Annotated in this window: 113 protein-coding genes, 1 tRNA gene and 2 pseudogenes (1 of these 116 only partly in view); 57 read left to right on the top strand and 59 right to left on the bottom strand. The window is 60.2% G+C overall.

Annotated elements, in window-relative coordinates; translation table 11 throughout:
* Positions 1-8: 8 nt before the first annotated feature.
* The 6 genes from J1W56_RS20190 (at position 9) to J1W56_RS20215 (ending at position 6,588) form a co-directional block, all read left to right on the top strand.
* Entirely contained in the window at positions 9-1,115 is a 1,107-nt protein-coding gene (locus J1W56_RS20190; RefSeq protein ID WP_223615080.1) for an ABC transporter ATP-binding protein, read from the top strand.
* 66 nt (positions 1,116-1,181) lie between these two features.
* Positions 1,182-2,297: an ABC transporter substrate-binding protein gene (locus J1W56_RS20195; protein WP_223615081.1), complete on the top strand. Its 1,116-nt coding sequence runs from the start codon at positions 1,182-1,184 to the stop codon at positions 2,295-2,297.
* Positions 2,298-2,367: 70 nt separating this feature from the next.
* Positions 2,368-3,198 carry an ABC transporter permease gene (locus J1W56_RS20200; protein WP_223615082.1) on the top strand — a complete coding sequence of 277 codons (831 nt, stop codon included), beginning with the start codon at positions 2,368-2,370 and terminating at the stop codon, positions 3,196-3,198.
* Between the two features lie 3 nt (positions 3,199-3,201).
* A complete protein-coding gene (locus tag J1W56_RS20205) occupies positions 3,202-4,014 on the top strand; it encodes an ABC transporter permease (RefSeq protein ID WP_223615083.1) in 813 nt (270 codons plus the stop codon).
* Positions 4,011-5,393: an FAD-binding oxidoreductase gene (locus J1W56_RS20210; protein WP_223615084.1), complete on the top strand. Its 1,383-nt coding sequence runs from the start codon at positions 4,011-4,013 to the stop codon at positions 5,391-5,393. Before J1W56_RS20205 ends, J1W56_RS20210 begins: the two co-directional genes overlap by 4 nt.
* Before the next feature lie 193 nt (positions 5,394-5,586).
* Positions 5,587-6,588 (top strand): ABC transporter substrate-binding protein, encoded by a 1,002-nt coding sequence (locus J1W56_RS20215; RefSeq protein ID WP_223615085.1) that lies wholly within the window; start codon positions 5,587-5,589, stop codon positions 6,586-6,588.
* 71 nt (positions 6,589-6,659) lie between these two features.
* On the opposite strand, the gene J1W56_RS20220 is transcribed toward J1W56_RS20215, so the two are convergent.
* Entirely contained in the window at positions 6,660-8,705 is a 2,046-nt protein-coding gene (locus J1W56_RS20220) for an NADH:flavin oxidoreductase (protein WP_223615086.1), read from the bottom strand.
* Between the two features lie 356 nt (positions 8,706-9,061).
* Here J1W56_RS20220 and J1W56_RS20225 point away from each other — a divergent pair, with 356 nt between their 5' ends.
* The 6 genes from J1W56_RS20225 to J1W56_RS20250 all read left to right on the top strand — a co-directional run bounded on the left by J1W56_RS20225 (position 9,062) and on the right by J1W56_RS20250 (position 14,619).
* Positions 9,062-10,129, top strand: coding sequence for a glycosyltransferase family 2 protein (locus tag J1W56_RS20225; RefSeq protein ID WP_223615087.1), 1,068 nt, complete (start codon positions 9,062-9,064; stop codon positions 10,127-10,129).
* A 260-nt stretch (positions 10,130-10,389) separates the two neighbouring features.
* Entirely contained in the window at positions 10,390-10,854 is a 465-nt protein-coding gene (locus tag J1W56_RS20230) for a GNAT family N-acetyltransferase (RefSeq protein WP_223615088.1), read from the top strand.
* Positions 10,855-11,040: 186 nt separating this feature from the next.
* The gene (locus J1W56_RS20235; RefSeq protein ID WP_223615089.1) at positions 11,041-11,847 is read left to right on the top strand and encodes an ABC transporter permease; all 807 of its coding nucleotides are present in this window, start codon (positions 11,041-11,043) and stop codon (positions 11,845-11,847) included.
* A 40-nt stretch (positions 11,848-11,887) separates the two neighbouring features.
* Positions 11,888-12,634, top strand: coding sequence for an ABC transporter ATP-binding protein (locus J1W56_RS20240; protein ID WP_223615090.1), 747 nt, complete (start codon positions 11,888-11,890; stop codon positions 12,632-12,634).
* 128 nt (positions 12,635-12,762) lie between these two features.
* Positions 12,763-14,034: an alkyl sulfatase dimerization domain-containing protein gene (locus J1W56_RS20245; RefSeq protein ID WP_223615091.1), complete on the top strand. Its 1,272-nt coding sequence runs from the start codon at positions 12,763-12,765 to the stop codon at positions 14,032-14,034.
* 222 nt (positions 14,035-14,256) lie between these two features.
* A complete protein-coding gene (locus tag J1W56_RS20250; RefSeq protein ID WP_223615092.1) occupies positions 14,257-14,619 on the top strand; it encodes a hypothetical protein in 363 nt (120 codons plus the stop codon).
* Between the two features lie 114 nt (positions 14,620-14,733).
* Here J1W56_RS20250 and J1W56_RS20255 read toward each other — a convergent pair whose 3' ends face one another.
* The 3 genes from J1W56_RS20255 to J1W56_RS20265 all read right to left on the bottom strand — a co-directional run bounded on the left by J1W56_RS20255 (position 14,734) and on the right by J1W56_RS20265 (position 18,822).
* Entirely contained in the window at positions 14,734-15,471 is a 738-nt protein-coding gene (locus J1W56_RS20255) for a BPL-N domain-containing protein (RefSeq protein ID WP_223615093.1), read from the bottom strand.
* Between the two features lie 163 nt (positions 15,472-15,634).
* Entirely contained in the window at positions 15,635-18,523 is a 2,889-nt protein-coding gene (locus J1W56_RS20260) for an autotransporter domain-containing protein (protein WP_223615094.1), read from the bottom strand.
* A 214-nt stretch (positions 18,524-18,737) separates the two neighbouring features.
* Positions 18,738-18,822: transfer RNA gene (locus J1W56_RS20265), tRNA-Leu, on the bottom strand.
* Between the two features lie 269 nt (positions 18,823-19,091).
* Between J1W56_RS20265 and lipB the strand changes: the two genes are divergently transcribed.
* On the top strand, positions 19,092-19,808 hold the full coding sequence (lipB, locus tag J1W56_RS20270) for a lipoyl(octanoyl) transferase LipB (protein ID WP_223615095.1): 717 nt from the start codon (positions 19,092-19,094) through the stop codon (positions 19,806-19,808).
* 124 nt (positions 19,809-19,932) lie between these two features.
* On the opposite strand, the gene J1W56_RS20275 is transcribed toward lipB, so the two are convergent.
* Positions 19,933-21,945 carry an acetyl-CoA carboxylase biotin carboxylase subunit gene (locus J1W56_RS20275; protein ID WP_223615096.1) on the bottom strand — a complete coding sequence of 671 codons (2,013 nt, stop codon included), beginning with the start codon at positions 21,943-21,945 and terminating at the stop codon, positions 19,933-19,935.
* 98 nt (positions 21,946-22,043) lie between these two features.
* Positions 22,044-22,970 carry a DMT family transporter gene (locus J1W56_RS20280; RefSeq protein WP_223615097.1) on the bottom strand — a complete coding sequence of 309 codons (927 nt, stop codon included), beginning with the start codon at positions 22,968-22,970 and terminating at the stop codon, positions 22,044-22,046.
* Positions 22,971-23,154: 184 nt separating this feature from the next.
* Between J1W56_RS20280 and J1W56_RS20285 the strand changes: the two genes are divergently transcribed.
* Both J1W56_RS20285 and parE read left to right on the top strand, forming a co-directional pair.
* The gene (locus tag J1W56_RS20285; RefSeq protein WP_223615098.1) at positions 23,155-23,535 is read left to right on the top strand and encodes a helix-turn-helix domain-containing protein; all 381 of its coding nucleotides are present in this window, start codon (positions 23,155-23,157) and stop codon (positions 23,533-23,535) included.
* Positions 23,536-23,666: 131 nt separating this feature from the next.
* Positions 23,667-25,772, top strand: coding sequence for a DNA topoisomerase IV subunit B (gene parE, locus J1W56_RS20290; protein WP_223615099.1), 2,106 nt, complete (start codon positions 23,667-23,669; stop codon positions 25,770-25,772).
* 124 nt (positions 25,773-25,896) lie between these two features.
* Here the strand turns inward: parE and J1W56_RS20295 are convergent, their stop codons facing one another.
* Positions 25,897-26,820 carry a DMT family transporter gene (locus tag J1W56_RS20295; protein ID WP_223615100.1) on the bottom strand — a complete coding sequence of 308 codons (924 nt, stop codon included), beginning with the start codon at positions 26,818-26,820 and terminating at the stop codon, positions 25,897-25,899.
* Positions 26,821-27,094: 274 nt separating this feature from the next.
* Between J1W56_RS20295 and J1W56_RS20300 the strand changes: the two genes are divergently transcribed.
* Complete coding sequence (locus tag J1W56_RS20300) at positions 27,095-27,613, top strand: MarR family winged helix-turn-helix transcriptional regulator (RefSeq protein ID WP_223615101.1); 519 nt, start codon at positions 27,095-27,097, stop codon at positions 27,611-27,613.
* A 360-nt stretch (positions 27,614-27,973) separates the two neighbouring features.
* On the opposite strand, the gene J1W56_RS20305 is transcribed toward J1W56_RS20300, so the two are convergent.
* From J1W56_RS20305 to J1W56_RS20335, 7 genes are all read right to left on the bottom strand, one after another.
* Positions 27,974-28,315, bottom strand: coding sequence for a hypothetical protein (locus J1W56_RS20305; RefSeq protein ID WP_223615102.1), 342 nt, complete (start codon positions 28,313-28,315; stop codon positions 27,974-27,976).
* A 97-nt stretch (positions 28,316-28,412) separates the two neighbouring features.
* A complete protein-coding gene (locus tag J1W56_RS20310) occupies positions 28,413-28,676 on the bottom strand; it encodes a Maf family protein (protein ID WP_223615103.1) in 264 nt (87 codons plus the stop codon).
* Between the two features lie 733 nt (positions 28,677-29,409).
* On the bottom strand, positions 29,410-30,807 hold the full coding sequence (gene lpdA, locus J1W56_RS20315) for a dihydrolipoyl dehydrogenase (protein WP_223615104.1): 1,398 nt from the start codon (positions 30,805-30,807) through the stop codon (positions 29,410-29,412).
* A gap of 4 nt (positions 30,808-30,811) precedes the next feature.
* Entirely contained in the window at positions 30,812-32,107 is a 1,296-nt protein-coding gene (locus J1W56_RS20320; protein WP_223615105.1) for a dihydrolipoamide acetyltransferase family protein, read from the bottom strand.
* Between the two features lie 9 nt (positions 32,108-32,116).
* The gene (locus J1W56_RS20325) at positions 32,117-33,130 is read right to left on the bottom strand and encodes an alpha-ketoacid dehydrogenase subunit beta (protein WP_223615106.1); all 1,014 of its coding nucleotides are present in this window, start codon (positions 33,128-33,130) and stop codon (positions 32,117-32,119) included.
* A 3-nt stretch (positions 33,131-33,133) separates the two neighbouring features.
* Positions 33,134-34,381: a 3-methyl-2-oxobutanoate dehydrogenase (2-methylpropanoyl-transferring) subunit alpha gene (locus J1W56_RS20330; RefSeq protein ID WP_223615107.1), complete on the bottom strand. Its 1,248-nt coding sequence runs from the start codon at positions 34,379-34,381 to the stop codon at positions 33,134-33,136.
* Between the two features lie 289 nt (positions 34,382-34,670).
* Positions 34,671-35,819, bottom strand: coding sequence for a DUF2336 domain-containing protein (locus J1W56_RS20335; RefSeq protein ID WP_223615108.1), 1,149 nt, complete (start codon positions 35,817-35,819; stop codon positions 34,671-34,673).
* A 347-nt stretch (positions 35,820-36,166) separates the two neighbouring features.
* On the opposite strand from J1W56_RS20335, the gene J1W56_RS20340 reads away from it, so the two are divergent.
* Both J1W56_RS20340 and J1W56_RS20345 read left to right on the top strand, forming a co-directional pair.
* Complete coding sequence (locus tag J1W56_RS20340) at positions 36,167-36,622, top strand: MaoC family dehydratase (protein ID WP_223615109.1); 456 nt, start codon at positions 36,167-36,169, stop codon at positions 36,620-36,622.
* A complete protein-coding gene (locus tag J1W56_RS20345) occupies positions 36,622-37,491 on the top strand; it encodes an HpcH/HpaI aldolase/citrate lyase family protein (protein ID WP_223615110.1) in 870 nt (289 codons plus the stop codon). The genes J1W56_RS20340 and J1W56_RS20345 overlap by 1 nt, the downstream gene beginning before the upstream one ends.
* Before the next feature lie 173 nt (positions 37,492-37,664).
* On the opposite strand, the gene J1W56_RS20350 is transcribed toward J1W56_RS20345, so the two are convergent.
* Together J1W56_RS20350 and J1W56_RS20355 are read right to left on the bottom strand one after the other, a co-directional pair.
* Positions 37,665-38,270 (bottom strand): flavin reductase family protein, encoded by a 606-nt coding sequence (locus J1W56_RS20350; RefSeq protein WP_223615111.1) that lies wholly within the window; start codon positions 38,268-38,270, stop codon positions 37,665-37,667.
* 6 nt (positions 38,271-38,276) lie between these two features.
* A complete protein-coding gene (locus tag J1W56_RS20355) occupies positions 38,277-38,858 on the bottom strand; it encodes a nitroreductase family protein (protein ID WP_223615112.1) in 582 nt (193 codons plus the stop codon).
* A gap of 124 nt (positions 38,859-38,982) precedes the next feature.
* On the opposite strand from J1W56_RS20355, the gene J1W56_RS20360 reads away from it, so the two are divergent.
* Positions 38,983-40,026, top strand: a complete 1,044-nt coding sequence (locus tag J1W56_RS20360) for a hypothetical protein (protein ID WP_223615113.1) — start codon at positions 38,983-38,985, stop codon at positions 40,024-40,026.
* Between the two features lie 29 nt (positions 40,027-40,055).
* Here the strand turns inward: J1W56_RS20360 and J1W56_RS20365 are convergent, their stop codons facing one another.
* The 6 genes from J1W56_RS20365 to J1W56_RS20390 form a co-directional block, all read right to left on the bottom strand.
* Positions 40,056-40,880, bottom strand: a complete 825-nt coding sequence (locus J1W56_RS20365) for a lysophospholipid acyltransferase family protein (protein WP_223615114.1) — start codon at positions 40,878-40,880, stop codon at positions 40,056-40,058.
* A gap of 205 nt (positions 40,881-41,085) precedes the next feature.
* A complete protein-coding gene (locus J1W56_RS20370; RefSeq protein WP_223615115.1) occupies positions 41,086-41,784 on the bottom strand; it encodes an RES family NAD+ phosphorylase in 699 nt (232 codons plus the stop codon).
* Complete coding sequence (locus J1W56_RS20375) at positions 41,778-42,191, bottom strand: MbcA/ParS/Xre antitoxin family protein (protein WP_223615116.1); 414 nt, start codon at positions 42,189-42,191, stop codon at positions 41,778-41,780. The genes J1W56_RS20370 and J1W56_RS20375 overlap by 7 nt, the downstream gene beginning before the upstream one ends.
* A 397-nt stretch (positions 42,192-42,588) precedes the next feature.
* Complete coding sequence (thrS, locus tag J1W56_RS20380; protein WP_223615117.1) at positions 42,589-44,571, bottom strand: threonine--tRNA ligase; 1,983 nt, start codon at positions 44,569-44,571, stop codon at positions 42,589-42,591.
* A gap of 295 nt (positions 44,572-44,866) precedes the next feature.
* Positions 44,867-45,232 (bottom strand): membrane protein insertion efficiency factor YidD, encoded by a 366-nt coding sequence (gene yidD, locus J1W56_RS20385; protein ID WP_223615118.1) that lies wholly within the window; start codon positions 45,230-45,232, stop codon positions 44,867-44,869.
* 7 nt (positions 45,233-45,239) lie between these two features.
* Positions 45,240-45,686, bottom strand: a complete 447-nt coding sequence (locus J1W56_RS20390; protein ID WP_223615119.1) for an iron-sulfur cluster assembly scaffold protein — start codon at positions 45,684-45,686, stop codon at positions 45,240-45,242.
* Between the two features lie 278 nt (positions 45,687-45,964).
* Here J1W56_RS20390 and folE point away from each other — a divergent pair, with 278 nt between their 5' ends.
* The 3 genes from folE to J1W56_RS20405 all read left to right on the top strand — a co-directional run bounded on the left by folE (position 45,965) and on the right by J1W56_RS20405 (position 48,153).
* Positions 45,965-46,591, top strand: a complete 627-nt coding sequence (gene folE, locus J1W56_RS20395; RefSeq protein WP_223615120.1) for a GTP cyclohydrolase I FolE — start codon at positions 45,965-45,967, stop codon at positions 46,589-46,591.
* 26 nt (positions 46,592-46,617) lie between these two features.
* Positions 46,618-47,037 (top strand): phosphoribosyl-AMP cyclohydrolase, encoded by a 420-nt coding sequence (hisI, locus tag J1W56_RS20400; protein ID WP_223615121.1) that lies wholly within the window; start codon positions 46,618-46,620, stop codon positions 47,035-47,037.
* 216 nt (positions 47,038-47,253) lie between these two features.
* Complete coding sequence (locus J1W56_RS20405; protein ID WP_223615122.1) at positions 47,254-48,153, top strand: patatin family protein; 900 nt, start codon at positions 47,254-47,256, stop codon at positions 48,151-48,153.
* A gap of 23 nt (positions 48,154-48,176) precedes the next feature.
* Here the strand turns inward: J1W56_RS20405 and J1W56_RS20410 are convergent, their stop codons facing one another.
* A complete protein-coding gene (locus tag J1W56_RS20410; RefSeq protein ID WP_223615123.1) occupies positions 48,177-48,608 on the bottom strand; it encodes a CBS domain-containing protein in 432 nt (143 codons plus the stop codon).
* 125 nt (positions 48,609-48,733) lie between these two features.
* Positions 48,734-49,432: a rhomboid family intramembrane serine protease gene (locus J1W56_RS20415; RefSeq protein WP_223615124.1), complete on the bottom strand. Its 699-nt coding sequence runs from the start codon at positions 49,430-49,432 to the stop codon at positions 48,734-48,736.
* A gap of 444 nt (positions 49,433-49,876) precedes the next feature.
* Here J1W56_RS20415 and J1W56_RS20420 point away from each other — a divergent pair, with 444 nt between their 5' ends.
* From J1W56_RS20420 to J1W56_RS20430, 3 genes are all read left to right on the top strand, one after another.
* On the top strand, positions 49,877-50,506 hold the full coding sequence (locus tag J1W56_RS20420) for a PAS domain-containing protein (protein WP_223615125.1): 630 nt from the start codon (positions 49,877-49,879) through the stop codon (positions 50,504-50,506).
* A 103-nt stretch (positions 50,507-50,609) separates the two neighbouring features.
* Positions 50,610-51,218: a PilZ domain-containing protein gene (locus J1W56_RS20425; RefSeq protein ID WP_223615126.1), complete on the top strand. Its 609-nt coding sequence runs from the start codon at positions 50,610-50,612 to the stop codon at positions 51,216-51,218.
* A 285-nt stretch (positions 51,219-51,503) separates the two neighbouring features.
* Positions 51,504-52,121, top strand: a complete 618-nt coding sequence (locus J1W56_RS20430; RefSeq protein ID WP_223615127.1) for a transglutaminase-like cysteine peptidase — start codon at positions 51,504-51,506, stop codon at positions 52,119-52,121.
* A 12-nt stretch (positions 52,122-52,133) separates the two neighbouring features.
* Here J1W56_RS20430 and J1W56_RS20435 read toward each other — a convergent pair whose 3' ends face one another.
* On the bottom strand, positions 52,134-52,661 hold the full coding sequence (locus tag J1W56_RS20435; RefSeq protein ID WP_223615128.1) for a gamma carbonic anhydrase family protein: 528 nt from the start codon (positions 52,659-52,661) through the stop codon (positions 52,134-52,136).
* A gap of 151 nt (positions 52,662-52,812) precedes the next feature.
* Between J1W56_RS20435 and J1W56_RS20440 the strand changes: the two genes are divergently transcribed.
* On the top strand, positions 52,813-53,538 hold the full coding sequence (locus J1W56_RS20440) for a hypothetical protein (RefSeq protein ID WP_223615129.1): 726 nt from the start codon (positions 52,813-52,815) through the stop codon (positions 53,536-53,538).
* Positions 53,539-53,581: 43 nt separating this feature from the next.
* On the opposite strand, the gene J1W56_RS20445 is transcribed toward J1W56_RS20440, so the two are convergent.
* From J1W56_RS20445 to J1W56_RS20465, 5 genes are all read right to left on the bottom strand, one after another.
* Entirely contained in the window at positions 53,582-53,788 is a 207-nt protein-coding gene (locus J1W56_RS20445) for a DUF3126 family protein (protein ID WP_105733161.1), read from the bottom strand.
* A gap of 106 nt (positions 53,789-53,894) precedes the next feature.
* Positions 53,895-54,719: a serine O-acetyltransferase gene (gene cysE, locus J1W56_RS20450; protein WP_223615130.1), complete on the bottom strand. Its 825-nt coding sequence runs from the start codon at positions 54,717-54,719 to the stop codon at positions 53,895-53,897.
* A gap of 118 nt (positions 54,720-54,837) precedes the next feature.
* Positions 54,838-55,593 carry an alpha/beta fold hydrolase gene (locus J1W56_RS20455; RefSeq protein WP_223615131.1) on the bottom strand — a complete coding sequence of 252 codons (756 nt, stop codon included), beginning with the start codon at positions 55,591-55,593 and terminating at the stop codon, positions 54,838-54,840.
* A gap of 8 nt (positions 55,594-55,601) precedes the next feature.
* Positions 55,602-56,114, bottom strand: a complete 513-nt coding sequence (locus J1W56_RS20460) for a DUF192 domain-containing protein (protein WP_223615132.1) — start codon at positions 56,112-56,114, stop codon at positions 55,602-55,604.
* Positions 56,115-56,122: 8 nt separating this feature from the next.
* The gene (locus J1W56_RS20465; protein WP_223615133.1) at positions 56,123-56,704 is read right to left on the bottom strand and encodes a cold-shock protein; all 582 of its coding nucleotides are present in this window, start codon (positions 56,702-56,704) and stop codon (positions 56,123-56,125) included.
* A gap of 332 nt (positions 56,705-57,036) precedes the next feature.
* Between J1W56_RS20465 and J1W56_RS20470 the strand changes: the two genes are divergently transcribed.
* Together J1W56_RS20470 and J1W56_RS20475 are read left to right on the top strand one after the other, a co-directional pair.
* A complete protein-coding gene (locus J1W56_RS20470; RefSeq protein WP_223615134.1) occupies positions 57,037-57,477 on the top strand; it encodes a VOC family protein in 441 nt (146 codons plus the stop codon).
* 253 nt (positions 57,478-57,730) lie between these two features.
* A complete protein-coding gene (locus tag J1W56_RS20475; protein ID WP_223615135.1) occupies positions 57,731-58,051 on the top strand; it encodes a BrnA antitoxin family protein in 321 nt (106 codons plus the stop codon).
* Between the two features lie 23 nt (positions 58,052-58,074).
* On the opposite strand, the gene J1W56_RS20480 is transcribed toward J1W56_RS20475, so the two are convergent.
* Positions 58,075-58,278 carry a hypothetical protein gene (locus J1W56_RS20480; protein WP_223615136.1) on the bottom strand — a complete coding sequence of 68 codons (204 nt, stop codon included), beginning with the start codon at positions 58,276-58,278 and terminating at the stop codon, positions 58,075-58,077.
* 124 nt (positions 58,279-58,402) lie between these two features.
* Here J1W56_RS20480 and J1W56_RS20485 point away from each other — a divergent pair, with 124 nt between their 5' ends.
* From J1W56_RS20485 to J1W56_RS20510, 6 genes and pseudogenes are all read left to right on the top strand, one after another.
* Positions 58,403-58,642, top strand: coding sequence for a helix-turn-helix domain-containing protein (locus tag J1W56_RS20485; RefSeq protein WP_223615137.1), 240 nt, complete (start codon positions 58,403-58,405; stop codon positions 58,640-58,642).
* 80 nt (positions 58,643-58,722) lie between these two features.
* Entirely contained in the window at positions 58,723-58,959 is a 237-nt protein-coding gene (locus tag J1W56_RS20490) for a helix-turn-helix domain-containing protein (protein WP_223615138.1), read from the top strand.
* 13 nt (positions 58,960-58,972) lie between these two features.
* Entirely contained in the window at positions 58,973-59,215 is a 243-nt protein-coding gene (locus J1W56_RS25995) for a helix-turn-helix domain-containing protein (protein WP_223615139.1), read from the top strand.
* A 1-nt stretch (position 59,216) separates the two neighbouring features.
* Positions 59,217-59,450 (top strand): annotated as a pseudogene (locus tag J1W56_RS20500) (helix-turn-helix domain-containing protein); the annotation flags it as partial.
* 70 nt (positions 59,451-59,520) lie between these two features.
* Positions 59,521-59,871, top strand: coding sequence for an ArsR/SmtB family transcription factor (locus J1W56_RS20505; RefSeq protein ID WP_223615141.1), 351 nt, complete (start codon positions 59,521-59,523; stop codon positions 59,869-59,871).
* On the top strand, positions 59,861-60,331 hold the full coding sequence (locus tag J1W56_RS20510; RefSeq protein ID WP_223615142.1) for an SRPBCC family protein: 471 nt from the start codon (positions 59,861-59,863) through the stop codon (positions 60,329-60,331). The genes J1W56_RS20505 and J1W56_RS20510 overlap by 11 nt, the downstream gene beginning before the upstream one ends.
* Positions 60,332-60,333: 2 nt before the next feature.
* On the opposite strand, the gene J1W56_RS20515 is transcribed toward J1W56_RS20510, so the two are convergent.
* Positions 60,334-61,392, bottom strand: coding sequence for a M48 family metallopeptidase (locus J1W56_RS20515; RefSeq protein WP_223615143.1), 1,059 nt, complete (start codon positions 61,390-61,392; stop codon positions 60,334-60,336).
* Position 61,393: 1 nt separating this feature from the next.
* Positions 61,394-62,476, bottom strand: a complete 1,083-nt coding sequence (locus tag J1W56_RS20520) for a YjgN family protein (protein WP_223615144.1) — start codon at positions 62,474-62,476, stop codon at positions 61,394-61,396.
* A gap of 178 nt (positions 62,477-62,654) precedes the next feature.
* Here J1W56_RS20520 and J1W56_RS20525 point away from each other — a divergent pair, with 178 nt between their 5' ends.
* Positions 62,655-64,187, top strand: a complete 1,533-nt coding sequence (locus J1W56_RS20525; protein ID WP_223615145.1) for an acyl-CoA carboxylase subunit beta — start codon at positions 62,655-62,657, stop codon at positions 64,185-64,187.
* 52 nt (positions 64,188-64,239) lie between these two features.
* Here J1W56_RS20525 and J1W56_RS20530 read toward each other — a convergent pair whose 3' ends face one another.
* From J1W56_RS20530 to J1W56_RS20580, 11 genes are all read right to left on the bottom strand, one after another.
* A complete protein-coding gene (locus tag J1W56_RS20530; protein ID WP_223615146.1) occupies positions 64,240-64,425 on the bottom strand; it encodes a hypothetical protein in 186 nt (61 codons plus the stop codon).
* A 456-nt stretch (positions 64,426-64,881) separates the two neighbouring features.
* Positions 64,882-65,061, bottom strand: a complete 180-nt coding sequence (locus tag J1W56_RS20535) for a flagellar FlbD family protein (protein ID WP_223615147.1) — start codon at positions 65,059-65,061, stop codon at positions 64,882-64,884.
* A gap of 121 nt (positions 65,062-65,182) precedes the next feature.
* Positions 65,183-65,923 (bottom strand): GNAT family N-acetyltransferase, encoded by a 741-nt coding sequence (locus J1W56_RS20540; protein WP_223615148.1) that lies wholly within the window; start codon positions 65,921-65,923, stop codon positions 65,183-65,185.
* Positions 65,924-65,935: 12 nt separating this feature from the next.
* Positions 65,936-67,114 carry a BaiN/RdsA family NAD(P)/FAD-dependent oxidoreductase gene (locus J1W56_RS20545; protein WP_223615221.1) on the bottom strand — a complete coding sequence of 393 codons (1,179 nt, stop codon included), beginning with the start codon at positions 67,112-67,114 and terminating at the stop codon, positions 65,936-65,938.
* Positions 67,114-67,908, bottom strand: a complete 795-nt coding sequence (locus J1W56_RS20550) for a YdcF family protein (protein ID WP_223615149.1) — start codon at positions 67,906-67,908, stop codon at positions 67,114-67,116. Before J1W56_RS20550 ends, J1W56_RS20545 begins: the two co-directional genes overlap by 1 nt.
* A gap of 9 nt (positions 67,909-67,917) precedes the next feature.
* Complete coding sequence (locus J1W56_RS20555) at positions 67,918-68,397, bottom strand: GNAT family N-acetyltransferase (RefSeq protein WP_223615150.1); 480 nt, start codon at positions 68,395-68,397, stop codon at positions 67,918-67,920.
* A complete protein-coding gene (gatA, locus tag J1W56_RS20560) occupies positions 68,388-69,869 on the bottom strand; it encodes an Asp-tRNA(Asn)/Glu-tRNA(Gln) amidotransferase subunit GatA (protein ID WP_223615151.1) in 1,482 nt (493 codons plus the stop codon). Before gatA ends, J1W56_RS20555 begins: the two co-directional genes overlap by 10 nt.
* A gap of 12 nt (positions 69,870-69,881) precedes the next feature.
* Positions 69,882-70,364: a GNAT family N-acetyltransferase gene (locus tag J1W56_RS20565; RefSeq protein ID WP_223615152.1), complete on the bottom strand. Its 483-nt coding sequence runs from the start codon at positions 70,362-70,364 to the stop codon at positions 69,882-69,884.
* Positions 70,365-70,373: 9 nt separating this feature from the next.
* Positions 70,374-70,661, bottom strand: coding sequence for an Asp-tRNA(Asn)/Glu-tRNA(Gln) amidotransferase subunit GatC (gene gatC, locus J1W56_RS20570; RefSeq protein WP_223615153.1), 288 nt, complete (start codon positions 70,659-70,661; stop codon positions 70,374-70,376).
* A 90-nt stretch (positions 70,662-70,751) separates the two neighbouring features.
* Positions 70,752-72,344 (bottom strand): hypothetical protein, encoded by a 1,593-nt coding sequence (locus tag J1W56_RS20575; protein WP_223615154.1) that lies wholly within the window; start codon positions 72,342-72,344, stop codon positions 70,752-70,754.
* Positions 72,345-72,413: 69 nt separating this feature from the next.
* Positions 72,414-73,118 (bottom strand): metal-dependent hydrolase, encoded by a 705-nt coding sequence (locus J1W56_RS20580; protein ID WP_223615155.1) that lies wholly within the window; start codon positions 73,116-73,118, stop codon positions 72,414-72,416.
* Positions 73,119-73,234: 116 nt separating this feature from the next.
* Between J1W56_RS20580 and ruvX the strand changes: the two genes are divergently transcribed.
* The gene (gene ruvX / locus J1W56_RS20585) at positions 73,235-73,729 is read left to right on the top strand and encodes a Holliday junction resolvase RuvX (protein ID WP_105733017.1); all 495 of its coding nucleotides are present in this window, start codon (positions 73,235-73,237) and stop codon (positions 73,727-73,729) included.
* On the opposite strand, the gene J1W56_RS20590 is transcribed toward ruvX, so the two are convergent.
* Together J1W56_RS20590 and J1W56_RS20595 are read right to left on the bottom strand one after the other, a co-directional pair.
* The gene (locus J1W56_RS20590; protein ID WP_223615156.1) at positions 73,699-74,043 is read right to left on the bottom strand and encodes a DUF6105 family protein; all 345 of its coding nucleotides are present in this window, start codon (positions 74,041-74,043) and stop codon (positions 73,699-73,701) included. The two genes, ruvX and J1W56_RS20590, sit on opposite strands and share 31 nt — an antisense overlap.
* 413 nt (positions 74,044-74,456) lie before the next feature.
* Entirely contained in the window at positions 74,457-76,088 is a 1,632-nt protein-coding gene (locus J1W56_RS20595; protein ID WP_223615157.1) for an acyl-CoA dehydrogenase family protein, read from the bottom strand.
* Between the two features lie 281 nt (positions 76,089-76,369).
* Here J1W56_RS20595 and J1W56_RS20600 point away from each other — a divergent pair, with 281 nt between their 5' ends.
* The 7 genes from J1W56_RS20600 (at position 76,370) to dprA (ending at position 83,031) form a co-directional block, all read left to right on the top strand.
* Positions 76,370-77,317 (top strand): ABC transporter substrate-binding protein, encoded by a 948-nt coding sequence (locus tag J1W56_RS20600; RefSeq protein WP_223615158.1) that lies wholly within the window; start codon positions 76,370-76,372, stop codon positions 77,315-77,317.
* A gap of 66 nt (positions 77,318-77,383) precedes the next feature.
* Positions 77,384-78,160 carry an ABC transporter permease gene (locus J1W56_RS20605; RefSeq protein ID WP_223615159.1) on the top strand — a complete coding sequence of 259 codons (777 nt, stop codon included), beginning with the start codon at positions 77,384-77,386 and terminating at the stop codon, positions 78,158-78,160.
* On the top strand, positions 78,157-78,942 hold the full coding sequence (locus tag J1W56_RS20610; protein ID WP_223615160.1) for an ABC transporter ATP-binding protein: 786 nt from the start codon (positions 78,157-78,159) through the stop codon (positions 78,940-78,942). Before J1W56_RS20605 ends, J1W56_RS20610 begins: the two co-directional genes overlap by 4 nt.
* Before the next feature lie 85 nt (positions 78,943-79,027).
* Positions 79,028-79,993: an aspartate carbamoyltransferase catalytic subunit gene (locus tag J1W56_RS20615; RefSeq protein WP_223615161.1), complete on the top strand. Its 966-nt coding sequence runs from the start codon at positions 79,028-79,030 to the stop codon at positions 79,991-79,993.
* A complete protein-coding gene (locus J1W56_RS20620) occupies positions 79,990-81,276 on the top strand; it encodes a dihydroorotase (RefSeq protein ID WP_223615162.1) in 1,287 nt (428 codons plus the stop codon). The genes J1W56_RS20615 and J1W56_RS20620 overlap by 4 nt, the downstream gene beginning before the upstream one ends.
* A 22-nt stretch (positions 81,277-81,298) precedes the next feature.
* Positions 81,299-81,907, top strand: coding sequence for a glycerol-3-phosphate 1-O-acyltransferase PlsY (gene plsY / locus J1W56_RS20625; protein WP_223615163.1), 609 nt, complete (start codon positions 81,299-81,301; stop codon positions 81,905-81,907).
* Entirely contained in the window at positions 81,904-83,031 is a 1,128-nt protein-coding gene (gene dprA, locus J1W56_RS20630; RefSeq protein WP_223615164.1) for a DNA-processing protein DprA, read from the top strand. Before plsY ends, dprA begins: the two co-directional genes overlap by 4 nt.
* Here dprA and J1W56_RS20635 read toward each other — a convergent pair.
* A complete protein-coding gene (locus tag J1W56_RS20635; protein WP_223615165.1) occupies positions 83,005-83,205 on the bottom strand; it encodes a hypothetical protein in 201 nt (66 codons plus the stop codon). The two genes, dprA and J1W56_RS20635, sit on opposite strands and share 27 nt — an antisense overlap.
* A 351-nt stretch (positions 83,206-83,556) precedes the next feature.
* Here J1W56_RS20635 and topA point away from each other — a divergent pair, with 351 nt between their 5' ends.
* Genes topA through J1W56_RS20660 form a run of 5 tightly spaced genes read left to right on the top strand, consistent with a single transcriptional unit; the run spans position 83,557 to position 90,845 of the window.
* Positions 83,557-86,163: a type I DNA topoisomerase gene (gene topA, locus J1W56_RS20640; RefSeq protein ID WP_223615166.1), complete on the top strand. Its 2,607-nt coding sequence runs from the start codon at positions 83,557-83,559 to the stop codon at positions 86,161-86,163.
* A gap of 11 nt (positions 86,164-86,174) precedes the next feature.
* On the top strand, positions 86,175-88,499 hold the full coding sequence (gene rnr, locus J1W56_RS20645; RefSeq protein WP_404928552.1) for a ribonuclease R: 2,325 nt from the start codon (positions 86,175-86,177) through the stop codon (positions 88,497-88,499).
* Positions 88,496-88,927 (top strand): DUF983 domain-containing protein, encoded by a 432-nt coding sequence (locus tag J1W56_RS20650; protein WP_223615167.1) that lies wholly within the window; start codon positions 88,496-88,498, stop codon positions 88,925-88,927. Before rnr ends, J1W56_RS20650 begins: the two co-directional genes overlap by 4 nt.
* A complete protein-coding gene (locus J1W56_RS20655; RefSeq protein ID WP_374042793.1) occupies positions 88,902-89,663 on the top strand; it encodes an NUDIX hydrolase in 762 nt (253 codons plus the stop codon). The genes J1W56_RS20650 and J1W56_RS20655 overlap by 26 nt, the downstream gene beginning before the upstream one ends.
* 3 nt (positions 89,664-89,666) lie before the next feature.
* Positions 89,667-90,845 (top strand): MFS transporter, encoded by a 1,179-nt coding sequence (locus J1W56_RS20660; RefSeq protein ID WP_223615168.1) that lies wholly within the window; start codon positions 89,667-89,669, stop codon positions 90,843-90,845.
* A 251-nt stretch (positions 90,846-91,096) separates the two neighbouring features.
* Here the strand turns inward: J1W56_RS20660 and J1W56_RS20665 are convergent, their stop codons facing one another.
* Positions 91,097-91,396, bottom strand: coding sequence for a hypothetical protein (locus J1W56_RS20665; RefSeq protein ID WP_223615227.1), 300 nt, complete (start codon positions 91,394-91,396; stop codon positions 91,097-91,099).
* Here J1W56_RS20665 and J1W56_RS26175 point away from each other — a divergent pair.
* From J1W56_RS26175 to rpmG, 4 genes and pseudogenes are all read left to right on the top strand, one after another.
* Positions 91,352-92,374: pseudogene (locus J1W56_RS26175) on the top strand (S8 family peptidase); the annotation flags it as partial. The gene J1W56_RS20665 and the pseudogene J1W56_RS26175 overlap by 45 nt on opposite strands.
* Positions 92,375-92,407: 33 nt before the next feature.
* A complete protein-coding gene (locus J1W56_RS20675; protein WP_223615224.1) occupies positions 92,408-94,951 on the top strand; it encodes an autotransporter family protein in 2,544 nt (847 codons plus the stop codon).
* Positions 94,952-94,973: 22 nt separating this feature from the next.
* Positions 94,974-95,252, top strand: a complete 279-nt coding sequence (locus tag J1W56_RS26180) for a DUF982 domain-containing protein (protein ID WP_223615225.1) — start codon at positions 94,974-94,976, stop codon at positions 95,250-95,252.
* Between the two features lie 249 nt (positions 95,253-95,501).
* Positions 95,502-95,669 (top strand): 50S ribosomal protein L33, encoded by a 168-nt coding sequence (gene rpmG, locus J1W56_RS20685; protein WP_105735448.1) that lies wholly within the window; start codon positions 95,502-95,504, stop codon positions 95,667-95,669.
* 83 nt (positions 95,670-95,752) lie between these two features.
* Here rpmG and J1W56_RS20690 read toward each other — a convergent pair whose 3' ends face one another.
* Positions 95,753-97,132, bottom strand: coding sequence for a PleD family two-component system response regulator (locus J1W56_RS20690; protein WP_223615169.1), 1,380 nt, complete (start codon positions 97,130-97,132; stop codon positions 95,753-95,755).
* 28 nt (positions 97,133-97,160) lie between these two features.
* Positions 97,161-97,532 carry a response regulator gene (locus J1W56_RS20695; protein WP_008122893.1) on the bottom strand — a complete coding sequence of 124 codons (372 nt, stop codon included), beginning with the start codon at positions 97,530-97,532 and terminating at the stop codon, positions 97,161-97,163.
* 301 nt (positions 97,533-97,833) lie between these two features.
* Here J1W56_RS20695 and J1W56_RS20700 point away from each other — a divergent pair, with 301 nt between their 5' ends.
* Together J1W56_RS20700 and J1W56_RS20705 are read left to right on the top strand one after the other, a co-directional pair.
* Positions 97,834-98,124 (top strand): DUF3572 domain-containing protein, encoded by a 291-nt coding sequence (locus J1W56_RS20700; protein ID WP_223615170.1) that lies wholly within the window; start codon positions 97,834-97,836, stop codon positions 98,122-98,124.
* A 70-nt stretch (positions 98,125-98,194) separates the two neighbouring features.
* Positions 98,195-99,511 (top strand): DNA polymerase IV, encoded by a 1,317-nt coding sequence (locus J1W56_RS20705; protein WP_223615171.1) that lies wholly within the window; start codon positions 98,195-98,197, stop codon positions 99,509-99,511.
* Positions 99,512-99,726: 215 nt separating this feature from the next.
* Here J1W56_RS20705 and J1W56_RS20710 read toward each other — a convergent pair whose 3' ends face one another.
* Both J1W56_RS20710 and dnaE read right to left on the bottom strand, forming a co-directional pair.
* Positions 99,727-100,608, bottom strand: a complete 882-nt coding sequence (locus J1W56_RS20710; protein WP_223615172.1) for an AraC family transcriptional regulator — start codon at positions 100,606-100,608, stop codon at positions 99,727-99,729.
* 117 nt (positions 100,609-100,725) lie between these two features.
* On the bottom strand, positions 100,726-104,235 hold the full coding sequence (gene dnaE, locus J1W56_RS20715) for a DNA polymerase III subunit alpha (protein ID WP_223615173.1): 3,510 nt from the start codon (positions 104,233-104,235) through the stop codon (positions 100,726-100,728).
* 138 nt (positions 104,236-104,373) lie between these two features.
* Here dnaE and J1W56_RS20720 point away from each other — a divergent pair, with 138 nt between their 5' ends.
* On the top strand, positions 104,374-104,955 hold the full coding sequence (locus J1W56_RS20720) for a histidine phosphatase family protein (RefSeq protein WP_223615174.1): 582 nt from the start codon (positions 104,374-104,376) through the stop codon (positions 104,953-104,955).
* A gap of 84 nt (positions 104,956-105,039) precedes the next feature.
* Complete coding sequence (locus J1W56_RS20725) at positions 105,040-105,303, top strand: hypothetical protein (protein ID WP_223615175.1); 264 nt, start codon at positions 105,040-105,042, stop codon at positions 105,301-105,303.
* Between the two features lie 5 nt (positions 105,304-105,308).
* Here the strand turns inward: J1W56_RS20725 and J1W56_RS20730 are convergent, their stop codons facing one another.
* The 3 genes from J1W56_RS20730 to proS are packed head-to-tail and all read right to left on the bottom strand — an operon-like array spanning position 105,309 to position 108,630.
* Entirely contained in the window at positions 105,309-105,995 is a 687-nt protein-coding gene (locus J1W56_RS20730; protein ID WP_223615176.1) for an ABC transporter ATP-binding protein, read from the bottom strand.
* Entirely contained in the window at positions 105,995-107,284 is a 1,290-nt protein-coding gene (locus J1W56_RS20735) for a lipoprotein-releasing ABC transporter permease subunit (protein ID WP_223615177.1), read from the bottom strand. The genes J1W56_RS20730 and J1W56_RS20735 overlap by 1 nt, the downstream gene beginning before the upstream one ends.
* Positions 107,281-108,630: a proline--tRNA ligase gene (gene proS / locus J1W56_RS20740; RefSeq protein ID WP_223615178.1), complete on the bottom strand. Its 1,350-nt coding sequence runs from the start codon at positions 108,628-108,630 to the stop codon at positions 107,281-107,283. Before proS ends, J1W56_RS20735 begins: the two co-directional genes overlap by 4 nt.
* Positions 108,631-109,478: 848 nt before the next feature.
* Here proS and J1W56_RS20745 point away from each other — a divergent pair.
* A complete protein-coding gene (locus J1W56_RS20745) occupies positions 109,479-110,480 on the top strand; it encodes a glycosyltransferase (RefSeq protein WP_223615179.1) in 1,002 nt (333 codons plus the stop codon).
* Between the two features lie 43 nt (positions 110,481-110,523).
* Here the strand turns inward: J1W56_RS20745 and J1W56_RS20750 are convergent, their stop codons facing one another.
* The 4 genes in view from J1W56_RS20750 to J1W56_RS20765 are tightly spaced (at most 19 nt apart) and all read right to left on the bottom strand, a layout consistent with a single transcriptional unit that may run on beyond the window.
* Positions 110,524-110,793 (bottom strand): DUF1467 family protein, encoded by a 270-nt coding sequence (locus J1W56_RS20750; protein ID WP_223615180.1) that lies wholly within the window; start codon positions 110,791-110,793, stop codon positions 110,524-110,526.
* Position 110,794: 1 nt separating this feature from the next.
* Positions 110,795-111,199, bottom strand: a complete 405-nt coding sequence (gene mce, locus J1W56_RS20755; RefSeq protein WP_223615181.1) for a methylmalonyl-CoA epimerase — start codon at positions 111,197-111,199, stop codon at positions 110,795-110,797.
* Positions 111,200-111,207: 8 nt separating this feature from the next.
* A complete protein-coding gene (locus J1W56_RS20760) occupies positions 111,208-112,881 on the bottom strand; it encodes a ribonuclease J (protein WP_223615182.1) in 1,674 nt (557 codons plus the stop codon).
* 19 nt (positions 112,882-112,900) lie between these two features.
* A protein-coding gene (locus tag J1W56_RS20765) for a biotin--[acetyl-CoA-carboxylase] ligase (protein WP_223615183.1) crosses the window boundary here: on the bottom strand, positions 112,901-113,273 show its 3' end. 458 nt of this gene lie beyond the right edge of the window; the window shows 373 of its 831 coding nt (coding positions 459-831); its start codon lies beyond the right edge, outside the window; it ends in the stop codon at positions 112,901-112,903.

Raw genomic sequence — 113,273 nt, forward strand, 5'->3', positions numbered from 1 at the left:
GTCAATCAATGCCTCAACGCATGCAACTGGGCGATGCGAAAGCCGCCGAGATCAAGGCTGTTTCCATTGGCAAGACGTTCGGTGCATTCCGTGCGCTGAAGGATTTGTCGCTCGACATCGGACGCGGCGAGTTTCTCACGCTTCTCGGTCCTTCCGGGTCGGGCAAGACCACGTTCCTGATGATTCTCGCCGGCTTTACCGCGCCGAGCGAAGGCCGCCTGATGATGGATGGCCGGGATATCACCGATGTGCCGGCCGAAGACCGCTCCTATGGCATGGTGTTCCAGGGTTATGCCCTGTTCCCGCACCTGACGGTTGAACAGAATATTGCCTTCCCGCTCAAGGTGCGCGGTCGCTCCGCCGCCGATATCAAGCGACGCGTCGGCGAGATGGTCGAACGGGTCGGCCTCATCGGGCACGAGAAAAAGCTGCCGACAAAACTCTCCGGCGGCCAGCAGCAGCGGGTTGCTCTTGCCCGGGCACTGGCTTTCGAACCCTCGGTGCTGCTGCTGGATGAGCCATTCTCCGCCCTCGACAAGAATCTGCGCGAGATGATGCAGGAGGAAGTCAAACGCCTGCATCAGGAAACCGGCACGACGTTCGTCTTCGTCACGCATGACCAGTCGGAGGCCCTCGCCCTGTCCTCCCGCGTGGCAATTTTCAACCATGGCGAGCTTTTGCAGGTCGGACGCCCGCAGGACGTCTATGAACGGCCGTCCAATCGCTTCGTTGCGGAGTTTCTCGGCGAGATCAACCTTCTGCCGCTCGATGCGCTGCGCCTCGACGGCGACAGGGCGGCCGGGCAGTTCGAGGACAGGACGATCGTGCTTGCCCGGACCAAACCGCAGATTGGGCCAAAAGCCGTCGCCGCCGTGCGCCCCGAACATATGACCATCGCTGCAGCGCCGAACAACGCGGGGCACAATGCCATCGCCTGCCGGGTCGAGGATGCGACCTATCTTGGCGCCGTCACCCGCTATCACCTGAAAACCCGCACCGGTGCATCGATCGCGGTGTCGATGCCGACGGTTGCAACGCCGCCCTTTGCGCACCGCGCCGATGTCTGGGTGTCCTGGCCCATAGAACAGGGGTTTTTACTGCCGCACCAGACCTAAGAACCACGCATACGGCCACAGGGCCGGACATACGGAATGTGACAATAACAATCCTAGGGGAACACAATGGATCACGCATTTCAAAAAGACTGCCTGGAAATACTGGCTGAAAAGGTGGAACGCGGCGAAATCAGCCGCCGCCGTTTCACCCAGATGGCCGCGATGCTGCTGGCGGGTGCGCCAGCCCTCATGCGCTCGAACCGGGCACTGGCACAGGCGAAAGACCTCGTGCTGGTCAACTGGGGCGGCGATGCCATGACCGCCTATGACAAGGCCTATGGCCAGCCCTTCACCAAGGAGAGCGGCATTGCCGTCAAGATGGACGGTTCCGGCCCGACGGAAGGCGCCATCACCGCCCAGTTCAAGAGCGGCAAGCCCAGCTGGGACCTGATGGACATCGACCCCTTCTCCGGCATTACCCTCGGCAAGCAGGGCATGCTTGAGCCCATCGACTACGCCATTGTCGACAGGAAAAAGATGCGCCCCGGCTTCGGCTGGGATCATGCGGCGTCGACCTATTTCTTCTCCTACATCATCGCCTATGACTCGTCGAAATTCGGCGATCACGTTCCAACGGGGATGGCCGACTTTTTCGATGTGAAGAAATTCCCCGGCAAGCGCTCCCTCTACAAATGGGGCTCGGCGATGTGGGAAGCGGCGCTGATGGCCGATGGCGTGGCGCCGGAAAAACTCTACCCGCTCGACCTGAAACGCGCCCATGACAAGATCGCCGCCTTCAAGGAAAACGTCGTGGCCTATTGGGGCGGCGGCGCCGAGAGCCAGTCCGTGCTCATGGACGGCGAAGCCTCCATGGCGCTGATCTGGTCGACCCGCGCGCAACTGCTCGAAAAGGATTCCGGCGGCAATATCAAATTCGTCTGGGATCAGGGCCTGATTTCGCCCGGCGCGCTGGCCGTGATGAAAAACAATCCCGGCGGCAAGGACAATGCGATGAAGTTCATCGCCAGCGCGCAGACGCCGGAACGCCAGCTGCAGATGTTCGAGCTGCTCGGACAGGGCCCGGCCAATCCGGCCACCGATGCGCTCATTCCAGCCGACAAGAAGCGGGTCAACTGCGTCGATCCGGCCAATATGGCCAAGCAGATCCCGCTGAACATGGAATGGTATGCCGAACACTATGCCTCGGCTTTCGACGAATACACGAAAGTCATCTCGGCTTGAGCAAGGCTTGGTGATCTTCCCCTTGCGGGGGAGATCACCGGCCGCATTTTGACAGCAACAGGGATTTTGAATGGGAAAGTCGGCGACATCACGAACAATCCTGCTGCTTGCGCCGCTGCTGCTGTTTCTCGGGCTTGCCTATGTGGTGCCGTTTCTCGGTGTGGTCAGATGGAGCGTCACCCTGCCCGAACCGGGTCTGGGGCAATATCGCGCCGTGCTTACCGATCCGCTCGTCCAGTCCGTGTTCATCCGCACGCTGCGCATCTGCCTGATCGTCACCGCCGCCGTGCTCGCCATGGCCTATGCCATCGCCTATGTCTGGGTGCGCGGAACACCAACCCAGCGCATGCTGGCAGAATTCTGCATTCTTGTTCCGTTCTGGATTTCCGTGCTGACCCGCGCCTTCGGCTGGCTGGCGCTTCTCTCCAATCGCGGCCTCATCAACACCTGGCTGCAGGCGGCCGGTATCATCAGCGAACCGCTGGCGCTTGCCCGCAACGAGTTCGGCGTCATCGTCGGCATGACGCATTTTCTTATTCCCTTCGCGGTCTTTCCCATTGCCTCGGCCATGCGCGCCATTGACGAGCGCGTGCTTCTGGCGGCGCGCGGCATGGGCGCATCGCGCAGCCGCATCTTCTGGAGCGTGTTCGTGCCGCTGACCTATGGCGGCCTGATCGGCGCGGCTCTGATCGTCTTCGTCTTCGCCCTCGGCTTCTTCGTCACCCCGGCCATTCTCGGCGGCGGCCGCAGCGTCATGGTGGCGGAACTGGTGTATCTCCGGATTTTCCAGAGCCCCGACTGGGGGCTCGGTGCGGCGATCAGCGTGGTGCTGGTGCTGTTCATCGGCATCCTGCTCGCGCTGATGCGGCGCTTCATCAAACCCGCGCATCTGGTGGGCTGACACATGCAATCATCCCGTCCCGGTCCCGTCCTTCTGATCATTGCCACCGCCGTCGCGCTGTTCCTGCTGATGCCGCTTCTGGCCGTGGTGCCCGTATCGTTCACGCCGCAACGGTTTCTGTCGATGCCGACGGGCACGCTGTCGCTGCGGCATTATCAGGCCCTCATCGACAATCCGGCATGGGGGCAGAGCGTGCTGCTCAGCCTGCGCATCGGCATTCTTTCCAGCGCCATCGCCACGGTGCTGGCCACCCTGTTCGGCCTCGGCATCTGGATGTTCCAGCCGCGCTTTTCCGCGCTGCTCATCGGCTTCGTGCTGCTGCCGCTGATCGTGCCACCCGTCGTATCGGCCATGACGCTGTATTTCCTCATGACGACGCTTTCCGCCTTCAACAGCTTCATCGGCTATGACACGTGGATCGGCGTGGCGCTGGCCCATGCTGTCATGATCACGCCCTTTGCCGTGGTTCTCATCCTTGTCGCGCTGTTCCAGGTGGACCGGCGCATCGATCTCGCGGCGCGCGGTCTTGGCGCTGATCTGACCACCCGCGCCTTCCGCATCATCATCCCCAACATTAAATTCGGTATCGCCACGGCGGCGCTGCTGTCCTTCGTGCTGTCGTGGGAGGAGATCGGCGTCACCCTGTTCATCACCAGCGTCAATGCCATTACCCTGCCGCGCCTGATGTGGATGGGCCTGCGCGACAATATTGATCCTGCCATCGCCGCCATTTCCGTGCTTCTGATCATCGTCACCGCGGTCATCCTCGCCCTGAGGATTTTTATCGAACGGCGCGGGACATCGGAGACAAAATGATTGCAGACCATAGTGTAGCGGCGCTTGAGGCGATAACCGGCGCGGGCGGAATCAAGACGGGCGACGCCTTGCGCGCCATTCATCCGGGCTCCGATCCGCACAATCTCGATGCGGGGCTGATGGTCATCCCCCGGAATGTCGAACAGGTCTGCGCCATCGTCAAATTCTGCAACGACAACCGGATCGCCATTGTCCCGCATGGCGGGCGCACCGGCCTTGCCGGCGGCGCCGTCTCGCAGAGGGACGAAATCATTCTGTCGCTGGCTGCGCTCAACCGGATCGAATCCGTGCAAGCGGCGGCGGGAACCGCCATCGTCGAAAGCGGCGTCACCCTGCAGGCCCTGCAGGAGGAGGCCGCCAAGGTCGGCCTCACCACCGGCATCGACATCCCCTCGCGCGGCAGTGCCACCATTGGCGGCATGATTTCCACCAATGCGGGCGGCATGGAGGCATTCCGGCTCGGCGTCATGCGCCAGCGCGTGCTGGGGCTCGAAGTGGTCCTGCCCGACGGCTCCATCATGAGCGATCTCGCCGAAGTGACCAAGAGCAATGAGGGATATGACCTGAAGCAGCTTTTCATCGGCGCGGAAGGCACGCTCGGCATCGTCACCCGCGCCGTTCTCGCGCTGGCGCCGGTCGACCGGTTTACCGCCACCGCGCTTGTCGCCTGCCCGTCCGCTGCAACGGCGGTGTCGCTGTTCCAGACGCTCCGGCAGGATCGCGCGCTGCGTCTGCTGCGCACCGAATTCATGGCGCAGAACTACTTCAGCCTTGCCGTCGAAGCTCTTGGTCCCGCATCGCTCGCCGCATTCACCGCAGCGCCGGTCTATCTCATTGTCGAAACCGAAGGCCTCGACCAGCAAGCCGCGCAAGCGGCGCTGGAAGATGCGTTGGGCGCTGCAATCGAAAACGAACTGGTGCTCGATGCCATCATTGCCCAGAGCGGCAAGGAACGGAACGATATCTGGAATATCCGCGAAGACAGCAATGTCATCACCCGTGCCTATCCGCATGGCTACTGGTTCGACATTTCCGTGCCGCTGCAGCATCTGGATGCCTATCTCAGGCAGTTCGACAGGGGCGTCGCAGCGCTCGGCGCCGATGTCAGGGGCTTTGCCTTCGGTCATCTGGGCGACGGCAACCTGCATATCTGCGTGGCGGGCGAAGACGAGAACCCGCACAAGGATGCGGTCAAGGATATCGTCTATGCCAACCTGCGGCAGATGGGCGGCTCCTTCTCCGCCGAGCATGGAATCGGCCTGGAAAAAATGCCGGAACTGCAGGCGCTGGTAGACCCGGTGAAACTTTCCCTGATGCGGACGATCAAGCGGACGATCGATCCGAACGGCATCATGAACCCCGGCAAGGTTGTTGGCTGACCATGTCGCTGAGAACAAAGCATGTGGCGCGTTCGGGCTTCTCGGGCACCCCATGCAGGGTTATCGTTTCAGCCATGGTCCAGCCTTTCTCCTATCGGCTTTGTACAGGCCGGGTGCAGTCCCTGCGTCCGGTGCTGCTGCGAACGGCCATCTCCACCACCAACACCATAAAACCAACAAAAGGGGTTCTCACATGAAGACACTATTGATGAGCAGCGTCATGGCCTTTGCCCTGATGGGTGCCGCGGGCGCGGCATCGGCAGCCGAGTGCGGTGACGTGACCATTGCCAGCATGAACTGGCAATCGGCGGAGGTTCTCGCCAATCTCGACAAGATCATTCTCAACAAGGGCTATGGCTGCAATGCCGACATCGTGCAGGGCGACACCATTCCGACCCTGACATCGATGACCGAAAAGGGCCAGCCGGACATCGCTCCCGAAGGCTGGGTCGATTTCATGCGCGATATCCTCGACAAGGCCGTTGCCGACGGCAAGCTCGTCTATACCGGAAAATCGCTGTCGGACGGCGGCGTTCAGGGCTGGTGGATTCCGAAATACATCGCCGATGCCCACCCCGACATCAAGACCATCGACGATGCGCTGAAACATCCCGAACTGTTCCCGGCGCCGGAAGACGCTTCCAAGGGCGCTGTGTTCAATGGTCCTCCCGGCTGGGGCGGCACACTGGCGACCGCACAGTTCTTCAAGGCCTATGACGCGGAGAAGAAGGGTTTTACCCTGGTTGACACCGGGTCGGCCGCCGGCCTCGACGGGTCGCTCGCCAAGGCCTATGAACGCAAGCAGGGCTGGGTCGGTTACTATTGGGAACCTACCGCCCTCCTCGGCAAGTACCAGATGGTCAGGCTTGATCACGGCGCGCCTTTCAACGCGGCGGAATGGAAGCGCTGCAACACCGTGGCCGATTGCGCCGACCCAAAAAAGAACGCCTGGGAACTGGCCGAAGTGGATACGGTCGTCACCAAGAAGTTTAGTGAAAAGTCCGGCCCGGTCATGGACTATCTGAAGGCGCGGTCATGGTCCAACAAGACCGTCAACGAACTGCTCGCCTGGATGACCGACAATCAGGCAACCGGCGAAGACGGCGCAAAATACTTCCTCAAGAACCACGAGGACATCTGGACCAAATGGGTCAGCGCCGACGTGGCAACAAAGGTGAAGGCTTCGCTGAAGTAAAATTGAAATGGATCGCAGTGACTATCTCCCCCTCACTGGGGGAGATAGTTGGCGTATCACGCATGCCGCCGTCAAAACCGGATGGCGTAACGCAGCCCGTCATAGATGGCGGCATGGATATTGCGGGCATGCACCGCATCGCCGATCCGTAACAGATCGAATTGCCCCTCCGCCAGCCGCTGCGGGAAAATGGCGCCGCCATTGACCAGATTGCCGTAATCCACCGCACCGCCATTGCGCGACAGTGGCTTCAACTCGCGGTAGAGATCATCGATCGGCAAGGTGCCGTGCTCGACCACCACCTGATCCACCAGCCGTTCCTCGCGATAATCCGGATCGAAATCCGAGCCCAGTGTCGCGACAAGCTGGTTGCCGTTGCGGGTCACGCTCATCAGCCGCGTGTTGATGGTCACCCGCACGCCGTGCTCGTGGAACGCGCGCATATAGGGCACGTGGTTCATGCCGCCCATCTCCGGCGCGAAAAACCGTTCCGGGCTGACGAGTTCGAGCTTTGAACCGGCGCGTGCGATCATCTCCGCCGCGCTCATGCCCTGGTGGCCGCCATTGTCGTCATAGAGCAGCACCGTTTCACCCGGCTTCACCGCGCCCGCCAGGATATCCCAGCTTGAGGTGACCAGATCATCGCCCGCCGCCAGGGGCGGATTTTGCGGCAACCCTCCCGTGGCGATCACCACCACATCGGGTGAAAGCCCGAGCACATCGCCGGATTCGGCCCAGACATTGTAGCGCAGGGAAACACCCAGCCGCTGCAGCTCCTCGAGCCGCCAGTCGACAATGCCGATCATCTCCTTGCGCCGCGGATTCTGCGCGGCAAGGCGCACCTGCCCGCCCGCATGGTCCGAAGCCTCCAGCACGGTGACGCTATGCCCGCCTTCGGCCGCAACACGCGCCGCCTCCAGCCCGGCTGGCCCTGCCCCGACGACAACGACCGTCCGGCTGGTTGCCGCTTTGGCGATGGCGTGCGGCATGGTGCCTTCGCGGCCGGTCGCCGCATTGTGGATGCACAGGGCCTCGCCGCCCTCATAGATGCGGTCAAGACAGTAGGTCGCGCCGACGCAGGGGCGGATGCGATGCTCCTCGCCTGCCTCGATTTTCCGCACGATATGCGGATCGGCGATATGGGCGCGGGTCATGCCGACCATGTCGAGCTTGCCCTCGGCAATGGCATGGCGCGCCGTGGCCACATCGGCGATGCGCGCCGCATGGAAGACCGGGAATTTTGTTTCCTGCCGGACATCCCCGGCAAAATCCAGATGCGGCGATGAGCGCATGCCCTGCACCGGAATGACCTCGTTGAGCGCCGCATCCGTATCGATATGGCCGCGAATGATGTTGAGGAAGTCGAATTTGCCGGATGCCGCAATGCGCCGGGCAATCTCGACGCCCTCCTGCCGCGACAGGCCCTGCTCCCAGTCCTCGTCGGCCACCATGCGGATGCCGACGATGAAGTCCGGGCCGACGGACCGGCGCACGGCGTCGATCACCGCCCAGGTGAAGCGCAGGCGATTGTCGAGAGAGCCACCATACTCATCGTCGCGCCGATTGGTGGCGGGCGACCAGAACCCGTCCATCAGGTGGCCGTAGGCCTCGAACTCGATGCCGTCGAGCCCGGCCGCCTGCATACGCTGCGCCGCCGATGCATAGTCGGCAATGATCCTCTCGATATCCCAGTCTTCCGCTTCTTTCGGAAAGGCCCGGTGGGCGGGCTCGCGCACCGGCGAGGCGGAAACCACGGGCAGCCAGTCCGCCTTGTTCCAGCTGGTGCGGCGGCCGAGATGCGTCAGCTGGATCATCACGGCGGCACCGTGTTCATGACAATCGTCGGCAAGTTCGCGCAGCCAGGGCACGATCTCGTCCTTATAGGCATGAAGATTGCCGAAGGCCGGCGGCGACTCGCGCGACACGACCGCCGAGCCCGCCGTCATCGTCAGGGCGATGCCGCCCTTGGCCTTCTCCGCATGATAGAGCCGGTAGCGCGTCTTCGGCATTCCGTCTTCCGAATAGGCCGGCTCGTGGCTGGTCGACATCAGACGGTTTTTCAGGCGCAGATGTTTCAGCTGATAGGGTTGCAGAAGCGGATCGGCATGTGAGGACAATGGTCTGGGTTCCCGTTGTTTTGGGTGATCCTACAACGGGCTTTTCTCGACGGGTTTCTCCCACGCGACCTATTCTTACGAGCCGCCGTCATGCCGCATCACAACCTTGTTAGACTAATTGCTATGACGACGCGGTATAAAGGACTTGGTAAGCTGCTCCTGAATCAACAGGCAGAGACGCAGCAAATGTTAGGTTAGATAAATATTTCATTAAATACCGAGCTTCACCAACCGGCATGACCGGATGCAGAAATACGATTACTCCCACTCAATTCTGAGCCCGCGCCAATCCTGATTTTATAACGCCAAATTAAATCTGCTAAATATATTTTGCTGTCACGTCTCCGATTAAAGCGATGATTATGTTAGAAAATAACTCCAGAATTACATTTCAAAAATCAAATGTTGTCGTTATTATCCCGTACTATAATGGTTCCCGCTTTATTGAGAGATCTGCCGTAAGCGTTCTGAATCAAACTGTAAAGCCCGACGAATTCATAGTTGTCAACGACGGCTCGACACACACAGAAACTGCTTTTCTTCATGATCTCGCGAAGCGTCTCAGGTTTAAAGTGATTGATAAGGAAAATGGCGGTCAGGGTTCTGCGCGCAACTTGGGAGTTTCCAAATCTACCGCAGACTATATTTCATTCCTAGATCAAGATGACTTTTACCTGCAGACGCACATTGAAACCCTTTTGAATGCCCGACCTCGCAACGACCCGCATCTCGGATGGGTCTACGGTGACCTTTTCGAAGCCGAGGGCGACGGTGGCGTGGTCCGCACCGGAATGTTGGCAGAGTACGGTGCCCATCCCAAGCAAAACATCTATGATCTGTTGCGCAATGATATGTTCGTGCTTCCTTCAGCCTCACTGATAGCCCGCAAGGCCTTCGAGGCCGTCGGTGGCTTTGATCCCCAATTCATGGGCTATGAAGATGACGACCTTTTTCTACGAATCTTCAGGCAGGGATATACAAATTATTTCACAGCAGTACCTGTCACTGTGTGGTGTATTCACACCGAAAGTACGTCGTATGGTATCCGCATGACCAGAAGCCGATTCAAGTATTTCAAGAAACTGTTGTCGATGTTTCCGGATGACTCGATTAAAAAACGCTTCTATCTGCGGGATGTTCTCATTCCACGATTCCATGGCGTGTTCATGGGCGAAGCCATAAATGCAATTATGAGAAGGGAAAAGTCTTCACCTCAAATGCAGGCGGATCATAAAAATGAGTTTGTTGATATTCTTAAGGAATATTCGAGAATCATTTACCAGAATGCGGCCGTATCTCGCTCATTCAAGCTGAAGCTTAGAGCACAGGTACAGATCATTTCGTTTCAATCCAGAATACTCCTCGCTTCTTCCCAATATGCAGTTGCTGCGAAACGGCGATTGTTTCAAACATCATTCCATTAAATACATTTTATGAGTTTACGTACCGCATAACCGGTAAGTTTCAGGCTTACGGTGTGTTGAACGCGGTATTCATAAAATACCGTGCCGAAAAGAACTGGGTTTTAGCGGCAGGATTCACCAAAGCGGCTTGCAAATTCACAACCGCTTGATCGGAAAAAAATTCCCTAAATCCCGCCCATCCCGAAGCGTCTACATCATGGATGAAATCTTTTCACGCCCTCGTTTTTCATGATGTAACCAACAGAGAATGGATGTTGTCGATGATCAGTGAAATCACCTGTCCTGATGAAAAGAGCGCCCTTTGCAGCGAAATCATGAGTGGCCTGCCGGAATGGTTCGAAGAATCCGACGGAATAAGCGCCTGCTCCAAAATTATAGCGGATATGCCTGTTCTGGCTGACGTTGATCAGGGTAATTGTACCGGGTTTGTGGCTCTCAAGTATCATCCGCCGGCGGCGGCGGAAATCCTTGTGATCGCCACACGCCGGGAATTCCATGGCCGGGGGATCGGCCGTTCCCTCCTCCAGGCCGCCGAAGCCCATGCGCGCCAGTCCGGCTGTTCCCTGCTGACGGTCAAGACGCTGGCGCCGCGCGGCCGGCATGAACCGCATCTCGACAGCACGCGCGCCTTCTATGACCGCAACGGTTTTCTCAAGGCGGAAATCTTCCCCACATTGTGGGCGGAAGGTCATCCGTGCCTCTTTTTGGTCAAACCGCTGCATTAGGCGATCACCGCAAATCTCCTGTCCGGAGCCGGTTTTGTTCGCTCCATCGTCATGCTACCGCGCTTCTACCGTGTTGATGAAATACGATGCGGCTTGGAATTGTTCTGACAACCGGTGTATAGGCAGGTCCGGTCGGGCCTTGCCCGCATGCTAAAGCCCGCATTGTAAGGAAAGACGCGCGTCGACATGACCATAGCGAATTCGCAGAAAATCACCGCATGGGAAGATATCACGGCTGCCGTGAACAATTTTCATCTCGCCGCGCTTTTGGGCTGGCAGGACGTGGCGCAGCGCTACCGGCGCTCCAGCGTGGGCGCCTTCTGGCTGACCATCAACATGGGCGTGCTCATCGGCGCCCTGGGCCTGATATTCGGCACCATTTTCCGCTCGCCCATGTCCGAGTTCCTGCCCTTCATCTGCGTCGGCCTCATCATGTGGGGGTATTTTTCGCAGCTGATCAACGAGGGCTGCCTCAGTTTCATCTCCAATACCGAGACGATGCTGCAATTGCCGCTGCCGTTCTTCACCTATATCCTGCGCACCTGGTGGCGCAACTCGATCATCCTGTTCCACAACATCGTCATTTTCCCCATCGTGCTGCTGCTGTTCGGCAAGTTCATGGGATGGACCGCCCTGCTGGTCTTCCCGGCGTTCGTTCTGGTCTCACTCAACCTTCTGTGGATGATGGTGGTGCTGGCGGTGGTGTGCACGCGCTACCGCGACCTGACGCAGATCATCCAGAACGTCATGCAGGTCGGCATGTATGTGACGCCCATCATGTGGCAGCCGCACCAGCTGCCGGCGGACAAATCCATGCTGATGCTGGATCTCAACCCGTTCTATCATCTCATCAGCGTGGTCCGCGAGCCGCTGCTCGGGCAGACGGGCACCGCGCTCAATTGGGGCGTGGTCGCCGGCATGGCCATCATCGGATGGGTCATCGCCCTGCTCTTCCTCAACCGCTACCGCTCGCGCATCACCTATTGGCTCTAAACCCTTTCGGCACGCCCACCATTTTCCTGCGAAGGCCAACATGACTTCTATGATACTCGATAACGTCACTGTGGATTTTCCGATCTACAATGCGAAAAGCCGGTCCCTCAAGAACCAGGTCATGAGTCTGGCGACGGGCGGCACCATCGGCTCGAACGCCGAAGGCCATGTGATCATCCGCGGCCTGGAATCGATCAGCCTGAGCCTGAACGACGGCGAACGGCTCGGCCTGATCGGGCACAACGGCTCGGGGAAAACCACGCTGTTGCGCGTGATGAGCGGCGTGTACTATCCCTCCGGCGGGCGCATCGCCATCAACGGCAAATGCACCTCGCTGATCAACATCTCGCTGGGCATCGATGCGGAAGCCACGGGGCGGGAAAACATCCGCATCCGCGGCGCGCTGCTCGGCTTTTCCAAGCGCGAGATGGCCGCCAAACAGGCCGAGATCGAAGAATTCTCCGAGCTCGGCAACTTCCTCGACATGCCGGTCAGGACCTATTCGACCGGCATGCAGCTGCGCCTGGCCTTTTCGATCTCGACCGTCATCCAGCCGGAAATCCTGATCATGGACGAATGGCTGGCAGCGGGCGACGAAAGCTTTCAGAACAAGGCCAATGAGCGCCTGCACGACCTCGTCAACAAGACCAAGATCCTGATCATCGCCAGCCACTCCAGACAGTTGCTCCTCGCCAATTGCAGCCGTATCGTCTGGCTCGAGCATGGCAAGGTCAAGATGGATGGAGATGCCGAAACCGTCGCAAATGCGTATTTCGGCCACCAATAGCGCAAAGCGCGAAACATGCTGGAGACATCCGGGTAGCTCTTGACCCGCGCGGAAGGACAAGACCTCCTGACATGAAGCTGTCAGGAGGCCTGTTGTATGCGGGACCATCGCGATGAAGGATCCATTCCATGCATGACACAGACATGAACCGCCTTTTCGAGAGATTATGGCGCGGCGAAGCGGCCATGGAAGAATGGAGCGCAGCCGTTGCCGGCGGTTCCGCGCAGGGCGTCTGCGACGAGATGATTGTTGTCTCCACGCACTACGTCGTCGGCAACGTCACGGCAATCCGCACCGGCGCCGGGCTGGTGCTCATCGATACGGGCGGCCGGGAGACCGCGCGGGAAACACTTGATGTCATCCGCCGCTGGGACAGCAGCCCCGTCCACACGGTCATCTATACCCACGGCCATATCGACCATACCTGGGGTGCCCGACTCCTCGACGAGGAGGCCGACGCCAACGGTGTTGCCCGCCCGCGGATCGTTGCACACCGCAACGTCTTGCAGCGCTTCGCACGCTATGACCAGTCGCAGGATCTGAACAGTCTCGTCATGGGACGCCAGTTCAACAAAGCCGGCTATGTCTTCCCCGGCGAGCACCGGCGCCCCGATGACGTCTATGACGATCGGCTCAACCTCGATATCGGCGGCCTGCGCATGGAACTGGCGCACGGGCGCGGCGAAACGGACGATGCAACCTTTGTCTGGCTGCCGCAGAAGAAAATTCTGGTCAGCGGCGATTTTGTCATTTGGGTGTTCCCGAATGCCGGCAATCCGCGCAAGGTGCAGCGATATCCGCAGGATTGGGCGTCAACGCTGCGAAACATGCATGCGCTCGAACCCCACATCCTGGTTCCCGGCCATGGACCGGTCGTTGCAGGCGCCGCGCGCGTGGCGCAGATGCTGGATGACGCTGCCAGTGCCTTGGAGAGCCTCGTCCGCCAGACACTTGAGCGGATGAACAGGGGAGACACGCTGAATTCAATCCTGCAGAGCGTCCAGGCGCCCTCGGAACTTCTCGCCAAACCCTATCTTCTGCCGAAGTACGATGATCCCGCCTTTGTCGTGCGCAGCGTCTGGCATCTCTATGCCGGATGGTTTGACGCAAACCCCGCGCATCTCAAGCCGGCGGCTGACCGGGACCTCGGCCGGGAAATCGCGCACCTTGCAGGCGGCGTCGAAAACGTGACGCAACGTGCCGAGGCGCTGCGGGCCGCGGGCCGGGCGCGCGTGGCCGCACACCTGATCGAATTTGCCGTGGCAGCCGCGCCGCAGGACAAGGCGGTTCACCGCGTGCGTGCCGCCATCTATGCCGACTGCATCGTCGAGGAGACCTCCTTGATCGGCAAGGCGATCCTGGCCTATTCGCAGCGCGAGTCCGAAGAACACCTGCAATAGCAGCCTCAGGCGGCAAAGCGCCGGGCCTTGCATGCTTCGTCGGCACAGGGCCGGGACGGCCCCGATCCAACCATTCTTATCTGGCTTTGTTTCTCCTGCTGGCAGGTGTGCATCCGGCAACCTGCAGACGCCCGCGCGACCCAAGTAGGGACATCGTCGTCACCTTGATTTCCTTCTGTAACAGTTGTTAGATACTTCCGGGATATTGGAGGAAAAAAGCAAATGACAAAGCACAAGTCATCATCTTCAGCATCGTCGAACGAGATCACAACCGATCAATACTATGATCGCGGTGATTCCGTGAAGGTCAGATGGCCCTTTGGCATCGAAGTAATCAGGATCCATATTCCACGTGACTGTCATTATAAAGTAAAACTGGCACCCACCGACGAGAACGAATACAACGTCGACGTCATCACCAGCCGCGGGCTGACACGCGCCGAAAAAGATTGCATCGCAACCGCCTATTATGAAACGACGCCCTTTGTCCTGGAGTCCGACATCACGTTCGTGGTTGCGCAACGCGGCTTTACCGATGGTGTACCCGATGCGGAGTGGACGACCAACAGCGGCCCGAGTTTTTGACCTGATCCGCGACGCCCCGGACTTTCCCCCTCTTTCCGCCGGGGGATGACCGCTATTGTTCTGGTATTGCCAGCGGCATCCACGCGGATGATGACGGGTCTGATCCCCGGAGCCTCATTCTGCCATCGCCGCGTTCAGCAATCCTTGGATCAGCCTGGAGTTCACACCATCAGGATTGTGCAGACCGTAATGATCATACCATTTCTGGGGCGCTTCAGGGTGCGGCCCGACCAAAGTCGCGCTGCCTTTGCCAAATGCGTAACGAGCGGCCGCCAGATCGCCATTTTGATAATGGGCAAGTTCCCGGAAACCTGAATTCGCATGATTTCTGGGCAGATGCGGACCATCCTGAAAATATGTCCACAATGACGCCCCTGCCCATTGAACCGGCACCACGTGATCGCCGATATCGGACACGGAAAACCCCGGCCTCCCGACCTCGGAATCCGTTTCTCCTTCGACGATGTCAAAGCCCAAATCCGTACCGAGATACGCGCCCATGCAAATTCCAAAATACCGGCCGCCTTTGGATACAAAATCCCGGACGGCCTGGATGCCCGCCTTGCCCAGGCTTCTCCTTGCGCCGTCAATGTCCTGTCCGCCGCCGGGTTGTACATATAAGGAAGCTCCAATGAAACTGGATGGCACAAGCTTCAGCTGCTCATTGGGGCCGATGAATTTAACATCAAAATGGAAGGTGCTGTTCCTCAGGGCTTCGGCGGCCGCCGATGAACAATCATCACAACCGGCAGGCCCGCGATATACGAGCGCAACGGCGGATTGCGATGCATTGGCGGGAGCATTCAACACGAGAAAACATGCGAGAAGTGCGTATTTTGCGGCGCTGAACATCAGAACAATTCCTTTAGAGTGATGCGGTGCGGTCTACCCTAAATCGAATTGCGGTTTAATTTTGAGAAGGAACCAGCCAGCGCAAGCTGCACGGAGTGACGACGCCTAGAGCCTTTCCTGCTTAAATAGAAACACTTCTGTTTCTATTTAAGCAGGAAAGGCTCTAGAACCTCAGGCCGGCCTTTGCATTGAAGCCATGACGAATGGCGCCGCCTTCTCCAAGCGTGGTGTTGTAGGCAAGGCCGAGATTCAGCCCCTGGTCGAGGACCACGTCGAAACCCAGGCCCAGTCGGACCGCGTTGCGAACCGTGCCATCGCCCTTGAGACTGAACAACGGGCCGCCGGACCAATCGATATAATTCAGGTCAATGTCGCTCGCATTTGCCATGTCGTAGCGCCATTCGGCTTTCAGGTTCGGCGTGAACGTGTAGCCGGTGAAACGATAGGTATAATCCGTCTCAAAACCCACGACGGCAACGAGTGAATTCACCGTCTGGTTGCCGAAGCGCAGGCTGTTCGATCCGCCGTCCCTTTCGTTGAAGGCATCGAGTTTCGTCCAGGATGCGTCCATCCCGACATAGGGGGTGAAGTAGAGGGCATCCCGGCTTATTTCATAACCGGCCTTCACGCTGCCGAACACCTGCTGCCCATCGCGGGAACCATTGGCGAAACCGCCGTCTTCCGTCAGGTAGCGCTTGCTGTCGAAGGAAAGCGCGCCATAGCCGAGCACGGCTTCAAGATAGGTGTTCCTGATCGGCCGCCAGCTGGCATAGGTTCCGATGCTCCAGCTTTCACCTTCGCTGCGCGTACCATTGCTGCCAATATCCGTCCTGTCCCTGCCGTAACCAAGGCCGATACCGGCGGTCAACCGTTCGTTGAAACGGTAATCCAGCCCGGCACTCACACCGGAGGTTGTAAAATCCCGGCCCGATCCGGAGGATTTGCCGGATGTGTCGCCAATGTCGACCTGACCGGCCGTCCAGACGCCGAAGCGGGATGGAACGAGCTTTTCCGCGACCACTCTGTTGAATGGCTCGGCAGGCCGGGTCCGTCTCGGCTCGGTGAAAAACCCGAGCGGCGTTGCGTCGGCCGGGTCGCGCCGATCCTTTGCCCCGTCATCACTGCGTGGCGTGTTCAGGCTGATGCCCTGGCTGGACTCGTTGCCGCCGCCCCGGCGCAGCTGGCGCAACCGGTCGCCATAATTCGACAGCTGGGCATCGGCAAACCGGCGCGCGCCTTCCGCCTGGGCGTTGACGATACCGATGACTTCCACGTCCTTTGATGGGTCGGCCCTTGCCATCACCGTAATGGTAACATTGGCGGGCGCCGATGTGGTGAAGGCATTGCCAAGGGTATATCTGACCATAGCAACACCACTGAACGTGGCGGCGGGCGTAAAATCCAGCTGGAAAGCCCGGCTGCCGCCGTCGCCGCTGTCGCGAATGTTTGCGGTGCCTGACCCCGATGGACTGAGCGACACCATGGCTGCCGCGGTAAACGGACCGCCGGTTGCGCCTTCTGTCAGGTTTACCGTCACCGGCGTTCCCGCCCTTGTGGTGACGGAATGGGCCGCGGCCACCGGCAGCGGATTGACCGTCAGCGTAATCGTGGCCGGCGGCGACGTTCCGAACACGTTGCTCAGGGTATAGCCGATGCTGACCGCGCCTGACGCCCCTGCCGGCGGCGTGTAGATGATATTGGTGCCCGACACGGTCGCACTACCAAAAGCCGGAGGGGTAACAATGGCCGCGCCTGTGAAGGGGCCGCCGGTGGCGCCCGCCGCCGTGTCAATGGTGGTGGCATTTCCAGCCATCGTTGCAGCGCTATGCGCAGCGGCGATCGGGACAGCCAGCGGCGATACGGTAATGGTGACCGTCGCCGGGGCGGAGGTGCCGCCGGGCCCGGTGGCGCTGTAGGTGAAAGTATCGGTGCCGAAGAAATTTGCGGCCGGGGTATACACGGCGTTAAGACCGTTCACGGCCACCGCGCCATGGGAAGGCGCGCTGGTGACGGCAATGGAGGTTATTATACCGCCATCGTTGACCGTCACGGGAATGGTAATGGCTTGGTTGGCCAAGGTTGCGGCGGCATCGTTGACCGCAACCGGCGCGGCCTGATTGATTACCAATGTGTAGGCCTGAGCGCCGTTCATACGCAGATCGTCGGTGGCGGTTACAGTGAAACTGAACACTCCGGCCACAGTCGGCGCACCGGACAAAACGCCCACGCCGCTTAACGTCATGCCGTTTGGCAACGCCCCGGATGTGATCGCAAACGAATAGGGTGCGGTCCCGCCTGACGCCGTCAGCGTCTGCAAATAGTTGACGCCGGTTTTGCCGCTGGGAAGAGTTGAAGGCGCCAGGCTGATGATGCCAGCGGGTCTGACAACAAGGATGTAACTATTCGTTACAGAGAACGGCGCGCCGGGGCCCGTGCTGCTATCCGTCGCCCGCACGCTGAAAGGGAAAGTACCGCTGACGGTTGGCGTCCCCGCCAGGGCTCCCGTCGCAGCGTTGAGTGTCATGCCAGCGGGAAGTGAGCCAGCCGCGATCGAAAAGGTATAAGGGGCTGTGCCACCACTGACAGAGAATGTTTGGCTGTAAACGGAACCAGAACTGGCAGCCGGCAGCGACCCTGCCGGACTCAACGTCATTGTTGGTGGTGAGACCGTCACGGTAACCGTGGCTGGAGCCGACGTTCCATCCAGGTTGGTGGCGGTATAGGTGAAACTGTCAGGTCCGGTATAGCCGCTTGCCGGTGTGTAGGTGATCGACATTCCGGATGCTGTCGCAGTCCCATGGGCTGGAGCGCTTGCGATCGCCACTGATATCGCCGCGCCGCCGCCAATACCGAGTATTACAGGATTGGCAGCGCTGCCATAGCCGACGGTGACACTCACGGGAATTGCAATCGGCGCTGTCTGGGCCTGCGACAGGGCAGGCCAGAATACGGCCAAACAGACGAAGAACAGCCATGCCGCCAATAGTGTTGGGCGCGCACCATATACCTGCCGGTGGGGGACGAACCCCTCCGGCCAATTCGATCTCGGCATTGTTCCCCTCGCCCCACAGCATTCCCGACGCAACCATCACCCGTAATGGGCGCCGTTCATTGCATCAATACGGCAGATGCCGTAGTTCCCGACTATTTTGACCGGAACCGGAGAGACCATGGTGTTGGCAGGAAGACTGCCAGCCGGAAATGCAATAGGGCAGCCGTTAGGCTGCCCTATTCTGCAATGATTTCAATCTTGAAGAGAAATCAAATGGTGCGGTCGAGAAGACTCGAACTTCCACGTCTTGCGACACAGCGACCTCAACGCTGCGCGTCTACCAATTCCGCCACGACCGCACTGTGGTAGAAGCCGAACGTGTCGGCTCGCGGCATGTAGCAAATGAATTTCAGTGAAACAAGCCCTGTCGGCAATAAACCCGAATGTTTTTCACAAAGCCGGGTGAAAGTTATGCCGCACCCCTCACACTGGAAATCTTCCAGGAAAAAGTCCATATGCGGCTCACCATCTTTATCCCAAGGGAATCGGCGCTTTGATGGCCGCAAACGGCCCCATCCGCCGTCATTCATCCGGGATGAAGCGACAGTCGAAAGTTTGGTTTCCGATCATGAAGAACAACCGCGACGATCTCGTCTCCGCGTTTTTTGCCCAAAGCGATTCCCCGAAAGTGGAGTGGCGCGTCGCCGATGGGCTGACCGATTACGATACCGCCCTCGCCTTCATGGAAGACCGCGTTGCGGCGATTCGCGCCGGCACGGCAAAGGAACTGGTCTGGCTGGTCGAACATCCGCCGCTCTACACCGCCGGCACCAGCGCCAAGGACGGCGACCTTCTGGCTGCCGACCGCTTTCCCGTCTATGCCACGGGGCGCGGCGGCGAATACACCTATCACGGCCCCGGTCAGCGCGTGGCCTATGTCATGCTCGACCTGAAGCGGCGGCGCGAGGATATCCGCGCCTTCGTGGCGGCGCTGGAGCAATGGATCATCGCCACGCTTGGCGCGTTCAACGTGCGCGGCGAGCGGCGCGAGGACCGCGTCGGCGTCTGGGTGACCCGGCCGGAGCGCCCGCCGCTGCCGGACGGGTCTCCCGCCGAAGACAAGATCGCCGCCATCGGCATCCGCCTGCGCAAATGGGTGAGCTTTCACGGCATCTCGATCAATGTGGAACCGGAGCTTGCCCATTTCGACGGCATCGTGCCGTGCGGCGTGCGCGGCCATGGCGTGACCAGCCTCGTCGATCTCGGCCTGCCCGTCGGCATGGATGATCTCGACCGGGCGCTGCGGGATGCATTCGAGCCTGTGTTCGGGCCGGTCGAGCGCTAGAGGATTTGGCAGAACCGATCTGCGTGGTTCGACAAGCTCACCATGAGGGAGCTTGCTGGCTGCAATCAACCCACATCCCTCATGGTGAGCTCGTCGAACCACGCACTATGGTCATGCTATCAGATCAGGCGAACTCCATGATCACCGCATCCACGGCCAGGCTGTCGCCCTGCTTGGCGTTGATGGCCGATACGGTCAGATCGCGGTCGGCGCGCAGCACGTTTTCCATCTTCATGGCTTCGACAATCGCCAGCGTTTCACCCGCCTTCACCTCCTGACCCTCCGCCACGTTGATCGACACGATCAGACCGGGCATCGGGCACAGCAGCATTTTGGATGTGTCCGGCGGCAGTTTCACCGGCATCAGTTTTTCCAGCGCCGCCACATGCGTCTGCATGGCATGGCCGATCACCGACATGCCCTTCCAGTCGATGCGCACGCCGTTAAGCACGGGGCGCAGCTGCGCCTTCACCGCGCGGTCGTCGATATAGCCGTCCCAGACCGCATCGCCGGGCCGCCAATCGCTGCGGATGGTGATGGCTTCGCCGCCATGCAGCGACAGTTCGATCTTGACCGGCGGCTTGGCCACGCTGCGGTGAATTTTCGCCGGCACGTATTCATCGTTGATCCGCACCTCCCATTCGGCGCGGATCCTGCCCGTATGCGGCCGCAGGCGGTCGCTGAGGCCGTCGAGGCGTCCCTTGCGCACCAGTTCCACCACAAGGGCAATGGCGGCCAGCACGTCCCTGTCGCCGGCCGTTGGTGCAATCGGATGGAAGCCGTCTGGAAATTCTTCCGCGATGAAGCCGGTGGACAGCCGCCCTTCGCGCCAGCGCGGATGCTGCATCAGCGCCGCCAGGAACGGGATGTTGTGCTCGATGCCGTCGACGACGAAGGTATCGAGCGCATCGGCCATGGCATCGATGGCTTCCAGCCGGGTCGGCGCCCAGGTGCAGAGCTTTGCCACCATGGGGTCGTAGAACATCGAAATTTCCGAACCTTCCGTCACGCCGGTGTCGTTGCGGATGATGGCTTTGCCGACCGGGCCTTCGCTCGGCGGGCGGTAGCGCGTCAGGCGGCCGATCGACGGCAGGAAATTGCGGTAGGGATCTTCGGCATAAAGGCGGCTTTCGATGGCCCAGCCGTTCAGCTTGACGTCCGACTGCTTCAGCGCGAGCTTTTCGCCCGCCGCCACGCGGATCATCTGCTCGACCAGGTCGATGCCGGTGATCAGTTCGGTCACCGGATGTTCCACCTGCAGGCGGGTGTTCATCTCGAGGAAATAGAAGTTGCGGTGCTTGTCGACAATGAACTCGACCGTACCGGCGCTCTGGTAGTCCACCGCCTTGGCCAGGGCCACGGCCTGTTCGCCCATGGCCTTGCGGGTGGCCTCGTCGAGGAATGGCGACGGGGCTTCTTCCACCACCTTCTGGTTACGGCGCTGCACCGAGCACTCGCGCTCGCCCAGATAGATGCAGTTGCCAAAACTGTCGCCCAGCACCTGGATTTCGATGTGGCGCGGCTCGACCACGAATTTTTCGATGAACACCCGGTCATCCCCGAAGGAATTGCGCGCTTCCGAGGTGGCGCGTTCAAAGCCGTCGCGCACTTCGCTCTCGTCCCAGGCGATGCGCATGCCCTTGCCGCCGCCGCCGGCGGAGGCCTTGATCATCACGGGATAGCCGATTTCACCGGCGATCTTTTCCGCATGCGCCGCATCGGTGATGATGTCGAGAAAGCCCGGAACCGTGTTCACCTTGGCGGCGTTGGCGAATTTCTTCGATTCGATCTTGTCGCCCATGGCGATGATCGCCCTGGGTTTCGGCCCGATGAAGACGATGCCCTGCTTCTCCAGCGCCTCGCAGAAAGAGGCGCGCTCGGACAGGAAGCCATAGCCGGGATGAACGGCCTCAGCGCCGGTCGCCTTGCAGGCGGCAATGATCTTGTCGGCGACGAGATAGCTCTCGGAGGCCGCCGCCGGACCGATATGCACCGCCTCGTCGGCCATATCGACATGGACCGCATCGCGATCCGCGTCGGAATAGACCGCCACCGTGGCGATACCCATTTTCCTTGCCGACTTGATCACGCGGCAGGCAATTTCCCCACGGTTGGCAATCAGGATTTTCTTGAACACTTTTATGGACCTCCCGCACAAAATGCGCCTCTGGTTCTATTGCCAATGGCTGATTTGCTCAACTGCTATTGTCGACGCTCTAATTGAAAGCAGGCCGGTTAATTGAAAGCAGGCTCCGGCGTTTTCTGCTTTTTCCCCTCGCGCCAGACCACATAGGCACCCGAGGCAATGATGATGGCAATGCCCAGCCATTTCGACGCGGTCGGAAACTCCTGGAATACGAACAGGCCGATGATGACGGCCATGACGATTTCCAGATACTGGAACGGCGCCAGCAGCGACGCCGGCGCAAGGCGCGAAGCCTGCACCACGAGGAGATGCCCGCCCGTGGCGATCGCGCCGATGGCAAACAAAAGAAACCAGGACATGCCGGTCGCGGGCGTGCCCAGCGTCATGTCGCCGACACCGAAGGCCGCACCGAGGAACAGGGCAACGATCACCGTCACGGTGCCGCCGATGCCCGCATAGAGCTGCATGACCAGCGGCGTGTCGTGCACGCCCAGGCGGCGGTTGAGAACGAGATAGACCGCAAACAGCGCCGCCGTGCCCAGCGGCAGCAGCGAAACCCAGCCGAACAGCTCCCAGCTCGGCTGGATGACGATCAGTGTCCCGATGAACCCGACCGCAACGGCAATGCGCCGGCGCCAGCCGACGGTTTCCTTCAGCACCACGGCCGAGAGCAGCGTCAGCATCAGCGGCTCGACGAAAAACACCGCCATGGCATCGGCAAGCGGCATGTATTTGACGGCGGCAAAGAAGCACAGGCTGCCGATGCCCATCAGAAAACCGCGCAGCAGGTTGCCCCAGAGATTGTGCGGCTTGAGCGAGCGCATGCCGGTCAGCGCCACGATGATCAGCATGGTCAGGATCGTCTGGACGACGAAGCGCGACAGCGTCACCGTGGCCGGCGGCAGGCTGTCCACCGTCGACAACCATTTGGCGATGGCATCCATCATCGGCAGGATAAACATCGCACCGGCCATCGTTCCGACGCCCCTCATTTGCGGCGAGGTTGTGTTTTCCATGGTGCGGCCTTTCCGGGACAAATGGCTCAGGTGGGGCCCCAGCCATATCGGCTCTGCGGAAAAAAGCAATCATCCGCATAATGCAAAATGGAAGCAAAATGCCGCCGGATTTGACTTTTCTGCTTCCAAATGGTGCAAAAGCTTTCGTCTACACTTTAAAAACAAGAAAAAGATGGAGAAAGCCATGAATTTCATCTCCAACATCATCACCGCCATGCCCGACACGGACACGCTGGGCGGCCGCCTTTCCCGCGCGCGCGATGCCAAGTCGATGACGGTGGCGCAGCTCGCGGTGCGTGTCGGCGTCAAGCCGGAAACCATCGCCGCCTGGGAATCCGACCGGTCGGAGCCCGGTGTCCACCGTCTGTTCATGCTGGCCGGATCGCTCGGGGTCACGCAGACCTGGCTCATACACGGGGTCGGACAATCGCCCGACGAGAGCGACACGGCGGACGAAAACCGCCTGCTGAAAAGCCAGATCGCCAATCTCAAGGCTCTGCACCAGGAGCTGGGCGAGCGGATCGAAGAGCTCGAAAAAGCCGTGTCGCGCCTCAAAGCCGCTTGAAACTTGGGTTTTAACCGCATAGTTCTGTGGTGAACCCCGGAACAGATCACGAACGCCCATCGCGTTTCCCGGCGAAGCATGTCAAGATTGCCGGTGATTCGCAGCCCCTGTAGCATTGGCCAAAATACGATATGGATGACAATAACGACCTCTTTTCAGCGGTAGTCAAAACAGCCCGGGAACGCCAGGCAGCGGTGGACCAGACCAGGGTCGAACCCGCCGCGACGCCGGTGGCACCGCCTGTGAAAATCGCGCCGGTTGCGGCCGCGAAGGCCCCGGCACGCGCCGCCCCCGATAGCAGCGGCGGCTACAATGCGGCGCAGATCCAGGTTCTCGATGGTCTCGAACCCGTTCGCCGCCGTCCGGGCATGTATATCGGCGGCACCGACGAGCGGGCGATGCATCATCTCTTTGCCGAAGTCATCGACAACTCGATGGACGAGGCGGTTGCCGGGCACGCCAACTTCATCGATATCGAACTGGACGAGAACGGCTATCTCTCGGTCACCGACAACGGCCGCGGCATCCCCGTCGATCCGCATCCCGATCCCAAGCAGCTCGGCAAATCCGCGCTCGAAGTCATCATGACCACCCTGCATGCGGGCGGAAAGTTCGATTCAGACGTCTATGAAACATCGGGCGGTCTGCATGGCGTCGGCATATCGGTGGTGAACGCCCTGTCCGATCACGTGGAAGTGGAAGTTGCCCGCAACCGGCGCCTCTACCGCCAGCGCTTCTCGCGCGGCCATCCGCTCGGACCGATCGAGGATGTCGGCGAGGTGCACAACCGTCGCGGCACGCGCACAACTTTCCACCCGGACCCGGAGATTTTCGGTCAGGGCGCGAAGTTCGACCCCGCACGCCTTTTCAAGATGGCCCGGTCAAAGGCCTATCTGTTCGGCGGCGTTGAAATCCGCTGGAACTGCGCACCATCCCTGCTCGACCCGAAGGACCCGACACCCGACAAGGCGGTGTTTCATTTCCCCGGCGGTTTGAAGGATTATCTGGCTGCTTCGCTCGGCAAGGATTTTCAGGTCACGCGCGACATGTTTGCGGGCAGGACGGAAAAATCCAGCGGCCATGGCGCGCTGGAATGGGCGGTTGCCTGGTATGGCGGCGACGGCTTTGTCCATTCCTACTGCAACACGATTCCCACAGGCGAAGGCGGCACGCATGAGGCGGGCCTGCGCATCGCCCTCACCCGCGGCCTGAAAGCCTATGCGGAACTGACCGGCAACAAGCGCGCCTCGATCATCACCACCGATGACGTGATGATCTCGTCGGCGGCCATGCTCTCCGTGTTCATCCGCGAACCGGAATTCGTCGGCCAGACCAAGGACAAGCTTGCCACGGTCGAAGCGCAGCGCATTGTCGAAAATGCCATCCGCGATCCATTCGATCATTGGCTTGCCGCCTCGCCGCAGGAAGCATCGAAGCTGCTGGACTGGGTGGTGGAGCGTGCGGACGAGCGCGTCAAGCGCCGCCAGGAAAAGGAAGTCAACCGCAAGTCGGCGGTGCGCAAGCTGCGCCTGCCGGGCAAGCTGGCCGACTGCACCCAGACGGGTGCGCTCGGCGCCGAACTCTTCATCGTCGAGGGTGATTCCGCCGGCGGCTCGGCCAAGCAGGCGCGGGACCGCGCCACGCAGGCGGTGCTGCCGCTGCGCGGCAAGATTCTCAACGTCGTCAGCGCCGGGCGGGAGAAGATGACGGCCAACCAGCAGATCGGCGACCTGATCCAGGCGCTCGGCTGCGGCACGCGGTCAAAATACCGCGACGAGGATTTGCGCTACGACCGCATTATCATCATGACCGATGCCGACGTCGACGGCGCGCACATCGCTTCGCTGCTCATCACCTTCTTCTATCAGGAAATGCCGGAACTGATCCGCAACGGCCACCTTTTCCTCGGCGTGCCGCCGCTCTACCGCATCGCCCAGGGTGGCAAGGTCGCCTATGCCCGCAATGATGCGCACAAGGATGAACTGATGCGCACGCTGTTCACCGGCAAGGGCAAGATCGAAATCGGACGGTTCAAGGGCCTCGGCGAAATGCGCGCCGACCAGCTCAAGGAAACGACAATGGACCGCAAGAAGCGCACGCTTTTGCGGGTGCAGATCGACGAGGAGTGGATCGAGGAAACAAGACTCGCGGTCGATGATCTGATGGGCACGAAACCGGAAGCCCGCTTTCGCTTCATCCAGGACCGCGCCGCGTTCGTGGAAGAGCTGGACATCTGATATTCAACGATGAAACCTGTTTCAAATGGCGGTGCTTTGCATCGCCATTTTTTGTTTGGGGGAGCGCTTAACAATGGTTGGCACAATGCTTTCGCATGGGTTCGCTGCGCCCCAGCAAACAATCTCATGTTTCCGAGCGCCCCATCAAAACGGCTCCCACTATAAGACCTGCACCGATGAACATGATGAGATGGGGTTGCTCACCCAGCCAGATATATGCCCCCGCCAGACCGAAAAGCGGGGTCAGCGTGAGGTAGAGCCCCGCAGCACCGGCGCTCAACACGCGCAAACCGATGAGATAGAGCCAAAACGGTATGGCGTACTGCACAACCCCGGAGAAACCGGCATACCATAATGTCGATGCTGACACGTCATTCCACAGCGGCGGGACGAGATTGGCGGTTATAGCAATGCCGTAGACTGCAATGGCCAGCACCAATCCGGCGGTCTGCTGCGCTGCGGCGAGGGTCGCCGGAGGGTAGCTTGAGCTGAGGCGGGCAGAGAGAACAACATATCCGGCGGCAAACATGGTCGCAAGGACGATCAGGAAGTCCCCCAGCATCTGGTCAAGCGCTTGATCCGCCCCCTGCTCCTGGGACACAAGCACCAATCCCATGAACGCCAGTGCAATGCAGCCCATGAGACGTCCGCTCGGGCGCTGTTTGAACAGCAGCCACCCCAGGAGAAGAATAAAAATCGGCTCAGCCGAGCTGATAACCGCAGAATGCCCGGCAGTTGTCCACGACAGGCCAATGAGACCGACCGTATAAGCCAGTCCCGGCTCAAGAAGGCCGGTGAGCGACGCGCGAATGAGTGGCTTGCCGATGTGCTTCGCGGGACGCTCGCGTACGGCCATCAACAACAACAAGCTGACGCTGGCCACGAGCTGAACAACAAGAAGCGCCGGCGGTGACATCTGATGGAGAACGTCGCGACTCATCACCGTTGCCAGGCCCCAGCAGGCGGCCGAACCGATCATGGCAAGGATGGCAATCGTTCTGGTGGGATTCTTCGAGGACTTTAAAATCGATGTTTCCAAGGCACTCATCGTTGTCGTCCCAACAATTTGTTCAGGAGACCGGCGATACAACCTGCCGGCTGATCAGGGTTTGTCTTCTGCATCGACGCGGACAGCATTGCCGCCCCGCTTCCAAGGCGGCAATAGGCAAGGATGATCATGAGGTTATCCTCTGGCACGTGTGTCACACGATGGTCCCTCTATCCGCTGAACAACCGGATACTCGTTCTGTTGCTCGAGGCAAAAGTGAGATAAACTTCACATCACAAATAAATGTATGCAACACACATATATATGGGTAAACATGAATCCACAACTGGTTAATGTGCTGGGAGCCTTGTCATTGGCGCTTGCCGATGCACAAATTGAGGCAGTTCAGAAAGCGAGCGGGATCGGAACCGCTGGCTGCGCAACGCTTGTCGCTTTGGGCCATTATCCCAACCTCACCATCCGGGAGATTGCGACAATCGCGGGCCTCAGTCACTCTGTCATTGTTCGGACGGTTGAAGCACTGGTCGGTGCCGGGCTTATCACCAAGGCGCCCGGCAAGGACAAACGTGAAGTCACGTCGCACCTGACACCCGAAGGCAAGCAGCTTCGCAACGACCTCATTGATGCAAGGGAAGCCGTCCTCAAAAAATCGCTCATTACCCTCTCCCAGCAAAATCAGGATGTTCTTCATGGCCTGGTAAGTCAGATGCTGGAGAACATGACCACGAGCCGAGACCAATCCGATCATCTCTGCAGACTGTGTGATGAGGACGCTTGCGGCCCCGATTGCCCCGTCGAAATGCGTGTGCGAGACATGCACGGGAACAGGTGATTTGCATCGCCATTTTGTTTTGGGGGAGCCAATTTTCAGCGGATGGCATAACGCGTTGTGCATGGTTCGACACGCTCACCATGAGGGAAGTGATTTGGTTGCAATGCCAATCACAAACGTTGCGGGATGTAACGCCCTGCAGCCCTCCACCTCCCTCATGGTGAGCGTGTCGAACCACGCACACTGGTTTTGCCACTCGCCCATCAGAAAAAATCCCACCAACTTATCCACCGCGTCCCAACCCGAGATATTCTCATCCCTGTCCTTTCCGGCGGGAATGTTTCGGGAAACCTTCGAAAGTCAGCAGCAGTAGACGGAGCGGCGTCAATCGCACGATTGTCGGCAGGCGGCGTCACGCAGTCATTTGTGCGTTATGCGAATACGATCAAGCATTTCAGTAATGATTTGATGCGGATTTGATTTTATTATGTAATTAACACCATCAATATAATCTATCGTGTAGTGATGATTTTCGTCATATTTATCGTATTCCAAATATTTCAATTCTGAAAGTTCATCAGAAAAAGCAACTCCAAATACTTTCTTGCCATTGTCAAATAAAGAATATTTAACATTGCATAATTCATGAAAAACTTGCATGCGCACCAAACGAACGCCTTGTGATTTTATGGAATTATCCTCATTAAGCCACGCATAGTGGGTATAGGTGTGGACATGATGGATATGATCGATATTCATCATGTCCTTTTCTTTGTAATTTGACCGAAGATTTCTTTCAGCATCCTCGGTCAAACTGAGGTTTTTTACAATTTCCATGGAATATCAAACCTATTTTGTCTTAGGTGCCGGGCTCGTTGGAGGGCATATTGAAATCCCCAAAACCACCAACTGGTGTTGTATACATGCAATTTACTCGGCCGTTTGTCCCGGTATAGCTCCCTTGAAGAGTGCCGGCAAAAGCAATTCTTGCGCCCTCTAGGGCTGTCTTTGCACTGCCCGTTGGCCCGCCTGTTCCCCAATGATCTTTTGAATCGTAGGTTCCCGATCGGCCGGGAGCGCCGCCCGATACCATATCCAGTTCTGCCTCAGTCAATTCACGCATGGCATTTCCTTTCGCAAAAGTTCAAAACAGGATGGGTGTCACAATCAAAATATGACTGAAATTATCAGTTTTAAAAATTCGCAACCCTACCTAGGAAGGGCGAACCGCGCGCAACGGTTCTGCAAGAGTAATGTGGGTCTTCACTCCCCTCTGGGCCGCAGGAAGATAGTGCGTGGTTCGACATGCTCACCATGAGGGAAGTGATTTGGTTGCAATGCCAATCACAAACGTTGAGGATGTAACGCCCTGCAATCCTCACCCTCCCTCATCCTGAGCTTGTCGAAGGGTGCGCACTGGTTTTGCCACTCGCCCATCAGAAAAAATCCTACCAACTTATCCAACACGTCCCATCCGCGCTTATTCTGCTCGTGTCCTTTCCGGCGGGAATGCTTCCGGAAACTTTCGCAAGTCGGGAAAGGATCGGCGCTTCGGCTTGTGGGGAGAACCCGCAGGTCGGGCAGGTTTCGCTGAAGCTGTTATTTCATCTGGTCCAGCAGCCGGATGAAGGAGCAGAACAGGCAAGACCTGAAATCGCCGGGGCGGGTGGTCCTTGGATCGCAAGCATCGCATACCGCATACCCCAAGACCCGCGTTCCAGGGACCGCCCGTCATTCCTATCTTTCAACAGCCAGACGCAAATGCGGGCGTGGCGACGGGGAAACACTGCCTCGCATTCACGCAAACAAAAAGGGCACCGTTTCCGGCGCCCTTCCGATGCGATAACAACGCTGTCCTAGATGTGCAGCGCGTGACCCAGCGCCTTGAGCGCGGCTTCCTGAAACCCCTCGCCCTGCGTCGGATGCGCGTGGATGGTTCCGGCGATATCTTCCAGCCGCGCGCCCATTTCCATGGCCAGCGCAAACGAAGCCGACAGTTCGGAGACGCCATGGCCGATGGCCTGAATGCCGAGGATCAGGTGATTGCTGGCGGCAGCCACCACCCGGACAAAGCCCTCCTCGCCTTCCTTGGTCATGGCGCGGCCATTGGCGGCAAAGGGAAACATCCCGATCTTGACCTCATGCCCGGCCTGCTTGGCCTCATCCGGCGACAGGCCCACCGTGACGATTTCCGGATCGGTGAAGCAGACGGCGGCAATGGCCCGCTTGTCCCAGCTGCGGTTTTCACCCGCAACGATTTCCGCCACCATCTCGCCCTGCGCCATGGCGCGGTGCGCCAGCATGGGCTCGCCGGTGACATCGCCGATGGCATAGACGCCGCGCATCGAGGTGCGGCACTTGTCATCGATGCGGACAAAGCGGCCATCCATGTCGATGTCGATCTCTTCCAGCCCCCAGCCCGACGTGACAGGCTTGCGCCCGACCGTCACCAGAATCTTGTCGGCGGCAACGCGCTCGTCCTTGCCGTCGGCCGTTTCAATCAACAGCGCATCGCCCTTGCTGCTGACCCCCTTGGCCTTGGCGCCGGTCAGCACGGTGATGCCGAGCGTGTTGAGGTGCTTGACCACCGGGCGGGTCAGCTCCGCATCATATTGCGGCAGGATTTTCGGCTGGGCTTCGACCACCGTGACCTTGGAACCCAGCTTGGCATAGGCCGTGCCGAGCTCGAGCCCGATATAGCCGCCGCCGACCACGACGAGCTTTTCCGGGACGTCCGGCAGCGAAAGCGCTTCGGTCGAGGAAATGACATTGCCGCCGAACGGCAGCGACGGCACTTCGACCGGCGCGGAACCGGTGGCGATGACGACGTTTTCGGCGCGGATGATCTGCAGGCCAGTCAGGGTTTCCACCTCGATGGTCTTGCCGTCACGGAAGCGGGCCTTGCCGGTGACGATCTTGACGTTTGCCTTCTTGAGCAGACCGGCAACGCCGTTGTTGAGGCGGCTGACGATGCCGTCCTTCCAGGCGATTGTTTTGGTGAAATCGATGGCCGGTTCGGCAACGGAGATGCCGAGCGGCGTCTGCCGGGCGGCGAAATGCGCGACCTTGGCGAATTCATCGGCCGCGTGGATCAGCGCCTTCGACGGAATGCAGCCGACGAGCAGGCACGTGCCGCCGACCTTCGCCGCCTCGACGATCACCGTATCGACATTGAGCTGTCCGGCGCGGATGGCGCAGACATAGCCGCCGGGGCCAGCGCCGATGACCAGCAGCTTGCAGGAAATATCTTTCATCGGATCAACCCTCCACGAATATCAGCGCTGGCGTTTCGAGCAGCGTCTTGATCCGCTGAATGAAGACTGCGGCGTCCCAGCCGTCGATCACGCGGTGATCGAAGCTTGAGGACAGGTTCATCATCTTGCGCGGTATAAACGCCGCGCCATCCCACATGGGCCGTGTCATCATCTTGTTGACGCCGATGATGGCGACTTCCGGATAGTTGATCACGGGCGTCGTGACGATACCGCCCATGCTGCCCAGCGAGGTGATGGTGATGGTCGAACCGGTCAGCTGCTCGCGCGTTGCCGTGCCGGTCTTGGCCGCTTCGGCCAGAAGATTGACTTCGGCAGCGCAGCCCCAGAGATCGCGCGCTTCCGCGTGCTTGACGACGGGGACCACGAGGCCGGACGGCGTCTGCGCAGCAATGCCGATATGCACCCCGCCATGCTGGTGGATGATGTTGGCATCGTCGTCGTAGAGGGCGTTCAGCTGCGGCTGCTCGGCAATGGCTTTCACCATGGCGCGCATCAGGAACGGCAGCAACGTCAGCTTCGGCTGGTCGGCACGCTTCTTGCCGTTGAGCAAAGCGCGCAGTTCTTCCAGCGAGGTGACGTCGATCTCCTCGACATAGGTGATGTGCGGGATGTGCGATTTGGCAATCGCCATCTTTTCCGCAATCTTGCGGCGCAGGCCCACCACCTTGATTTCCTTGACCGACATATCAGGCGCAAGACCGGAGACCACGGGCTTTTGCGCGCCGCGGGCAAAGAAGGTGTCGAGATCTTCATGGGTGATGCGCCCGGCCGGACCGGTGCCGGTCACCTGGCGCAGGTCGACACCTGCCTCCCGCGCCCGCAGGCGCACCGCCGGCGGGGCCAGCGGCTTGTCGCCCTCGGCGCGCGGCGCACCGATGCCAAGCGGCACGGATACCGGCGCATGCACAACCGGGGCTGCGGCCTTTTCGGGCTTTGCAGCCTTGATCTCCGGCTTTGGCTCTGCCTTGGCGGGCTGGGGTTTTGGTTCTTCAGCCTTGACCGGCTTCGCCTGTTCTGGAGCGGGAGCATGGCCCTCGCCTTCGACCTTCAGGCGGATGATCGGCGAACCGATGGCGATCACCTGCCCGATCTCGCCGCCCAGCCAGAGGATTTCACCGTCGACCGGGGACGGAATTTCCACGGTCGCCTTGTCGGTCATGACGGCGGCGAGGATCATGTCCTCGCGCACGAGATCACCGACCTTCACATGCCATTCGACGAGTTCGGCTTCTGCAACGCCTTCACCGACATCCGGCAGCTTGATGACAAATTCACCCATCGTCTGCTCCTACCCTTCCAGCGTTTCAAGGAATGCACGGCCAACGCGCGCGGGACCGGGGAAATAGTCCCACTCCTGCGCATGCGGATAGGGCGTATCCCAGCCCGTCACCCGCGCCACCGGCGCTTCCAGATTGTAGAAGCAATGCTGCTGGACCAGTGCGGCGAGTTCCGCGCCGAAACCCGATGTCAGCGTTGCCTCATGCACGATGACGCAGCGGCCCGTCTTGGTGACGGATTCGACGATGGTTTCCAGATCGAGCGGCAGCAGCGTGCGCAGATCGATGATCTCCGCATCGATGCCGGTTTCCTCGGCGGCAGCTTCCGCCACATAGACCATGGTGCCATAGGCAAGCACGGTCAGCTGTTTGCCCTCGCGGCGCTTGATGGCCTTGCCCAGCGGCACCGTATAGTGCCCGTCCGGCACCTCGCCCAGCTCATGCTTCGACCACGGCGTCACCGGGCGGTCATGATGGCCGTCGAACGGGCCGTTATAGAGCCGCTTCGGCTCAAGGAAGATCACCGGGTCCGGGTCTTCGATGGATGCAATCAGCAGGCCCTTGGCATCGTGCGGATTGGACGGCACGACGACCTTCAGACCGGATACGTGCGTGAACAGCGCTTCCGGGCTCTGGCTGTGGGTCTGGCCGCCGAAAATGCCGCCGCCCGCCGGCATGCGGATGACGATCGGCGAGGTAAAGCCGCCATTGGAGCGGTAGCGCAGGCGCGCCGCTTCCGAAACGATCTGGTCATAGGCCGGATAGACATAGTCGGCGAACTGGATTTCGACGCAGGGCTTCAGGCCGTAGGCCGCCATGCCGATGGCAGCACCGACGATACCGCCCTCGCTGATCGGCGCATCGAAACAGCGGGTCTTGCCGTATTTGGCCTGCAGGCCGTGGGTGCAGCGGAACACACCGCCGAAAAACCCGACATCCTCGCCGAACACGACCACGTTGTCGTCGCGTTCCATCATCACATCCATCGCATCGCGGATGGCTTCAATCATTGTCTTACGCGGCATCGCTTACACTCCCGCCTGCTGGCGCTGACGACGCAGATGCGGCGGCATTTCCTCGTAGACACCTTCAAACATGTCGCGCGCCGACGGCTTGCCGCCCGCATGCAGCGTGCCGAAACTTTCGGCTTCCTTCTGGGCGGTGATCACGCTGTCGAGAATTTCCGCTTCGGCCTGGGTGTGGCGCTCCTCCGACCAGACGCCGCGCCCGATCAGATGGTTCTTCAGCCGCATGACGGGATCGCCAAGCGGCCAGGCATCGGATTCGGTCTTCGGCCGGTAGGCGGACGGATCGTCCGAGGTGGAATGCGCCCCGGCACGGTAGGTGACATATTCGACGATGGTCGGGCCGAGATTGCGCCGCGCCCGCTCGATGGCCCATTTGGCCACGGCGAAGACAGCGAGATAATCGTTGCCGTCAACCCGCAAGGCAGGCATGCCGAAGCCGAGGCCGCGCGCGGCGAAGGTGCCGGCACCGCCGCGGGCAATGCCCTGGAAGGTGGAGATCGCCCACTGGTTGTTGACGATGTTGAGGACAACCGGGGCCTTGTAGGTGGAGGCAAAGACCAGTGCGGCGTGGAAATCCGATTCCGCCGTCGATCCGTCGCCGATCCAGCCCGCCGCGATCTTGGTGTCCTTCTTGATCGCCGATGCCATGGCCCAGCCGACGGCCTGGATATACTGCGTCGCCAGATTGCCGGAGATCGAGAAGAACCCGTGTTCTTTCGAGGAGTACATGATGGGGAGCTGGCGGCCCTTGAGCGGATCTCTTTCGTTGGAATAGATCTGGCACATCATCTCGACCATCGGGTAGCCGCCGGCAATGAGCAGACCGGCCTGACGATAGGTCGGGAAATTCATGTCGCCCGGCGACAGCGCCATGCGGAAGGCGCAGCTCACGGCTTCTTCGCCCAGATGCTGCATGTAGAAGGAGGTTTTGCCCTGCCGCTGGGCGATCTGCATGCGCGCATCGAAGGTGCGCAGCGTCATCATGTGGCGCAGGCCTTCAATCAGCTGCTCGTCCGTCAGTTCGCCAGCCCAGGGGCCGACGGCTTCGCCATCGCGGTTGAGAACACGGATGATCGAAAACGCCAGATCGCGGATTTCCTCCGGATTGGCATCGACGGGCGGACGTCGCACCGAACCCGCTTCGGGAATGTTCACATTGGAAAAATCCGGCTCGCCGCCGGGACGCACGGCCGGTTCCGGCACGTGCAGGCTTAGTGGACCAAATTCACTCGTGGAATCATCGGGCATTCAGCAGACCTCCCAGTCACGCGACGTTTCCGCACTCTACCATGAAATATTAGGTCAGTAATACTGTCTTATTATTCCGCCCTGCTCCCCGGAAATGCCTGCAGACATCAATATCCGGCGGCAACAATATGAAATCTATGATCATTCCGGCGTGGCTTCGGGACCGGGCCACGGCGCTGCGCCGGAAAAAAGCAATTTTGCATCACGGAACACGCGGCCCGCATATTCATTCGTTCACACGGGCATCGGATTTTGTAATCAAATGCGCGCTCGTGTCGAAAAAGCCGGGTCAGGCGGCGGCGATGGCCAGGGCGTGGCTGCGCGCATTCTCCCGAATCGCTTCCAGATAAATCTTGCGCAGGAGCGACTGCATGCCGTCATTGGCCGGTGTCAGGTCGTGCGCCATTACAGGCTTTTCCGGCGCAAGACGCTCCATCATGCGGCGCGTGACTTCCTGCGGCCCGATGGACAGCCGGCCATTGGCGACATCGCGCCAGGCATGCAGCGCGACGCGCAGCGGCTGGTGCGTGCTGTCGGGCAGTCCGGCGGCACTGAACAGCGCGCCGAGCGCCGCATCGCGGCCATCGATCAAAAGGTTGCGCACCCGGGCAAGGTTGTGCCCGGACAGCGCCACCAGAATGGCGCCAAAAAAATCGATCTTGCCGGAGGCGACGATGCGGATGACAAAGGCGGTGGTCAGGTCGCCGCGCAGCTGCAAATGCTCGATCAGCGCCGGATATTGCGCTGGCGGTGTTTCGGCAACCAGACTGATCGAGGCCTTGACGCAGGCTTCACTGGTGATGCGCCTGGCACGGCGCTCGCCCATCAGGGCCATGACCATATCCATCTGGCACAGGGCTTCGGCCACCTTGATCGCCAGCGCATGGCGGCAATCGGCGGGCAAGCGGTCATCATCGGCGAGCAGCGACCGGATATCGGCGACATGACCAAGGCGCTCGACCAGACGACGGAAACTGATATCGGCAATCTCGGCGCGGCTGTTGGCCAGCAGTTCGAGAATGGCAACCGGTTCGGCGATCTCGATGAGAGCGGCACTGACGGCAAAGGACACCTTGGCCCTGCCCGCAATCACCCCCTGGCTTTCCGCGCAGCCGCCGGCAATGCAGTCGATCAGGTCGATATCGGTCAGCACCGTCGAGCGCGCCAGCATGTAGGCGGCGATTTCCGCCTGGTCGCGTGCCAGCCCGGCGACGATGTGAGCCGGGGCATGGGCGCTGGTGGAGAAAGCTTCGGCCAGGGTAAGGCGCACTTTTGGCGATGGGTCGTCCAGCAGCACCGTCAGCGCCGCCTCCGCCGCACAGCGATCCTCGAAGGCGCGTCCGGTTTCGAGATAGACATGGGCCAGCGCGCCTGCGGCATGGCAACGCTGCGCCGCAGAAGCATGTCCGACCATCGCCAGATAATGCTGTATTGTCATGAATTTTATACCCCAAGCCCTTATTGCAGATAAGGCTAGCGGCAAAAGGTTTACGATCGGTTCACCATGTCGATTAACCATGTTCAATCAGTCACAAAGCAGAAGTTTATGCTGCTAGTGGAACGAATTTGACATTCGCATCCCATTTGACATCATCTGCCACATGCGAATGTCAAATTCAAAGTTCCACTAGAAACATAGACTTGCTAGTGGTCCTTTGATTCTGACATTTGCCTCAATGGCCTGTATCAACGGGATGCAAATGTCAGAATCGGACCACTAGGTTGCGAACCTGCCGAAGCCGACCTAGTCTTTTGCAAAAATTCGCATTGAGGAGACGCCAGCACATGGCCGGACTGTATCTGGAAGAATTCGAAGTCGGGCACGTGTTCAATCACAGCCTGCGCAAGACCATCACCGAGAGCGACAACATGCTGTTCTCGGTCATGACGCTCAACACGCAGCCGCTGCACATCGATTTCGACTTCGCCGCCAAGACCGAATGGGGCAAGCCGCTGGTCAATTCGCTGTTCACGCTCGGCCTGATGATAGGCATCTCCGTCAATGACACCACCATCGGCACGACGATTGCCAATCTGGGCATGACCGACGTGACCTTCCCCGCGCCGCTGTTCCACGGCGATACGGTGCGGGTGGAGACAACAGTGCTTTCAACGCGGCCGTCCCAATCCAAGCCGGATCGCGGCATCGTCGCGTTCGAGCACCGTGCCTACAATCAGAACGGTGTTCTCGTTGCCAAATGCACGCGCCAGGCGATGATGAAATCCCGGAGCGCTGCCTGATGCGCTCGCTTTTGTTCGTGCCGGGCGATTCGGAAAAGAAGCTGGAAAAGGGCCTCGCCAGCGGCGCGGATGTGCTGCTGATCGATCTCGAAGATTCGGTCAGCGCCGAACGCAAGCCCGCTGCCCGGCAGATCGCGGCGGATTTTCTCAAATCGAACCGGGATAAAAGTGCGCCGCGCCTGTTCGTGCGCATCAACGATCTGGCGAGCGGCCTTGCCGATGCCGACCTCGGCGCGGTCATGCCGTCGCTGCCCCACGGCATTATCCTGCCCAAATCCAACTGCGGCAAGGATGTGACGCGGCTGTCGGCCAAGCTGAACGTGCACGAGGCCCATGCGGACGCGGCGGAGGGCTCGACGCGGATTCTCGCCATCATCACGGAAACCGCGCTCGGCACCCTGTCGGCGGCCAGCTACCCCGATGCATCGGCACGGCTGATCGGTCTCACCTGGGGTGCGGAAGACCTGTCGGCGGTCATCGGCGCGCGCGCGGTGCGCGATGACAACGGGCGCTATACCGACGTGTTCCGGCTGGCGCGAGCCCTGACCGTTCTCGGCGCTTCGGCCGCCGATGTCGCCGCCATCGATACGGTCTACATCAACTACAAGGACGATGCCGGGCTTGCCCGCGAATGCGCCGAAGCGGAGCGCGACGGCTTTACCGCCAAGCTTGCGATCCATCCGGCGCAGGTCCCGGTGATCAACGCGGTGTTCACGCCCTCGGCCGAAGCGGTGGCACAGGCGCAGAAGATCATCCGGGCCTTCGCCGACGATCCCGCGGCGGGCGTCATCGGCATTGACGGGCTGATGTTCGACCGCCCGCATCTGCGCCGGGCGGAACGGCTGATGGGGCGGGTTGGTGCTGCTTAGGCCGTTCGACGGCATGCCTGACAGTGCGTGGTTCGACAAGCTCACCATGAGGGATGAAGCGAGCTGCAGGGCTGCTGTACTCTGCAACGCCTGTGATGAGCTTTGCAATCAACCACTTCCCTCATGGTGAGCTTGTCGAACCACGCACTTCGGTAAGTGCAAGGCTTTTTACCTTACCCCTCCCATTTCGGCCGGAACATCTGAAACGTTTCCGACACCGTGGCAAAGTCCATGTAGCCAAGGCGCGACACCGGCTGCGCCTTGGTCATGTCGACAAGGCCGTTGGTCAGGATCGCCTCGTCAATGTGAACGCCGACGACTTCGCCGGTGACCATCAGCGCTTGCACCGGATTGCCGTGCCGGTCGGTCGGGTGACGGATGTCGGTGACGACGCATTCCAGCGTCGCAAAGGCTTCGGCCACGCGCGGCGCGCCGATCAGGTTGCAATCGGTGGCATTGAGGCCGGCATATTCGAACTCGCTGACGCCGCGCGGCGCATTGACCGACGTCTTGTTCATGGCCACCGACAGGTTGGCGCTGACGAGATTGGCGGCAAATTCCCGCGTTTCCTCGATGAAGGTGACGCTGTCCTTGCGCCCCTCCGAGGAAAACATGATCAGGCAGGGTTTCGTGCTGATCATGTTGAAGAAGGAATAGGGCGCCAGATTGATTTTGCCCTCCGCCGAACGGCTGGATATCCAGCCGATGGGACGGGGCGAAACGATGGCCTTCAAGGGATCATGCGGCAGGCCATGGCCATCATCGAATTTGTAGAACATGGCGGCTCAGCCCTTCCACGGTCCGGCATATTCGGACAGGATATCCTTTACCTCCGGACGCGGGCGTTCCGGCACTTTCGTATCGCAGCTGCCGATATGGACGAAACCGGCCACCCGCTCATGCGGCGCCAGCCCGAGCAGCGCCCGGCCCTTCTCATCGGATGAATACCAGTTGCTGATCCAGTTGGTGGCATAGCCGAGGCCGTTGGCCGCATGGACGAGGTTCATCGCCGCCGCGCCAGAGGACAGGAACTGCTCCCATTCCGGAATGTGATGATCGACCTTGGAGAAGATCACGCCGATGACCAGCGGCGCGCGGGCAAAGCGCTTCAGCTCCTGCTCACGCCGCTGTTCGGTCAGCGGCCCTTCCCGCTCCTCGGCCAGATCAGCGAGATATTTGCCAACCTCGACGCGCGCATCGCCGCGATAGAGGACAAAACGCCAGGGTGTCAGGCGGCCATGATCGGGCACGCGCGCGGCGATGCGGACCATGGTTTCGATCTCCGCATCGCTTGGTCCGGGAAGGCCAATGGCGGAAATGGGGGTTGAGCTGCGCTGCGACAGAAATTCAATGATGGGAGAAGGCATGAAACGGGGTACCAGATGCTGTTTTTCGAATGGGCGGACAATGTCGCTGTTTCACCGGCCGTGTAAAGTCATGATCGCGTGAAAAAGCCTTGAAATTGCCACCGGCTTCGGATCAAAACAGTGCATGGGCATATTCGACACTCAGAAAGCGGGCTTCGGCTCCGGCACATCCTGGATTTTGCCGGCGGCACTGGCAGCAACCCTGTTGACCACGGGCCTGCTGACCACCGGCGCCCGGGCGCAGGCGCTTGCACCCGACATCGCCACGCCCGATGTGGAATTGCCGTCGATCCCCAACCTCAACCAATATGCCAACCCGAAAGCCCCGACCAACAATCCGCTTGCCACGGAAGCCGAGCTGGTCCTGTCGGCGAAACTGGCGGAAAACGGCGAAAACATCGGCCGCGGCCTCGTCTGGCGCGTGTTCTCGCCCGATGCCGATGCGGATGGCAAGCTGCCCCTGCTGGCAACGGCCAAGGGTGGCACGACCTCGTTCAACCTCGCCCCCGGCAGCTATCTCGTGCATGTGGCCTTCGGCCGGGCGGGCGCCACCAAGCGCATCACCATGACCCGCGCCAAGCGCAACGAGACAATGATTCTCGACGCGGGCGGCGTCAAGCTCAACGCGGTTCTGTCCGGCGGCGCGCGCATCCCGCAGGATCAGCTGCGATTCTCCATCTATGAGGATCACGAGGACGCCAGCGGCGAACGGGCGCTCATCATTCCCGACGTCAAGCCCGAAAGCGTCGTGCGGCTGAATGCCGGGACCTATCAGATCGTCTCCAATTATGGCACGGCCAATGCGGTCATCCGCGCGGATATCCGCGTCGAGGCCGGCAAGATCACCGAGGCCAATGTGGAGCATCGTGCCGCGCAGCTGACGATGAAGCTGGTGCGCGAGGCGGGCGGCGAAGCGCTTGCCGACACCGCCTGGTCGGTGCTGACGACCTCGGGCGACATCGTGCGCGAAAGCGTCGGCGCCTTCGCCTCCATGGTGCTGGCGGAAGGCGAATACGTCATCATCGCCAAGAACAAGGACAAGATTTACCAGCGCGATTTCAAGGTCGTTGCCGGGCGCAACCAGGATGTGGAACTTCTGGCGACCAACGGCGCCAGCGCCGCCTCCACCGCCAATCAGCCCGCCAGCGGCGACGATCCGCTGGACTGAGCCGCGGGACTGGGCCGCTGGACCGGGGCTCAGCGGCGCGTTGCGGCCGGAGCCAGCGCAAACACCGCGCCATACATATAATCCAGCAAATTCTTGCGGTCGGCCAGCGGCGCCAATTCCGACCAGTCCATCGTGCGGCCGATGCGCACGGTGATGGCCTTGCCGGACAGCTTGCGGAATTCGCGGATGAGCAGCGAAATGCGCAGCGTCATCGAAATCTTGCTGGCGAGATGGAAAACCCGGCCGTTCTGCCCGCCGAAATACACCGGGATGACCGACGCCTTGGCCTGCTGCACCAGCTTGGCCGGAAAAATCTTCCAGGGCAGATCCTCCGCCCGGCCAAAGCCCTTGGGCGCCGTGGCAACGCCGCCCGCCGGAAAGACGACAATGGTGACGCCTTCTTTCAGCAAACGCACCGCCTCATGGCGGGTGGCCATGTTCATCGCCACCGCTTCCTTGGTTTCGTCGAAGCAGACCGGCAGCGCATAGGGGCGGATTTCCGGCACCTTCATCAGGTCGTTGTTGATGAGCACACGGAACGGCCGGCCGAGCTGCTCGGCCAGCGCCAGCGCGGCGATGCCGTCGCCGATGCCGAAGGGGTGGTTGGCGACGATCACCAGCGGCGTATCGGGCAGATGCTGCGGCGGCCACTGGTCCGCAACGTCGAGCCTGATGTTGATCAGGTCCATCATGCGGCGGAACACATCGATTCCCGCCGGAACGATGTCGGTGCGCCAGGCGTTGTAGAGCCGGACATAGTGGTCGCGGCCGGACAGGCCTTCAATCGAACGGATCAGCCATTGGGTGATGCGCGACTGGGTGTCATTGGCGTAGGAGAGTTCTCTGAACTGCACGATCGCATCCCGGCAAATAATGAAACGGCTGAATAGTCACGCAACTCCATGACAGCGTGATGAAAGTCACCACGCTGTCACAAAGCAATGTGCGACATCTGCTAGATTACTTTGTGAACTGGCGCAACAGAGCAGGCTTATTAAGACTCTTTTCGGCGCTCGTGCATTTTTCCGGCCGTATGGAGCAAGTGTCACAAGCCACCTGTCACGTTACCGCCAGGACTGCTCCGGTATCGTACTGACGCACAAAATCGACCCGCGTGCCGTTCCAGTGATAGCAGTAGTGCCGTCCCTGGACAGGAATGGTTATGGCGTCCGGCCAGAAGATGCCGATGCACCGTTGACCGGGCATTCGAACACTGTTCCACAGGAGGCCATCGCTTCCCGCGGCCCGAAGTCCACGTCCCTCAACCTGCGAAGCGGTGTAATCGTGCGGATGAAGAACGTCAGGCACTGCATTCACGTCATCCAGTGCCCGGTCCACGCTGCCCACCAAGACGCGAAAGTCCGACGTCCACCCCGGAGGCTGCGGCGTTGAATGCATGAATTTTTGATGGTGATGTATGGTTTCGGCAACGGCAACCTCTTCACTCTCGCCTGCATAGTAGATGCCATAGCTACCGTCCGTGAAGCGACCCGGCCGTCCTGTGGAGCAATGGACAAAGGGGGCCATTAGATAACTGGCGCCGACGCCCGAAACGCGACGGTGCGCGGGTACCTTGCCAAGATCGCCCACCTCAAATCGAATGCGCGGATTCGTTTTTGCCTCGACAGCGACAAGGGCCTCCCAGTCACGCGGATCGGCGATGTCCTCGAACAAATCGATAGGCGGATAGATGGATCGGATGATGCGGTAGGTTTTGGGCCACTGTACCTCTGTTCGGACAGCAAGGCCACTTACCACGCACTGCGCTCCGCATCGAGCCATTCACGCATCACCGCCAGATCAGAAAGCTCGCCTTGCAGCATCACGTCGAGCGCTGACTTACCGCCAAAAGCCGTATTGGGCGCTTTGATCCACTCATATCCTCTTGCTGGGTCCTTAAACAGGTGTCGGACGCCCTTATGAATACCCATCAGGTGAGCCATCCGCATTTTCAGGTCTCGATCGATACGCCCCACATTGCCTTCTTTCCAACGCGCCCATGTGCGGGCTGACAGACCACCGAGCAAGGTACAGGCTTGTGCATCCGTGAGCTTCCAGGCGCTGAAGAGGTTCACCGTTGTGCGGGCAAGCGCCCCTGCTTCCACATCGCTGATCTCAGCAGATGACCGGTTGAATGGGGTCGAAGCAATAGGCTGGAGTTGCATGGCACTCTCTCTTTCTGGCATAAAGTTAGCATATTATCGCCAATTGGCAAGAACCATCTTTTCGTGCGACCATCAAGCTGACGGCTTTTGCAAACGACAATCTCGTCGCACTTCCATTGGATTGTTTTGGGAAAGCATCTGTCAGATTCAGCTCCAACTCTTCGACACCTGCCATACGCGATTTATGCTTCGTTTTCCCCGGCCATGGCGCGCCCATCCACATTACATTTGTGGAGGCAGTTTATCAGGCGATGTGCATCCCCGAAATCCGCAGAGCTACCGAGGCATACAAGCCCGCATTGCTCAGCGCCCGCTGAAACAGCTGTATTCACTGGCGCACGCAACGCCATGACAGCGTGATGAAAGTCACCACGCTGTCACAAAGCAATGGGCCGGCCTACTCCGCAGCGGCGCGCAACAGGTCCGGCGGCGTGGCTTCCTCGCCGAGCTGCCGGATCGCATCATCAAGGCTGAGCGACGTCTGGTTCTGCGAACCCAGACGGCGCATGTTCACCGTCCGCTCCTCCGCCTCGCGCATGCCGCAGACGAGAATGACCGGTACCTTCTGCAGGGAATGCTCACGCACCTTGTAGTTGATCTTCTCATTGCGGAAGTCGGTGATGACCTGCAGCCCCGCCGCCTTCAGTTCCTTGGCGACCTGCCTGCCGTAATCATCGGCTTCCGTGGTGATGGTGGCCACAACCACCTGCACCGGCGCAAACCACAGCGGCAGATGACCGGCAAAGTTTTCGATGAGAATGCCGAGGAAGCGCTCCATCGAGCCGCAGATGGCGCGGTGGATCATCACCGGCTGCTTCTTCTCGGACGTCGAGTCGATGTAGAAGGCACCGAACCGCTCGGGCAGGTTGAAATCGACCTGCGTCGTGCCGCATTGCCATTCGCGGCCGATGGCGTCCTTCAGTGTGTATTCGAACTTCGGGCCATAGAACGCACCCTCGCCCGGCAGAATACCGGTCTTGATGTCGTTCGACTGCTGCTGGATCTGCTCCAGCACACCCATCATCACGCTTTCAGCCCGATCCCACAGCGCATCGGAACCGACGCGCTTTTCCGGGCGCGTCGACAGCTTGATGGTGATCTCGTCGAACCCGAAATCCTTGTAGACGGACAGGATCAGATCGTTGATGCGCAGGCATTCGGCCGCCATCTGTTCGTCCGTGCAGAAGACATGCGCATCGTCCTGCGTGAACCCGCGCACGCGCATCAGCCCATGCAGCGCGCCCGATGGCTCATAGCGGTGCACATTGCCGAATTCCGCAAGCCGTACCGGCAGATCGCGGTAGGACTTCAAGCCATGCTTGAAGATCTGCACGTGGCCGGGACAGTTCATCGGCTTGAGGGCGAACACACGCTCGTCATCGGTTTCATCACCGGCAACCGTCACCTTGAACATGTTGTCGCGATACCAGCCCCAGTGACCCGACGTCTCCCACAGCGATTTGTCGAGCACCTGCGGCGCGTTGACTTCCTGATAGACGCCGTCGAGACGGCGGCGCATGTAGCTGACCAGCGTCTGGAACATGCGCCAGCCCTTGGCGTGCCAGAACACGACGCCGGGGCCCTCCTCCTGGAAATGGAACAGGTCCATTTCGCGGCCGAGCTTGCGGTGATCGCGCTTTTCCGCCTCCTCCAGCACATGCAGGTAGGATTGCAGCTCGGCATCGGTGGCAAAGGCGGTGCCGTAGATGCGGCTGAGCATCGGGTTGTTGCTGTCGCCGCGCCAGTAGGCACCGGCCACCTTCATCAGCTTGAAGGCATTGCCGACCTGGCCGGTCGAGGCCATGTGCGGGCCGCGGCACAGGTCGTACCAGTCGCCCTGCGCATAAATCTTCAGGTCCTGGCCTTCCGGTATCGCATCGACCAGCTCGACCTTGTAGGCCTCGCCCTTGTCGGCAAAGACCTTGCGGGCCTTTTCGCGCGACCAGATTTCCTTGGTGAACGGCTTGTTGCGGGCGATGATCTCGCGCATCTTCTTCTCGATGAGCGGCAGGTCATCGGGCGTGAAGGGCTCGTTCTTGGCAAAATCGTAGTAGAATCCGTTCTCGATCACCGGTCCGATGGTGACCTGGGTGCCCGGAAACAGCTCCTGCACGGCCTCGGCGAGGACGTGGGCGCAATCGTGCCGGATCAGCTCAAGCGCACGCGGGTCGTCGCGGGTCAGGATCTCGATGCTGCCGGAATGCTGCAGCGGGTCGGACAGATCGCGCACGACCCCGTCGACCGCATAGGCCACGGCCTTCTTGGCCAGGGATTTCGAAATGGATTCGGCAAGTTCCGCACCGGATATGGCCGCGTCGTATTCGCGCTTCGAGCCATCGGGGAATTGCATGGATACAGTTTTGGAAACTGTCTGTGACATCAGTTGCTCCTATCCAGTCCCGCCAACAATCGCGGGTGGTGTTTCATGACCGGAACGGCTCCGGCGAGCGGACTTTTATGCGCAGATTGATCCGGCGTAAAGTGGCGGTTGAGGAAAAGCGGGTTTTGCGGTCCACGATGAGCGTGGTGCGTGACCGGACGTGACTGCGATATAGATAACAATAGCAAACTAACGATATCTATTGTTCCCAAAAACGTCCGCATGGGCCGAATCCGAGATGGCCCGCGCTTAATCGGCGCCCCGGGTGGCGTTAGACCAATGCTGACAACCTATTCTATATATTTTGCTTGCCCACACCCCAGTACCGCCACGGCATGTACCAGGCAAAACGCTTGTCCAGCATCGTCGGCACCGGATCAAGGCCGCTGGTGCCGCCCGGCCCGCAGCGGACGAACCGGAACAGGCCCATCCACCCCCCGGTCCACAGGCCGTAACGGGCAATGGATTCATAGGCATATTCGGAACAGGTCGGCAGGTGGCGGCAGGAATTGCCGATGAAGCCGGACAGCGTCAGCTGGTACAGCCGGACGAAGGCCGTGCCGAACAGCCGCCCCGGCGTTTTGCGCCATGGTCCGTTCCAGTTGCGGGAATATTTCTTTCCCGCCGCAGGGGAATGGTTGTGGGCGGGGTCAGCGCACATCGGCGGTTCAGGCGGCCGCTTCGGCGTTTTTCTTCTCGATCTGGTCGAGGCAATCCACCACGGCCTCGAAGGTCAGCATGGTGGAATTGTGCCGGGCCTTGTAGTCGCGCACCGGCTCGAGAAATTTCAGGTCTTCAAAGCGCCCCTGCGGCGGCGCCCCATTCTCTTTCAGCATTTTGAACATGGCATCGCGCACAGCGTGCAATTCCTCGCTGGTCGCGCCGACCACATGCCGCGCCATGATGGATGACGACGCCTGGCCGAGCGCGCAGGCTTTGACGTCATGGGCGAAATCCGTCACCACGCCGTCCTTGACCTTGAGATCGATGATCACTGTCGAACCACAGAGTTTCGAATGCGCCGTGGCGGTTGCATCGGGATTGTCCAGACGGCCAAGGCGCTGGATATTCCCGGCAAACTCCAGAATGCGCGTGTTGTAGACGTCATTGATCATAATGAGCTTCCGCTGGTGACACGGCCCGAAGCGAAGCGCAAACAGACAATTGTCCATCGCTTTGGCCCTATGAATCCCGAATTCACTCTCTATATAGTATGTGAGCGGGCGAGCACAAAGCGCCATGGCGTAAATTCTGCGTCAATGGTAGATGTAGTCGCCCAGGTTCAGCCTCAGGGCCAAGCCGGCTTCAATACACCACGTATTCGTTTCGGAACGACTATCGTGTATTGCCGTTTAACTCGTCGCTCCCTTGAGGGCGACTACGGGAGATCGCGATGGATGCGGTAATAAAAAGTTTGCAGTCACCGACTGGCAATCAGAACAACCTACGACGCCCAACTCAGGAAGAAGCGGAAGCTGCCGTTCGCACGCTGCTGCTTTGGGCCGGCGACAATCCAGACCGCGAAGGCCTGCTCGACACGCCGCAGCGCGTGGCAAAAGCCTATAAGGAACTGTTTTCGGGCTATGATGAAGACCCGGAGGAAGTGCTTGGACGCACCTTTGAAGAAGTTGCCGGTTATGACGACATCGTCTTCATCAAGGACATACCGTTCTTTTCGCACTGCGAGCATCACATGGTTCCCATCATCGGCAAGGCGCATGTCGCCTATCTGCCCGATGGCGAGAAAGTGGTCGGCCTGTCGAAGATCGCCCGCGTCGTGCATATCTATGCCCGCCGCCTGCAGACGCAGGAGAGCATGACAGCCCAGATCGCCAATGCGATCCAGGGGTCGCTGCGCCCGCGCGGCGTGGCCATCATGATCGAGGCCGAGCATATGTGCATGGCCATGCGCGGCATCCGCGTGTCCGGTTCGACGACGACCACCACCACCTTTACCGGTGCCTTCAAGGGTGATGTCAACGAACAGGTCCGCTTCATGACCCTCGTCAAGGGTCGCTAAACCAGTCTTTTCCAGAATTGGCAGTCATGTCCAACGGTTCCTTTTCGTCGCCCCTTGCCGACAAACATGCAAACGAAGAAGGCGCGGTGTTCGCACCGCGCTTCGATGCCGCCGGTCTCGTGACCGCCGTCGTCACCGATGCGCGTGACGGCCATCTCCTGATGGTGGCGCACATGAATGCGCAATCGCTGCACCTGACTTTGGAAACCGGCATCGCCCATTACTGGTCGCGGTCGCGCCAGTCGCTGTGGAAGAAGGGCGAGACCTCCGGAAACCTGCAGACCGTTGTCCGAATGCGCACCGATTGCGATCAGGATGCGCTTTGGCTGGAGGTAACGGTGGCTGGAAACGGCCCGACGTGCCATACTGGCCGCCGATCATGTTTCTACCGTCAGGTCGTCAGCGAAAATGGCACATCCCATCTGGTCATGACGCCGGAGGCGTAACAAATTTCTGCTCTCCGGTGCCCTGAACTCCACGGTCTCATTTTTGATTGGTTGGCTAAGCGGCCATAATTCCGCAATATTCATCCTTTGGATACCAAAGTGAGGGGATAATGTGCGAATACGACTTTAGGAGTGCATGCCATGCTCGAATGGGCATCGCGACGGCTACGTGCGGCAGAACCGATTGGCGTTACGAACGGTCCTGAAACACCTGTCATGGATCCGCCCCCCCACAGTGACAAGAGAGCCCCAATCGCGCTGGCGCTGGGCGGCGGCGCGGCGCGCGGCTGGGCGCATATCGGCGTGCTGCGCGCGCTCGACGAGGCCGGTATCGAGATTTCCATGATTGCGGGAACGTCGATCGGCGCGCTGGTCGGCGGCTGTTATCTCGGCGGCAAGCTCGACCAGCTGGAGGAATTCGCGCGCAGCCTGACCAAGCGCGGCATTTTCTCGCTGCTGGACCTGCGGTTCGGCGGCAGCGGCCTGTTCGGCGGCATGAAGCTTGACAAGCGCCTGCGCGATCATCTCTCCGAGCTTTCCATCGAAGACCTGCCGAAACCGTTCATCGCGGTATGCACGGAGATCAATACCGGCCACGAAATCTGGCTGACGCGCGGCAACCTGATCACCGCCATGCGGGCATCCTATGCCCTGCCCGGCGTGTTCGAGCCGGTCGAGTGCAACGGCCGCATCCTGGTGGACGGCGCGCTGGTCAATCCGGTGCCGGTTTCCGTCTGCCGTTCCTACGAACAGCCGCTGGTGGTGGCGGTGAACCTGCACTACGACCAGTTCGGGCGTGCCGCGGTGATCAAGCATTCCGCCGGAGCGACGCTTGCCGCCGATGCCGAACGCGAGGGCGCGGTGGCGCATTTCCGCGCGGCGCGCGCCACGCGGCTTGGCATTACCGGCGTGATGATGGAATCGTTCAACATCATTCAGGACCGGATTTCCCGCGCCCGCATGGCCGGCGATCCGCCTGACATCGCGTTGCTGCCGAAAATCGGCCATGTGGGGCTTGCCGAGTTTCACCGCGCCGACGAGGCGATCAAACTCGGCTATGAGGAAACCATGGCCCGGCTCGGCGAGCTCGAGCGCATGCAGAAGGTCGTGTTCTGACCCGATCCGTCCGTGCAACCGCTTCAGGCGGTTGCGATATAACTGCGAATTTCCTGGGACTCGCGCTCCACTTCCTCGATGCGCAGCTTCACCACGTCGCCGATGGACACGATACCGTGCAACCGGCCATCCTTCTCGACCGGCAGGTGGCGGAAGCGGCCGCGGGTCATCATTTCCATGACCTGGTTGACCGTATGCTTTTCCGTGCACACGCTGACCTTGATGGTCATGATTTCGGAAACGGGACGCCAGAGCACATCGGCGCCATCGGCAGCAATGGCGCGTACCACGTCGCGCTCGGACAAAATACCCTTGATGGCCTTCTTGTCATCGACGATGACAATGGCGCCGATCTTGTGTTTGGCAAGTGCGGCGACCGCGTCGCCAAGGGTCGTTTCGGGTGCTGCGCTAAAAACGTCGTAGCCTTTGCGTTCCAGTATCATTTTGACTGTCATGTACGTCCTCCTTGCACATAAGTCTTAACGCTGACCGCCGCGATCCTCCTTTATCCCGGCGATCAATACGCCATGGTGCGCGTATGTTGCCCCCAATGCAACAGCTTTGCAATCATACCAACAATTCAGCGCCGGTCGCCGCGATCAAACAGGGCAATGCCCAGAAACCCGATGAGAAAGCCGCCAATATGCGCTTCCCAGGCGATCGTCGCGGCATCTCCCGGCACGACAGCGAAAAGGCCGGTGCCGATATTGGTGATGAACCAGACGGCGACGAAAACGAGAACCGTACGGGTCCGCAGCGCAACGGCAATCGGCAGGATCGGCCCGGTAAACGCAGCGGAATTGCGCTGGGTCGAGCGGCGGAAACCGAAGCGCGCCGCCGCCCCCATCATGCCGGATATGGCGCCGGAGGCACCGACCAGCGGGATCGGGCTGGCGGGGTAAATGGCAAAGTGCATCATGACGGCGGCAACGGCGGTGACGATCCAGAACAGCGACGTGCGCAGCGGCCCGATGCGCGCCGCCAGCGGCGAGCCGAAGGCGGCAAGCCAGACCATATTGAGCGCTATATGGGCAAAACTGCCATGCATGAAGGAATAGGTGATGGTGGTCAGCCAGGCGGCGGGCGAATGAAATCCGCCGAACTGGGAAAACCGCGCGGGAATGAAGGCATAGTCGAGCAGGAAATTGTTGTCCTGCGCCTCGGTCAGCACGTAGTTTTCAACCAGAAACACCGCGGCGCAGATGGCGAATATGGCGAGGATGACGCCGGGAATGTTGAAGATCGGCTCGCGTGCCGGTGATTGATCAGGGGTGCTCATAGGTCTGTCATTCTTCCCGCAACTGATTCATTGCAATGCGTGCTTAGCAGCAAACTCTCCAAACAAAAATAAGGCCGTTCAATGATGTTGAACGGCCCCGAGCTGGATACATGAACATAGAACTCTACTCGCCCCCCTTGTCGCATGCCGGCACCGCCCGCTCAATATAAACCATTTGTTAACCTTAATCGTCCCCTGCGGTGGACGCAGCCGCTTCGCCAATGGCGCTTCCCGCCTGCCGGTGCCAAAGTCAGCGCTCGTGGACAGCGGGGGTTCGTGGCGCGTGGTTCGACAAGCTCACCATGAGGGAGGTTGTGGGTTGCAGGGAGTCATAGTCTGCAACGTTTGCTATTGGCATTGCAGCCAGACCACCCCCTCATGGTGAGCTTGTCGAACCACGCACCCCATACGGCGCAAGAGCGGAATATCAACAGGAAGCAGCATATGCGGCACGACGGAACCAGCGAGATCTTCGCCTACTGGAACGATCTGCGCGGAACCCGCGCAGCGCCGGAACGGCGGGAGATTTCGCCCGCGCTCATCCGCTCGCGCCTGTCCGAAACGTTCATCCTGCGCGCCAGCGGCCCCGGCGAAGCGCGGTTCCGGCTGGCGGGAACGCGCATCTGCTCGATCTATGGCCGCGAACTGAAAGGCCAGAGCTTCAGCTCCATCTGGCAGGCCAAGGACAAGGCCGTCATCGCGCGGATCGTCGCCAGCAGCCTGACCAGCAAGACCGTCGTCCAGTCGACCTATGAGGGCAAGAGCAGCCGCGGGCGCAAGATGCTGTTCAACCTCATCCTGCTGCCCCTCGCCAACGAGGTGCATGAACGGCACCTGCTCGGCATGATCGCACCGGCCGGCAAGCCGTTCTGGCTGGAATCCGACGCGATCATCGAAAACAGCCTGCGGTCCATCGCGATGATCGATCCGCGCAATCCAGCCAATATGCCTGCCGGCAGCGTCCGGGCTGAAGATCACAAGCCCCTGATTTCCAATATACTCCTGCCTGCTCCCAATGGCAGCCGCCGGGTCAGGCATCTCATGGTCTTCGACGGCGGGAAAATCTTGGATTAGGTTAGTAAAACCTAAGCAAGACCTGCATCTGTTACATCGCCGTTAAGACTTGTGTTCTAATCTTCAGAGATAAAGAGTCATTTTAAGCCTTCGGACACACTTCATGCATCTGACCCGTGACGATTCAACCCAGACTATCGCCACGACGGGAAAATTCCATCGCGTGAAGGTCGAACTTTACGGCCGCTTCATGCTGGAAGACCGGACCGAGCATGTCGGCCAGATCAGTGAAATGTCGCCGGGCGAGGCCCTGTTCACCACGGAAGTCATGGCCGGCACGGGCGAGCGCATCATCGCCTATATCGATCATATCGGCCGCATCGAAGGCACGGTGGAGCGCCTCGTCAGCAACGGCTTTTACCTTTCGCTCGTCGCATCGGAGCGCAAGAAGAACAAGATCGCGGCGCAGCTGACCTGGCTTGCCAACAAGCACGAGCTGGACATGCCGGAAGACCGGCGCCACCAGCGTATCGCGCCGCGCAATCCCATTGCCAAGCTCGGCATGGCGGATGGCCGCGAATATCCCTGCCGTATCATCGATTTGTCGATCTCCGGTGCGGCGGTCGAAATCCGCATGCGCCCCGCCCTGCACAGCCAGGTCGTTCTCGGCTCCATGCGCGGGCGCGTCGTGCGCCATTTCGAGGAAGGCATTGCCATCGAGTTCGCGACCGTCCAGAGCCGCGAAGCCATCGAAATCTCCCTGCAGAATTAAATATTCCTCGCTTGGTTACCAAAAGACTTCAGCGTGCAAGCCATGCAGCGGCACGCTTTAAGCGATCATAAATAATTGCCTTCCGAGAAAAACCAAACTTTAACCGAAATATACTTCGTATACTTCACTCAATTCCTGCTTTAAACAAAACAGTAATATTCAATAATACATTGCAACGGGCGATAGTTTATTTTTTGCTACCCGTTTTGTTCAGATTTACTGCTTCAGATTTCCATCAGATCAAGGTCTCCCTGTCATTGTCACCTCAACCGGGGAGACGACGGTATGATAAAAAGCATAATTCTTGCGGGCGCAGCCCTTCTGTTGATGAGCATAGGCACCCAGGCGGGCCCGGCGCGGTCCACGGCGACGGTGATGCAGACCGGCGGGCGCACTTCGCAACCCATCGGCCATTACGATTTCTGCCAGATCTACCAGGATGAATGCCGCATCCGCAGCATCAGCGACACGCCGGTGGCCCTGACGCCAAATGTCTGGGCGCAGCTGGTTCAGGTCAACACCCAGGTCAACACGGATATCAAGCCGGCCACGGACATGGAAATCTATGGCGTCGAGGAATATTGGGGCTATCCCGACAAGGTCGGCAATGTCGGCGACTGCGAAGACTATGTGCTGCTCAAGCGCCGGATGCTGATGCAGCGCGGCCTGCCCGTCAGCGCGCTGCTGATCACCGTCGTGCGCCAGATGAATGGCGAAGGCCACGCGGTTCTCACCGTGCGCACCGACCGGGGCGACTATGTCCTCGACAATCTGGAACCGCAGATCAAGCCGTGGAACGAAACGAGCTATGACTATCTGAAGCGCCAGTCGACACATTATACCGGCGCATGGGTGTCCATCACCGACGACCGCCAGGTTCTGGTCGGCAGCATCGGGAAATAATGCCGGACAGGATCAGCTGACCTCAAGCCCCCGCATGAAGCGCCTGCCGTTCTCGACATAATGGGCGGCGGAAAGCCGGAGCTGTTCGATGGCAGCCTCGTCCAGCGTGCGGATGACCCGCGCCGGCGATCCGACGATCAGCGCATTGTCGGGGAACTCCTTGCGCTCCGTCACCAGCGCCCCGGCACCCACCAGCGAATTCCTGCCGATTTTCGCACCGTTGAGAATGATGGCGCCGATGCCGATCAGCGTGTTTTCGCCGATGGTGCAGCCGTGCAGCATGGCGCGGTGGCCGATGGTGCAGCCCTCGCCGATCGTCAGGGGATAACCCATATCCGTGTGCATCACCGAATGTTCCTGCACATTGGTGTTGCGGCCGACATGGATCGGTTCATTGTCGCCGCGCAGAACGGCACCGAACCAGATGCCGGCATTCTCGCCGAGAAAGACCTTGCCGACCAGCGTCGCATCGGGCGCGATCCAGTTCGATTTCCGGTGTTCAAATTCGGGCGCGTGGCCGTCGAGCGTGAATAGGGGCATCGTTCCTCCTCAGATTCTTCACGCTCAGCTTAGCGAGCCGCCGCCCGCTTGGCGATGCCGATGCGAATACAACTTTCACGTGTGGTTAACCATAAATCAGCACTTTGACGTTAGCCTTCCTGTCAACCGAGGCAACAGGACCCGAAGGTTGATGCAAGCTTCCGCACAGCGCGTGGAATCGATAACGGGCAGCCCCTTTCTGCAGCGCATTTTCTATGGCGTCGCGGCGCTCGCCCTCCTGACCATCGGGCTTGTCGTTGCCGGGCATTATTTCGGCCATACGATTTCCCTCGGCGGGCATACGGAAGACACCGATGTGCATGAGGTGGTGATCGGCAACAGCGTGCTGGCGCTGCCGGCCAACACCATCCGCTTCCGGGCGCAGCGGCGCGATGGGGTGGCGCAGCGGGTTGACCTATACCTGCACTGGCCCGACATGCAGGGCTACCAGCCGGAATTCATCCGGGATTTCAACGGCGCGGGCGAAAAGAAGGCGCTGCTCTTCCTGACGTTTGAGCCGCGCGCAACCTCGCGCGACATGTCCGGCCGCTACGGTCCGGTCTACAGCACCCTGACGGACGGCCCCGGCATCAAAGGCCCGGCAGGCCTGACCATCCAGACCTTTCGCGCCACCAGCGGTTTCGTCAGCGAACAGCTCGTCTCCTCACCGGAGAGCAAGGGCCGCAGCTTGTTTGTCGCGCGCTGCCTCGACGAGGCCACGTCGAAAAGCAACCTCGCCTCCTGCCAGCGGGATGTTTTTATCGGTGAGGATTTGCAGCTGACCTACCGATTCCCGCGCGAATTTCTCGCCAACTGGCAGGAATTGGAACAAAAGGTCCTGGCCTTTGCGCAAGGCCATCTCAAGACACCGAAGTGACGCCGAATGCGGGCGGCACTTCCATTCAAAGCGGCGTTAACCGTCAGAGATCCATGTCGAGAATGGCCATGGAGAAGTTGTAGGAAAGTTCGCCCTCGTCTTCATCCTTGTAGATCAGGCCGAGAAATTCATCGCCAAGATAGAGTTCAGCCGAATCGTCCTTGCGGGGACGGGCCTTTACCGTGAGTTCCGTGTTTCTGAATGTACGCTTGAAATAGCTGTCGAGTTTTTTCAGTTCTTCGGGTTTCACGCGGTTTCTCCTGTCGAATGCAAAATTGTGAAGCGGGCTTGTGGCATGCAGCAACCGGCCCTGTAAAGGGCCGGTGTGTTCGTTTCAGTCACTGAACCGCACGGTTTCAGTCGAAATTGGTGATGAGCTGGTCCATGGCGCGCGACGGTTCGGCGCAGCCGGTTTCGCCAACGACCCGGGCGGGAACCCCGGCGACGGTGACATTGTGCGGCACGGGCTTGAGCACCACGGAACCGGAGGCAACTTTCGAGCAATGGCCGATTTCGATATTGCCAAGGATGCTGGCCCCGGCGCCGATCAGCACGCCGTGGCGAATTTTTGGATGACGGTCGCCGGTTTCCTTGCCGGTACCGCCGAGCGTGACGCCCTGCAGGATCGAGACATTGTCCTCGATGACGGCGGTCATGCCGACGACGATGCCTGTGGCATGGTCGAAGAACACGCCCTGCCCCATCGGCACGGCGGGATGGATATCGGTCTGGAAGACGGAGGATGAGCGGCTCTGCAGATAGAGGGCAAAGTCCTTGCGGCCCTCGTTCCACAGCCAGTTGGCCAGCCGGTGCGTCTGGATCGCCTGGAACCCCTTGAAATAAAGGATCGGCTCGATGAACCGCGTGCAGGCGGGATCGCGGTCATAGACGGCCTGGATGTCGACGCGCAGAATCTGCGACCAGGACGGCGTGGCGTCCATCATCGCGGTAAAGGTCTGGCGCAGCAGCTCCGACTCGACATCCGGATGATCGAGCCGCTGTGAAATGCGGTGAATGACCGCCTGCTCCAGCGACTGGTGGTTGAGAATCGTGGTGTACAGGAACGTCGCCAGCAGCGGCTCCTGGCGGATGGTTTCCTCGGCTTCGGCACGGATGGACAGCCAGATCGGATCCATCTGCTTGACCGATCCGGTCATTTTCATCGGGTTGCTTGCGGACATGTCCTACTCCAGGCAATCAGCCAATAGTCTTGCGTTGCCACCAGCATACGGCAAAAGTGTTTTGTTGACACCCCAAATTCACCGGGCTGAAACAGTGTCGCGGTTTATACGCGCACCGTCAGAGCGGATGGGCTTTCAGGAACCGGATCACCGCTTCCTTGAACACCTTGTCGCCGACGGCCAGCATGTGATCGCGGTTGGGGATGTCGATGGCTTCGCCCTGCGGCATCAGCGCCGCCAGCCGGTGCGGGCTGCCGCCGATGTCGTCCTTGGTTCCCACCGCGACCAGTGCGGGCTGGGTGATGCGCGCCATATTGGCTTCGCTGATTTCCTCCTTGGAGGTGATCACGCAGGCGGCCAGGGCGATCTTGTCGCTTCTGGTCTTGTCGGCGAACATGCGGAACATTTTTCCGCGCGGATGCGTCACCGTTTCGGCGTCTTCGGCCAGCAGCGCCTCGGCGATGGGATTCCAGTCGCCGGCGCCTTCCACCATGCCGATGCCAAGCCCGCCGAAAATGACATCATGCACCAGTTCGGGATGTTCCAGAGCGAGGAAAGCGGTGATGCGCGCGCCCATGGAATAGCCCATCACATGGGCTTTCGCGATGCCGAGATGCCTGAGCAGGGCCGCGGCATCCCCGGCCATCAGGGTCGGCGTATACAGCGATTTTTCATGCGGCTTGTCCGACTGGCCATGGCCGCGATTGTCGATGGCAATGGTCCGGTAACCGGCGGCGGTCAGGGCCGGCACCCAGCCGGGCTGCACCCAATTGTAGAAGTGCGACGAGGCAAAGCCATGGATCAGCAGGACCGGTTCGCCCGCGCCCTCATCGAGATAGGCGAGCTTCAATCCATCATTCTCAAAAAACTGCATATCCGAACCTATTTTTTGGTGCAGGCGCCGCAGACCGCAGCAATGGCGGGGTGGCGGACCTTGTCGCCGACCGCAACGCCCAGCCGCCGGGCCGTGCCCGCCTTGACTTCGATGACGAACCGCGCGGGACCGCCGGAGGAAATCGTCGTCCGGGAAAACGGCACCGCATTGGCGCGAATCGCCGATACACGGCCGTTTTCATCGAGGAAAATCATGTCGAGCGCCGAAGGGGTATTCTCCATCCACATGGTGACGAGACGGCTGTCCTCGAACACGAACAGCATGGCGCTGTTGTCTCTGAGGTCGGTGCGGAACATCAATCCCCGCTCGCGCTCCTCGTCGGTATCGGCCACTTCGACCTGGAAGGGAACATCGCCCCTGGCGGTATTGATCACCAGCGGCGCCGCATCGATGGGCAGATGCATCGGCTGCTGATCGGCGGCGGGCACGGCCGATGTGGCAAGGACCAGCGCAAAAAGGCCGATCAGCAAAGATCGGCACAATCGGAACAGCCTGTTCATGGGATGTCTTAGTGGGATGCCGGCAACTGCGTGCCGATATCCGGGTGAATTTCCGAAGCCATCAGGCCCTTGTCACCATTGCCGAAGCGGACCAGCACCACCTGCCCCGGACGCAGTTCGGTCAGGCCGAAGCGGCGCAGGGTTTCCATGTGGATAAAGATATCCTCGGTGCCTTCGCCGCGGGTGAGAAAGCCAAAGCCCTTGGTGCGGTTGAACCACTTGACCAGAACACGTTCGAGACCGCTCGACGGCGTGACGGTGACATGGGTGCGCACCGGCGGCAGTTCGGTCGGGTGAACGGCGGTGGAACTGTCCATAGAGAGCACGCGGAAGCACTGCATACCGCGCTCGCCCTGCTTGACTTCGCACACGACACGCGCGCCTTCGAGCGCGGTCTGGAAGCCGTCGCGGCGCAGGCAGGTCACATGCAGGAGTATATCAGGCAGATCAGCATTGTCGGGGATCACAAAGCCATATCCCTTGGCGACATCGAACCATTTGATAGCGCCCGAAACCTCGATGAGGTCGAGGCCATCGGCTAATTGTTCATCATCGGGGGAATGCCGGGCTGATACTGGTCTGTCTGACATGAAGCGAGCCCCTCCTCTCCTGAAAGCAACCACTGATTCTCTGGAGTCAGAATAACACCTGTCCAATGGATGAGGGCAAGTATCATCTGGCTGTTTTTGTTGAAAAACAGGTGCAAATCTTGTGATGAACGGTTCAACCACCCGTTGCAAGCCTGTCAATTTGTGGCGTCATGAAAATAATGTTACCAAAAAGATGTAGGCGCCTAGCCCGGCGATCGCATGATCACCCCGGGGCAATGACACGATTGCCCGGGGCAATTGCACGATTGCCCGGGGCAGCCGTCCGGTTGCTGCCGCCTTTCATACACTGACGCACACATCAAGGGAAAACGATGCGCTATCTTCACACAATGGTCCGTGTCCGCGATATCGATGAATCGCTGGATTTCTACTGCAACAAATTCGGCCTTGAGGAAATTCGGCGTACGGAAAACGAAAAAGGCCGTTTCACGCTGATTTTCCTGGCCGCTCCCGACGACAAGGGCCGCGCCGTGGCCGAACGGGCGCCGGAACTGGAACTGACCTACAACTGGGACCCGGAAACCTATACGGGCGGGCGCAATTTCGGCCACCTCGCCTATGTCGTCGACAACATCTACGCCACCTGCCAGAAGTTGCAGGACAGCGGCGTCATCATCAACCGCCCGCCCCGCGACGGCAACATGGCCTTCGTCCGCTCGCCCGACGGCATTTCCATCGAAATCCTGCAGAAAGGCGCACCGCTGCCGCCGCAGGAACCCTGGCTGTCGATGCAAAACACCGGCAGCTGGTAAATTTTTTGCCGATGTCGTCGCCGCCGCCTGAGAGGCGGCGGCGACGGATGATTGTTTGATGCAAGGTGCGTGGTTCGACAAGCTCACCATGAGGAAGGTTGGCTGCAAAGTTAGCCGAAATGATAGCTGCCAAGCCGATCGGAAATGTTGCAGAATAGAGTTTCTTGCAATCCTCGTCGTCCCTTATGGTGAGCTTGTCGAACCACGCACCGTACGCCTTGCAAATGGCGACCTGAGGGAAAGGGAGCCTATGATGAACAGCAAATTCAAAAACCAGCTCCCCATTAGCGATGAGGAAGAAGCCCGAATACAGCGGGGAATTGCCGAAGATCCGGACAACCCTGAACTGACCGACGAGGAAATGCAGCAGATGCGGCCGTTCAGGGAGGTGTTTCCCGAACTCGCCCGCGAAATCGACAAGGAGATCGCCGCGCGTGGCCGCCCGCCTCTGGCCGTGACCAAGACGCCGGTCACACTGCGGCTCGACCCTGATGTCCTGGCAAAATTCAAGGCCACGGGCAAAGGCTGGCAGAGCCGTATCAACGACGCCCTCAAACAGGCCAAGGTGAAATAATCATCCGTCCGCTGCGGACGGCTTCAAACCGGCTCCTGGCGTGCAGCGTCCAGCACAGCATTGATTGCGGCAATCCGCTCGTCGGCAATATCGCAGATGCACTGGATTGCGCATTGCTGCCGCTCATCGTGGATATCGGACGCGGCCATGCACAGCACTTCGACAAGGTTCTTGAGTTCAATCAGCAGATTGCTGGCATCCACCAGCTGGGTTGATCGATTGCTCATGAGGGAATCTCGCTATCATATAAATTCAAAAATTGTTATTTTATCAATCATGCTTAAATTATTATCAATTATTCATCACGTCAAGCTCGCTTGTTAAAAAATCAATTACAGAATACAAAAAACCATGATTACTCCTGAGCAAATACGCGGCGCACGGGCGATGCTAGGGCTGACCCAGGCGGAGCTCGCAACGCTGGCTGGCCTGTCGACAACCGGCCTCAACAATATCGAGCGCGGTCTGGCCGACCCCAAGGCGTCCACCTTGCGGGCTATTCAAGCGGCGCTTGAAGCCAAGTCCGTGATCTTTCTGGGCGATGGGCAAAACATCGATGGCGGGCCGGGTATCCGGCTACGGCGGGAATAAGTTCCCTCATACCATCGTCTATATTGCTGCCAGCCCGGGGCTATGGAACAATCACAAGCAGACCAGATCGGGAGCGTGCATTGCTGACGACGGGAAACCAGCTTCGCGCGGCACGCGCGCTTGTGGATATGGACCAAACTACCCTCGCAATGCGCGCGGGTCTCAATGTCAATACGATCAGCGCCATGGAGAAGCGGGGGCCTTCCGTGCTGACGAGCGGCCTCGACAAGATAAGGGCTGTGATACGCGTGCTTGAGGACGCGGGTGTGGAATTTCTCAATCATGGCCGGCCGGGCGTGCGGCTCCGGAAGGACTGAGGGTGAGCACCTCGTGGAGAAAAAGCCTTTAACCGCCGATCAATGCAGGGCCGCACGCGCGCTCACCAACATGTCCCAGGAGGATCTGGCCAAGGCTGCGCGGGTGGGCCTGTCCACCGTCCGCAATTTCGAAACCGGCAGGTCAACGCCGGTGACCAACAATCTGCAAGCCATCATACAGGTGCTTGAGGCACGGGTTTCCTTCCTCGCCGATGGCCAGACCGTCGATGGCGGGCCGGGTGTCAGGCTGAAATAGAGTGACAATCTCCCCCGCACAGTGCCGTGCTGCACGCGCCCTGATTGGCTGGTCGCAATCCAAGCTTGCGGACGTGGCAAAGGTTGCGCCGGCGACCATTGCAACCTTCGAAACCGGCAAACGCGTCCCCTACGACCGGACGCTTGACGATCTCAAGGACGCCTTGACGGCGGCCGGAGTGGTCTTTCTCGACAAGGGCGCCGAGCGCGCCGGCGGCGCCGGTGTCCGGCTGGCGGATTAGCGCAATTCACTTCCGCACCTAAAACAGTTTGCCAAATGGAAAACTTTTACTTATAGTTCTCCATATGGAAAACTATCAGATATCGCTGGATGCCGCCTTTCACGCCCTTGCCGACCCCACCCGCCGGGCCGTGGTCAGCCGCCTGACCCGGGGCCCCGCCCCGGTCAAGGAACTGGCGGAACCCTTTGCCATGGGATTGCCGTCCTTCATGAAGCACCTGCGGGTGCTTGAGGCCGACGGGCTGATCCATTCCAGAAAGATCGGCCGCGTGCGCACCTGCTGGGTGGATACCGAAAGGCTCGCGGCCGCCGAAACCTGGCTCGCCGCGCAGCGAGCCCTCTGGCAGGGCCGGGCGGACCGGCTGGCCGATTATGTTGAAAACCAGATGCACGGGAGTGTTGAAGATGCCGGTTGACCCATCCGAACTGACCATTGCGCGTTTCATCAAGGCGCCGCCCGCCCTCGTCTGGAAGGCCTGGAGCACACCGGAGCATCTGGCGAAATGGTGGATCCCCGCGCCCATCGAATGCAAGGTGGTCAAGCTTGACCTTCACCCCGGCGGCGCGTTCGAGACGCGCATGCGCGAGGACGGCGGCGATTTCCAGCCGCATGTCGACGGCTGTTTCCTGGAGATCGTGCCGGAAGCGAAACTGGTGTTCACCACCGTCATGACCGGCGGCTGGAAACCGGCCGAACCCTGGCTGGCCCTGACCGCAATCATCACCTTCGAGGCCGAGGGCAGCGGCACCCGCTACGCCTCGCGCGTCCTGCACAAGGACGCCGCCGACGCCCGCAAGCATGAAGAAATGGGATTTGACCAGGGCTGGGGCACCGCCATCGACCAGCTGGCAGCCGTCGTCCAGCAACTGGCTTGACCCTAATTGGCCGTCCCGGCCCTCGCCTTCAACTCCCCGGCATAGTCGAGCACCATTTTCCGCCGCTCGGGCGTGCCGGGATGGGTTTGCAGCATGCTGGTGGGGCTGTGGTCATCGAGCTTGTCCTCCACCAGCGCGAAGAAGCGGGCAATGGCGGCGGGGTCATAACCGGCCTTCTGCATCAGTTCGACGCTGTGCCGGTCGGCGGCGCTTTCGTCGGCGCGTGAATAGGACAAGGCCAGCAAACCACCGCCCTGCACCAGCACGTCATGGGTGCTGCCACCGATATCGCCGCCGATCAGCATGATCAGCCCGGCAACCCCGGCGGCGCGGTAGAGCTGGCGCAGGCTGTGTTTCAGCTCCACATGGCCGATCTCGTGGGCAAGCACGCCGAGCAGCATGTCCGTGTCGCCATCCGCCAGCCTGACCAGCTGGTCGGTGATGACAACCGTCCCGTCCGGCAAGGCGAACGCATTGGGGCCGATGATGCCGCCATCGCGAAAATTCAGGTTGAAGCCGCCAGCGCCGAGGCTGGATTTGGCCGCGAGTTTGCCGAAGCCGTCATTCAGCTTGACCTTGTCGGCATCCGGCAAAGTGCTGGGCGAGAAAACCGTGGTGTCGAGCGTTTGCAGCGTCCCTTTCGACATGAGGGCGGGGACAACCGGCGGCGTGACCACAACGGCGACTTCGACCAGCGCGGGCACGGCAAAGCGGTAGATCGAGAAGGCGAAGACGAAGGTCAGGAGGACGAGCGCCACCAGCCGGGGATGGAACCGCTCCAGCCGGTGCACCCACCCGGCGCTGCGCCCCTTCTGCGCCGCCACCAGCGCATCGATGGCGTCATTGTCCATCGTCTCGAAACTGGTCCTGTCGGGATAGGTCAGGCGCCGCGGTATCGACCCGACACGGTCGCTGATGCCGATCTGATCGAAGGCGGCGGCGGACAGGACCGTTCCATCCACGGCAACGACCGATACGGCATCGTCGGCGAAAACCAGACTGGCTCCCCGGCCCGCGTTCGATCCTTCGCGGTACCAGAGGCCTGTCGTCAGTTTTCCCATGTCAGAAGCCAAAGTCGATACCTTCGATATCCATGAATTCCGAACCGACAGCCGAACCGCTGTCCTTGATATCCGAGAAAATCTCGCCGACATCGCCGTCAAAGACAATGGCCGTGTAGTCCGCATGAAACCGCGCCAGCCGGATGGCGGCCCAGGGCCGCATCAGCCCGAGGGTGACGATGGTGACAATCAGATTGGAAATCATCACCCAGGCATAGGTCCAGCGCGGCATGTCGGAATAGAGATAGTGCCTGTCATCGAATGTCGTGGCACTCAGACCGGCGTTGCGTATGCCGGCGGAATAGAGCAGTCCCGTGACGGCATAGATCAGCAGCACGGGCACGAACAGAAGATATATGAGCAGAATGAATGCCACTTCGCCGCTCGAAGCCTCCGCCTTCATTGCCGCAAGCCCGGCCGATGCGCCGGCGATCAGGATTCCGAAAAGAAAAAGTCCGGCAACCGTCAGTACGGCAGGTAAAACCCAGACGCGATAAAGCGAGCCGATCGTCGGGTCCGGCGAAAACACCTTGCCGCCATAGCGCAGGTTGCCGAGCGTGTAGCGCAAGGTCCACCGGCTGGCGATGGGCGCGAGCAGGCCGAAGGAAATCCCCGCCACAAGGCTGCTGAGGAAAAACGCCCTGACCGCACCCCAATAACCGCCGGTGAAATCGAAGCGCACATTGCGGTAGCTGGTGACGCGCGCGCTGAACCGCAGGCCGCGCGCAATCAGCCAGGGGATCGCGGCGATGAACACCAGGCCGAGCAGCCCGCCGAGGAGCGGCGAAAACCGGAGCAGTATATTGTAGAGGATGAGATAGCCGACGACGAGGATGCGGCCGATCAGAATCTGCTTCGGCCGGGCGTGATAATCGAACCGGCCATCGGCCAGTTTGGTATTGCCGTAGAAATAACGATTGCGCCGCACCTTTGCCCAGGCAGAATAGATGCCGAGCGTCACAATCGTCAGCAATACATTGACGATCCAGATGCCGAAATACTCCTTGGCGGTGCCGGAGAACGAAAACCGGTGACCGGTATATTCAGCCGGACGGCCGAACCGTGGTTGTGGCGAGCCTTCCATGTTTCCCCCGAAACAGTTTTGTCCGACAGGACTCCAGGAACAGGCTTAGCCCGACTTGGGACGGGATAGCAATCACGCGGCCGGAATTTCACCGCGACGGCCGTTTGATATCGCCGACAAACCGCTTTCGCAGGCCGGTTTGTCCTGATATCAGAAATGTCATAATGAGGAGGATGCCATGAAGGATGTGCTGATCGAGCTGGAACGCCGCAGGACCATTGCGCGGGAGGGCGGCGGCAAGACGCGGATCGAGGCCCAGCACAAGCGCGGCAAGCTGACGGCGCGCGAGCGCATCGACATTTTCCTCGACGAAGGCTCGTTCGAGGAGTTCGACATGTTCGTCGAACACCGCTCGACCGATTTCGGCATGGAAGAGACAAAATTTGCCGGTGATGGCGTCGTGACCGGCTGGGGAACCATCAACGGGCGCACGGTTTTCGTCTTCGCCAAGGATTTTACCGTGTTCGGCGGCTCGCTTTCCGAGGCGCATGCGGAAAAGGTGCAGAAAATCCAGGACATGGCCCTGCGCAACCGCGCGCCGGTCATCGGGCTTTACGATGCGGGCGGCGCGCGTATCCAGGAAGGCGTGGCGGCGCTCGGCGGCTATGCGGAAATCTTTCAGCGCAACGTGCTTGCGTCAGGCGTCATCCCGCAGATTTCGGTGATCATGGGACCGTGTGCGGGTGGCGACGTCTATTCCCCCGCCATGACGGATTTCATCTTCATGGTGCGCGACACGTCCTACATGTTCGTTACCGGGCCGGATGTGGTGAAAACCGTGACCAATGAAACGGTGACGGCCGAGCAGCTGGGCGGCGCGTCGATCCACACCACCAAATCGTCGATTGCCGACGGCGCCTATGACAATGACGTGGCCGCCCTGTTGCAGATGCGCCGCCTGATTGATTTTCTCCCGGCATCCAACACCGCCGATATTCCCGAGATCGAATGTTTCCAGGATACGGACGAGCCGGATTACTCGCTCGACCGGCTGGTGCCGGACAATGCCAACAAGCCCTACGACATCAAGGAACTGATCCGCAAAACCGTCGATGAGGCGGATTTTTTCGAGATCCAGGAAAGTTTTGCCAAAAACATCGTCGTCGGCTTCGGCCGCGTCGAGGGCCGCACCGTCGGCATCGTCGGCAACCAGCCGATGGTTCTCGCGGGCGTGCTGGACAGCGATGCCTCGCGCAAGGCGGCGCGCTTCGTCCGCTTCTGCGACTGCTTCAACATTCCCATCGTCACGTTCGTCGACGTGCCCGGCTTCCTCCCCGGTACGGCGCAGGAATATGGCGGCCTGATCAAGCATGGTGCCAAGCTCCTGTTCGCCTATGCGGAGGCAACGGTGCCGAAGATCACCATCATCACGCGCAAGGCCTATGGCGGCGCCTATGACGTGATGGCGTCCAAACATCTGCGCGGCGACATCAATTATGCCTGGCCGTCGGCGCAGATCGCGGTGATGGGTGCCAAGGGCGCGGTGGAAATCATCTACCGCAAGGATATTGGCGATGCGGAGAAAATCGCGGCGCACACGAAACGCTACGAGGACAGGTTCCTGTCGCCGTTCGTGGCGGCCGAGCGTGGGTACATTGATGAGGTGATCATGCCCCATTCCACGCGCAAGCGGGTGTCACGGGCACTGCGCATGCTGCGCAACAAGGATCTCGAAAATCCCTGGAAGAAACATGACAATATCCCGCTTTAAGGCGGGATATCGGTATTCAAGACAGTAATGCCGGGAATTGGAAACCGGGAAATTAACGGCGGAAGCTGAAGCCGCCGCTGGATTCGCGAAGGATCTGCGAAATGGTGCGCTTGTCGCATGGCTCTGCCAATTTGGCGGCGGCCTTGACCATTGTTGCGCTCGACTTCACGCCGACCTTCGGCAGTTTGATGACACGTGCTTCAGACGGCGACGACGTTTCTTTATTTATTGTTAGCATTGTTCACACCTCTAGTTAAACTACTCTCGCCAAGAGAATAATCCTGTTTCAGCATGCGTCTGTATTTCGGATGCATTGTGACACTAAGAAAATTCAAACGATTTAACAAATCACTATTTGTATCCGATTTTGACTCTCGTTTGAATAAAACCAACAAATCGTAAAAAGGTTCCCCGTCCGTAAATATCACGTAAATATTACACTATGAAACAACAGTAAAAGGCCGTTTCGGCCGGAATGATCCCGCTCTTATGGTTAACGCAACAGGCGTGGCAGAGGCTGAGCACGTGGTTGTGGTGCGCGGTTCGACAAGCTCACCATGAGGGAAGTGATGTGGTGACAAGGCCAATCGGAAAGATTGCAGAACCTGGCTCCCTGCAATCCTCATCCTCCCTCATGGTGAGCTTGTCGAACCACGCATCAAGGGCTTTGCAACCGGGGTGATCGCGTTGCGGCTTAAATGGCCTCGATGCCGACCTTGCGCTGGATCTGGTCGATCGTCTCCTTGACGAAGAAGGTCAGGCCAGCGGTTACGGTCACGATGTGCGTTCCCGTCCCGTAAGGGTTGAACGATACGACATGGGCAAAGTTGAGTGTGATGTGATCGCCGTTGACGTCGGTCAGTTTGATCCACATGGCTGTCTTCCCTCCCAGTTTGACTGCACAGCGGCTTCAACAGACACGCTGTGCCGTCAGGGAAGCAGGTTTCCCGGCATCAGGCAATTCGATTAACGGCATTGCCGGAGATTCTTGCCGACTATGGTTTCCGGCGATAGTGATAGCTGTGCAGTTCCCGGTCAAAACCCAGCGAGGCATAGAGCGCCCGCGCCGGCTGATTGTCGGTGATAACCTGCAGGCAGGCACCCTCGGCGCCTTCGTCCCGCGCCCAGTCGAGCAAGGTTCCAACCGCCCGCTGGCCATAGCCGCGCTTGCGGTAATCCGCATCGGTAGCGACGGATTCCAGCACCAGCAGGCCGTTGCTGATGGCACCATAGGCTTTGGCGACGATCCGGCCGTCCATGGTGACGGACGCAAAGGCCTTTGGCACGACGATGGAGGCAATCATATCGGTGAAAACCGCCTGCTCATCATCCGACCAGCCGGAGATGCGCTTGCCGTCACGCGACCAGCCCGGCGTCATCTCGCGCGACAGTTCGGCGGCAGCAGCGCCGCCTGGGCGATGGCGGCGCAGGTCGCAGTGCAGAACCGTGCTGCCACCCTCGAAACGGTAACCGCGCTCGACCAGATGCGACTCCATTTCATCGGCGATGGTCGGAACCCGGAAAATGTAATCGCGGCCGAGCGCGCCATAGAGTTTTTCCGCCGCATCGATCACGCCGGCGGGTTCGGCGCGCGGTCCGCGCAAAGGGTTGACCGAATTGGTGCGGCGAACGCCGCCGCCGGAAAACCGCATCAGCCAGCCGCCATGCAGAACCTGCCGCGGCGACGGCCATGCATTGAAACACGCTTCCTCGACCCGCCAGTTCAGATCATCCATCACTGCTTTCTCCTAAACCGCCTGCCCTGCCACCCAGCCGGATGACCAGGCCCACTGAAAATTGTAACCGCCGAGCCAGCCCGTCACGTCGACCACTTCACCGATGAAGTAGAGGCCTTTGACGGATTTGGCTTCCATCGTCTTCTGGTCGAGCCCGTCCGTGTCGACACCGCCCAGCGTGACTTCCGCCGTGCGGTAGCCTTCGGACCCGGCGGGCTTGACCTGCCATTCATTGATGGCCTTCTCGACGCCGAGCAACTGCTTGTCGGAGACATCGGCGAGATGGCTGTGGATGCCGCTGTTTTCGGCGATCAGCTGCGCCAGCCGCTTCGGCAGAAGCTCCGACAGGGCTGTCTGCAGCGCCTGCCGCCCATTGCGCGCACGGGCGGCACGCAGCGCGTCAAGAATTTTGACACCCGGCAGCATGGCAACGCTGATCGTGTCGCCCTCGCGCCAATAGGACGATATCTGCAGGATCGACGGGCCGCTGAGACCGCGATGGGTGAAGAGCATGGCTTCGGCAAATTTTGTCTTGCCGTGGCTGACGACGGCATCGACGGAAATACCGGACAGGGGTTTCAAGGGCGCCAGCGTGTTGTCATCGAAGGTCAGCGGCACCAGCGCCGGGCGGATGTCGGTCAGCGCCAGGCCGAACTGCCTGGCAACATCATAGCCAAAGCCGGTTGCGCCCATTTTGGGAATGGACTTGCCGCCACAGGCGACCACCAGCGAGGTACAGCGCACGCGCTCGCCGGACAGCGCAACGGTATAGCCATCCGTCGTTGCTTCAATGGACTCCACCACCGTCTGCAACCGCAGCTCGACATTGGCCTGCTTCATCTCCGTGACCAGGAGATCGATGATCTGCTTGGCCGAACCGTCGCAGAACAGCTGGCCCAGCGTCTTTTCATGCCAGGCGATGCCATAGCGGTCGACCAGCGCGATAAAATGGCGCTGGGTATAGCGACGCAGCGCGGAAATGCAGAAATGCGGGTTTTTGCTGATGTAGTTCTGCGGGGCGGCGTTGAGATTGGTGAAGTTGCAGCGCCCGCCGCCTGAAATGCGGATCTTGTCGCCCGGCGCTTTGGCATGATCGACGATGAGAACCGAGCGGCCGCGCTTGCCCGCCTCGACAGCGCACATCATGCCCGCAGCGCCCGCGCCGATGATGAGAACGTCCACCTGCTTCATCATGGCGACGGCAACAGTTCATCGGTGCGGCCGGTCGCCCAATAGGCGAAAAGCCCGACCCATTCCTTCAGGACAATCGTCAGGTTCTGCAGGGAATCGATCGGGTTGTCCTGGGCAAATCCGGGATATTCGATGCCGGAGGTGCGGTAATCGGCAGGCCACGGCACCACGTCGAAGCCCGCCTTGCGGAACAGCCCGACCGAACGGGGCATGTGGAAGGCGGAGGTGACGAGCAGCCACGTCTCGCCGGGTTTGATGTCGAGCAGCTTTTTGGTGAACTGGGCATTCTCGTAGGTGTTGCGCGATTCATTTTCGAGAACCAGCCGGTCGGCGGCAACGCCGAGCGCCGTCAACAGGCGCGGCGCCGTGGCGGCATCGCCCTCGCCGTCCAGCACCAGCGTACCGCCGCCGCCGGTGATCACGACCTTTGCCTCGGGGTAACGCCGCGCCAGCACCGCCGTTTCGACGAAGCGGTCACCGCTGGCATTGAGCTCGTAGCCGCCGCGCACCAGATTGACCCCGCCTTCGAAACCGCCGCCAAGGACGATGATGCCATCGACATGCGACGGTGCGGGCGACGGGCGCTGGAACCGGTCTTCCAGCGGATGCATGAGAAGCGCGCCCAGCGAACTCCAGACGGCCAGCCCCAGGATCAGAAATGCCCCGGCGGATGCGGTCATCGCCATGCGCCGCCAGGAGAACCACACGGCAAAAAATGCGAGGCCCATCAGCAGAATGGAAAAATTCAAGGGTTGAGCAACGAACCAGAACACCTTGGAAACAAAGAAAAACATTGAAAGTTCCTACGTCAGGTTCGCCAGCATTTTGACCTTCTCGATCTTGCGTTCGAGGCTCTCCGACCATTCGAGGCTCTGGTGCACGATTTCAAAGCCCTCACGCTCATACAGGCGTATGGCACCCGCATTGCGCGCATGGGATTCAAGCCGGGCGGTTGCATATCCCGCGGCGGCAATGTCGGCTTTCAGCGCCTTGAGCAGGAGCGAACCGATGCCCTGCCCCTGATGGCCGGGATCGACCCACATATCCGAGATGTAGTCATCGTTCTTTTCGCGCGCGCCCCAGCCGAGAATGACACCATCCACCTCGGCAACCAGCACGCGGGCAAAATGTTCCTCGGCAAAGGCCCGGTAGGCACGCTCGACATGCGCGCGCATGCCGGGCAGTTCCGGTTCAAACGAGAAAATATTCGATGCCCAGGCCCGTGAGCCGACCGCGGCCAGTGCCGCGATGTCGGCTTGCGTGGCAGGCCTGATTACCACCATTTCGGCGCGTTGAACCTGCCTGCGGCCTGTTCGATGACATAGGCGGTCTGGAACAGGGTTTCCTCGTCGAACGGGCGTCCGATCAGCTGCAGGCCAAGCGGCAGGCCCCGGCTGTCCAGTCCGGCAGGCACGGCGATGCCGGGAAGCCCCGCCATGTTGACCGTGACCGTGAAAATATCATTCAGGTACATTTTCACCGGATCGGACGCCAGATCCTGATCGGCGATGCCGAAGGCTGCCGACGGGGTTGCGGGTGTCAGGATCGCATCGACGCCGGCATGGAAGACGTCCTCGAAATCCTTCTTGATCAGGGTGCGGACCTTTTGCGCCTGCAGGTAATAGGCGTCGTAATAACCGGCTGACAGCACATAGGTGCCGATCATGATGCGGCGCTTGACCTCGTCGCCGAAACCGCTGGCGCGGGTCCTTTCATACATGTCGACAATGTCCTTGCCCGGCACGCGCAGGCCGTAACGCACGCCGTCATAGCGGGCAAGGTTCGACGAGGCTTCCGCCGGGGCCACGATGTAATAGGCCGGCAGCGCGTATTTCGTGTGCGGCAGCGAGATATCGACGATGGATGCACCGGCATCCTTCAGCCAGGCAATGCCCTGCAGCCACAGCTTTTCGATCTCTTCCGGCATGCCCTCGACACGGTATTCCTTGGGAATGCCGATCTTGAGGCCGGTCAGCGGCTTGCCGATGATGGATTCGTAATCGGGAACGGCGATATCGACCGATGTCGTGTCCTTGGTATCGACCGAGGCCATGGATTTGAGCAGGATCGCCGCATCGCGCACGTCGCGGGCAATCGGTCCGGCCTGGTCCAGCGACGAGGCGAAGGCGACAATGCCCCACCGCGAGCAGCGTCCATAGGTCGGCTTGATGCCGACGGTACCGGTGAAGGCGGCGGGCTGGCGGATGGAACCGCCGGTATCGGTGGCCGTCGCACCGGCGCACAGGCGGGCGGCGACCGCAGCGGCCGAGCCGCCGGACGAACCGCCGGGCACCAGATCGGCATTGGAGCCGTTGGCGCGCCACGGGTTTTTCACCGGACCGTAATAGGAGCTTTCGTTGGATGACCCCATGGCGAACTCATCCATGTTGAGCTTGCCGAGCATCACGGCGCCATCGGCCCACAGGTTGGCGGTGACGGTGGATTCATAATGCGGCTTGAAGCCGTCGAGGATATGCGAACAGGCCTGCGTGTGGATGCCTTCGGTGCCGAACAGATCCTTGATACCCAGCGGTATGCCTTCCAGCGCACCGGCCTTGCCTGCAGCCAGACGGGCATCGGATGCCTTGGCCATGTCAAGCGCCTTCTCCGGCGTGACGGCGATATAGGCGTTCAGGGCCCCGTTCGCGGTCTCGATTGCCTTGAGATAGGCACTGGTCAGCTCGGTGGCGGTGATCGCCCTGGCTTTCAGCTGGTCGCGCGCCTCGGCAATGGTGAGAGCGGTCAGATCGGTCATATCAAGTCCTGTTTATTGGGCTGGCGCGAGGGCGAGCCGCTTTTCGTAAAATGCACTGTGTTCCGAATCCGGATAATCGAGGAGCGCACCGCAGCGGGTGAAGCCGGAACGCTCATACAGCCGCCATGCCGCGTCAAATCCGGGGCCGACGCCCGTCTCCAGCACAAGCCGGGACATGCCCTTGTCGCGGGCGAGCCCGGTTATGGCCTCGAGCAGGATCGAACCAACGCGTTTGCCGCGCACGGACGGCAGGGTGAACATGCGCTTGATCTCGCCGGTTTCCGCGTCATGCTGCTTGAGCGCACCGCAGCCCACCGCCCGCCCGTTTTCGTCGCGGGCGATGAACACCGTGGTGTCGTCACCCGCCATCTCTTCCACCGTCATCTTGAACTGGAATTCGACTGGCGACAGCGGCAGAAGATGCGCATTCAGCGCATCCACAAGGGCGCGGACGTCATCCTGCAGGGGCGTTTCGATGGCGACCGTGATCGTCATGGCTGCGCCTTACTCCACCACTTTCGGAACGACGAAGAAATTCTCTTCGGTGACCGGCGCATTGGCAACGATATCGGCCGCCTTGCCGCCGTCATTGACGACGTCCCGGCGCTTCTTCATGGCCATGGGCGTGACCGATGTCATGGGCTCGACACCCGCCACATCGACTTCGTTCAGCTGTTCGACGAAACCGAGGATGGCATTCAGTTCGCCGGTCATGCGGGTCGCATCATCCTCACTCACGGCAATACGGGCAAGACGCGCAACGCGTTTGACGGTGGAAATATCGACAGACATTGGGATTCCCGAAAATTCAATTCTTGATCAAGCAGCTATAGTGTCCGTTGCGGGCAAGCGCAACGGACAAGTCGGCATGCCAGGCGCCGATTACTGCGCCTTGTCCGCCTGCGCATCCGGATTGTCTTCTTCATCGTCGGGTGCAGGCACGTCAATGACATCCTCGCTGCCGGGTTCAACAACCGGGTCCGGACCTTTCACGGGATTGCCATTGATCGCAACCGAACCGTCGGCCTGCTGATCGACAACCCACCGGATCCGTCCGCCGTCGACCTCCGTGCCGAAATCCTTCGCCAGCTTGACGAAGGTGATGTAATTCTGGATTTCGGCGTCGGTTTCCGCCGCCTTGTTCAGGCGCTCGACAACCTTGTCGAAACCGGCCATTTCCCAGGTGGTGTGACTTGCGGGTTTCAGGCCGGCAAAGGTCATCTCGCCTTCGACCGTCAGTTCCGCGTCGGCGGTGCGCACCAGGCTCTTCGAAATCACCAGCTTGGGCGGATTGACCAGGAACTGTGCGGCCGTTGCCGCTTCAAATCCCTCGGAGAGGACTTTGTCGCGGTTCAGGTCCATATCGTCGATGGCACCCTTGACGACCGTATCGAGATCGACACCGGCAGTCCCGATCACCAGTTCCACATCGGTCGGAAGGAAAGGCACACCCCATTCGGGGATCGGCAGGGCCGGATATTTCAGGCCATTGGTGCGCATGGCATAGTGATAGGCGCCATCCTTGCTGATGCCGTCGAGGTTGGTTTCCTGCGAAATGTTCTGGGCGGCGAAATTGCCCAGCGGCGTTTCAACGTTGAAGTCCTTGAAATGATACTCGCCCTTGAGCTTGTCCCAGAGCGGCAGGGCCGCCCTCAGCTTCAGCTTGAGCTCGTCCTGTCCGTCCTTGTTGAGCTTCTTCTCATCCATATGGGCGACGACGAATGCCCACAGGTCCAAGAGCTCCCGGTTGCGGAAGCCCTTGCCCTCGGCAACGCTGCCGAGTTCGCCGCTGCGCAGCGTCACCTTCACCGGTTCACTGGCAGCCGGCGTTTCGGTCTTGGCTGCTTCGCCTTCTTCGGAGGCCGCATCAAGAGTGGGGAGCTTCGTGACGATCGTTTCGCTGAAATTTGCGAGGGATTGCGTCATGTCGATATCGATGCCGCCCGATGCAGCGGCTTTGGCAAGCATCTGCCCCTTTGCCCCGCTGGCACTGGCGTCGATATCCTGTTCCGCCGACTTCAGCGACAGCTTGAACGCATCATAGGCGAAGGTCGAGGTCGAGAACGTGCCGATCTTCGGATCGAACAGTCCGGTCCAGCTGCCGCCATCGACCGACCAATGGAACGACTCAGGACCCTTGGGCCCGCTCACGTCGAAGGCCGCCGCAGGTATGTTGCCCGATGTCACATTCCATGTTCCGTCGGCCAGCGGCTTGGTCAGGATGCTGTAATCCCCCAGGCTGCCCTTCAGCAGGTCCTGCTTCGGCATGGCTTTGAGGAAAGCATCGGTGCTGAAGGTAACGCGGTAGCCGTCGGCCTCGGGCGTTACCTTGAGAATGCCGTTGCTGAGTGCGGTCTTGCCGACATATTTCGACAGGGTATTGGCAAGCTCATCGGCGCCCTTGGCATCGATTGTCTGGGCGAAAGCCGGGGTCGACAACGCCATGACGCAGGAAATCAGGAATAGTTTACGCACAATACCTCCAGTAACTCAGCCTATCGTCGTGGTGACGACCAAAATCACAACGGCTTTAGCAACCCAAACTCAAACCGTAAACTGATCATTTGTCCCGGCGACAAAGACCTGGGTCTTGCTGCCTTCCATCGCGGCGACAAATTTGTCGGCGGTCTGGTCGATGATCGGGAACGAGCCGTAATGGCATGGGATCGCCCTGGCGAACTTGAAATAGCGCTGCGTTGCCAATGCGGCGACGGCACCGCCCATGGTGAAGCGGTCGCCGATCGGCACGATGCCGATCTCCGGCTGATGCAGTTCGTTGACCAGCGCCATATCGGAGAAGATGTCCGTATCGCCCATGTGATAGAGCGTCGGCTCATTGTCGAAATGCAGGACGACGCCATTGGCCGAACCCAGCGAATGCGACACGCCATCCTCGGTGATCTGTGCCGAGGAATGCAGTGCGTTGACATAGGTCACGGTGAAGCCATTGTGCGATACGGTCCCGCCGGTATTGGTTGGATCGACCCGGGCGACGCCGCGATTGTTGAGCCAGGTCACCAGATCGGCATTGCCGATCACCACCGCACCCGTATCCTTGGCAATGGCGGCGGTATCGCCGACATGATCGCCATGACCGTGCGTCAGGATGATGTGGGTGGCGCCGCGTGTCGCTTCCTTCGGGTCGACGCCGCGCGCACCCGGATTGCCGTTGAGGAAAGGGTCAATCAGAATCGTGCTCTGGGCGATTTCAATGCGAAAGGCCGAATGGCCAAGCCAGGTAATCTTCATGTGGTTTTCCCTTCCATTGTCAGTCTTTGCTCGCCACAACCGTCTATTGCAGCTATGTGACATTCATTCGAATTACAACGGCCTTTCGCCGGCCAATTCAAGTGCAGGAAACACCCTTGACGGTTCTGACCATTGAACAGCTCGAAGATCATGTCGCCGACGGCCAGACCGTCGCGGGGCTCGACCTGGGCACGAAAACCATCGGCATCGCCATTTCGGACCGGGGTTTTTCCTTTGCCAATCCGCGCCCGGTGCTCAAGCGCAGCAAGTTCACCCACGACGCGCAGGATCTGCTGAAGGCGCTGAAAAGCGACAATGTCGGCGCCATCGTCATCGGCCTGCCGGTCAATATGGACGGCAGCGAGGGCCCGCGCGTGCAGGCCACCCGCGCCTTCGTGCGCAACATGGAAAAGCTGACCGACCTGCCCTTCGTCTACTGGGACGAGCGTCTATCGACGGTTGCGGCCGAGCGCGCGCTGATTGGCATGGATGTATCACGGCAAAAACGCGCCGAGCGGATCGATTCCGCTGCGGCGGCGTTCATCCTGCAAGGGGCACTGGACCGGTTGCAGAGCCTGCGTCAGAACGCAGATGGCAATTCCTTCGAATAGGCCAGCGCCGTATTGGCCGATGCCGCAGCGGCACGGTTTGCCCGCCACACCTTGACCCAGGCGATGATCTGCTTGCGGCGGCGGAAGGCGATCAGGCAGAAAACCAGCCCCGTATCGACGATGCAGGCACGGGCGACCAGCGGCGGAATGCTGTCCGGCGCGATCCCGAGAATATTGCCGTAAATGGTGAAGACCAGATCGTGCATTTCACGGCTGAAGAAGTACATCCCCATGCTCAGATCGTAGTACGACAGAAAATACCAACCCCACAGAAAGCTTAACGGGCCTGCCCAGAATATCAGGAAGCTGCGCATTCATTTCTCCTAGCGGGGAAGACGGTGGCGGGTTGTGTAACCCCGTGAAATCACGAGGTATTTTCGAATCACATTGATATCTGCTAAGAGTTTAGGCGCAACGTAAACCGTTTGTTAAGGTTAATTTAAAAAAATTTTATTAAAATTGAAGGTATTAGCCGGGGCACTTTTCGGCCCTGCGAGAGGGCCGATCAGCGGCCGATGCACGTATTTGACAAAAGCGGTGTGCAGGCGCGTCGAAAAACAGCGAGTACTGTGCGTTATGCGTGGTTCGACAAGCTCACCATGAGGGAGATGAGTGGGCTGCAAAGCCAATCGGAAACATTGCAGGATAGAGCTCCCTGCAATCCTCACCCTCCCTCATGGTGAGCTTGTCGAACCACGCGCGACGGCTATGCCGGCAGAAACGGCGCTCAGTTGGCCGGGGGATAGAGCGAGTTGACGATGCTCTTGGCGTTGTGACGGGCATCGAGCATGCCGTAGGTGGTGCGCCACTGCCCGCCGAGGCGGGTTTCGATGAACGCATCGGCGATATCTTCCGAGTGCAGGTGCCGCAGTTCCGCACCCGCTGCGGCCAGCGCTAGCTGCTCGGTCAGGATGCGCGCAGCGCCCTCGTCATTTTCCGCAACACGCATGGCGGCGCGCAGCACCTCGACCGTGCCCTGCCCGCCGCGCCCGAGCTGGGCGCCGATCCAGTTCAGCACCTCGTCGAACAGCTGCGGCCCGCGCTTGAGAACGCGCAGCACGTCCAGCGCCATGACATTGCCGGAGCCCTCCCAGATCGCATTGACCGGGGCTTCGCGGTAATGGCGGGCAAGATTGCCCTCCTCGATGTAGCCATTGCCGCCGAGGCATTCCATCGCCTCGTACAGCAAGGCGGGCGCGATCTTGGCAACCCAGTATTTCACCACAGGGGTCATCACGCGGGCGAAGGCCGCCTCACCGCGATTCTGCGCCGCATTGTCGAAGGCGCGGGCCAGCCGGAAGGTCAGCGCCGTCGCGCCGGCCACATCCAGCGCCATGTCGGCCATGACCCGCAGCATCAGCGGCTTGTCGAACAGCGGCCCGTCAAACACGATGCGATGGCGTGCATGGTGCACCGCCTCGGCAAGACCGGCGCGCATCATCCCGGCCGAGGCGATGGCACAGTCCAGCCGCGTCAGCGTCACCATGTCGATGATGGTTTTGACACCGTCGCCCGGACCGCCGACCATCTGGCCCAGCGCATTGTCGAATTCGACTTCGGACGATGCATTGGAGCGGTTGCCGAGCTTGTCCTTCAGGCGCTGGAAGCGGAAGCCGTTGGATGAACCGTCCGGCAGGATGCGCGGCACGAGGAAACAGGACAAGCCTTCGCGCGCCTGCGCCAGCACCAGGAACGCATCGGACATCGGCGCCGACATGAACCATTTGTGGCCGGTAATGCGATAGAAGCCGCTGCCGGCCGGTTCGGCGCGCGTGGTGTTGGTGCGCACATCCGTGCCGCCCTGCTTCTCCGTCATGCCCATGCCGAGCGTCAGGCTTGCCTTCTTGGCCGGGGATTTGTTGCTGGAATCATATTTGCGCGGCAGGACCAGCGGCGACCACTCGCGGTACAGGCTTGGCGACGACATCAAGGCCGCCAGCGACGCACTGGTCATGGTGATCGGGCAGAGATGCCCGCATTCCAGCTGCGCTGCCGTATAGAAGCGCGCCGTGCGCGCCTGGTGGCGCAGGCCGTTTTCCGTCGGGCCGTCTTCCCAGATCGATGAATGCAGGCCCTGCGCCACGGAACGGCGCATCAGCGCATGATAGGCTGGATGGTAATCGACGACATCGACGCGAAAGCCCTGGCGGTCATGGGTGCGCAGTTTCGGCGTTTCCGTATTGGCGAGCCGCGCCAGATCCTGCGCATCACCGGACAGGACAAACCGGCCGCTTTGTTCCAGCTCCGTCCGGGTCGCCTGCGGAAACCGCTTGGTGATCTGCATCAGCAACGGATCGCCGAGATAGGCGTTGAGACCGATCATGGAGGGTGTCTGGTTGAGAACGTCGTGGGTTTTCAAGAAAATGTCCTGATCCAATATGAGCTGTCTTTACGGCATGGCCCGTTTCATCCGAACACGTCAGCGCCGCAATCTTGAGTCGCGCATTTATGGAATGAAGGTTCTGACAAGCGGTTAACCGATCCATCTTCTTCTAGCCGAATGACGGCGCCGATGCAAAATGTCTCAGGCAGCTTTTTCTGTATCCGGGCGCAAGCTTATGTCTAGACAAATGAAAAGCCGCCTGCCTATCATGCCTCTATATTCATCGTGCCAAAAAAATGAACAAAGGGGTCAATCAGATGACATTCAAATGGTATCTCGGCGCTGCATGCGCGGCGCTTCTGGCATCCGCCGTCCCGTCACAGGCGGACACGGCGGTTTCCGTCGGCCTGTCCGGCTGGACCGGCTTTGCCCCGCTGACGCTGGCCAAGGAGGCCGGCATCTTCAAGAAGAACGGCCTTGACGTCACGCTGACCAAGATTCCGCAGGCAAGCCGCCATCTGGCACTGGCATCGGGCGACGTGCAGTGCGCCGCCACCACGGTGGAAACCTGGATCGCCTGGAACGCCAATGGCGTCGCCACCAAACAGATTTTCCAGATGGACAAGTCGTTCGGCGCCGACGGCATGGTCGTGCGCAGCGACGTCGCCAAGATTTCCGACCTCAAGGGCAAGGCCATCGCCGCATCGGCGCCCGGCACATCGCCCTATTTCGTCCTGGCATGGATGCTGAAGCACAACGGCCTGTCGCTGAAGGACGTCAAGGTTGTCAATCTCGAGCCGGGACCGGCGGCCCAGGCCTTCGTTGCCGGGCAGAACGACGCGGCGATGACCTATGAACCCTATCTCTCCACCGTGCGCGCGGCCCCGGACAAGGGCAAGATCATCGCCACCACGCTGGATTATCCCGTCGTGATGGACACGTTTGGCTGCACCAACGCATTCCTCGAAAAGAATCCGGAAGCGGCCAAGGCCTTCGCCAAGAGCTACTTCGACGCGCTGGAGCTCATCGCAGCCGACAAGGACAAGGCCTACGCGATCATGGGTGCCGACGTGAAGCAGACGGCAGAGGTGTTCGGCAATTCCGCGCAATATCTGCGCTGGCAGGACAAGGCGGCCAACCAGGCCTTCTTCGAGAAGGATTTTGCCAAATTCTCCGACGAGGCGGCAGACCTTTTGCTTGAAATCGGCGTCATCAAGAAGAAGCCGGATATCAGCACCATCGTCGATACCAGCTTCATCAAGTAATCCGCCGTTTTTCAGGAGAACGCGGGCAACACCGCGTTCTCCTTTCTCTTTTGCATCGGAACACTCATGGTTCAACCTCTCCAGCCTATCGGGGCGTCGTCACGCGTCCTGCTTGGCGTACTCTTCTTTATCCTGTTCATTGCGGCATGGTCCGCCGCCACCTTCGGCGGCTTCGTATCCAGCACATTCCTCGCCGATCCCCTGACCATGCTGCATGACGGCTGGCTCCTGTTGTCCCAGCAGAATTTTCTCTACGATATCGGCATGACGATCTGGCGGGTTGTCGGCGGCTTTGTCATCGCGGCCATCATCGCCGTTCCCCTCGGCATTGCCATGGGCGCCTACAAGCCCATCGAGGCCATGCTGGAACCCTTCGTCTCCTTTGCCCGGTATCTTCCCGCCTCGGCCTTCATTCCGCTCCTGATCCTGTGGGCGGGTATCGGCGAGATGCAAAAGCTGCTGGTGATTTTCATCGGCGCGGTGTTCCAGATCATCCTGATGGTGGCCGTGGCTGTCGCCAATACGCGCCGCGATCTGGTGGAAGCCGCCTATACGCTCGGCGCCAATGACAGCGGCATCGTCAAGCGTGTCCTCATCCCGGCCAATGCGCCGGATATCGCCGAAACATTGCGGCTGGTGCTCGGCTGGGCCTGGACCTATGTCATCGTTGCCGAAATGATCGGCGCATCCTCGGGCATCGGCTACATGATCATCAACAGCCAGGCGCTCCTCGCCACCGGGCAGATCATTTTCGGCATCATCGTCATCGGTGTCATCGGCCTGATTTCGGATTTCCTGTTCAAATCGGTCAATCGCCGGCTTTTCGCCTGGAGGCTCGCATGAGCACGCTTGTCATCAAAGGCGTCAGCCGCATTTTTCCGGGCGTGCACGGCGGCAAGCCGACCGAGGCGCTGCAACCCACCGACCTCACCGTGGCGCACAACGACTTCGTTTCGATCCTCGGACCGTCCGGCTGCGGCAAGTCCACGCTCCTGCGCATCGTCGCCGGGCTCGACCGGCCAACCAGCGGCACGGTGACGCTCGACGGGCAGGAAGTGACGGGCCCCGGCGCCGATCGCGGCGTGGTGTTCCAGTCCTATACGCTGTTTCCGTGGCTGACCATCGAGCAGAATATCGGCTTCGGCCTGCGCGAACGCGGCGTTGCCGAAAAGGAAAAGCGCGACATCGTCGCTTCCTATATCGACAAGGTGGGCCTGCGCGGTTTCGAGAACCACTGGCCGAAGCAGCTGTCGGGCGGCATGCAGCAGCGCACGGCGATTGCCCGGGCGCTCGCCAACAATCCAAAAATCCTGCTGCTCGACGAACCCTTCGGCGCGCTCGACAACCAGACGCGCGGGCTGATGCAGGAGCTGCTGCTCGGCATCTGGGAGCACGAGCAGAAAACCGTCATCTTCGTCACCCACGATATCGAGGAAGCGATCTTCATGGCGTCGCGGGTGGTGACGATGTCAGCACGGCCGGGCCGGATCAAATCCATCATGCCCGTGCCGCTCGGCCATCCCCGGCATTATACGGTGAAGGCGAGCCCCGAGTTCACCGGGATGCGGCTGAAGCTGACGGAAGAAATCCGCAGCGAGGCCATTCTGGCGGCCGAGGCGCATTGAGCCGGATTTTTTAGGGGGAACAGGGCGGGATATGCTGCCAAACGCTTGCGGGGCGGCGGCATCAAGCCTATAGGGGGGACTTGATATGACATCAAAAACGCTCCCCCTCCTGTTTCCCCACCGCCATTTGCTTGGCATCAAGAACCTTTCCCCCGAGGACATCAATATTCTTCTCGACCTTGCCGACAGCGAGGTGGCGGTTTCGCGCCAGTCCGAGAAGAAAAAGAGTGTCCTGCGCGGGCGAACGCAGATCAACCTGTTCTTCGAGGCATCGACCCGGACACAGTCATCCTTCGAGCTGGCCGGAAAACGGCTCGGTGCTGATGTGATGAACATGTCGGTCGGCAATTCCTCGGTGAAAAAGGGCGAAACGCTGATCGATACCGCCATGACGCTGAATGCGATGCGGCCGGATATCCTGATCATCCGGCACGGCTCCGCCGGTGCCGCGGCCCTGCTGGCGCAGAAGGTGGGCTGCTCGGTGGTCAATGCCGGCGACGGCGCGCATGAACACCCGACGCAGGCCCTGCTCGATGCGTTGACGATCCGGCGCGCCAAGGGCAAGGTTGCCCGGCTGATCGTGGCGATCTGCGGCGACGTGCTGCATTCGCGCGTGGCCCGCTCCAACATCCTCCTGCTGAATGCGCTCGGGGCGCGGGTGCGCGTCATCGCCCCCTCGACCCTCCTGCCCGCCGGGATCAGCCAGATGGGCGTCGAGGTTTTCAACTCCATGGAAGAAGGTTTGAAAGACGCCGACGTGGTGATGATGCTGCGCCTGCAGCGCGAGCGCATGGCGGGCGCCTTCGTGCCGTCGGTGCGCGAATATTTCCACTATCACGGGCTTGATCGCGAAAAGCTCAAACATGCCAAGCCCGACGCGCTGGTCATGCATCCCGGACCGATGAACCGCGGCGTCGAAATCGCCTCGGATGTGGCCGACGGCTCGCAGAGCGTCATTCAGGAACAGGTTGAAATGGGCGTTGCCGTGCGCATGGCGGTGATGGAAGCGCTGCTGGACCCGCGCCGCAACGCGGAAGGAGTAGCGGGATGAGCACGACCGTTCTGCACAATGCCCGGATCGTCGATCCATCCCGCGGTCTCGATGAGACCGGAACAATCATCGTCAGGAACGGCAGCATCGTTGCCAGCGGCGCCGATGCCCGCAACCAGGGTGCGCCCGAAGGGGCGACGGTTATCGACTGCACGGGAAAAACCGTCTTGCCGGGCCTCGTCGATGCCCGCGTCTTCATCGGCGAGCCCGGTGGCGAACACCGCGAAACCATCGCCTCGGCCAGCCAGGCGGCAGCGGCCGGCGGCGTGACCTCCATCATCATGATGCCGGACACCGATCCGGTGATCGACAATGTGGCGCTGGTCGAATTCGTCCGCCGTACGGCGCGCGACACGGCCGTGGTCAATGTTTATCCGGCGGCGGCGGTCACCAAGGGGCTGCAGGGCCAGGAAATGACCGAAATCGGCCTGCTGCGCGCAGCGGGTGCCGTGGCGATCACGGAGGGGCGCAATTCCATCGCCGATACCCAGCTCTTACGCCGTGCGCTCACCTATGCCAGGGATTTCGGGGTTGTCCTGTCGCACGAGACACAGGATCCCTATCTCGGCATATCGGGCGTGATGAATGAAGGCCTCTATGCCAGCTGGCTCGGCCTTTCCGGCAGCCCGCGCGAAGCGGAAGTCATTCCGCTCGAACGCGACCTGCGTCTCGCCGCCCTGACCAAAGGCGCCTATCACGCGGCGCAAATCTCGACGGCCATGTCCGCCGAGGTGGTGGCCCGCGCCAAGCAGAACGGCGTCAATGCCACTGCCGCCGTCTCCATCAACCATCTTTCGCTCAATGAGAACGACATCGGCGAATTCCGCACCTTCTTCCGCCTGCAGCCGCCGCTGCGGCTCGAGGAGGACCGGCTGGCCATGGTCGAGGCGCTGCGCAACGGCACCATCGACATCATCGTCTCGTCGCACGATCCGCAGGATGTCGACACCAAGCGCCTGCCCTTCGCCGATGCGGCGGCCGGGGCCATCGGCCTGGAAACCCTGCTCGGCGCCGCCCTGCGGCTCTATCACAATGGCGATGTGCCGCTGATCCGCATCGTCGAGGCGCTTTCCAGCGGCCCGGCCAAAATTTTCGGCCTCGATGCGGGCACGCTCAAGCCGGGCGCCCGGGCGGATATGACCATAGTCGATCTTGACGAGCCGTGGATTGTGAAGGAAGAACAGCTGCGGTCGCGCTCAAAGAACAGCTGTTTTGAAAGCGCCCGTTTCCAGGGCCGCGTTCTGCAGACATTTGTGGCGGGCAAGTGCGTTTTCACCATCTGAAGAGAAAACCGGGGAAGAGAGCATGTCGGATTTCATCAACGGGCAGGCAGGATATCTTTTCGCCGCGCTGGTCCTGGGCTACCTGCTCGGCTCCATTCCGTTCGGGCTGATCCTGACACGGCTCGCGGGCCTCGGCGACGTGCGCAGCATCGGCTCCGGCAATATCGGCGCCACCAACGTGCTGCGCACCGGCAACAAGAAGCTGGCGGCGGCAACGCTGCTGCTTGACATGTTCAAGGGAACCGCTGCCGTACTGATTGCCGGCGCCATCAGCCCGCAGGCTGCCATTGTCGCCGGTCTCGGCGCCTTTCTCGGGCACATCTTTCCGGTCTGGCTGAAATTCAAGGGCGGCAAGGGCGTCGCCACCTATCTCGGCGTCCTGCTCGGCCTTGTCTGGCAGGTGGCGCTGATCTTCGCCGCCATCTGGCTGATCATTGCCTACGCCACCCGCTATTCCTCGCTGTCGGCGCTGATAGCGGCTGTTGCCACCCCGATCATTCTCTATGTCATGGGCTACCACGCCATCGCCCTGCTCTTCCTCATCCTGACGGTCGTCGTCTTCATCAAACACCGCGCCAACATCGAGCGCCTCCTGGCCGGCACCGAGGGCAAGATCGGGTCCAAGGGGTGACGGAGGATCAGAAAGGCATCCGCCTTTCTGACAGCCAGCGCCTGAGCTGGCTTCGGCTGATCCGCAGTGAGAATGTCGGCCCGGTCACCTTCCGCCATCTGATTGCCCGCTACGGCTCGGCTTCCGACGCTCTGGAAATGCTGCCGGAACTGGTGCGGCGCGGCGGCGGCCGCCGTCCCATCCGGATTGCCAGCCTCGATGAGGCCCGGCGCGAAATGGCGATGGCCGCGCGCATGGGTGCCGTCTTCACCGGTATCGGCGAACCCGACTATCCCCGCTATCTGCGCCACGCCGACAATCCGCCGCCACTGGTGGCGATCAAGGGCGATGCGGCGGTGTTTCGCCTACCGGCTGTCGCCATTGTCGGCGCGCGCAATGCATCGCTCATCGGGATCAAGCTCACGCGGATCATTGCACGGGAATTGGGACAGGCGGGTTATGCCGTTGTGTCAGGACTTGCCCGCGGCATCGACAAGGCGGCGCATGAGGCAAGCCTTGACAGCGGCACCGTTGCCGTCATGGCTGGCGGCTTGGACAAGCCCTATCCGCCGGATAATCTCGATCTCTTCGCAGCGATCCCCGCAAGCGGCGGCGCCGTCATCAGCGAAATGCCGTTCGGCTGGGAGCCGCGCGCCCGGGATTTTCCGCGCCGCAACAGGATCATCGCGGCGCTTTCCCTCGGCCTGCTGGTTGTCGAGGCGGCGGAGCGATCCGGCTCGCTGATCAGCGCCCGGTTTGCCGGGGAACTCGGCCGCCTGGTTTTCGCCGTCCCCGGTTCGCCGCTCGATCCGCGCGCCAAGGGCACCAATGCGCTTCTGAAGAACGGCGCCATTCTCGTGACTGAAACCGCCGACATCCTGTCGGCCATCGGACCGCTTGTGGACCGGCCCTCCCTCGACGATACGGCATTTTTCGCGCCGGAATCCGCCTTTCCGTCGATTCCCCCGCCCAACGAGACAGACCGCGACCGGATCGTCACCCTTTTGGGTCCAACGCCCGCCGATGTCGACGAACTCATCAGGACAAGCGGAATTCATCCGGCGGCCATATCGCTTATTCTGCTCGAACTCGATCTGGCCGGCCGGCTGCAGCGTCACTCAGGTGGAAGTGTTTCGCTTCTTTAGAGGGGAGACAATATTTGTCTCTTTTGCCAAAAGATCATTGCTTTCGATGTAAGCGATTTCGATCAGATAGGCCAGCATGTCCAGGTCATTCAACTTGGCCATACTGCGCAATTCTCCCAGCATTTGCTGAATATATCTTATGTTTTCTGTCCGACTGAACTTGTTCTCACCCATGACTTCGTCCTTAAATACGCATTTATACAGAAATAAATAAAGTTATATTATATAGGTCTTTAATCCGGTGGATTTCACAGTTTGCCAGTCCGAACCTCCACAAAAACAATCAAATAGTGATTCGCTTTCTTAAAAAAGGCGGGACTCGCTGCCTTTCTCAATAAAGCGCCTGAGATGTATGGATAATATCATTAATTGCAATATTTCAAATAGCAACTTTAAGTTGCATTTAACGATTTTTCACGCACAGGCCTTGACGTTCCGAGCAAGCCTGTTCATTTCACAAGACCTGTTTCGAAGTGAAAACTGTGCTTTTGTAATGTGACAAGAGCAGGAAAGCCCAATTCAATAATGAACGTTGTCGTCGTCGAATCGCCCGCAAAGGCTAAAACAATCAACAAATATCTGGGTTCAGGCTATACGGTTCTGGCCTCGTTCGGCCATGTCCGTGATCTGCCTGCCAAGGACGGGTCCGTTCGCCCGGACGAAGATTTCGCCATGTCGTGGGAAGTCGACGGGGCATCGGCCAAACGTCTGGGCGATATCGTCAAGGCCCTGAAAGACAGTGACGGCCTCATACTCGCAACCGATCCGGATCGCGAGGGTGAAGCAATCTCCTGGCACGTCCTGGAAGTGCTGCGGCAGAAGAAGGCCATCGGCACCAAGCCGGTCAAGCGCGTGGTGTTCAATGCGATCACCAAGAGCGCGGTGCTCGACGCCATGGCCAATCCGCGCGACATCGACATGCCGCTGGTGGATGCCTATCTCGCCCGGCGTGCGCTTGACTATCTCTTCGGCTTCACCCTGTCGCCGGTGCTCTGGCGCAAACTGCCCGGCGCCCGCTCCGCCGGCCGCGTGCAATCGGTCGCCCTACGGCTCGTCGCCGACCGCGAAGCCGAGATCGAACGCTTTGTGCGTGAGGAATACTGGAACATTGCAGCGCTCTTGAAGACACCGCGCAATGACGGCTTCGAAGCGCGGCTGATTTCCGTCGACGGCAAGAAGCTCGCCAAGCTCGATATCAAGAACGCCGAACAGGCCGGTGCGCTGCGCACCATGCTGGAGGGCGCGAGCTTCAAGGCAGCATCCGTCGAAGCCAAGCCGACCAAGCGCAATCCCGGACCGCCCTTCACCACCTCCACCCTGCAGCAGGCGGCATCCGGCCAGCTCGGCTTCTCGGCCTCGCGCACCATGCAGATCGCCCAGCGGCTGTATGAGGGTATGGACCTTGGCGGCGAGACCGCCGGTCTGATCACCTATATGCGTACGGACGGCGTGCAGATGGCCCCGGAAGCGGTTCAGGCCGCCCGTGAGACGATCAGCAAGGTATTCGGCGAAAAATATGTGCCGGAGAAGCCGCGCTTCTACTCGACCAAGGCAAAGAACGCCCAGGAAGCGCACGAAGCCATCCGCCCGACCGATTTCAACCGCCACCCGAAGGATGTGCGCCAGTTCCTCGATGCCGACCAGGCGCGGCTCTATGAGCTGATCTGGAAGCGCGCCATCGCCAGCCAGATGCAGTCGGCCGATATCGAACGAACTGTCGTGGATATTGACGCGCAGAACGGTTCAAGTTTTGCCCAGCTGCGGGCCAATGGTTCCGTGGTGAAGTTCGACGGCTTCCTCGGTGCCTATGTGGATCACCGCGAGGAAGAGGATGTCGACGAGGACGGCGCCCGCCTGCCCGAAATCCGCGCCGGCGAGGCCCTCGCCCGCGAAAAGATCAACGCGACGCAGCACTCGACCGAACCGCCGCCGCGCTATTCCGAAGCCACGCTGATCAAGCGGATGGAAGAGCTCGGCATCGGCCGTCCTTCGACCTATGCGGCGACCCTCGCCACCCTGCGCGACCGCGAATACATCACCATCGAAAAGCGCAAGCTCATTCCCGAAGCCAAGGGCCGCCTGGTCATTGCGTTCCTCGAGAGCTTTTTCCAGCGCTATGTCGAGTATGATTTCACCGCCGATCTGGAGGAAAAGCTCGACGAGATTTCCGACGGCAAGCTGCGCTGGAAGGATGTCCTGCGCGATTTCTGGACCGATTTCTTCGGTTCGGTCGACGGCATCAAGGAACTGCGCGTCACCAATGTTCTCGATGCGCTGAACGACCAGCTCGGCCCGCTGGTCTTCCCGCCGCGCGAAGACGGCAGCGATCCGCGCATCTGCCAGGTCTGCGGAACCGGCAATCTCTCGCTGAAGCTCGGAAAGTACGGCGCGTTCGTCGGCTGCTCGAACTATCCGGAATGCAAGTTCACCCGTCAGCTCGGCGGCAGCGAAGCCTCCGGCGAGAACGGCAATGGCGACGAGCCGAAGGTGCTTGGCAAGGATCCCTATACGGACGAGGACGTCAGCGTGCGCAACGGCCGTTTCGGCCCCTATGTGCAGCGCGGCGACGGCAAGGAAGCCAAGCGCGCCAGCCTGCCGAAGGGCTGGACCATCGACGCCATGGACCATGAAAAGGCGCTGGCGCTCCTGTCATTGCCACGCGACGTGGGCCAGCATCCCGAATCGGCCAAGATGATTTCGGCCGGTATCGGCCGGTATGGTCCCTATCTCTCGCATGACGGCACCTATGCCAACCTGGAAAGCGCGGAGGACGTGTTCTCCATCGGCCTCAACCGCGCCGTCACGGTGCTGGCGGAAAAGCTGGCCAAGGGCCCGGGCCGCGGGCGCGGCACACCCGCGGCGCTGAAGGACCTGGGCGAACATCCCGATGGCGGGCCGATCACCGTGCGCGACGGCAAATATGGTCCCTATGTCAATTGGGGCAAGGTCAATGCGACCCTGCCGAAGGGCAAGGACCCGGCAACCGTTACCGTCGAGGAAGCCCTGCTGCTGATCGCCGAGAAGGCCGGAGCCAAGGGCACCAAGAAAGCCCCTGCCCGCAAGGCCGCGGCGAAAAAGCCCGCCGCCAAGAAACCAGCCGCCAAAAAGGCGGCGACGAAAAAAGCTAGTTAAGGACCCGAACATTGGCACGCCGTATCTCTCCACCCAAAGGAAAAAAGCGGCCTGCCAGTTCCGCAGACACCGGTCGCGAGCCCTATCTGCCGGGCCGCGAGGAAATTCTCCAGTTCATCAAGGAGAATCCGGACCGCGCGGGCAAGCGCGATATCGCCAAGGCCTTCAACCTCAAGGGCGATGCACGCATCGGCCTGAAAGACATTCTGCGCGATCTGGCCGATGACGGCCTGGTGGAAAAGCGGGCAAAGCGCCTTGCCGTTCCCGGCAGCCTGCCGAGCGTTGCCGTCCTCGATATCACCGGACGTGACGGCGATGGCGGGCTGATTGCCAAGCCGGCCGAATGGCCTGCCGATCACGAGGATCGGCCGCCTACCGTTTTCATCCGCGCCTCGCGCAACCAGAAGGGCCCGACGCCCGGCGTCGGCGACCGCGTTCTCGCCCGCATTTTTCAAGGCGCCGATCCGAGCGGTCCGGCCTATACGGCCCGCGTCATCAAGCGCATCGAACACCGCAAGGACGCGGTGCTCGGCGTTTTGCGCCATCTCGACAATGGCGAATGGCGGATCGAGCCGGTGGAGCGGCGGCAGGCGGAGCTTTCCGTCGACCCGGCCCAGCTGAACAATGCCAAGGCGAACGACCTCGTTGAAGTCGAAGTGAGCAAGATCGGCCGCTACGGGCTGGCGCTTGCCCGGATCAGCCAGATCATCGGCTCCGTTGCCAGCGAGCGGGCGCTGTCGATGATCGCCATCCACGAGCACGAAATCCCGCATGTGTTTCCCGACAGCGTCATTGCCGAGGCGGAAAAGGCCAAGCCCGCCACCATGGCGCACCGGGAGGACTGGCGGCACGTGCCGCTTGTCACCATCGATCCGGCCGACGCCAAGGATCACGACGATGCCGTCTGCGCCGAAGCGGACACGGACGAGAAGAATCCCGGCGGCTTCATCGCAACCGTCGCCATCGCCGACGTCGCCGCCTACATCACGCCGGGTTCGGCACTCGACCGCGAAGCGCTGAAGCGCGGCAATTCGGTCTATTTCCCCGACCGCGTCGTTCCCATGCTGCCGGAGCGCATTTCCAACGACCTGTGCTCGCTGAAGGAACTGGTCGACCGCCCCGCCCTTGCCGTGCGCATGATTTTCGGTGCCGACGGGCGCAAGATTTCGCACACATTCCACCGCATCATGATGCGCTCGCATGCGCGCCTGTCCTATCCGCAGGCACAGGCCGCCATTGACGGTGCGACCGACGAGAAGACGGCGCCCATTCTCGACAGCATCCTGAAGCCGCTCTGGGCGGCCTATGCCGTGCTCAAGCGCGGGCGCGATTCCCGCGAACCGCTGGAACTCGACCTGCCGGAAAAGAAAATCCTGCTGACGCCGGAAGGCAAGGTCGACAAGGTGGTGATTCCGCCACGCCTCGATGCGCACAAGCTCATCGAAGAATTCATGATCCAGGCCAATGTCGCCGCCGCCGAAACGCTGGAGCGCAAGCGCCAGCCGCTGATCTTCCGCATCCACGATGCGCCCTCGCTGGCCAAGCAGGAAATTCTGCGCGAGTTTTTGCGCACGCTGGATATTTCGCTGGCGCGCGGCGCCGAACTGCGCCCGAACCAGTTCAACCATATTCTCAAGCGCGTCGAAGGCAGCGAACAGCAGGAACTGGTCAACCAGGTCGTCCTGCGCTCGCAGTCGCAGGCGGAATACAACCCCGAGAATATTGGCCATTTCGGTCTCAACCTGCAGAAATATGCGCACTTCACCTCGCCGATCCGCCGTTACGCCGACCTGATCGTGCATCGCGCGCTGATCGCGGCGCTGGCGCTTGGCCCCGACGGCATCACCCATAAGGAAGAGGAAGATCTGCCGGAGATCGCCGCGCTGATTTCCACTTCGGAGCGGCGCGCCATGGCGGCCGAACGCGACACGGTCGACCGGCTGATCGCCCATCACCTCGCCGGACAGGTCGGCAGCAGTTTCCAGGGGCGGATTTCCGGCGTGACCAAGGCCGGGCTGTTCGTTGCCCTTGCGACATATGGTGCCGATGGCTTTATTCCCATTTCAACCCTCGGCGATGATTACTATCTTTACGACGAAACCAACCATGCCCTTTCGGGCGAAAGAAGCGGCAAGGGCTTCCGGCTGGGCGATATCGTCGATGTGCGCCTGATCGAGGCCCTGCCGGTGGCGGGTGCATTGCGGTTCGAAATGCTGACCGAACCGCATGCCGTTCCAAGCGGCGTGCGCTCGCACCACAAGGCCAAGCGTTTTGCGCGCGGAAGCCAGAAACGTCCGGGTGGGTTTTCCCGCGGCGGGCGAAGAGGTAAGGGATGACGGAACATTTTTTTGGTGCGGATACTGCCCCGGCAAGACCCGTCCGCCCGGTCGGTCAGGCCATGTGGCGCGGCTTTCGCAGCCGCTGCCCGCATTGCGGCGAAGGAAAACTGTTCCGCGCCTTCGTCAAATCGGTCGACCGCTGCGCCGTCTGCGGCGAGGACTATACCCACCAGCAAGCCGATGATTTTCCTGCTTATATAACCATCACAATTGTAGGCCATATTGTGCTGGGCGGATTCCTCGCGGTGGAAACGCTCGTCCTGCTTTCAAGCTGGGTGCATCTGGCAATCTGGGCACCCCTCACGGTTGCCATGTCCATCGCCCTGCTCCAACCGATAAAGGGCGCGATCATTGGATTGCAATGGGCCAATTACATGCATGGTTTCGGCGGCGAAACCGATGAGCTGGAACCGCCGGAACGGTGACACGATGCCATTGAGCGACCTCGACAAATCCGCGCCTGCCAAAGCCGCACACGCCCGCCTGCGGCCGCGCGATGCCGCATCGCTGCTGCTCGTTGACCGCACGGGCAAGGATGTGCGCATCCTCATGGGCCGGCGCCACATGCGCCATGTCTTCATGCCGGGGAAATTCGTGTTTCCGGGCGGGCGCACCGAACGGGCCGATGGCCGGATTGCCGCCTTTGGCGAGCTGACGCCGGCTGACGAGGGCAATCTTTTGAAGGGCATGGGCACGCGCCCCAGCACCCAGCGCTGCCGCGCCCTCGCCCTTTCCGCCATCCGCGAGACGTTTGAGGAAGCCGGGCTGTTCCTCGGCCGGCACGCACCCGCCGCCATCGGCCACCCCGACTGGGCGGCCTTTGACCAGCGCGGCATCCTGCCCGACCTTTCGGCCATGCGCTATTTTGCCCGCGCCACCACGCCGCCCGGCGGCTCGCGCCGCTTCGACACGCGCTTTTTCATGGCCTTCCGCGAAGCGGTGGCCGACAGCCTGCCCGAAGGCACCGGACCGTCGCTGGAGCTCGAGGAGCTGTGCTGGCTGCCCTTCAACGACGCCCTGAAGCTCGATATTCCGACGATCACCCGCGCCATCATCCAGGAGGCACAGGCGGTGCTGGAGACCAATCCGGCCCTGCAACCCGGCCACACCGTCGTTGAATACCGCATGAAATACGGGCGCTTCGTCCGAGAGGTCTTCTAGTTCATGGATGCAATGCAGAAGACGTCCGACCAGATCGTGGTCCGGTCATCCTGGCGCGCCCTTGTTGCGGCCATCGCGACGATCAGTGCCGTCGGTGTCGCCATCGGCCTCGGCATTCCGCTGCTCAGCGTCATCCTGGAAAATCGCGGCCATTCCGCCACGATGATCGGCCTCAATGCGGCGGTTGCCGGCATCGCCTCCATCGTGGCCGCGCCCTTCGCCGCCTCCATCGCCGCGCGGCTGGGTGTGGTGCCGACATTGCTGATCATGCTTCTGATCGGTGCCTGCTCCTTCTTCGGCTTCTATGTCTTCAGCGATTTCTGGGTCTGGGTGGTGCTGCGCGTCTTCCTGCATTTCGCCCTGACCATGCTGTTCATCCTGTCGGAATACTGGATCAACACCGCCGCCCCGCCGGAAAAACGCGGGCTGGTGCTCGGCGTCTACGCCACGGTGCTGTCCATGGGCTTTGCGCTCGGACCCTGGCTGTTTTCACGCATCGGCAGCACCGGCATCACGCCGTTTGCCGTTGGCTTCGGCATCATCATCTTTGCCATGCTGCCTGTTCTCCTCGCCTGGAAGGAAAGCCCCGATTTTCATGAGGAAGAACATGTGCCCTTCGCCCCCTTCATCTGGGCGGTGCCGACGGCAACGGCCGCCGTGTTCGTGTTCGGCGCGGTGGAAACCGGCGGCTTTGCGCTGTTTCCGGTCTACGGCTCGCGCATCGGCTACAGCGAGGCGGATGCCGCCCTGCTCCTGACCACCATCGGCCTTGGCAATGTGCTGATGCAGATCCCGATCGGCCTGCTCAGCGACCATGTGCAGGACCGCCGCAAGATCCTGCTTGTCTGCGCGCTGGTCGGGCTTGCCGGCATGTGCATCCTGCCCTTCATCACCGCCAACTGGTATCTGGTGGCGGGCCTGTTCTTCATCTGGGGCGGCGTGGTGGCCGGGCTCTATACGGTCGGCCTTGCGCATCTCGGCTCGCAGCTCACCGGCCGCGAACTCGCCTCGGCCAATGCGGCGTTCGTGTTCTGCTATGCCGTCGGCATGCTGGTCGGCCCGCAGGCACTGGGTCTCGGCATGGATGCGATGGGTCCCGGCGGATTTGCGGTGTCGCTGGCGATATTCTTCGCCGGTTACGCGCTTCTGGTCGGTTCCCGGCTGATAAGACGCAGGAATTAGGGCGCGCATTGGTCTCTTTTCGGAGAATCACCCGAAGCTACACCACAAAGTAGAACAAGTTTACTACTTCTAATTATGCGGGAAAAAATGGGTAGAATTTCTTAATACTTTAGTCTGACTTGCCGCCAAAACCGGCGGGTTAACGCTTTGCCCATATATTTTGCACTTGACTATTACACGTCATTGCAACTCTATTTGCCTCACATTTTATTTTTCTATTTCTGCATTTCAAACGACGCTTATATTGGGAACTATATTTCATGTTTTTTCACGCCTCTGGCGCGGCTTTTTCCGCGCGTTCTGATCGCTTGTCCAAATTCCGCAACCATCTGATGAGCAGCGTCTGTGCTGCGCTGATCGTTGCTGCTGCCGGACCCGGAGCCCATGCGCAGGAGGTGCCGGGCAAGTATTTCAATGCCGATGGCAGCAGGACGGACGATCTGGAAAAGGCGGCGGCGACATGGCGGAACGATCCAGAATTCGGAAGAAATTTTGGCATCGGCGCGATGAAAACAGAATACGCTTATGCCAGAGGTTTGAGCGGTGTCCATATAAAACTCGGAGTATTTGATAACGGAACGTGGAGAGGGCACTCAGAGTTCGCCGCTCCTGGCAAACTAGAAACCATCACCACGACGGGCACGCGGGCCTATACGGATCCTTATGTGTTGGCTGCCAAACAATCTGGAAACAAAGGAGACCCTTTTGTATTGGATGGAGGGGATTCAATCCCTTGGGCATCCCGAAGTATATATCATGGCACAGGGGTCGCAGGCATTGTCGGAGCTCTTCGCAATGGAAAAGGCATGCATGGTATTGCATTTAACTCTAGCATCGTTGCCGCAAGCAACGGCGATCCAGGACCAGAGGATGGCATCGTTGAAGGCAACGACGAGAACATATACCGCGCCGGGTTTGATGCACTCATCAATGCAGGGGTGCGAGGTATCGTCAACAGTTGGGGTATCGGTTATGATGAAAAAACAAATGGAATCAACCTGCCGCCGCCTTTATACCGCGTCGGCACCAAACCCTACAAATTGAGCGATGGTATTGCTCAATATAATTCCAATCCTACACATGGAACTTATGCCGCCGCCGAAAAAGTAGCACGGGCTGGCATTGTGCAAATTTTTGCGGCAGGAAATGATTACGGTTCCGAACCGGAAAGCATTCCGGGCCTCCCGCACTTCAGGCCGGATATTGAAGCTAACTGGATCACCGTAGTAGCGCTGACATCCCAGGGATCACCAGCAAGCTATACGAACTTTTGTGGTTACACGAAATGGTATTGCGTTTCTGCGCCTGGCCATCTGACAAACACGTCTTCATTCGATGGAAGCGGTGACAAAAAAATAGAAACTTATAAAGATTTTACGGGCACGTCTGCAGCAGCTCCGCACGTACTTGGAGCATTGGGATTGGTATTCGAGCGCTTTCACTACCTTACAAATGCTCAGGCACGCGATGTGTTGCTGACAACTTCTAATCATCTTGGAACGAGCGATGCAAACACACCTGATAAGCTTTATGGTTGGGGCCTAATCGATCTTAAGAAAGCCATGGCAGGCCCTGCCCAATTCCTCGGCCGGTTCGATGCCAATCTGGGTGCCGGCGTGAAGGACATCTGGAGCAACGACATCTCGCAGGTGGCGCTGGATCAGCGCAAGCGGGAAGAAGCCGAGGAGGTGGCGGCCTGGGCTGCGCGCAAGAAGGCGCAGGGCTGGGAGAGCGGTATCGGCGAAAAACAGCGCTCGGAACTGGCGAAGATAATCGAACCGCAGTTTTCTTCTGATAAGATCGCTACCGCCGAAGCCCTGCTGACTGATCTCGTCAAAGCCGTGGCCGCCGGAAAACCTGTTCCTTCTCTCATTAAGAAGGGTGATCCGGGTTATGATGCCAATTTCGCTGCACGTGATGCAGCGTATAAAGCCAATGCCCCAATAAACGCAGCCAACAGCAAAATCAAAGCTGATCCGCTTGCATCGGCCCTGCTTGCCGACTTCACAAAAGCTTATCCGAAAGCAGTCACAACGTACGGAACAGATCCCAGCGCAGATTTTGCAGCCTACAAGGCCGGTCGAAAAGACGATCCTCTCGCGGTGCTGAAACAGAAAATGCTGCCTGAGCAGATAGCCGCGCTGGAGACGGAATATCAATTCAGTGAATCCCGCACGGCCTATCTCTCCGGCAAGCTTGCCGATCCGAAATTTTACGATGCGGGGCTGACGAAATCCGGGCCGGGCTCGCTGTGGTTGACGGGCAAGAATACCTATCGCGGCGATACGGTGATCAATGGCGGCGAACTTGGCATCGGGCTTGGCGGTTCCATCGTCTCGGCATCGGTTATCAATGATACGAGCCTTTTGACCGTCGATGGCACGGCGGCTGCGGTGACGGCGAATGCGGGCGGGCAGGTGAAGGTCAATGCCAGTGGTGCGACCGGCGATCTCATGCTGAATGGCGGCTTTGCCTCGGTCGATGGCCGTAGCGGCGCGGCGGTGGTCAACACAGGCGGCGTACTTAGCGGCATCGGTACGGTGGAGCGTCTGGCCATGCATGAGGGCGGCGTGGTCGCGCCGGGAAACTCGATCGGCATATTGCATGTGGCAACCGATGCCAGCTTTGACAAAGATACCGGCATGCTCATTCAGGTGGCTGCCGACGGGCGCAGCGACCGTTTGGAAGTTGCAGGCAAGGCGACGCTGCTCGGCGGCGTGGTGACTGTGACGACCGAAGACGGCACGGCACCGTTGTCTCCGGCCGAAACGCTCGCGCTGCTGGGTAAGACATACACGATACTATCAGCGGTGGGCGGCGTGAGCGGAGCGTTCGATACGGCCCTGCCGCACTATTACTTCATCGGCGCCGCACTCGCCTATGCAGCCAATGACGTCACGGTGAGCCTTGCGCGCAACAATGTTGCCTTTGCCGCTATCGGCGAAACGAGAAACCAGAAGGCGGCGGCTTCCGGGGTTGAGAGCCTGGGTCGCGGCAATCTCCTCTATGACATGGTAGCTGTCTCAACCGTGACGCAGGATCTGCCCGCCGGTTTCTCCGCCCTGTCGGGCGAGGCGCATGCCACCTTGCGCGGCACGCTGCTGCAGGATGCCGGGCTGGTCAGCGGAGCGGCGTCTGAGCGGGTGCGTGCGGCGTTTGACGGTGTCGCCGCCAAAGCCGCACCGGTTGCAACGCTGCTCGCCTATGGTCCCGATGACAAGGCCAAGGGCAGGCAGAGTGCCGATGAGGCGTTTGATGCAACAGCCCCGGCACCAGCCGCCGCAACCACCGCTTTGTGGGGACAGGCCTATGGCGGTTGGAGCCATGGCGCCAGCGATGGCAATGCCGCCGCCTATAGCAGAAACACCGGCGGCATCGTCACCGGCATGGACGGCGTGATTGCCGGGACATGGCGTTTTGGTTTGCTGGCCGGTTATGGCTCGACATCGCTGCATGGGGCGGGGTCGTCCGTCTCCGCCGACAGCTATCAGCTGGGTGTCTATGGCGGCACGAAGATCGATGCACTGACATTGAGCCTCGGCACGGTGCTGGCGCATCATGAGATCGATACGCGCCGCACGGTCGCCTTCGGCTCGTTGGCCGAGACGGACACCGCCGGTTACAGCGCCAACACGGTGCAAATCTTCGGCGAGGCCGCTTATCGCATCGAGACGCCCTACGCGGCGCTCGAACCCTTCGCCGCGGCGGCCCATACCCACCTGAAGACGGCAGGCTTCACCGAAACCGGCGGCATTGCCGCCCTGTCGGCGCCGTCATCCACCACGGACCTGACGACGACGACACTCGGGCTCAGGGCATCGCGCGCCTTCACCCTCGGCAACGCCACGACCCTGACGGCACGCGGCATGGTGGGCTGGCGGCATGCCTATGGCGATGTCACGCCGCAGGCGCAGCTGGCCTTTGCCAGCGGCGGCGAAAGTTTCGATGTCAGCGGCCTGCCGGTTGCCGCCGATGCGGCGCTGGTGGAAGCCGGCCTCGCCTTCGATATCGGCAAGGCCACCACGCTGGGCCTCACCTATACCGGACAGTTCTCCTCCGGCGTCAACGACAATGCGGTCAAAGCCGATCTGACGGTGAGGTTTTGAGGCAATAAACATGGTTGTTGCGATGAGAAACCTATCTTTCCCATATGTCACAATCGAGACTGCAAGGACCGGGACTCTGCGAAACATATCGAGTGTGGAAGAAGCGTATGAATGGCTTACGCTTTACTGGCCCAAACATTCCAGAGGTGAGCGGTGGTCCGCCGCTCACCAAGCCTGCATTGATGCTGTTAGCCGGAGGGGAAACCCTGTAATCGTTCAAAAGGCGTTCATCGAAGCTGCAAAAGAAGCCGGGATCTATTTTAACCAGCAGAAATTTCTTGCGCAGGTACGAAAAACGTGAATGTCACCGCAATTTTCTGAATCACGTATTGTGCAACGCCATTCACGCTCGCATCCAAGATACAGATCGAACTTTGATCACGACATTCCCTGCCCTTCTGCTCCTTACACAAGCGGAATAGCGAGATTACAGCACCTCTACCCTTGACTTTTTGCCGAGTGTTGGTACATGTCCGCCTGAATTTCCGCTTATAGCCACGTTGTTGGACTGAACGGCGGTCCTCTTCTAATAAAGACAGGTAAACTGAAAATGGCTAAGGCTGCAAATATCAAGATCAAGCTTCTGTCGACCGCTGACACCGGTTTCTTCTACGTTACGAGCAAGAACAGCCGTACGAAGACAGAGAAGTTCTCTTTCCGCAAGTACGACCCGGTCGTACGCAAGCACGTTGAATTCAAGGAAACCAAGATCAAGTAATCCTGGATTTTTCCGCATGTTCAAAATGCCGCCTTCGGGCGGCATTTTTGTTTGTGGGGATTGGCAATCCGATTCGGGCGGCCTCATGCCGCCTCGGAGACAACCTTGTTGCGGCCCGATGCCTTGGCGCCATACAGCGCCTCGTCGGCACGTTTGAGCATGTTCTGCACGCTGTCATCCTTCGACTGCACGCTGGCAATGCCGATGCTGATGGTCACAGGCACGCCGGTGGTGCCGTCATCGACGAAAAACGGCGTCGAGGCCACTTCACGCCGGATGCGCTCGGCGACAATGGCCGCCATCGTCAGGTCCGTATCGGGCATGACGATGAAGAATTCTTCCCCGCCATAGCGGCTGGCGAGGTCGCTGCCGCGCACGTTGCGGCGCAGGCGCTGGGCAAATTCGCGCAGCACCTCATCCCCGCCATCATGGCCATAGGTGTCGTTGATCAGCTTGAAGCGGTCGATGTCCGTCATCAGGATCGACAGCGGACGGCGGCGGTCCACGGCGCGCTTGAACAGGGTTGCCAGGTGCGTTTCCAGATACAGCCGGTTGTGCAGGCCCGTCAGGCTGTCGGTGACGGCCATCTCGTAGGTCTTGACGACACTGGCGCGCAGGCCGTCATGATAGGCCTTGCGGCGCAGCTGCGTGCGCAGGCGCGCCAGCAATTCGTTGGAATTGAGCGGCCGTACCACATAATCGTTGACGCCAAGCTCCAGCGCGCGGCGGACCTTCGGTTCCTCGCCCTGATCGGCGACGAATATGATCGGCATCGACCGCGTGTTGTCGAGCGAGCGCAACTGCGCGCAAATGCGCAGCGGATCGTAATCGGCAAAGCTCGATGCGATGATCAGGCAGTCGTGATTGCCCTGAATGGCGTCGAAAAAACCCGTCTGCGGATCGGTCTGCACGTCAACGGTGCATTCTTCCGCCAGAATGGTTCTGATTCGTTCGACGCTGCCAGGCCGCTCGTCGATGAGCAGCACCTTGGCATCCCGGGCTATGGCTTCGACACCGCTGGGAAAGCGCAGGATGGACTCAAGGCCGACATCGCGGGTCGTTGCCACCCGCAGCCGCAATTCGTCGGTGAGATTCTTCAGCCGCACCAGGCTTTTCACCCGGGCAAGCAATTGCAGGTCGTTGACCGGCTTGGTGAGAAAATCATCGGCGCCGAAATTCAAGCCGGTGATCCGGTCCATATCCTGATCGAGCGCTGTCACCAGAATGACCGGGATATGCGCGGTGGCGGGCTGCGATTTCAGCCGGCGGCAGACCTCGAACCCGTCCATGCCCGGCATCATGACATCGAGAAGGATGACATCGACGCTGTTGTTTTCGCAGAACTCCAGCGCTTCATAGCCGTTCGACGCCGTCACGACTTCATAATATTCGGCGCTCAACCGCGCTTCCAGAAGCTTCACGTTGGCAGGAACATCATCTACGACAAGTATGCGGGCCGTCATAGTTCACTTCTCCGGGAAAACTGACGGCTCATGCGTCACCAAGGTAGGATTTGATGGTTTCGATGAATTTCGGCACGGAAATCGGCTTGGATATATAGGCCTCGCAGCCGCCCTGCCGGATACGTTCCTCGTCGCCCTTCATCGCGAAGGCCGTGACGGCGATGATGGGGATCACATGCAGATCATCATCCGCCTTCAGCCATTTGGTCACTTCGAGCCCGGAAACCTCCGGCAGCTGGATATCCATGAGGATCAGATCGGGGCGATGCTCGCGCGCCAGATCGAGGGCTTCGAGACCGTTGCGTGTACGGATCGTTTCATAGCCGCTGGCTTCGATAAGGTCGCGGAAGAGCTTCATGTTGAGCTCATTGTCCTCGACAATCATGACTTTCTTCACCATTGGCAACGTCCCGTTGATCATGCGTGGCGTGGGATTGCCGCCTTGACAAGGCTCCCACCGCAGCATCATTGAATGGATGCAAGTAATAGCGCGTTTTGATTGATGAAAAGGTAACTCTTCACGGCGGTCAAAAAATGCTGCAGATCATGTTTAACCAAGGCTTTATTGAACATCTTCTTTTGTAGAGATTCAATTGGTCATTGGCCCTTCCGCCTGCAATGGGGTCGCGGCAGGCGGTCAAACGGGAATATTGTTTTCAAGGGTGTTCGGATGAACACACATTTCGGGACAGACAGGCAGAATGAAACAGCAGATGAACCTTGAGAATGCACAGGATCTGGCGATCAATGCCCTGGTTTTCCTGGCGCAGGACAGTGAATTGCTGCCGCGCTTTCTTGCCCTCACGGGCATCACGGCGGATCAAATCCGCCAGGCGGCGCAGGAGCCGGGATTTCTGGCCGGCGTGCTGCAGTTCTACCTGGCGCATGAACCGACGCTGATGCGCTATTGCGAGGCGACAGAGACCGACCCTGCCCTGTTCCAGCAGGCGCTGCGGCTGCTGCCGGGCGGACGGCAGGAGGATGTGTACTAACGCGCAAACGGCTTGCAAGAGACCTGTCTCTTCAGTAAGTTCGGCATGTTCTATTTATGTTCCGAGCATCATGGCCCCCCTCAACGATCCTGAATTTGGATTCTGCCGCGACTGTCTGACAGCGCAGACCTCGGCCGGACGCCGCTGCCAGCAATGCGGCAGCCCGCGCCTGCTGCGCCATCCGGAACTCTACAGGCTCTCCATTGCCCATGTGGACTGCGATGCATTCTATGCCTCGGTGGAAAAACGCGACAATCCGGAGCTGCGCAACAAGCCCGTCATCATCGGCGGCGGCAAGCGCGGTGTGGTCTCCACCGCCTGTTATGTCGCGCGCATTCACGGCGTGAAATCCGCCATGCCGATGTTCAAGGCGCTGGAGGCCTGCCCGCATGCGGTGGTGATCAGCCCGAACATGGAAAAATATGTGCGCGTGGGGCGCGAAATCCGCCAGATGATGCGCGATCTGACGCCGCAGGTGGAACCGCTGTCGATCGACGAGGCGTTTCTCGACCTGTCAGGCACGCAGCGCCTGCACCACGATCCGCCGGTGCGGGTCATGGCGCAGTTTTCCAACCGGGTGGAAAAGGAAATGGGCCTGTCGGTTTCCGTCGGCCTCTCCTATTGCAAGTTCCTAGCAAAAATCGCCTCGGATTTTGACAAGCCGCGCGGCTTTTCCGTCATCGGCGAAGCGGAAACCCCGCATTTCCTGCATGACAAGCCGGTGACGATGATCTGGGGTGTCGGCAAGGTGTTTGCCGCCACACTGGAGAAGGACGGCATCCGCACCATCGGCCAATTGCAGACCATGGAGCTTGGCGCGCTGATGGCCGCCTATGGCAGCATGGGCCAGCGCCTTTACCAGCTGTCGCGCGGCATCGACACGCGCCGGGTGGAGCCGGACGGCGAATCCAAGAGCGTATCGGCGGAAACGACGTTCAACGAGGATATCGGCACGCTGGAAGAGCTGGTTTCGATTCTGCGCTCGCTCTCCGAAAAAGTGTCACGCCGCCTGAAAGCGGCCGATATTGCCGGCCGGACTGTGGTTCTCAAGCTCAAATCCCGCGATTTCAAGCTGAAAACCCGCAATCGCCAATTGGCCGACCCGACTCAGCTTGCCGACCGGATTTTCCGCACGGGACTGGCGCTGCTGGAAAAGGAGATCGACGGCACGCGGTTCCGGCTCATCGGCATCGGCGTGAGTGACCTCAGTGACGATGGCCGCGCCGATCCGCTCGATCTCGTCGATGTGCAGGCGACCAAGCGGGCCGTGGCGGAGACGGCCATCGACAAGCTGCGCGGAAAGTTCGGCAACAACGCCGTCGAAACCGGCTATACCTTCGGCAAGATCAGGCAAAGGACACGGCCGGTCCCGGACGAGATTGATTGATTGGATTCAAAGGTTTGTCAGATTTGTTTAAAAGATTGAATCCGGCCCTGCTGCAAGACCATTTGTGCGTGGTTCGACAAGCACCACGCAGGATGCCTTTTGCAGCAAAGCAAAGGAGAGATGGCCAGGCCGCGAAGCCATGAATCACAGAGATTGACGGATGGCAGCCGGTCCGTTTCACGCGATCAAACAGGACAGGCCACCAGCCAAAGGCGCTATTTCAGCGGCAGAAACAGGTCCGCAACCGCCTCATGCTCCGGCACCTCCGGGAAGAAGCTCAGACGCTGGCAATAGATCGGGAAGTCGCGCGCTTCCTCGCCGCTGGCCGGAAGCCAGTCACGATACAGGTAGAGCGCGGCGGGCTCCAGATTGTCGGTGTTGCCGACGACGCGCAGCACCGCACAGCGACCACCGGGAATCTCGCCGGCCTTGATCTGCTCGCCATTCACCTCGACTGGCTGGTCGGTGCCGACACAAAGGTCCATGCTGTAATCGGCAGGCGACGCGGGACACCGCTCGGAATGCCAGACCGTGAAGGTCGGACTTGTCCTGGGGTGCAGGCCAGCGGCCTTGCGCCATGTGATGAACCGCTGGATGGTGGCACCGATCATCGCGGGGTCACCCCGATGTTCCATGATCGCCACCGGCGTCGGGGCCACAGCGCGAATCGTCACGTCATTCGTGGTAAAAGTCTTCTGCATGAGCTTGCTCCTCGCATTGTCAAAAGGCCCGAAGGCCGCAAGCCACGGCTCCCAATCGGGAGATTTTCTGAACGACGAAGGCGATTGCCCGAACCGTTGCCGAAAGGCGCGGGCGAAAGCATCGGGTGCATCGTAACCGGCATCCATCGCTATGTCCGTGACGCTCTGGGCGTCTATGTAGGCCAGCCGATACGAAGCGCGCTTCATACGGGCAAGCTGGACATAGCGATGCACGGATAACCCGAAGGTCGACATGAACTGCCGGTGGAAATGGTATTTCGAGAACGCGGCGACACCGCTCAGCGCTTCCAAACCCAGATCATCGTCGAGATGCTGTTCGATGTGATCCAGCACCCGTTGCATCCGGGCATGGTAGTTTTCAAGTGCCGCCTTCATCGCCTGTTCCTCCGTGGCGGCACCAGCTAGCCCCTTGCGGATATACAGCGCTCGACCGATCTTGCGGTTTGGGAGGGATCGATCGATACAGTCCAACGCGCCTCAGTGCGGTGTGACCTAAACCATCTCCACATCGACCACGCCGGGAATGGCCTTCATGGCGCTGGCGACCTGCGGGCCGACGCGATAGCGGTTCGGCAGTTCGATCTCCACTTCGCTGGCGCCATTCTCCTTGATCAGGATGAGCGAGACGATCTGGCCGTCATTCTGCGGGGCGAGATAGGGCGTGATGGCGCTCAGCGGCTCGCTGGAGCGCATATAGAGGCGCAAGGCCTTCTGCATGCGCGTGGCTTCATCCTCAAGCGACTGCGCCGTCTGGATGCGCAGGCTGATGCCCTCCGGCCGGTCTTCGGCCCCAACGGTCACCACGACGGAGCGTCCCGGCTCCAAGAGATCGCGGTACTGCGCCAGCGCCTCGGAGAAAAGCACTGCCTCGAACTGACCCGATGCATCGGAAAACTGGATGATGCCCATCTTGTTGCCGGTCTTGGTCTTGCGTTCCTGCTTGGCGGTGATGGTTCCGGCGAGCCGTCCGGCATTGGCGCCGCGTTTGACCGCAGCGGAAAATTCGGCCCAGCTCTGCACCCGCATCTTTTCGAGGATCGGCCGGTATTCGTCGAGCGGATGGGCGGAAAGGTAAAAACCCGCCGCCTCGAATTCGCGCCGCAGTTTTTCCGCCGACAGCCATGGCGCCGCATTGGGCAGCTGCAGCCCCTGCGATCCGCCTGCGGCCATGCCGCCAAAAATATCCGCCTGTCCGCTGACACTGTCTTCCTGCGTGCGCTGCGCATGGCCGATGATGCGATCGAGACCGGCGATGAGCGCCGGGCGTTCCCGCCCGAAGCAGTCGAACGCCCCGGCGTTGATCAGGCTTTCAAACACGCGCCGGTTGACGACGCGCGGATCGATGCGTTCGCAGAAATCCTCGAGGCTGGCATAGGGCGTGTCGCCGCGCTTCTCGACGATATGGTCGACCGCCGCCTCGCCGACGCCCTTGATGGCGGCGAGCGAATAGAAAATGCGGTTGTCGCCAACTTCAAACAGGCGGAACGAAGTATTGACCGAAGGGGTGACCACCTCGATGCCCAGCCGCAGTGCCTCGCGGCGGAAATCGTTGAGCTTGTCGGTGTTCGCCATATCGTAGGTCATCGATGAAGCGAGGAACTCGACGGGATAATGCGCCTTCATATAGGCGGTCTGGAACGACACGATGGCATAGGCGGCGGCGTGCGACTTGTTGAAGCCGTAGTCGGCGAATTTTGCCAAGAGGTCGAAAATGAAGTTGGCCTGCGGCTTGGTCACACCGCGTTCCACCGCGCCATCGACGAAGCGGACGCGCTGCATGTCCATCTCGGAGCGGATCTTCTTACCCATGGCACGGCGCAGCAGATCGGCTTCGCCCAGCGTATAGCCGGACATTTCCTGCGCGATCTGCATCACCTGTTCCTGGTAGATGATGACGCCCTGGGTTTCCTTGACGAGATGGTCGATCTTGGGATGGATCGACGCCATCTCCTCGTCGCCATTCTTGCGCGCGTTGTAGGTCGGGATGTTTTCCATCGGACCCGGACGGTACAGCGCCACAAGCGCGATGATATCCTCGATCCGATCGGGCTTCATGCCGATCAGCGCCTTGCGCATGCCGGTGCTTTCCACCTGGAACACGCCGACCGTTTCGCCGCGCGACAGCATTTCATAGCTGAGCTTGTCATCGAGCGGCAGATTGGACAAATCCACCGTGATGCCGCGCCGCTTGACCAGATTGACCGCAGTCTGCAGCACCGTCAGGGTTTTCAGGCCGAGAAAGTCGAATTTGACCAGCCCGGCCTCTTCCACCATCTTCATGTTGAACTGCGTGACCGGCATGTCGGAGCGCGGATCGCGGTACATCGGCACGAGTTCGGACAGCGGGCGGTCGCCGATGACGATACCGGCGGCGTGGGTCGAGGCGTGGCGGTACAGCCCCTCCAGCTTCAGCGCAATATCGAGCAGGCGCTCGACAACCGGTTCCTTGTCGCGTTCTTCGCGCAGGCGCGGCTCATCCTCGATGGCCTTTGCCAGCGTCACCGGATTGGCCGGATTGGCCGGAACCATCTTGGTCAGACGGTCCACCTGCCCATAGGGCATTTCGAGCACGCGGCCGACGTCGCGCAGCACGGCGCGCGCCTGCAGCGTTCCGAAGGTGATGATCTGCGCCACCTGATCACGGCCATACTTGGCCTGAACATAGCGGATGACCTCGTCGCGCCGCTCCTGACAGAAGTCGATGTCAAAGTCGGGCATCGAGACGCGGTCGGGATTGAGGAAGCGTTCGAACAGCAGGGAGAAGCGCAGCGGATCGACGTCGGTGATCGTCAGCGCATAGGCAACGAGCGAACCCGCACCGGAGCCACGACCGGGACCGACAGGAATATCATGGGCTTTCGCCCATTTGATAAAGTCGGAAACGATGAGGAAGTAACCCGGATATTTCATCCGGGTGATGATGGAAATCTCATATTCCAGCCGTTCGGCATATTCCTGCGCCGTGTGGCCATCGGCCATGCCGAGCGTCGCAATGCGGCTTGCCAGGCCTTCGCGCGCCTGCCGGGCCAGTTCGTCGGCTTCCTCCTGCAGGGCAGCTTCGGGATCGTCGCTTTCACCGGTGAAGCGCGGCAGGATCGGCGCGCGGTTCTTCGGATAATAGGAACAGCGCAGCGCGATCTCGACGGTATTTTCCAGCGCCTCGGGCAGATCGGCAAACAGCGCCACCATCTCGTCTTCGGTCTTGAGATAATGGTCCGGCGTCAGGCGGCGGCGATCGTCGATGGAAAGCAGTGAACCCGCCGCAATGGCCAGCAACGCATCATGCGCCTCATAGTCGGCGCTCTTGGAGAAGAACACGTCATTGGTGGCAACCAGAGGCAGTTCCAGCTCATAGGCAAGCGCGATATGGGTCGCTTCGAGGGCGCGGTCATAGCCGCGATGGCGCTGCAGCTCGACATAGAGCCGGTCGCCATAGAGCGAGCGCAGATGGATCAGCCGCTGGCGGGCGCGGTCGATACGGTCGTCCTTGATCGCCTTGGCGATCGGCCCCTCGGGACCGCCGGAAAGAACGATGATTCCATCGGAAAGACCCGGCAGCCAGGAGGCGGCAACATGGACGGGATCGCCGGCGGGCGTTTCCAGATAGGCGCGGCTGACAAGCCGGACGAGATTGGCATAGCCCGTTTCCGTCGCCGCCAGCAGCACGAGCGGCGCAAGCCCGAGCGCTTCGCGCCGGTTGGCGCTGCGGCTTTCCTCGGCCTGATCGTGAAAGGCGATGTCGAGCTGGCAGCCGATGATCGGCTGCAAGCCGGACTTCGAACCCTTCTGGGCAAATTCGAGCGCCCCGAACAGATTGTTGGTGTCGGTGATGGCGATGGCCGGGCTTTTGTTGGACGTGGCGAGATCGATGACCTTGGCGACCTGCAGTGCGCCTTCCAGCAGGGAATAGGCGGAATGCACCCGCAGATGGACGAAACGAAGCGCCTGCTTTTCCGCACTGCCTTCGCCGGGTCTGCCCTGTCCGTCTGCCACTGTATCCATCTCCAGAAAATTCCGGCGAACGCGCTGATTCACCACCCGCGCATTCTCGAACAATGGTCAGGGGGTGTCCACCTATACTTTAACGACCCGATCGTGCGACTGTGAACAACCTGTGATGCACCAGCGAAAGGCCTGTGAATGAGCAACGCATATCCCGAAATCTATCTGGTGCGGCACGGTCAGACGGAATGGAGCCTGTCCGGCCAGCACACCGGCCGGACCGACATGCCGCTGACGGCCGCGGGCGAAGCGGCAGCCCGCACCCTGGCAGACCGCCTGCAGGGCCTTGCCTTTTCCGCCGTATGGTCGAGCCCTTCCCAGCGCGCATCTAAAACCTGCGCCCTCGCCGGATTTGGCGACGCCAGCATCATCAAGGACGATCTGGCGGAATGGGATTACGGCACCTATGAGGGCATCACCACCAAGGCGATCCTGGCGGAGCGCCCCGGCTGGCAGCTTTTTCGCGACGGCTGCCCCGGCGGCGAATCCGCAGCCGATGTCGGTGCGCGTGCCGACCGGATCATCCACGCCATCCGCGCGGCGAATGACAGGATTCTCATCTTCTCGAGTTCGCATTTCCTGCGGGTGCTTACGGCCCGCTGGCTTGGCTTGCCGCCCGAAGGCGGCGCGCTTTTCGTTCTGGATACCACCAGCATCAGCGTGCTCGGCTATGAGCACGACCTGACGGAACCGGTTGTCCGCATGTGGAACCAGACATGATGATGGGCGACGCCCGCGGGCCAGGAACCAGGGAAAACCTAGTCATCCCGGCCCCGCCGGTTCTTTCAGATAACGCTGACCCACATGGCGAATGTTGCAATAAACAGACTGACTGTAACGAATGACATGACGTCCTGGAAAAGTTCGCTCATCGGTAAAACCCTTCTTCGTTTGCTCTATGTATATGTTTTGTTCTATTTTTGTTCCAAAGTCAAGCGCGCCAAAGCCGCCATTGGCGCTATGGTTGTCGATTTCTTAACAGAGGGTAAAACAGGGGCCGCCGAGCGGGTGCCGCCAAACGCAAACGGGCGCGGATTTTTCCGCGCCCGTTTGCGTTCCATGGTGTGAACGGATCAGGAGACCGTGGTGATCTTGCCGTCCTTGAGCGTGACGCGGCGATCCATGCGGCGGGCCAGTTCGTGATTGTGCGTGGCGATCATCGCCGACAGGCCGGACTGGCGCACCAGGGCCTCCAACGCCTCGAACACATAGGAGGACGTCACCGGATCGAGATTGCCGGTGGGCTCATCGGCAAGCAGCACAAGCGGCGCATTGGCCACCGCGCGGGCGATGGCAACGCGCTGCTGCTCGCCGCCGGACAGTTCCGACGGCCGGTGCGAGGCGCGCGCGCCCACCTTCATGTAATCAAGCAACTGCTGCGCGCGTTCGGAGGCGACGCGCGGTTTCATGCCGCGGATCATCTGCGGCATCATCACGTTTTCCAGCGCGGAGAATTCCGGCAGGAGATGGTGGAACTGATAGACGAAACCGATGTCGTTGCGGCGGATGGCGGTGCGCTCTTCATCGGACAGCGAACCGCAGGCGCGACCGTCCAGAATCACATCGCCACTGTCAGGCCGCTCCAGGAGACCCGCCGTGTGCAGAAGCGTCGACTTGCCAGCGCCCGACGGCGCGACAAGCGCGACCATCTCGCCCCTGCCGAGGGAGAAATTGGCATCGTCCAGAATAACCAGCTCCCGGTCGATCTCATTGTACCGGCGGCCGACACTGGTCAGCTGAAGAATGGGCCCGGCTGACATTATTCGTACCTCAAGGCTTCAACGGGATCGAGCTTGGCCGCGCGCCATGCGGGGAAAAGCGTTGCCAGAAACGACAGGACAAGCGCCATCAGGATGACCGTGAAGGTTTCATTGAAATCCATCTTGGCGGGCAAGGTGCTCAGGAAATAAAGCTCCGGATTGAACAGGGTCGTACCAGACAACCAGGAGAAGAATTGCCGGATGCGCTCGACGTTGAGGCAGACGAGGACACCCAGGGCCACGCCGGCAATCGTACCGGTCACGCCAATTGCAGCGCCCGTCATCAGGAAGATGCGCATGACCGAGTTGCGCGTCGCGCCCATCGTTCGCAGGATGGCGATATCGCGTCCCTTGTCCTTCACCAGCATGATCAGGCCGGAAATGATGTTCAGGGCCGCCACGAGAACGATCAGCGTCAGGATCATGAACATGACGTTGCGCTCGACCTGAAGCGCCGAGAAGAAAGTCACGTTGCGCTGGCGCCAGTCGGTGAGCATCAGCGGACGCTGCGCCGCATCCTCGATGGGTTTTTTCAGCGCGTCGACATTGTCGGGATTGTTGGCAAAGATCTCGATGGACTGGACCTTGCCCTCCTGGTTGAAATAGAGCTGCGCTTCATCCAGCGGCATGAGCGCGATCGAGGCGTCATATTCGGACATGCCGATCTGGAAAATGGCGACGACCGGATAGGATTTCACCCGCGGTGAAACGCCGAGCGGCGTCACATCGCCGTCCAGCGACATCAATGTCAGCTTGTCGCCGATGCCGAGCCCCAGATTTTCCGCCATGCGCGTGCCGATGGCCACGCCGCCCGCCTTGTCGAAATTGGCGAAGGTGCCCTGCTTGACGTTCTTGGCGACGAGCTGGAGCTTGTTGATATCCTCTTCGCGCAGGCCCCGTACGAGCGTGCCGGTGCCCTGCCCGACATTGCCCTGGCCGAGCACCTGGCCTTCCACGACGGGAATGGCGAAGGAAACACCGGGAACCGCATCGATCCGCTTGATCACATTGTCGTAGTCATCCAGCGGCCGGTCCATCGGCTGCATGATGACATGGCCGTTGATGCCGAGAATGCGCGTCAGCAATTCGCTGCGAAAACCATTCATGACGGCCATGACGATAATGAGCGTCGCCACGCCGAGCATGATGCCGGTGAAGGAGAAACCGGCGATCACCGAAATAAACGTTTCCTTGCGCCGGGCGCGCAGATAGCGCCACGCGATCATCCGTTCATAGGCAGAGAACGGCTTGGGACCCTGTTGTACAGCAGTGACGGCCGATTCTGTCATAGAGTTCCAGCCTGAAAGTCAGCGGGGCCTGCAAGCTTGTTGATTGCAGCTTCAATGCTCAGGGTTTCCCGTTCACCCGTCGCGCGATCCTTGATCTCGACTTCGCCCGCGGCAACGCCGCGCGGCCCGATGATCACCTGCGTCGGCAGGCCGATCAGGTCCATCTTGGCGAATTTCGCACCGGGACGATCATCCGTATCGTCCAGCAGCGGCTCGAGACCGGCATTGGTCAAGGCCTCGTAGACCTTGGCGGATACCGCGTCGCACGCCTCGTCGCCCGGCTTCATGTTGACGATGCCCGCGCCGAACGGCGCAACGGCCTTCGGCCAGATGATGCCGTTCTCGTCATGGGATGCCTCGATGATCGCGGCAATGACACGCGAGGGTCCGATGCCGTAGGAGCCCATGGAAACCATGTGTTCCTTGCCATCGGGACCGGTGACCTTGGCGCCCATCGGTTCGGAATATTTGGTGCCGAAATGGAAGATGTGACCGACCTCGATGCCGCGTGCGGCAAGCTGTTCGGACGCACCGACCTTGTCCCAGGCGGCTTCGTCATGCATTTCATCCGTCGCCGCATAGGGCGTCGTCCATTTCGTCACGATGTCGGCGACCTGCGCATTATCGTCGAAATTGGTATCGGCACCGGGAACCGGCAGGTCGAGATAGGCGCGGTCGCAATAGACCTGGCTCTCGCCGGTTTCGGCCAGAATGATGAATTCGTGGCTGAGGTCGCCGCCGATGGGGCCGGTATCGGCACGCATGGGGATGACCTTGATACCGAGGCGCGAGAATGTGCGGAGATAAGCCACGAACATACGGTTGTAGGCGGCCTTGGCGCCTTCGAAATCGATATCGAAGCTGTAGGCATCCTTCATCAGGAATTCACGCGAGCGCATGACGCCGAAACGCGGGCGGCGCTCGTCGCGGAACTTCCACTGGATGTGATAAAGATTGAGCGGCAAGTCCTTGTAGGACTTCACATAAGCCCGGAAAATCTCGGTGATCATTTCCTCGTTGGTCGGGCCAAACAGCATCTCGCGGTCACCGCGATCCTTGATGCGCAGCATCTCGTCGCCATAGGCGTCATAACGGCCGCTTTCGCGCCACAGGTCGGCGGACTGGATCGTCGGCATCAGCAGCTCGATAGCGCCGGACCGATTCTGTTCCTCGCGGATGATGTTGGACACCTTGTTGAGGATGCGCAGGCCTGCCGGCAGCCAGGCATAGATGCCAGCCGACTCCTGACGGATCAGGCCGGCACGCAGCATCAGCCGGTGCGAGACGATTTCCGCCTCTTTGGGATTTTCTTTCAGGATAGGCAGGAAATAACGGGAAAGCCGCATTGAGATCACCAAATTGAAACACAGCCTGAATGCTTGAAGAATCAGGCAAAACCAAGTGCAAAGTTAGCGTATTACCCAAAAATCGTTGCCGATTTCCGGAAAGACTCATACGCCGCCAAATGTGTTGCCGCGTCCCGCCCAAAACCCGGATTAATCCGCGACGCAGCAATGTTTCTTAGCGGCTTAACAGCGGGTTGGGAACCCGCCAACGCCAAATGAGACATCTCAGATTTGTGACAGTTTTGTTACGCTGCCAGATTTGTAAGCAAAAAATGACTGTACCGAATATTTTTCGTGACATTTCGAAGGCAGTCCGCTATTTTTTTAATCATAATGAGAAAGTAAGAATAATTCTGCTTTCCAGCGCGGTCAAAGTCTTGGGAGGATGTGACCTTTGGCGCGGTAATACGCAGCCACCATGCAAATGGAATAGGGTCAGACGCGATCTAACAATGCAAGGCGAGAGCCTTGCATTTTTTTTGTCTTGTTGCGGCAATACAAGCACTTATCAAATAAACTTAAAGGTAGTTGCACAGACTGCCGCACCTCGATCGCGTTACTTCAGTTCTATTTTGCAACTACTTGGGCGGCAGGCAGATGCGGCTTCACCCCGACCGGCCTTCACACCTGATGGGATATTTCCCTTCAACCCCTCCATCCGGAAGGTCCGCAACGGCACGATGATGCCGGCGTCGATTCGCGCGATTTCATCTCATCCCCCGAGCGCGATCTTAGACCAATGTCGCAATGTTCAGCTCATCTTCGCCTGTTAAATTGGCGTCGTAGGATCAGTGTGCCAGGCGCGGGGATTGGCACATCAGCGACGTTACAATGTTCGGGGACGAACCATGGGAATTCACACACGCGGCGCGGCTGAGCCCGGCAAGCGCAGCATATGCATAAGCACGATTACACGTAATCGTCCGTTCATGCTGCAGAACCTGTTGCAGTCCTATGCCGCCATGGGCGTGCCACATGGTGCCCATCTGCATTTCCTCATCGTCGAGAACAATGAGAAGGCAACGCTGCACGATGTCATCGCGCATTTCCGGGCGCTCGTGCCGCAATGGACGGTCCAGTACGAGGTGGAACCGCGTCTCGGCATTGCCCGTGCCCGCAACCATGCGCTGGCATGCGCCCTGGCCGGCAATCACGATCTCATGACATTTGCCGATGATGATGAACGGGTGGAACCCGACTGGCTGATTGAACTGCTGGCGGAACTGGATGCCTCGACGCTCGATATCGTTGGCTCCCCCGTACGCGCCGCGCCGATTTCCGCCGACGCGCCGTTTTCCGCGCAACTGGTCTGGGCCGGTCTCAACCGCCGGGGCATGGACAGCGAGCGCAAGGCCCGGCGGCGGTGCCAGCGCAACGAAGCGCACAGGATTCTGCTGGCAACCGGCAGCTGGATGGGCAGGCTGAGTTTCTTTGACCGGACGGGCCTGCGTTTCGACGATACGCTTGATCTGGCCGGCGGGGAAGACTGGCGCCTGTACAGGGAAGCCAAAAAACTCGGCGCCAGGACCGGCTGGACGCCGCATGCCATTGCCTACGAAACCGTACCGATGGACCGGCTGACCCTCGGTTACCATTTCCGGCGTGACCGGGACAGCAGTTCGGTTGAAACCTGCCGGAAGCTCGACCAGCAACGCGCGCTGACCTTGCTGCGTATCCCCGGCTCGCTGGCGATCCGGGTGTTCAAACTGTGCAGCTACGCCGCTGCAGCGCCGTTCACGCGCGGCGAAGCGCTGGTGCGGCTGGCGGCATGCATGGGCAGTATTTTCGGCATCTGTCAGGGCTGCCTTGGCAAGAGATCGTCGCACTATCGGCGGACAAGCGGTTTTTGACGATTGCACGCTTGTTATGCGTGGTACCGATGCCAAACCCGTCCTAATGCAGTTGCGGGAAGAAAACCGGAATGCTCTCGACGCCGAAACCAAGCTTCTGGTTGACGATGTAGAAGAGGATAAAAACCACGGCTGAAATCGCTGTGGTGATCAGGAATACCCGTCCCATCCGGTGCTTGTGCGGCGCACTGGCGGTTGTGCCCAGCGTGACATCATCCTCATCTGCCTGGGTGCGCAGGCCAAACGGCAGCACGGTAAACAGCGTCAGCCACCAGAAGATGAAATAGATCGCCATTCCAGTTGCGATGGGCATGTCAGACTTGCTCCAGTTCGATCAGCGTCCCGTTGAAATCCTTCGGGTGAAGGAACAGCACCGGTTTGCCGTGGGCGCCGATTTTCGGTTCGCCATCACCCAGGATACGGGCGCCCTGCTGTTTTAGCTGATTTCGTGCCGCCAGAATATCGGCCACTTCGTAGCAGACGTGATGCATGCCGCCGGACGGGTTCTTTGCCAGGAAGGCGGCGATGGGCGAATCCGCATTCAAGGGTTCGAGAAGCTCGATCTTGGTGTTGCCGACATCGATGAAAACGACGGTCACGCCATGCTCCGGCAGAACCTGCGGCTCGGTGAGTGTCGCACCGAGCGTATCGCGATAGACCGCAGACGCTGCGGCAAGATCCGGTACAGCGATAGCGACATGATTCAGACGACCAAGCATCCTTGACCTCACGTGCGGGTTACGAACACGGTAACGATCGGCTTCTTGCCCCAGGCCTCGTTGGCAGCGGCACGGACGGCGCGGCGCACCGCCTCACGGACCATCGCCAAATCCTTGCGCTTTTCACGCGGGATGCTCTGCACCGCACCAACGGCCGCATCGTACAGCAGGTCTTCAAGCAGTTCGCCTTCCCGATCGTTCTCCGGCAGGCCGACCGGCACGATTTCCGGGTCCTCGATGATGTTGTACTTCGCATCGAGCAGCATCGATACCGCGACATGGCCGACATAGGACAGCTTGCGCCGGTCGACAATGCCGACCTCTTCCTCGTCGCCGATGAGCTTGCCGTCCTTCATCACACGGCCAAACGGCGCCTGATCGATGATCTCCGCCCTGCCCGGTGCCAGACGCAGAATATCGCCATTGCGCACCTGCGGCACCTCGGGAATGCCCGCCATGGCCGCAAGCGAGCCCTGCGCCACGAGATGCGCGGCCTCGCCATGCACAGGCACGAGAATGCGCGGCCGCACCCATTCATACATGCGCTTCAGCTCGTTGCGGCGCGGATGGCCCGAGACGTGCACCAGTTGATCATCGTCGGAGATGATATGGATGCCCTGCTCGATCAAGAGGTTCTTTGTCTCGATGATCGGCTTTTCGTTGCCGGGAATGGTGCGCGAGGAATAAATGACCGTATCGCCCGCTGACAGCGCGACATTGCGCATTTCATCACGGGCAAGCTTGGCCAGCGCCGCGCGGGATTCGCCCTGGCTGCCGGTGAGAATGATGACGATATTCTCGCGCGGAATGAACCCGTAATCCTCTTCGGAGAGAAATTCCGGAATGCCGTCGAGATAACCCAGTTCACTGGCCACATCGATCATCCGCTTCATCGAGCGGCCGAGCACCAGCACCTGGCGTCCGGCATCGCGGGCGGCGATGGCGATGGAACGGATACGTCCGACATTGGACGAAAAGGTGGTGATGGCCACGCGGCCGCGGGCATTTTCGATGATGTCGCGCAGGCTGTCGCCGACCTCGCGCTCGGAGGGCGATTCCCCGTCACGCAAGGCATTGGTGGAGTCGCACATCATCGCCAGCACGCCTTCGTCGCCGAGGGCTCGGAATCCGGCCTCGTCGATCAGCGGTCCAAGCGACGGCTCCGGGTCCATCTTCCAGTCGCCGGTGTGAACGACGATGCCCAAGGGTGTCCTGATCGCCAGCGAGACCGGTTCCGGGATCGAGTGGGTCACGGCAAGCGCTTCGAACTCGAAGGGGCCGACATTGAACTTTTCGCCCGCGCGGTAAATGGTGACGGGAATATCCGGCGCACCCGGCTCCGACTGGCGCTTGGCTTCCAGCAACCCGGCGGTGAACGGCGTCGCATAGACCGGCACATTCAACAGCGGCCACAGGTCGAGCAAGGCACCGTAATGATCCTCGTGGGCATGGGTGATCACAATCCCCTTGAGATTGTGCCGCTCGGCCTGCAGAAAACGGATATCGGGAAGAACGAGATCAGCGCCTGGAAGATCCGGTCCGGCGAAGGTGACGCCCATGTCGACGACCACCCATTCGCGCTTGTGTGCGGGGCCATAGCCATACATGGCCAGATTCATGCCGATTTCACCAACGCCGCCCAAAGGCAGGAACACGAGCTCTGCCTGATCGGAATTTGCCATTTATACTCCTTACAACCGGCTATCCGGCACTTGCCGATGCAACTGCTCCGAAATGAACATCGCCGGCAGCAATCTTCACCCGTTCCCCATCATTATCGCGTATGACGAAACGGCAGTCTTCGTCAATTGTTTCGAATATACCACGCAGCACCGAGCCGTCGACCCGCACGGCAACTTCACTGCCAATTCCTGCCGCCCGCTTGAGCCAGCGCTTGCGAATGTCGGCAAGCCCGCGCCCCTCGTTCCAGATACGGCTGTTTTCCTGCCAGGCATCGGACAACGCCAGAAACAGCGTTTCCGCATCGCAGGCCGCACCAAGCTGCTTCAACGATGTCGCTGGATAAGGCACGTCCTCGGGGTAAGCAACCACATTGACGCCAATGCCGACGACG

The organism is Phyllobacterium calauticae (assembly GCF_019991125.1).
GTDB classification, from domain to species: Bacteria; Pseudomonadota; Alphaproteobacteria; order Rhizobiales; family Rhizobiaceae; genus Phyllobacterium; species Phyllobacterium calauticae.

Bases quoted from the DNA above. Each gene is read 5' to 3' on its own strand.
- J1W56_RS20195 (WP_223615081.1), top strand. From the start codon at position 1,182: ATGGATCACGCATTTCAAAAAGACTGCCTGGAAATACTGGCTGAAAAG.
- J1W56_RS20510 (WP_223615142.1), top strand. From the start codon at position 59,861: ATGCCGGTTGACCCATCCGAACTGACCATTGCGCGTTTCATCAAGGCG.
- J1W56_RS20690 (WP_223615169.1), bottom strand. From the start codon at position 97,132: ATGACGGCCCGCATACTTGTCGTAGATGATGTTCCTGCCAACGTGAAG.
- J1W56_RS20735 (WP_223615177.1), bottom strand. From the start codon at position 107,284: ATGACAGAATCGGCCGTCACTGCTGTACAACAGGGTCCCAAGCCGTTC.
- J1W56_RS20700 (WP_223615170.1), top strand. From the start codon at position 97,834: ATGAAACAGCAGATGAACCTTGAGAATGCACAGGATCTGGCGATCAAT.
- J1W56_RS20360 (WP_223615113.1), top strand. From the start codon at position 38,983: ATGGGCATATTCGACACTCAGAAAGCGGGCTTCGGCTCCGGCACATCC.
- J1W56_RS20235 (WP_223615089.1), top strand. From the start codon at position 11,041: ATGACCATAGCGAATTCGCAGAAAATCACCGCATGGGAAGATATCACG.
- dnaE (WP_223615173.1), bottom strand. From the start codon at position 104,235: ATGGATACAGTGGCAGACGGACAGGGCAGACCCGGCGAAGGCAGTGCG.
- J1W56_RS20320 (WP_223615105.1), bottom strand. From the start codon at position 32,107: ATGGGTGAATTTGTCATCAAGCTGCCGGATGTCGGTGAAGGCGTTGCA.
- J1W56_RS20695 (WP_008122893.1), bottom strand. From the start codon at position 97,532: ATGGTGAAGAAAGTCATGATTGTCGAGGACAATGAGCTCAACATGAAG.
- J1W56_RS20710 (WP_223615172.1), bottom strand. From the start codon at position 100,608: ATGAAGGCGGCACTTGAAAACTACCATGCCCGGATGCAACGGGTGCTG.
- J1W56_RS20675 (WP_223615224.1), top strand. From the start codon at position 92,408: ATGGCAGGCCCTGCCCAATTCCTCGGCCGGTTCGATGCCAATCTGGGT.
- J1W56_RS20210 (WP_223615084.1), top strand. From the start codon at position 4,011: ATGATTGCAGACCATAGTGTAGCGGCGCTTGAGGCGATAACCGGCGCG.
- J1W56_RS20430 (WP_223615127.1), top strand. From the start codon at position 51,504: ATGATAAAAAGCATAATTCTTGCGGGCGCAGCCCTTCTGTTGATGAGC.
- J1W56_RS20330 (WP_223615107.1), bottom strand. From the start codon at position 34,381: ATGCCCGATGATTCCACGAGTGAATTTGGTCCACTAAGCCTGCACGTG.
- J1W56_RS20610 (WP_223615160.1), top strand. From the start codon at position 78,157: ATGAGCACGCTTGTCATCAAAGGCGTCAGCCGCATTTTTCCGGGCGTG.
- topA (WP_223615166.1), top strand. From the start codon at position 83,557: ATGAACGTTGTCGTCGTCGAATCGCCCGCAAAGGCTAAAACAATCAAC.
- J1W56_RS20525 (WP_223615145.1), top strand. From the start codon at position 62,655: ATGAAGGATGTGCTGATCGAGCTGGAACGCCGCAGGACCATTGCGCGG.
- J1W56_RS20345 (WP_223615110.1), top strand. From the start codon at position 36,622: ATGCGCTCGCTTTTGTTCGTGCCGGGCGATTCGGAAAAGAAGCTGGAA.
- J1W56_RS20255 (WP_223615093.1), bottom strand. From the start codon at position 15,471: ATGTTCAGCGCCGCAAAATACGCACTTCTCGCATGTTTTCTCGTGTTG.
- J1W56_RS20655 (WP_374042793.1), top strand. From the start codon at position 88,902: ATGAGCTGGAACCGCCGGAACGGTGACACGATGCCATTGAGCGACCTC.
- J1W56_RS20605 (WP_223615159.1), top strand. From the start codon at position 77,384: ATGGTTCAACCTCTCCAGCCTATCGGGGCGTCGTCACGCGTCCTGCTT.
- J1W56_RS20725 (WP_223615175.1), top strand. From the start codon at position 105,040: ATGGCGAATGTTGCAATAAACAGACTGACTGTAACGAATGACATGACG.
- gatC (WP_223615153.1), bottom strand. From the start codon at position 70,661: ATGTCTGTCGATATTTCCACCGTCAAACGCGTTGCGCGTCTTGCCCGT.
- J1W56_RS20745 (WP_223615179.1), top strand. From the start codon at position 109,479: ATGGGAATTCACACACGCGGCGCGGCTGAGCCCGGCAAGCGCAGCATA.
- J1W56_RS20650 (WP_223615167.1), top strand. From the start codon at position 88,496: ATGACGGAACATTTTTTTGGTGCGGATACTGCCCCGGCAAGACCCGTC.
- J1W56_RS20520 (WP_223615144.1), bottom strand. From the start codon at position 62,476: ATGGAAGGCTCGCCACAACCACGGTTCGGCCGTCCGGCTGAATATACC.
- J1W56_RS20415 (WP_223615124.1), bottom strand. From the start codon at position 49,432: ATGAGCACCCCTGATCAATCACCGGCACGCGAGCCGATCTTCAACATT.
- J1W56_RS20615 (WP_223615161.1), top strand. From the start codon at position 79,028: ATGACATCAAAAACGCTCCCCCTCCTGTTTCCCCACCGCCATTTGCTT.
- J1W56_RS20325 (WP_223615106.1), bottom strand. From the start codon at position 33,130: ATGCCGCGTAAGACAATGATTGAAGCCATCCGCGATGCGATGGATGTG.
- J1W56_RS20535 (WP_223615147.1), bottom strand. From the start codon at position 65,061: ATGTGGATCAAACTGACCGACGTCAACGGCGATCACATCACACTCAAC.
- J1W56_RS20245 (WP_223615091.1), top strand. From the start codon at position 12,763: ATGCATGACACAGACATGAACCGCCTTTTCGAGAGATTATGGCGCGGC.
- folE (WP_223615120.1), top strand. From the start codon at position 45,965: ATGGATGCGGTAATAAAAAGTTTGCAGTCACCGACTGGCAATCAGAAC.
- J1W56_RS20530 (WP_223615146.1), bottom strand. From the start codon at position 64,425: ATGCTAACAATAAATAAAGAAACGTCGTCGCCGTCTGAAGCACGTGTC.
- lipB (WP_223615095.1), top strand. From the start codon at position 19,092: ATGAAGAACAACCGCGACGATCTCGTCTCCGCGTTTTTTGCCCAAAGC.
- lpdA (WP_223615104.1), bottom strand. From the start codon at position 30,807: ATGAAAGATATTTCCTGCAAGCTGCTGGTCATCGGCGCTGGCCCCGGC.
- J1W56_RS20515 (WP_223615143.1), bottom strand. From the start codon at position 61,392: ATGGGAAAACTGACGACAGGCCTCTGGTACCGCGAAGGATCGAACGCG.
- J1W56_RS20705 (WP_223615171.1), top strand. From the start codon at position 98,195: ATGGCCCCCCTCAACGATCCTGAATTTGGATTCTGCCGCGACTGTCTG.
- J1W56_RS20475 (WP_223615135.1), top strand. From the start codon at position 57,731: ATGAACAGCAAATTCAAAAACCAGCTCCCCATTAGCGATGAGGAAGAA.
- J1W56_RS20620 (WP_223615162.1), top strand. From the start codon at position 79,990: ATGAGCACGACCGTTCTGCACAATGCCCGGATCGTCGATCCATCCCGC.
- J1W56_RS20635 (WP_223615165.1), bottom strand. From the start codon at position 83,205: ATGGGTGAGAACAAGTTCAGTCGGACAGAAAACATAAGATATATTCAG.
- J1W56_RS20545 (WP_223615221.1), bottom strand. From the start codon at position 67,114: ATGAAGCAGGTGGACGTTCTCATCATCGGCGCGGGCGCTGCGGGCATG.
- J1W56_RS20230 (WP_223615088.1), top strand. From the start codon at position 10,390: ATGATCAGTGAAATCACCTGTCCTGATGAAAAGAGCGCCCTTTGCAGC.
- J1W56_RS20425 (WP_223615126.1), top strand. From the start codon at position 50,610: ATGCATCTGACCCGTGACGATTCAACCCAGACTATCGCCACGACGGGA.
- J1W56_RS20190 (WP_223615080.1), top strand. From the start codon at position 9: ATGCCTCAACGCATGCAACTGGGCGATGCGAAAGCCGCCGAGATCAAG.
- rpmG (WP_105735448.1), top strand. From the start codon at position 95,502: ATGGCTAAGGCTGCAAATATCAAGATCAAGCTTCTGTCGACCGCTGAC.
- yidD (WP_223615118.1), bottom strand. From the start codon at position 45,232: ATGTGCGCTGACCCCGCCCACAACCATTCCCCTGCGGCGGGAAAGAAA.
- J1W56_RS20260 (WP_223615094.1), bottom strand. From the start codon at position 18,523: ATGCCGAGATCGAATTGGCCGGAGGGGTTCGTCCCCCACCGGCAGGTA.
- J1W56_RS20720 (WP_223615174.1), top strand. From the start codon at position 104,374: ATGAGCAACGCATATCCCGAAATCTATCTGGTGCGGCACGGTCAGACG.
- J1W56_RS20285 (WP_223615098.1), top strand. From the start codon at position 23,155: ATGAATTTCATCTCCAACATCATCACCGCCATGCCCGACACGGACACG.
- thrS (WP_223615117.1), bottom strand. From the start codon at position 44,571: ATGTCACAGACAGTTTCCAAAACTGTATCCATGCAATTCCCCGATGGC.
- J1W56_RS20295 (WP_223615100.1), bottom strand. From the start codon at position 26,820: ATGAGTGCCTTGGAAACATCGATTTTAAAGTCCTCGAAGAATCCCACC.
- J1W56_RS20550 (WP_223615149.1), bottom strand. From the start codon at position 67,908: ATGTTTTTCTTTGTTTCCAAGGTGTTCTGGTTCGTTGCTCAACCCTTG.
- J1W56_RS20280 (WP_223615097.1), bottom strand. From the start codon at position 22,970: ATGGAAAACACAACCTCGCCGCAAATGAGGGGCGTCGGAACGATGGCC.
- J1W56_RS20460 (WP_223615132.1), bottom strand. From the start codon at position 56,114: ATGAACAGGCTGTTCCGATTGTGCCGATCTTTGCTGATCGGCCTTTTT.
- J1W56_RS20205 (WP_223615083.1), top strand. From the start codon at position 3,202: ATGCAATCATCCCGTCCCGGTCCCGTCCTTCTGATCATTGCCACCGCC.
- J1W56_RS20355 (WP_223615112.1), bottom strand. From the start codon at position 38,858: ATGCCTTCTCCCATCATTGAATTTCTGTCGCAGCGCAGCTCAACCCCC.
- J1W56_RS20540 (WP_223615148.1), bottom strand. From the start codon at position 65,923: ATGGATGATCTGAACTGGCGGGTCGAGGAAGCGTGTTTCAATGCATGG.
- J1W56_RS20375 (WP_223615116.1), bottom strand. From the start codon at position 42,191: ATGCAACTCCAGCCTATTGCTTCGACCCCATTCAACCGGTCATCTGCT.
- J1W56_RS20580 (WP_223615155.1), bottom strand. From the start codon at position 73,118: ATGAAGATTACCTGGCTTGGCCATTCGGCCTTTCGCATTGAAATCGCC.
- J1W56_RS20730 (WP_223615176.1), bottom strand. From the start codon at position 105,995: ATGTCAGCCGGGCCCATTCTTCAGCTGACCAGTGTCGGCCGCCGGTAC.
- J1W56_RS20335 (WP_223615108.1), bottom strand. From the start codon at position 35,819: ATGACAATACAGCATTATCTGGCGATGGTCGGACATGCTTCTGCGGCG.
- J1W56_RS20600 (WP_223615158.1), top strand. From the start codon at position 76,370: ATGACATTCAAATGGTATCTCGGCGCTGCATGCGCGGCGCTTCTGGCA.
- J1W56_RS20405 (WP_223615122.1), top strand. From the start codon at position 47,254: ATGGATCCGCCCCCCCACAGTGACAAGAGAGCCCCAATCGCGCTGGCG.
- J1W56_RS20660 (WP_223615168.1), top strand. From the start codon at position 89,667: ATGGATGCAATGCAGAAGACGTCCGACCAGATCGTGGTCCGGTCATCC.
- J1W56_RS20340 (WP_223615109.1), top strand. From the start codon at position 36,167: ATGGCCGGACTGTATCTGGAAGAATTCGAAGTCGGGCACGTGTTCAAT.
- J1W56_RS20480 (WP_223615136.1), bottom strand. From the start codon at position 58,278: ATGAGCAATCGATCAACCCAGCTGGTGGATGCCAGCAATCTGCTGATT.
- J1W56_RS20435 (WP_223615128.1), bottom strand. From the start codon at position 52,661: ATGCCCCTATTCACGCTCGACGGCCACGCGCCCGAATTTGAACACCGG.
- J1W56_RS20470 (WP_223615134.1), top strand. From the start codon at position 57,037: ATGCGCTATCTTCACACAATGGTCCGTGTCCGCGATATCGATGAATCG.
- hisI (WP_223615121.1), top strand. From the start codon at position 46,618: ATGTCCAACGGTTCCTTTTCGTCGCCCCTTGCCGACAAACATGCAAAC.
- parE (WP_223615099.1), top strand. From the start codon at position 23,667: ATGGATGACAATAACGACCTCTTTTCAGCGGTAGTCAAAACAGCCCGG.
- J1W56_RS20465 (WP_223615133.1), bottom strand. From the start codon at position 56,704: ATGTCAGACAGACCAGTATCAGCCCGGCATTCCCCCGATGATGAACAA.
- J1W56_RS20420 (WP_223615125.1), top strand. From the start codon at position 49,877: ATGCGGCACGACGGAACCAGCGAGATCTTCGCCTACTGGAACGATCTG.
- J1W56_RS20215 (WP_223615085.1), top strand. From the start codon at position 5,587: ATGAAGACACTATTGATGAGCAGCGTCATGGCCTTTGCCCTGATGGGT.
- J1W56_RS20250 (WP_223615092.1), top strand. From the start codon at position 14,257: ATGACAAAGCACAAGTCATCATCTTCAGCATCGTCGAACGAGATCACA.
- J1W56_RS26180 (WP_223615225.1), top strand. From the start codon at position 94,974: ATGAGAAACCTATCTTTCCCATATGTCACAATCGAGACTGCAAGGACC.
- J1W56_RS20410 (WP_223615123.1), bottom strand. From the start codon at position 48,608: ATGACAGTCAAAATGATACTGGAACGCAAAGGCTACGACGTTTTTAGC.
- J1W56_RS20200 (WP_223615082.1), top strand. From the start codon at position 2,368: ATGGGAAAGTCGGCGACATCACGAACAATCCTGCTGCTTGCGCCGCTG.
- J1W56_RS20305 (WP_223615102.1), bottom strand. From the start codon at position 28,315: ATGATGAATATCGATCATATCCATCATGTCCACACCTATACCCACTAT.
- gatA (WP_223615151.1), bottom strand. From the start codon at position 69,869: ATGACCGATCTGACCGCTCTCACCATTGCCGAGGCGCGCGACCAGCTG.
- plsY (WP_223615163.1), top strand. From the start codon at position 81,299: ATGTCGGATTTCATCAACGGGCAGGCAGGATATCTTTTCGCCGCGCTG.
- J1W56_RS20555 (WP_223615150.1), bottom strand. From the start codon at position 68,397: ATGGTGGTAATCAGGCCTGCCACGCAAGCCGACATCGCGGCACTGGCC.
- J1W56_RS20665 (WP_223615227.1), bottom strand. From the start codon at position 91,396: ATGGACACCGCTCAAACCTCTGGCATAAGCGTATTCTGTTTTCATCGC.
- J1W56_RS20485 (WP_223615137.1), top strand. From the start codon at position 58,403: ATGATTACTCCTGAGCAAATACGCGGCGCACGGGCGATGCTAGGGCTG.
- J1W56_RS20565 (WP_223615152.1), bottom strand. From the start codon at position 70,364: ATGACGATCACGGTCGCCATCGAAACGCCCCTGCAGGATGACGTCCGC.
- J1W56_RS20440 (WP_223615129.1), top strand. From the start codon at position 52,813: ATGCAAGCTTCCGCACAGCGCGTGGAATCGATAACGGGCAGCCCCTTT.
- mce (WP_223615181.1), bottom strand. From the start codon at position 111,199: ATGCTTGGTCGTCTGAATCATGTCGCTATCGCTGTACCGGATCTTGCC.
- J1W56_RS20590 (WP_223615156.1), bottom strand. From the start codon at position 74,043: ATGCGCAGCTTCCTGATATTCTGGGCAGGCCCGTTAAGCTTTCTGTGG.
- J1W56_RS20300 (WP_223615101.1), top strand. From the start codon at position 27,095: ATGAATCCACAACTGGTTAATGTGCTGGGAGCCTTGTCATTGGCGCTT.
- J1W56_RS20390 (WP_223615119.1), bottom strand. From the start codon at position 45,686: ATGATCAATGACGTCTACAACACGCGCATTCTGGAGTTTGCCGGGAAT.
- J1W56_RS20455 (WP_223615131.1), bottom strand. From the start codon at position 55,593: ATGCAGTTTTTTGAGAATGATGGATTGAAGCTCGCCTATCTCGATGAG.
- J1W56_RS20760 (WP_223615182.1), bottom strand. From the start codon at position 112,881: ATGGCAAATTCCGATCAGGCAGAGCTCGTGTTCCTGCCTTTGGGCGGC.
- J1W56_RS20350 (WP_223615111.1), bottom strand. From the start codon at position 38,270: ATGTTCTACAAATTCGATGATGGCCATGGCCTGCCGCATGATCCCTTG.
- proS (WP_223615178.1), bottom strand. From the start codon at position 108,630: ATGCGGCTTTCCCGTTATTTCCTGCCTATCCTGAAAGAAAATCCCAAA.
- J1W56_RS20225 (WP_223615087.1), top strand. From the start codon at position 9,062: ATGATTATGTTAGAAAATAACTCCAGAATTACATTTCAAAAATCAAAT.
- J1W56_RS20310 (WP_223615103.1), bottom strand. From the start codon at position 28,676: ATGCGTGAATTGACTGAGGCAGAACTGGATATGGTATCGGGCGGCGCT.
- J1W56_RS20240 (WP_223615090.1), top strand. From the start codon at position 11,888: ATGACTTCTATGATACTCGATAACGTCACTGTGGATTTTCCGATCTAC.
- J1W56_RS20750 (WP_223615180.1), bottom strand. From the start codon at position 110,793: ATGCCCATCGCAACTGGAATGGCGATCTATTTCATCTTCTGGTGGCTG.
- cysE (WP_223615130.1), bottom strand. From the start codon at position 54,719: ATGTCCGCAAGCAACCCGATGAAAATGACCGGATCGGTCAAGCAGATG.
- J1W56_RS20505 (WP_223615141.1), top strand. From the start codon at position 59,521: ATGGAAAACTATCAGATATCGCTGGATGCCGCCTTTCACGCCCTTGCC.